107 protein-coding genes (1 of these 107 only partly in view) are annotated in these 115,343 nt (G+C 45.4%); 41 read left to right on the top strand and 66 right to left on the bottom strand.

Annotation, left to right across the window (positions count from 1 at the left end; translation table 11 throughout):
• Positions 1–13 precede the first annotated feature (13 nt).
• The 6 genes from DN730_RS14520 to DN730_RS14495 all read right to left on the bottom strand — a co-directional run bounded on the left by DN730_RS14520 (position 14) and on the right by DN730_RS14495 (position 4,426).
• Positions 14–709: a DUF4336 domain-containing protein gene (locus DN730_RS14520; protein ID WP_115468872.1), complete on the bottom strand. Its 696-nt coding sequence runs from the start codon at positions 707–709 to the stop codon at positions 14–16.
• 49 nt (positions 710–758) lie between these two features.
• Positions 759–950: a DUF3185 family protein gene (locus DN730_RS14515; protein WP_115468871.1), complete on the bottom strand. Its 192-nt coding sequence runs from the start codon at positions 948–950 to the stop codon at positions 759–761.
• A gap of 46 nt (positions 951–996) precedes the next feature.
• Positions 997–1,614, bottom strand: a complete 618-nt coding sequence (locus DN730_RS14510) for a LysE family translocator (protein WP_115468870.1) — start codon at positions 1,612–1,614, stop codon at positions 997–999.
• A 101-nt stretch (positions 1,615–1,715) separates the two neighbouring features.
• Complete coding sequence (locus tag DN730_RS14505) at positions 1,716–3,197, bottom strand: transporter substrate-binding domain-containing diguanylate cyclase (protein ID WP_147290585.1); 1,482 nt, start codon at positions 3,195–3,197, stop codon at positions 1,716–1,718.
• Between the two features lie 78 nt (positions 3,198–3,275).
• Complete coding sequence (locus DN730_RS14500) at positions 3,276–3,635, bottom strand: hypothetical protein (protein WP_115468868.1); 360 nt, start codon at positions 3,633–3,635, stop codon at positions 3,276–3,278.
• A 119-nt stretch (positions 3,636–3,754) separates the two neighbouring features.
• Positions 3,755–4,426 carry a YoaK family protein gene (locus DN730_RS14495; RefSeq protein ID WP_115468867.1) on the bottom strand — a complete coding sequence of 224 codons (672 nt, stop codon included), beginning with the start codon at positions 4,424–4,426 and terminating at the stop codon, positions 3,755–3,757.
• Positions 4,427–4,620: 194 nt separating this feature from the next.
• On the opposite strand from DN730_RS14495, the gene DN730_RS14490 reads away from it, so the two are divergent.
• Positions 4,621–5,265, top strand: a complete 645-nt coding sequence (locus tag DN730_RS14490; RefSeq protein WP_115468866.1) for a hypothetical protein — start codon at positions 4,621–4,623, stop codon at positions 5,263–5,265.
• Positions 5,266–5,474: 209 nt separating this feature from the next.
• On the opposite strand, the gene DN730_RS14485 is transcribed toward DN730_RS14490, so the two are convergent.
• Genes DN730_RS14485 through DN730_RS14470 form a run of 4 tightly spaced genes read right to left on the bottom strand, consistent with a single transcriptional unit; the run spans position 5,475 to position 8,798 of the window.
• Complete coding sequence (locus DN730_RS14485) at positions 5,475–6,272, bottom strand: LytR/AlgR family response regulator transcription factor (protein ID WP_115468865.1); 798 nt, start codon at positions 6,270–6,272, stop codon at positions 5,475–5,477.
• A 13-nt stretch (positions 6,273–6,285) separates the two neighbouring features.
• Complete coding sequence (locus tag DN730_RS14480; RefSeq protein ID WP_115468864.1) at positions 6,286–7,383, bottom strand: sensor histidine kinase; 1,098 nt, start codon at positions 7,381–7,383, stop codon at positions 6,286–6,288.
• The gene (locus tag DN730_RS14475; protein WP_115468863.1) at positions 7,376–8,050 is read right to left on the bottom strand and encodes a hypothetical protein; all 675 of its coding nucleotides are present in this window, start codon (positions 8,048–8,050) and stop codon (positions 7,376–7,378) included. Before DN730_RS14475 ends, DN730_RS14480 begins: the two co-directional genes overlap by 8 nt.
• 1 nt (position 8,051) lies before the next feature.
• On the bottom strand, positions 8,052–8,798 hold the full coding sequence (locus tag DN730_RS14470) for a MipA/OmpV family protein (protein WP_115468862.1): 747 nt from the start codon (positions 8,796–8,798) through the stop codon (positions 8,052–8,054).
• A gap of 288 nt (positions 8,799–9,086) precedes the next feature.
• Between DN730_RS14470 and DN730_RS14465 the strand changes: the two genes are divergently transcribed.
• The 3 genes from DN730_RS14465 to DN730_RS14455 all read left to right on the top strand — a co-directional run bounded on the left by DN730_RS14465 (position 9,087) and on the right by DN730_RS14455 (position 11,544).
• Positions 9,087–9,338, top strand: a complete 252-nt coding sequence (locus DN730_RS14465) for a hypothetical protein (RefSeq protein WP_115468861.1) — start codon at positions 9,087–9,089, stop codon at positions 9,336–9,338.
• Between the two features lie 190 nt (positions 9,339–9,528).
• Positions 9,529–11,085 carry an ATP-binding cassette domain-containing protein gene (locus tag DN730_RS14460; RefSeq protein WP_115468860.1) on the top strand — a complete coding sequence of 519 codons (1,557 nt, stop codon included), beginning with the start codon at positions 9,529–9,531 and terminating at the stop codon, positions 11,083–11,085.
• Positions 11,086–11,199: 114 nt separating this feature from the next.
• Complete coding sequence (locus tag DN730_RS14455; RefSeq protein ID WP_067036007.1) at positions 11,200–11,544, top strand: cupin domain-containing protein; 345 nt, start codon at positions 11,200–11,202, stop codon at positions 11,542–11,544.
• A 54-nt stretch (positions 11,545–11,598) separates the two neighbouring features.
• On the opposite strand, the gene DN730_RS14450 is transcribed toward DN730_RS14455, so the two are convergent.
• On the bottom strand, positions 11,599–11,934 hold the full coding sequence (locus tag DN730_RS14450) for a zinc ribbon domain-containing protein YjdM (RefSeq protein WP_115468859.1): 336 nt from the start codon (positions 11,932–11,934) through the stop codon (positions 11,599–11,601).
• A gap of 129 nt (positions 11,935–12,063) precedes the next feature.
• On the opposite strand from DN730_RS14450, the gene DN730_RS14445 reads away from it, so the two are divergent.
• Positions 12,064–12,381, top strand: a complete 318-nt coding sequence (locus DN730_RS14445) for a DUF1840 domain-containing protein (RefSeq protein WP_115468858.1) — start codon at positions 12,064–12,066, stop codon at positions 12,379–12,381.
• 47 nt (positions 12,382–12,428) lie between these two features.
• Here the strand turns inward: DN730_RS14445 and DN730_RS14440 are convergent, their stop codons facing one another.
• The 3 genes from DN730_RS14440 to DN730_RS14430 all read right to left on the bottom strand — a co-directional run bounded on the left by DN730_RS14440 (position 12,429) and on the right by DN730_RS14430 (position 14,216).
• A complete protein-coding gene (locus tag DN730_RS14440) occupies positions 12,429–13,193 on the bottom strand; it encodes a hypothetical protein (RefSeq protein WP_115468857.1) in 765 nt (254 codons plus the stop codon).
• Positions 13,178–13,717 carry an RNA polymerase sigma factor gene (locus DN730_RS14435; protein ID WP_115468856.1) on the bottom strand — a complete coding sequence of 180 codons (540 nt, stop codon included), beginning with the start codon at positions 13,715–13,717 and terminating at the stop codon, positions 13,178–13,180. The genes DN730_RS14440 and DN730_RS14435 overlap by 16 nt, the downstream gene beginning before the upstream one ends.
• Positions 13,718–13,838: 121 nt before the next feature.
• Positions 13,839–14,216 carry a COG4315 family predicted lipoprotein gene (locus DN730_RS14430; RefSeq protein ID WP_115468855.1) on the bottom strand — a complete coding sequence of 126 codons (378 nt, stop codon included), beginning with the start codon at positions 14,214–14,216 and terminating at the stop codon, positions 13,839–13,841.
• A gap of 483 nt (positions 14,217–14,699) precedes the next feature.
• On the opposite strand from DN730_RS14430, the gene trpB reads away from it, so the two are divergent.
• Both trpB and trpA read left to right on the top strand, forming a co-directional pair.
• Entirely contained in the window at positions 14,700–15,962 is a 1,263-nt protein-coding gene (gene trpB / locus DN730_RS14425; RefSeq protein ID WP_115468854.1) for a tryptophan synthase subunit beta, read from the top strand.
• Between the two features lie 2 nt (positions 15,963–15,964).
• Positions 15,965–16,750, top strand: coding sequence for a tryptophan synthase subunit alpha (gene trpA, locus DN730_RS14420; RefSeq protein WP_115468853.1), 786 nt, complete (start codon positions 15,965–15,967; stop codon positions 16,748–16,750).
• A gap of 96 nt (positions 16,751–16,846) precedes the next feature.
• Here trpA and DN730_RS14415 read toward each other — a convergent pair whose 3' ends face one another.
• The 5 genes from DN730_RS14415 to DN730_RS14395 form a co-directional block, all read right to left on the bottom strand.
• Positions 16,847–17,842 carry a YeiH family protein gene (locus tag DN730_RS14415; RefSeq protein WP_115468852.1) on the bottom strand — a complete coding sequence of 332 codons (996 nt, stop codon included), beginning with the start codon at positions 17,840–17,842 and terminating at the stop codon, positions 16,847–16,849.
• 86 nt (positions 17,843–17,928) lie between these two features.
• Positions 17,929–18,999 (bottom strand): TRAP transporter substrate-binding protein DctP, encoded by a 1,071-nt coding sequence (gene dctP, locus DN730_RS14410; protein WP_115468851.1) that lies wholly within the window; start codon positions 18,997–18,999, stop codon positions 17,929–17,931.
• A 40-nt stretch (positions 19,000–19,039) separates the two neighbouring features.
• Positions 19,040–20,332, bottom strand: a complete 1,293-nt coding sequence (locus DN730_RS14405) for a TRAP transporter large permease (RefSeq protein WP_115468850.1) — start codon at positions 20,330–20,332, stop codon at positions 19,040–19,042.
• A 45-nt stretch (positions 20,333–20,377) separates the two neighbouring features.
• Positions 20,378–20,932: a TRAP transporter small permease gene (locus DN730_RS14400; RefSeq protein ID WP_115468849.1), complete on the bottom strand. Its 555-nt coding sequence runs from the start codon at positions 20,930–20,932 to the stop codon at positions 20,378–20,380.
• Positions 20,933–20,978: 46 nt separating this feature from the next.
• A complete protein-coding gene (locus DN730_RS14395; RefSeq protein WP_115468848.1) occupies positions 20,979–21,881 on the bottom strand; it encodes an aldo/keto reductase in 903 nt (300 codons plus the stop codon).
• A gap of 319 nt (positions 21,882–22,200) precedes the next feature.
• Here DN730_RS14395 and DN730_RS14390 point away from each other — a divergent pair, with 319 nt between their 5' ends.
• The 3 genes from DN730_RS14390 (at position 22,201) to DN730_RS14380 (ending at position 25,248) form a co-directional block, all read left to right on the top strand.
• A complete protein-coding gene (locus tag DN730_RS14390) occupies positions 22,201–22,917 on the top strand; it encodes a GntR family transcriptional regulator (protein WP_115468847.1) in 717 nt (238 codons plus the stop codon).
• 29 nt (positions 22,918–22,946) lie between these two features.
• Positions 22,947–24,071 carry a Gfo/Idh/MocA family protein gene (locus DN730_RS14385; protein WP_115468846.1) on the top strand — a complete coding sequence of 375 codons (1,125 nt, stop codon included), beginning with the start codon at positions 22,947–22,949 and terminating at the stop codon, positions 24,069–24,071.
• Positions 24,072–24,267: 196 nt separating this feature from the next.
• The gene (locus DN730_RS14380; RefSeq protein ID WP_115468845.1) at positions 24,268–25,248 is read left to right on the top strand and encodes a TauD/TfdA family dioxygenase; all 981 of its coding nucleotides are present in this window, start codon (positions 24,268–24,270) and stop codon (positions 25,246–25,248) included.
• A gap of 45 nt (positions 25,249–25,293) precedes the next feature.
• On the opposite strand, the gene DN730_RS14375 is transcribed toward DN730_RS14380, so the two are convergent.
• Entirely contained in the window at positions 25,294–25,797 is a 504-nt protein-coding gene (locus tag DN730_RS14375; RefSeq protein ID WP_115468844.1) for a DUF7482 domain-containing protein, read from the bottom strand.
• A 112-nt stretch (positions 25,798–25,909) separates the two neighbouring features.
• On the bottom strand, positions 25,910–27,871 hold the full coding sequence (locus tag DN730_RS14370) for a sigma-54-dependent Fis family transcriptional regulator (protein ID WP_115468843.1): 1,962 nt from the start codon (positions 27,869–27,871) through the stop codon (positions 25,910–25,912).
• A gap of 417 nt (positions 27,872–28,288) precedes the next feature.
• On the opposite strand from DN730_RS14370, the gene DN730_RS14365 reads away from it, so the two are divergent.
• The 6 genes from DN730_RS14365 (at position 28,289) to DN730_RS14340 (ending at position 34,338) form a co-directional block, all read left to right on the top strand.
• A complete protein-coding gene (locus DN730_RS14365) occupies positions 28,289–29,377 on the top strand; it encodes an ABC transporter ATP-binding protein (protein WP_115468842.1) in 1,089 nt (362 codons plus the stop codon).
• A 1-nt stretch (position 29,378) separates the two neighbouring features.
• Positions 29,379–30,479, top strand: a complete 1,101-nt coding sequence (locus tag DN730_RS14360) for an ABC transporter ATP-binding protein (protein ID WP_115468841.1) — start codon at positions 29,379–29,381, stop codon at positions 30,477–30,479.
• Complete coding sequence (locus tag DN730_RS14355; RefSeq protein ID WP_170139027.1) at positions 30,472–31,338, top strand: carbohydrate ABC transporter permease; 867 nt, start codon at positions 30,472–30,474, stop codon at positions 31,336–31,338. Before DN730_RS14360 ends, DN730_RS14355 begins: the two co-directional genes overlap by 8 nt.
• A 183-nt stretch (positions 31,339–31,521) precedes the next feature.
• Positions 31,522–32,271 (top strand): carbohydrate ABC transporter permease, encoded by a 750-nt coding sequence (locus tag DN730_RS14350; RefSeq protein WP_211313890.1) that lies wholly within the window; start codon positions 31,522–31,524, stop codon positions 32,269–32,271.
• Positions 32,272–32,281: 10 nt separating this feature from the next.
• Positions 32,282–32,554 (top strand): DUF2160 domain-containing protein, encoded by a 273-nt coding sequence (locus DN730_RS14345; protein WP_115468839.1) that lies wholly within the window; start codon positions 32,282–32,284, stop codon positions 32,552–32,554.
• 65 nt (positions 32,555–32,619) lie between these two features.
• Complete coding sequence (locus tag DN730_RS14340) at positions 32,620–34,338, top strand: ABC transporter substrate-binding protein (RefSeq protein ID WP_115468838.1); 1,719 nt, start codon at positions 32,620–32,622, stop codon at positions 34,336–34,338.
• Between the two features lie 63 nt (positions 34,339–34,401).
• Here the strand turns inward: DN730_RS14340 and DN730_RS14335 are convergent, their stop codons facing one another.
• Entirely contained in the window at positions 34,402–34,698 is a 297-nt protein-coding gene (locus DN730_RS14335) for an antibiotic biosynthesis monooxygenase family protein (protein ID WP_115468837.1), read from the bottom strand.
• A gap of 178 nt (positions 34,699–34,876) precedes the next feature.
• Positions 34,877–36,361 (bottom strand): glycerol kinase GlpK, encoded by a 1,485-nt coding sequence (gene glpK, locus DN730_RS14330; protein WP_115468836.1) that lies wholly within the window; start codon positions 36,359–36,361, stop codon positions 34,877–34,879.
• Positions 36,362–36,535: 174 nt separating this feature from the next.
• Between glpK and DN730_RS14325 the strand changes: the two genes are divergently transcribed.
• Both DN730_RS14325 and glpD read left to right on the top strand, forming a co-directional pair.
• Positions 36,536–37,300, top strand: coding sequence for a DeoR/GlpR family transcriptional regulator (locus tag DN730_RS14325; protein ID WP_115468835.1), 765 nt, complete (start codon positions 36,536–36,538; stop codon positions 37,298–37,300).
• Between the two features lie 191 nt (positions 37,301–37,491).
• Positions 37,492–39,018, top strand: a complete 1,527-nt coding sequence (gene glpD / locus DN730_RS14320) for a glycerol-3-phosphate dehydrogenase (protein ID WP_115468834.1) — start codon at positions 37,492–37,494, stop codon at positions 39,016–39,018.
• 75 nt (positions 39,019–39,093) lie between these two features.
• Here glpD and DN730_RS14315 read toward each other — a convergent pair whose 3' ends face one another.
• Both DN730_RS14315 and DN730_RS14310 read right to left on the bottom strand, forming a co-directional pair.
• Entirely contained in the window at positions 39,094–39,681 is a 588-nt protein-coding gene (locus DN730_RS14315; RefSeq protein WP_245957979.1) for a 3'-5' exonuclease, read from the bottom strand.
• Positions 39,682–39,787: 106 nt separating this feature from the next.
• Positions 39,788–41,116, bottom strand: a complete 1,329-nt coding sequence (locus DN730_RS14310; RefSeq protein ID WP_245957978.1) for a DUF3422 family protein — start codon at positions 41,114–41,116, stop codon at positions 39,788–39,790.
• 235 nt (positions 41,117–41,351) lie between these two features.
• Between DN730_RS14310 and DN730_RS14305 the strand changes: the two genes are divergently transcribed.
• Positions 41,352–42,935: a glycosyl hydrolase family 79 N-terminal domain-containing protein gene (locus tag DN730_RS14305; protein WP_115468832.1), complete on the top strand. Its 1,584-nt coding sequence runs from the start codon at positions 41,352–41,354 to the stop codon at positions 42,933–42,935.
• Here the strand turns inward: DN730_RS14305 and DN730_RS14300 are convergent.
• Positions 42,878–43,825, bottom strand: a complete 948-nt coding sequence (locus DN730_RS14300) for a LysR family transcriptional regulator (protein ID WP_115468831.1) — start codon at positions 43,823–43,825, stop codon at positions 42,878–42,880. The two genes, DN730_RS14305 and DN730_RS14300, sit on opposite strands and share 58 nt — an antisense overlap.
• A 142-nt stretch (positions 43,826–43,967) precedes the next feature.
• Between DN730_RS14300 and DN730_RS14295 the strand changes: the two genes are divergently transcribed.
• From DN730_RS14295 to DN730_RS14285, 3 genes are all read left to right on the top strand, one after another.
• Positions 43,968–45,383, top strand: coding sequence for an acetyl-CoA carboxylase biotin carboxylase subunit (locus DN730_RS14295; protein ID WP_115468830.1), 1,416 nt, complete (start codon positions 43,968–43,970; stop codon positions 45,381–45,383).
• Between the two features lie 22 nt (positions 45,384–45,405).
• Positions 45,406–47,211 (top strand): sodium-extruding oxaloacetate decarboxylase subunit alpha, encoded by a 1,806-nt coding sequence (oadA, locus tag DN730_RS14290; protein WP_115468829.1) that lies wholly within the window; start codon positions 45,406–45,408, stop codon positions 47,209–47,211.
• Positions 47,212–47,377: 166 nt separating this feature from the next.
• Positions 47,378–48,874, top strand: coding sequence for a diguanylate cyclase domain-containing protein (locus DN730_RS14285; protein ID WP_115468828.1), 1,497 nt, complete (start codon positions 47,378–47,380; stop codon positions 48,872–48,874).
• A 90-nt stretch (positions 48,875–48,964) separates the two neighbouring features.
• Here DN730_RS14285 and glsB read toward each other — a convergent pair whose 3' ends face one another.
• A complete protein-coding gene (glsB, locus tag DN730_RS14280; protein WP_115468827.1) occupies positions 48,965–49,873 on the bottom strand; it encodes a glutaminase B in 909 nt (302 codons plus the stop codon).
• 531 nt (positions 49,874–50,404) lie between these two features.
• On the opposite strand from glsB, the gene DN730_RS14275 reads away from it, so the two are divergent.
• Entirely contained in the window at positions 50,405–50,899 is a 495-nt protein-coding gene (locus tag DN730_RS14275) for a hypothetical protein (protein WP_147290584.1), read from the top strand.
• Positions 50,900–50,985: 86 nt separating this feature from the next.
• On the opposite strand, the gene fadA is transcribed toward DN730_RS14275, so the two are convergent.
• The 11 genes from fadA to apbC form a co-directional block, all read right to left on the bottom strand.
• Positions 50,986–52,161: an acetyl-CoA C-acyltransferase FadA gene (gene fadA, locus DN730_RS14270; protein WP_115468825.1), complete on the bottom strand. Its 1,176-nt coding sequence runs from the start codon at positions 52,159–52,161 to the stop codon at positions 50,986–50,988.
• A gap of 31 nt (positions 52,162–52,192) precedes the next feature.
• Positions 52,193–54,343 carry a fatty acid oxidation complex subunit alpha FadB gene (gene fadB, locus DN730_RS14265; RefSeq protein WP_115468824.1) on the bottom strand — a complete coding sequence of 717 codons (2,151 nt, stop codon included), beginning with the start codon at positions 54,341–54,343 and terminating at the stop codon, positions 52,193–52,195.
• A 326-nt stretch (positions 54,344–54,669) separates the two neighbouring features.
• Positions 54,670–55,428, bottom strand: coding sequence for an enoyl-CoA hydratase-related protein (locus DN730_RS14260; protein ID WP_115468823.1), 759 nt, complete (start codon positions 55,426–55,428; stop codon positions 54,670–54,672).
• 43 nt (positions 55,429–55,471) lie between these two features.
• Positions 55,472–57,151 carry an AMP-binding protein gene (locus DN730_RS14255; protein ID WP_115468822.1) on the bottom strand — a complete coding sequence of 560 codons (1,680 nt, stop codon included), beginning with the start codon at positions 57,149–57,151 and terminating at the stop codon, positions 55,472–55,474.
• 97 nt (positions 57,152–57,248) lie between these two features.
• Positions 57,249–57,563, bottom strand: coding sequence for an SCP2 sterol-binding domain-containing protein (locus DN730_RS14250; protein WP_115468821.1), 315 nt, complete (start codon positions 57,561–57,563; stop codon positions 57,249–57,251).
• 41 nt (positions 57,564–57,604) lie between these two features.
• Entirely contained in the window at positions 57,605–59,404 is a 1,800-nt protein-coding gene (locus tag DN730_RS14245; RefSeq protein WP_115468820.1) for an acyl-CoA dehydrogenase C-terminal domain-containing protein, read from the bottom strand.
• Between the two features lie 167 nt (positions 59,405–59,571).
• Positions 59,572–60,687, bottom strand: a complete 1,116-nt coding sequence (locus DN730_RS14240) for a CobW family GTP-binding protein (protein ID WP_115468819.1) — start codon at positions 60,685–60,687, stop codon at positions 59,572–59,574.
• Between the two features lie 5 nt (positions 60,688–60,692).
• Entirely contained in the window at positions 60,693–61,022 is a 330-nt protein-coding gene (locus DN730_RS14235) for a thioredoxin family protein (protein WP_115468818.1), read from the bottom strand.
• 121 nt (positions 61,023–61,143) lie between these two features.
• Positions 61,144–62,340 (bottom strand): formaldehyde dehydrogenase, glutathione-independent, encoded by a 1,197-nt coding sequence (gene fdhA / locus DN730_RS14230; RefSeq protein WP_115468817.1) that lies wholly within the window; start codon positions 62,338–62,340, stop codon positions 61,144–61,146.
• A gap of 178 nt (positions 62,341–62,518) precedes the next feature.
• A complete protein-coding gene (gene dcd / locus DN730_RS14225) occupies positions 62,519–63,103 on the bottom strand; it encodes a dCTP deaminase (protein WP_115468816.1) in 585 nt (194 codons plus the stop codon).
• 8 nt (positions 63,104–63,111) lie between these two features.
• Positions 63,112–63,951 (bottom strand): iron-sulfur cluster carrier protein ApbC, encoded by an 840-nt coding sequence (apbC, locus tag DN730_RS14220; RefSeq protein WP_245957977.1) that lies wholly within the window; start codon positions 63,949–63,951, stop codon positions 63,112–63,114.
• Between the two features lie 226 nt (positions 63,952–64,177).
• Here apbC and metG point away from each other — a divergent pair, with 226 nt between their 5' ends.
• The 10 genes from metG (at position 64,178) to DN730_RS14170 (ending at position 75,392) form a co-directional block, all read left to right on the top strand.
• The gene (metG, locus tag DN730_RS14215; RefSeq protein WP_115468815.1) at positions 64,178–66,217 is read left to right on the top strand and encodes a methionine--tRNA ligase; all 2,040 of its coding nucleotides are present in this window, start codon (positions 64,178–64,180) and stop codon (positions 66,215–66,217) included.
• Between the two features lie 217 nt (positions 66,218–66,434).
• Complete coding sequence (rsxA, locus tag DN730_RS14210; protein WP_115468814.1) at positions 66,435–67,016, top strand: electron transport complex subunit RsxA; 582 nt, start codon at positions 66,435–66,437, stop codon at positions 67,014–67,016.
• Positions 67,017–67,024: 8 nt separating this feature from the next.
• Positions 67,025–67,618, top strand: a complete 594-nt coding sequence (gene rsxB, locus DN730_RS14205; RefSeq protein ID WP_115468813.1) for an electron transport complex subunit RsxB — start codon at positions 67,025–67,027, stop codon at positions 67,616–67,618.
• Complete coding sequence (gene rsxC / locus DN730_RS14200) at positions 67,618–70,434, top strand: electron transport complex subunit RsxC (RefSeq protein WP_115468812.1); 2,817 nt, start codon at positions 67,618–67,620, stop codon at positions 70,432–70,434. Before rsxB ends, rsxC begins: the two co-directional genes overlap by 1 nt.
• The gene (gene rsxD / locus DN730_RS14195) at positions 70,435–71,490 is read left to right on the top strand and encodes an electron transport complex subunit RsxD (RefSeq protein WP_115468811.1); all 1,056 of its coding nucleotides are present in this window, start codon (positions 70,435–70,437) and stop codon (positions 71,488–71,490) included.
• On the top strand, positions 71,490–72,107 hold the full coding sequence (gene rsxG / locus DN730_RS14190) for an electron transport complex subunit RsxG (RefSeq protein WP_115468810.1): 618 nt from the start codon (positions 71,490–71,492) through the stop codon (positions 72,105–72,107). The genes rsxD and rsxG overlap by 1 nt, the downstream gene beginning before the upstream one ends.
• Positions 72,108–72,115: 8 nt before the next feature.
• Positions 72,116–72,874: an electron transport complex subunit E gene (locus DN730_RS14185; protein WP_115468809.1), complete on the top strand. Its 759-nt coding sequence runs from the start codon at positions 72,116–72,118 to the stop codon at positions 72,872–72,874.
• A gap of 16 nt (positions 72,875–72,890) precedes the next feature.
• The gene (gene nth, locus DN730_RS14180) at positions 72,891–73,526 is read left to right on the top strand and encodes an endonuclease III (protein ID WP_115468808.1); all 636 of its coding nucleotides are present in this window, start codon (positions 72,891–72,893) and stop codon (positions 73,524–73,526) included.
• Between the two features lie 102 nt (positions 73,527–73,628).
• Positions 73,629–74,948: an omega-aminotransferase AptA gene (aptA, locus tag DN730_RS14175; RefSeq protein ID WP_115468807.1), complete on the top strand. Its 1,320-nt coding sequence runs from the start codon at positions 73,629–73,631 to the stop codon at positions 74,946–74,948.
• Positions 74,949–75,065: 117 nt separating this feature from the next.
• Positions 75,066–75,392, top strand: a complete 327-nt coding sequence (locus DN730_RS14170; protein ID WP_245957976.1) for a hypothetical protein — start codon at positions 75,066–75,068, stop codon at positions 75,390–75,392.
• Positions 75,393–75,442: 50 nt separating this feature from the next.
• Here the strand turns inward: DN730_RS14170 and DN730_RS14165 are convergent, their stop codons facing one another.
• The 4 genes from DN730_RS14165 to DN730_RS14150 form a co-directional block, all read right to left on the bottom strand.
• The gene (locus tag DN730_RS14165; protein ID WP_115468805.1) at positions 75,443–76,387 is read right to left on the bottom strand and encodes a nucleoside hydrolase; all 945 of its coding nucleotides are present in this window, start codon (positions 76,385–76,387) and stop codon (positions 75,443–75,445) included.
• Positions 76,388–76,422: 35 nt separating this feature from the next.
• Positions 76,423–77,322: a ribokinase gene (locus DN730_RS14160; protein WP_115468804.1), complete on the bottom strand. Its 900-nt coding sequence runs from the start codon at positions 77,320–77,322 to the stop codon at positions 76,423–76,425.
• A 146-nt stretch (positions 77,323–77,468) separates the two neighbouring features.
• Positions 77,469–78,698, bottom strand: a complete 1,230-nt coding sequence (locus DN730_RS14155; RefSeq protein ID WP_115468803.1) for an argininosuccinate synthase — start codon at positions 78,696–78,698, stop codon at positions 77,469–77,471.
• Positions 78,699–78,850: 152 nt separating this feature from the next.
• The gene (locus DN730_RS14150; protein ID WP_245957975.1) at positions 78,851–79,750 is read right to left on the bottom strand and encodes a flagellar protein MotY; all 900 of its coding nucleotides are present in this window, start codon (positions 79,748–79,750) and stop codon (positions 78,851–78,853) included.
• A 106-nt stretch (positions 79,751–79,856) separates the two neighbouring features.
• On the opposite strand from DN730_RS14150, the gene rnt reads away from it, so the two are divergent.
• The 4 genes from rnt to DN730_RS14130 all read left to right on the top strand — a co-directional run bounded on the left by rnt (position 79,857) and on the right by DN730_RS14130 (position 85,079).
• Complete coding sequence (rnt, locus tag DN730_RS14145; RefSeq protein ID WP_115468801.1) at positions 79,857–80,531, top strand: ribonuclease T; 675 nt, start codon at positions 79,857–79,859, stop codon at positions 80,529–80,531.
• Between the two features lie 117 nt (positions 80,532–80,648).
• On the top strand, positions 80,649–81,017 hold the full coding sequence (locus tag DN730_RS14140) for a YbaN family protein (protein ID WP_115468800.1): 369 nt from the start codon (positions 80,649–80,651) through the stop codon (positions 81,015–81,017).
• A 28-nt stretch (positions 81,018–81,045) separates the two neighbouring features.
• Complete coding sequence (locus DN730_RS14135) at positions 81,046–84,567, top strand: DUF748 domain-containing protein (RefSeq protein ID WP_115468799.1); 3,522 nt, start codon at positions 81,046–81,048, stop codon at positions 84,565–84,567.
• Between the two features lie 245 nt (positions 84,568–84,812).
• Positions 84,813–85,079 carry an HP1242/YdcH family protein gene (locus tag DN730_RS14130; protein ID WP_115468798.1) on the top strand — a complete coding sequence of 89 codons (267 nt, stop codon included), beginning with the start codon at positions 84,813–84,815 and terminating at the stop codon, positions 85,077–85,079.
• Positions 85,080–85,116: 37 nt separating this feature from the next.
• On the opposite strand, the gene DN730_RS14125 is transcribed toward DN730_RS14130, so the two are convergent.
• The 6 genes from DN730_RS14125 to arfB form a co-directional block, all read right to left on the bottom strand.
• On the bottom strand, positions 85,117–86,799 hold the full coding sequence (locus tag DN730_RS14125; protein WP_245957974.1) for an amino acid ABC transporter ATP-binding/permease protein: 1,683 nt from the start codon (positions 86,797–86,799) through the stop codon (positions 85,117–85,119).
• A complete protein-coding gene (gene cydD, locus DN730_RS14120) occupies positions 86,765–88,480 on the bottom strand; it encodes a thiol reductant ABC exporter subunit CydD (RefSeq protein ID WP_245957973.1) in 1,716 nt (571 codons plus the stop codon). Before cydD ends, DN730_RS14125 begins: the two co-directional genes overlap by 35 nt.
• A gap of 37 nt (positions 88,481–88,517) precedes the next feature.
• Positions 88,518–88,634, bottom strand: coding sequence for a cytochrome bd-I oxidase subunit CydX (gene cydX, locus DN730_RS14115; RefSeq protein ID WP_115468796.1), 117 nt, complete (start codon positions 88,632–88,634; stop codon positions 88,518–88,520).
• 47 nt (positions 88,635–88,681) lie between these two features.
• Positions 88,682–89,818, bottom strand: coding sequence for a cytochrome d ubiquinol oxidase subunit II (gene cydB, locus DN730_RS14110; protein WP_115468795.1), 1,137 nt, complete (start codon positions 89,816–89,818; stop codon positions 88,682–88,684).
• A 1-nt stretch (position 89,819) separates the two neighbouring features.
• Positions 89,820–91,397, bottom strand: coding sequence for a cytochrome ubiquinol oxidase subunit I (locus DN730_RS14105; protein ID WP_115468794.1), 1,578 nt, complete (start codon positions 91,395–91,397; stop codon positions 89,820–89,822).
• 295 nt (positions 91,398–91,692) lie between these two features.
• A complete protein-coding gene (gene arfB / locus DN730_RS14100; RefSeq protein WP_115468793.1) occupies positions 91,693–92,109 on the bottom strand; it encodes an alternative ribosome rescue aminoacyl-tRNA hydrolase ArfB in 417 nt (138 codons plus the stop codon).
• A gap of 130 nt (positions 92,110–92,239) precedes the next feature.
• Between arfB and hisA the strand changes: the two genes are divergently transcribed.
• Together hisA and DN730_RS14090 are read left to right on the top strand one after the other, a co-directional pair.
• A complete protein-coding gene (gene hisA, locus DN730_RS14095; protein ID WP_115468792.1) occupies positions 92,240–93,010 on the top strand; it encodes a phosphoribosylformimino-5-aminoimidazole carboxamide ribotide isomerase in 771 nt (256 codons plus the stop codon).
• Positions 93,011–93,122: 112 nt separating this feature from the next.
• Positions 93,123–93,881, top strand: a complete 759-nt coding sequence (locus DN730_RS14090; protein ID WP_115468791.1) for a hypothetical protein — start codon at positions 93,123–93,125, stop codon at positions 93,879–93,881.
• Position 93,882: 1 nt separating this feature from the next.
• Here the strand turns inward: DN730_RS14090 and DN730_RS14085 are convergent, their stop codons facing one another.
• Entirely contained in the window at positions 93,883–95,577 is a 1,695-nt protein-coding gene (locus tag DN730_RS14085; RefSeq protein WP_115468790.1) for a diacylglycerol kinase family protein, read from the bottom strand.
• A gap of 324 nt (positions 95,578–95,901) precedes the next feature.
• Between DN730_RS14085 and rsgA the strand changes: the two genes are divergently transcribed.
• Positions 95,902–96,882, top strand: a complete 981-nt coding sequence (rsgA, locus tag DN730_RS14080) for a GTPase RsgA (RefSeq protein WP_115468789.1) — start codon at positions 95,902–95,904, stop codon at positions 96,880–96,882.
• Between the two features lie 85 nt (positions 96,883–96,967).
• On the opposite strand, the gene DN730_RS14075 is transcribed toward rsgA, so the two are convergent.
• Complete coding sequence (locus DN730_RS14075; protein WP_115468788.1) at positions 96,968–98,374, bottom strand: peptidoglycan DD-metalloendopeptidase family protein; 1,407 nt, start codon at positions 98,372–98,374, stop codon at positions 96,968–96,970.
• Positions 98,375–98,886: 512 nt separating this feature from the next.
• On the opposite strand from DN730_RS14075, the gene DN730_RS14070 reads away from it, so the two are divergent.
• Complete coding sequence (locus DN730_RS14070; protein ID WP_115468787.1) at positions 98,887–99,669, top strand: formate dehydrogenase accessory sulfurtransferase FdhD; 783 nt, start codon at positions 98,887–98,889, stop codon at positions 99,667–99,669.
• A 65-nt stretch (positions 99,670–99,734) separates the two neighbouring features.
• Here DN730_RS14070 and DN730_RS14065 read toward each other — a convergent pair whose 3' ends face one another.
• The 16 genes from DN730_RS14065 to DN730_RS13990 all read right to left on the bottom strand — a co-directional run.
• Complete coding sequence (locus DN730_RS14065) at positions 99,735–101,225, bottom strand: CoA-acylating methylmalonate-semialdehyde dehydrogenase (RefSeq protein WP_115468786.1); 1,491 nt, start codon at positions 101,223–101,225, stop codon at positions 99,735–99,737.
• Positions 101,226–101,337: 112 nt separating this feature from the next.
• On the bottom strand, positions 101,338–102,492 hold the full coding sequence (gene zapE / locus DN730_RS14060; RefSeq protein ID WP_211313887.1) for a cell division protein ZapE: 1,155 nt from the start codon (positions 102,490–102,492) through the stop codon (positions 101,338–101,340).
• A 105-nt stretch (positions 102,493–102,597) separates the two neighbouring features.
• Positions 102,598–103,632, bottom strand: coding sequence for a protein-glutamate methylesterase/protein-glutamine glutaminase (locus DN730_RS14055; protein WP_115468785.1), 1,035 nt, complete (start codon positions 103,630–103,632; stop codon positions 102,598–102,600).
• A gap of 13 nt (positions 103,633–103,645) precedes the next feature.
• The gene (cheD, locus tag DN730_RS14050; protein WP_115468784.1) at positions 103,646–104,260 is read right to left on the bottom strand and encodes a chemoreceptor glutamine deamidase CheD; all 615 of its coding nucleotides are present in this window, start codon (positions 104,258–104,260) and stop codon (positions 103,646–103,648) included.
• Between the two features lie 9 nt (positions 104,261–104,269).
• Positions 104,270–105,067 (bottom strand): CheR family methyltransferase, encoded by a 798-nt coding sequence (locus DN730_RS14045; protein WP_115468783.1) that lies wholly within the window; start codon positions 105,065–105,067, stop codon positions 104,270–104,272.
• Positions 105,068–105,190: 123 nt separating this feature from the next.
• Positions 105,191–105,679, bottom strand: a complete 489-nt coding sequence (locus tag DN730_RS14040; RefSeq protein WP_115468782.1) for a chemotaxis protein CheW — start codon at positions 105,677–105,679, stop codon at positions 105,191–105,193.
• Positions 105,657–107,696 carry a chemotaxis protein CheA gene (locus tag DN730_RS14035; protein ID WP_115468781.1) on the bottom strand — a complete coding sequence of 680 codons (2,040 nt, stop codon included), beginning with the start codon at positions 107,694–107,696 and terminating at the stop codon, positions 105,657–105,659. The genes DN730_RS14040 and DN730_RS14035 overlap by 23 nt, the downstream gene beginning before the upstream one ends.
• A gap of 35 nt (positions 107,697–107,731) precedes the next feature.
• Positions 107,732–108,097 (bottom strand): response regulator, encoded by a 366-nt coding sequence (locus DN730_RS14030; protein ID WP_115468780.1) that lies wholly within the window; start codon positions 108,095–108,097, stop codon positions 107,732–107,734.
• A 9-nt stretch (positions 108,098–108,106) separates the two neighbouring features.
• Entirely contained in the window at positions 108,107–109,774 is a 1,668-nt protein-coding gene (locus DN730_RS14025; protein ID WP_115468779.1) for a fused response regulator/phosphatase, read from the bottom strand.
• Positions 109,767–110,048, bottom strand: a complete 282-nt coding sequence (locus DN730_RS14020) for an STAS domain-containing protein (protein ID WP_115468778.1) — start codon at positions 110,046–110,048, stop codon at positions 109,767–109,769. Before DN730_RS14020 ends, DN730_RS14025 begins: the two co-directional genes overlap by 8 nt.
• A 20-nt stretch (positions 110,049–110,068) precedes the next feature.
• Positions 110,069–110,725, bottom strand: a complete 657-nt coding sequence (locus DN730_RS19475) for a methyl-accepting chemotaxis protein (protein WP_425452764.1) — start codon at positions 110,723–110,725, stop codon at positions 110,069–110,071.
• A gap of 968 nt (positions 110,726–111,693) precedes the next feature.
• Positions 111,694–111,960 carry an amphi-Trp domain-containing protein gene (locus tag DN730_RS14010; protein ID WP_115468776.1) on the bottom strand — a complete coding sequence of 89 codons (267 nt, stop codon included), beginning with the start codon at positions 111,958–111,960 and terminating at the stop codon, positions 111,694–111,696.
• 4 nt (positions 111,961–111,964) lie between these two features.
• Positions 111,965–113,293, bottom strand: coding sequence for a metallophosphoesterase (locus DN730_RS14005; protein WP_115468775.1), 1,329 nt, complete (start codon positions 113,291–113,293; stop codon positions 111,965–111,967).
• A gap of 28 nt (positions 113,294–113,321) precedes the next feature.
• Positions 113,322–114,005 carry a histidine phosphatase family protein gene (locus tag DN730_RS14000; protein WP_115468774.1) on the bottom strand — a complete coding sequence of 228 codons (684 nt, stop codon included), beginning with the start codon at positions 114,003–114,005 and terminating at the stop codon, positions 113,322–113,324.
• Complete coding sequence (locus tag DN730_RS13995; RefSeq protein ID WP_115468773.1) at positions 114,005–115,087, bottom strand: HprK-related kinase B; 1,083 nt, start codon at positions 115,085–115,087, stop codon at positions 114,005–114,007. Before DN730_RS13995 ends, DN730_RS14000 begins: the two co-directional genes overlap by 1 nt.
• Positions 115,088–115,094: 7 nt before the next feature.
• Positions 115,095–115,343, bottom strand: the end of a protein-coding gene (locus tag DN730_RS13990) for a GAK system ATP-grasp enzyme (protein WP_115468772.1). Its footprint extends 651 nt past the window's final position; only the last 249 of its 900 coding nucleotides appear in the window; its start codon lies beyond the right edge, outside the window — the gene reads right to left on this strand; its stop codon occupies positions 115,095–115,097.

The raw sequence follows: 115,343 nt of genomic DNA, 5'->3' as shown, positions 1-115,343 counted from the left end.
TCCGCATCTGCGTCTAATCGCCTTTCGCCAACCACTTAAATGACTGCGCCAAGAATGTATCGGTATTTTCCCTTACAATTTCACCGTGCGCCATCACCAGTATTTTAGGATTCCAAGCAAGGACTTTATCAAGATGGTGGCGAGCATCGGCTTTACCAAACATAAAACTAAGACGCCAATCCAACGGAGTTTTACCGTGAGGCGCTAGAATCCCAACACCTTTAGCAACACCCTTTTGCCAATAATTAAAGCTCTTACCAGAAAAATTCTCGACCAGATCGGTCACAATCAAAGTCTCTGAACCTTTATGGAAAAACACACATTCTTCCATAAGAGGTGAGCCTGAAAACAACTCTTGGTCAATGCCTTCCGCCCAAGGCCAATTAAGCTCGTCATTCAACGACCCTGTGAACACAAGGTCATCGCGTTTTTTGATCACCTCGTTGGTGCCGTAAACGCCCGCATCAGGATAATGGTCAATCCATTCAGATAAAAATAGATGGTGCAAATGGTTGGGCGCGATCAGGTAGGCCACATTTCCCAATTTCTGTAGTTGAGCTTTAATTGAATTCGTAAGACTAATGGGGCTATGCACCCACAGTTCCTCATTCGATAGTCTGACAACCGTCATCCGAGTGGAAAATGGCAACCCTAAGAATTGGACCGTGTCACCATCGAATATCCATATTTCATCTGCGAGCTTATCCATCTGCCTCCCCCATCCGAATACGATTTTATCTGCGGCTAAGTTAGGCTAACTACTTTACTCTTAATAACCCTATCGCGATGCAAATGGCGCCGCCAACCATACCAATCCACGCTTCTACTGGCGTGTCACCGCTTATTGCTCGGCCGATTTGAGAGCCCGCTGAATCATAAATATTGTAGCCCCACAAAGCCAAAGCCGCCCCGATGATGATCAATACAATACCAATAACCTTAGTGTTCATTGTGTGTCCTTAGTCTTAAAAATGTTCAAAAACTCTACGGAGTTCATTAAGTCCGTTCAGTGAGCGCTAGCTTAAGTCCGAGCGCAGCAAAGCTGGTTGCAAACACTTTCTGCATCACGGTACTCACCTTTTCAGATGTGACAATGAAATGGCTTACCTGACTCGATAGTATGCCGTAGACGACAAATACTGCAAAAGTCATGAGCATGAATACCAGACCCAGTGCCATCATGCTCATCAACACGCTTTCGGTTGCACTAGGAATAAACTGTGGCAAAAATGCCAAAAAGAAAATAGATAACTTAGGATTTAAGATATTGATCAGAAAGCCTTTAAGAATAACGCTCGACGCATTCATTGGAGAGGAGGTGTTACTGACAGACAACGGACCAGACGAGCGCCACATCTGCCACGCAAGATACAACAAATACACAGCCCCCACATACTTGACAACTTGGAACGCCACCGCACTGGTATGAAACACAGCGGCCAATCCCAAACCACTGGCTAACAATGCAGGGATGATCCCTAAAGTACAGCCGATCGCCGCAAATAAACTGGCTCGCTTACCAACAAGCAACCCCGTCGCCACAGTGTATAGCACGCCCGTCCCGGGAATCAGAACCACCACTAGCGATGTTAGTAAAAATTCAATCGAAATCATCTCTCCGTTCCTTTTAGTGTGTCTATCCGTTCTTAATATTGTATATCGACTGTGCTAGAGACCTATATAAGCTGTCAATTACTATTGGATTTCCAACATCATCAATCTACTTCCACGCGGTTGCGCCCTTGTTTTTTAGCGCGATAAAGGGCCTTGTCTACACGTCCGATCAAGGCATCAGCTGTTTCGCCAGGCTGATAAACTGCGACGCCTATACTAACACTGAATGTTTTTCCCGCAGGAAATACATGCGCTGCGATGCGCTCTCTTAGTTGTTCTGCCAGTTTTTCGCCCGTCTGCAAATCGGTATCAGGGCTGATGATAAGAAACTCTTCACCTCCCCAACGCCCTAGGATTTCTCCTTTACTCAAGGTGCTTATCATCAGGGAGGAAAGCGCCTTCAACAACTCATCACCAATCAGATGGCCACATTGATCATTCATCCGTTTGAAGTAATCGATGTCCAATAAAATGACCGCGAAATTACGCTTCGTGTCGTCCGATTGGGCAATCGCACAAGAAAGCTCTTCGTCCAGTTTAAGGCGGTTATAGAGCCCCGTCAGTGCATCGGTAATCGACTGCTTCTTGAATATTTTATTTTGCTCTTCGAGCTGAACTTGCGCGGCATGCAAATCGTTTAGCGCATCTCGAATTGCTCTGTTCGCTTTTACTAAGCGGCTATTCCAGTATATTGAAACAATAATTACTGTTCCTAATACCAACAAGGTCAGCCATAACAATGTATAGTCCGTCACTTTTTCAATCGTAATGGCAATCCATTTATCACGAATACTCTGACCTTCTTTGGGGTCTAGGTGAAGCACCGCTTTTTCAAACGCACTACCCAATAATGGCTCATCATTTCGCGTTGCTACCGATAGCTCATATCGAAGTGGTAAGCTCCCGGTCACGGCCAATTTATTTAGGTCAAGCGCTTGGATCGCGAAAGCCACAGCGCCCTGTGCTCCGATATAGCCAAAGACGTCACCGTCATAGACCAACTCCATGGCTTGGATATTATTCTTCACCTCAACCAGATCAATACTAGGATAACGCTGCTTAAGTTTATCGATTGCGATATCACCTTTGATTACCGCAAAACGAGTACCAGCTCCTTCGAGGCTTTCTTCGACAAAAATCCTGTCATAGCGCGTCACAACAGCAAGCGGCAAATAAAAATATGGGGAAGTAAAATCAAGAAAAGATTTACGCTCTTCGCTGGCGTTGATTTGAGAGACCACATCGCATTCACGGCTTTTAGCCTTATGCATCAGGTCATCCCAATCCTCGACTTTTGGAACGACCATCTCCACACCCAGCATGCGGGTAAAAATATCGAAATAGTCTTTTGAAAGGCCAGCATGCTGACCTCGCTCATCAACTCCATCAAACGGTAACCGATCAGGATCCACACAAACCCGCAATGATCGCTTTGCTGCAAGATAGTCTTTTTCGGCTTGGCTCAATCCGATTTCAGACGTAGTCTGAGCACCGGACAGGGCAGTAAATAGAAGGGCTCCTGCCATAGTCAAGGCGATGATTATATCTTTTACCCAACGTAAATATTTAGGCCTTCTAGACAAAACATTTCCTCTAACTAAAGCACCCTTAGGGTGATTCCAAGTAAAAAGAAGGAGTCGGATGGTCGACCAAATATCTCGTTACTCACCCGTACCAACAAAGCCGACCATACGGGAGATTAAGTCCCCATCAAGTTCTACAAAATACTGACCATGTTGTATGTGCTCTACACCATCTGGCCCCATGCCTGAGAACGCGACTGTGACACGGGTAACGTCAGCGATCGTGTCATTTTTAATCACCTTAGCGGACCAGCCCGGTGCATTCGCACTAAACATTCCAACATAATGATCGAGCGCAGCAATGCCAACCACCGTTTCAGGCGTTCGAGGATCGTTATACTTTACGCTTTCCGTTACCGAACTACTTATTTTAGCTAGACGAGCTTTTGCATCATCTAGTTCCCACGCATCAAAAAAAGTGGCTATTGCATCTGTCATCGTCCTTTTCTCGCTCTTCTCTAGATTTTATTCTGTGAATCTTGTCATCACTACAACCTAGCCTATTTTCAAATAGGTGCCAATTGAAAAAGGCCACTCATGTGTGAGCGTTGTATTTGTCACTGGGTTGTCGAGCTGAAACGTTTTACATAGACGCGGTAGGCAAAGGCAAGTAGCACGCAGGTTATAATGGGGAACAACAGCGCCATAAATTGATATTTATTGAACAGCAGTGCGCCCAATGTACCGCCTGATATAAAGCCAACGATGATAAACAAAAACAGTATTGCTTTGCGTTGATCGAGTGGTTGGCCTCTCATGAACTTACCTAACATAATTCCGAGATCGGTAAATATTCCCGTGACGTGGGTAGTCCTCACGATTGCCCCGCTGTAAGTGGTCGCAAGCGCGTTTTGCAATCCACATGCGGCCGATGCGAAGAAATGACCGTAAAACGATCCAAAAGACAACAACAGCAATGACACTGATAGAAGTACAGCTTCCAGAATTAACGCTGTGTCATAATGCCGCCCCAATTTTAAACTCGAGCCATGCAACAAGCAGCCAGACAACACGGCCCCCAGCAGAAATGCCGCCAACACGCCGATTAAATGAAGGGTCCCTTGAAATGATGCATCTAATACGCTCGCCCCGAGTAGCGTCGCTGTACCTGATAAATGAGACACAGATTGATGTTCGAAGCTGAGTAAACCAATCGCGTTAATGAAGCCAGCGACCAACGCCAATATAAAAGCACCTACTTCCACCCACTTAGGTAACTGTGAAATCAACTTTGGAATACTCCTTTTGTGTCAGTGCCGATAATGTGCCCCATCCGATTATAGTGCTCGTGAATCCCTCAAAACAAATCAGTCCACTCAGACCTGAGTCATTTCGAGATATTTTTAACATTCTATGAACGCTTTACCTCAACTTAGCTTTATAATCGAATTTCCCTTCATCCGTTTTTGTTCATGAGGACATTATGAATCGATCCTTTGTGCGCACGATCGCCGCCGCCAGTCTTTTAAGCATTGCTTCGCTACCTCTTTACGCAGAGGAGGAAATGTCCGATGCGATGAAATCATCTCATTCAGCGATGGAAAAGGCGTTTAATCAAGAGTCATCAAAAGAAGAAGTGTTTGAGCCATTTGACCCAGACAGTCCAGACTTCAACCCTAACGGCGACGACATTAATGCCTACTTTTATGCTGGTTTAAGCCGCGAGCAATCCGATGACTTGGATGTCTGGATGGTTGAGTCTGGCGTACGCATGCTATTTGACGATAACTGGTCTGGGCGCGCTCATGTGTTGATGTTTTGGGATGATCGCAAGTCGTTCCTAGACGGCATGAATTTCGGTGGTTCGGGCGCCCTTTTGTATTCCGTCGGATCATTTGACCCCGATTTTTCTGTCCGCCCGGTATTGGGTGCGGGTTTTTATATCGCCGATAATGGGTGTGAAGATACGACAACGTGCGATGAAGACGTTACCGGTGGAGTGTTCCCTGAAGTTGGATTATCGATTATCACAGGTGGGATAGAGCTATATGGATACACCCGCTATGTGTTTCATCCAGAGCTCGATGACGGTGCTCAGATCGGTGCTTCAATCGGTTATAAACTGTAAACACGACTCGCGAATGATCACCTCAACAGCAGGTGGATAATCTATCCAAGGTTGCCTCCATTCTACCTGCTCTGCGCGCGCAGCATGTTAACGCTTTGATATAGTCTGGTTGTATTATGGCGTCACATCATTTCGACACTCGTTCAATTTAAAGATATCAATCGCGGCTTGCCTGCCAAGTCTCGGTTGGCCAGTGAGCAAATAAAGCGTTACATCTGTTTAAATAGTTGAGCGTTATTTCGGCTAACTGGAAGCTCTCGATTAAAGTGCTTCACAGTAACGAAATAGTGACCGTCATCGTCTTTGTAAACACGTTCAATGTGACTGACTTGTACAATGGTTGAACGATGAATGCGCCAAAATTCATTGGGATTAAGCTCGCACACTAATTGTTTGATGCTTTTTCTAATGAGGAACTCACCCTCGCTAGTCACCACTGATGTGTATTTATCTTGGGCGATGAAACAGCTGATATCACGTACGTTGATAACGTGAATGTCGTCTCCCTTTGAAGCGTTGACCCAAACTAACGTATTGGCATTATCCATGCGAGGCAACAGTCTCGTAAGTTGCTCCGCATCAAGTTCATATTTAACCTCGATTTGGGCGCGCTTTTGTAAGCGCTTCACACACTCAAGTAAACGCTTTTCTTCAATAGGCTTGAGCAGATAGTCCAACGCTTCATGCTCAAATGCCGCCACAGCGTGTTGATCATAGGCGGTTACAAACACCAAGTTCCCGGTATAGTTTGTTTCGCGCAATTGTTTCGCGGCTTCAATACCACTGATACCTGGCATTTTTATGTCCATGAAAATAGTATGGATCGCCACTTGCTCTGCCATCTGGACCGCTTCAATTCCTGTGGCAACCGCGATCACTTGATCCACCTCTTCCCACAGCTCCTTGATGAGCTTTTGTAGATGAAATCGAAGTAAAGGCTCATCATCAACGACCATCACGTTTAACGGTTCTGATTGCAGGGAATCTACCGTAGTTATATCCGTCATCAATCTATTCCTCTCATGAAGCACGAGCGATTGCAGGTGTGTCATTACCAATCGGCCACTCAACTTCAGCAATGCAGCCCGCGACTTGACCGTGGTCGTTGTGAGCATTTCGAAGTGAGAAACTGGCGGCTTCGCCGTAGATTAACTGTAAGCGCTGGCGAACGTTTTTCAAGGCGATACCATGTTCGTTAGTCGCTTGCTGTCTATCTTCCCAGTTCGGTGCTAACCCTAAGCCCGTATCTCGAATTTTCACATTGCATACTCGGTGGTCTACGGAGACAGAAATGTCTATATGCCCGCCCTGTAAACTAGGTTCAATACCATGAATTACTGAATTCTCTACCAATGGCTGTAGTAAAAAAGGCGGACAATCAATGTTATCGACCTCTCCTTTCTTTTGAATATCAAAGTTCAGCCTCTCCCCCATACGAACCTTTTGAATTGATAGGTAAGCAGCCACTAAATCCAGCTCTTCGGTTAGTTTAATGCGGGGTTGTTTCACCTTACTCATCGAGACCCGCAATAAGCTGGTTAAATCCTCGATCATCTGCTGAGCGGCTTCTGGGCGAATCTTGATTAACACTTGAATATTCGCCAAGGTATTAAATAGAAAATGCGGCTCTATTTGTGATTGCAGCATTTGATAATTGGACTCGGCCAGTTTCTTTTCCTGCATAAGAGCCTGCATCCGTTGGTCTTGCAGCTCTCGCTCTTTACGACTCAGGCGATGCGAATTATAAAATACATACGTCACCAACATACTGAACAAGACTTTCAATGATAGATCCGACCAAGGAGCAGCCATTACATCATCGAAGGACTCGTATATTTGGCTCATTAGATACGTCATGCCAATAACGACACCACCTAAATACCCAAGAACCGTCGCAGCCGCGACCGAAGTCCGATCTTTTAAGTAGTAAATACTGAGACGAATACTCGACAGACAAGCCGCGCCAAACACCAGCGATACTTGTAAAGTCATCCAAAATTCACCTGCTTCTGTTACCCAAATCACACTGGCAATCAAACTGCAGTAGAATATGACCATCAAACTGTCTTTGAGTAACTCATGACGCCGCCAAAAGCCACCAGATAATATTCTAAGCACTAAAGCGTCCTCTAAAACGGATCATTCTGATCCCCATCGCCAAAAACCAAATAATGCATCCCACACCAAATATACCGCCTAGCTCTACCAAGCTTGGCGCACACGACAATACCCCCATCATGCCCACTGCAAACGCCAGCACCCTTAATCCTTGTTCGAATGCACTCACGCCACGTAAGGTTAACGCCAACGTGATCATCCATAATCCACCTACGAGCTCGTTGCCCCCGCCAATCCCTTCAATCACCATTTGCATGGCGTACCAAAGAAACGAAGCTGCTTCACGGTCATGGGAGGCAAGCTGCACGACCATCGGTCCAGCAACATTAGCGAGCATGCCCGTCGCAATGGTTAGCGCCATCCAAAAATACCCTAAGACAGCGCTAGCTTGGCGCACTCCCCCTGTTTTTTGTAATGGCTGTACGCCTATTTGAAACCCTAACAGCGCCAAGCCAAATACAATATAAATAATAAAATACCATGCATTGAGTAATAATGAGTGCTCTGAGAGCACTCGCAATTGACTGTCAAAGGGGGCGCTGATATCGCCATATTGGTGATCGAGAAAAAAGCGCACGTAAACGCCTATCCCAAACAAAAAACATAGCCCCGCGATGGTCGAGCAATACCCGCCCACCGCTACTTTTTGTTCTTTAGTGGTCATCATATTAGAACCTATACAGCATCGTCATTGCACCGCTCCAATACCCTGAACGCTCTACAATCGAGCTATCCTGAATCCCCTCACCTAAATGCTCATAGGCAACCAGTGTTGTCAGGTGCCAGTGCTGAGTGATGGGGTAGATATGAGTCAAGGATAAATTAGCGTTGGTACTTGCTTCGCCAGTATATGCAGCGTAGCCAGTACCCGACTCCAATGGCGTCACACCATAATAGTAATCTACTAATTTATCCGACTGATGTAGGATCGCTAACGCTGGAACAAACGAGCCAGCGTTCGTCTCTAACAACTTCGAAAAGATTAACTTTGCTTCGTAGCCATTATGAGTATCCGATGCGTCCACCGCCACGGCCGCTGTGACATCAATATTTTGTGACATGTGAGTCCAATAAAGCGCGAACTCCGCGGCGTCTTTACGCTCATTCACTTTATCAAGTTTGGAGTTCACACCATCCAACACACTTTCCCGCACTGAAACCAGTGCGCTGAATTGATCACGCTGCCCAACACTGGTTGTGATCCCGACCCCATCTGGGCCCGCGACAAACATACCGTATTGCAAGTTCAAGTACGGGTGTAATTCTGTTTTGTCATCCTCACCAACGATGTGATGCTGCTGTCCAAGTGCGGTCACACCCAAATCAACGTTGAGTTCACTTGCCTCTGCTGCCATCGATAGCGCTGCTGCAAACGAAAGTACATAATAACTGCCAGTTTTAGTCAAAAAGGTCATTGTGTTTTCCAGATCATATTTTTAAAGGGAGTGTTCGTTGAACACGAAGCAACTGTCCCATAAAGTCGCTGGCAACAAATGGCGAGATGACAAATGGAAGCTATGCGGAATTAATGGTCGCTAGGTGGGATAAACCGTGTTGCCCTCCCCGACGTGACTTCGATAGGTACAGTGGACTCAATCATTCCGTTAAACATAGGCTTAACGGTCTTTATTGACAGTCCGTCGCTAGCTCGTCACCATGTCACGATTTTTATGCGCCCCGGTACTAAATGAGCACTTAATGTCATGGCGAAACCCAACAAGAAAGCCCCGTCGAAAACCGTCGATATATTTTGCAAACACTGCGGCGCTCAGCTTTTTAAGTACCGAAAAGGAGGCAAAGGGGCATTAGTGAAGTGTTTTAAAGAACGAATTGCAGAAGACTTCACTCAAGTACCTTGCCATTGTCCTAACTGCCAAAAAGAGTTTGCTCGTGATACGTTGGTACGCGGTACCCCCGCGTTTAAATTCATCGGCGGAAAAGTATGGTTCAAGTAGATCGCCACCCTTGAATGCCATCCCTGTCCTTGGGTGTATTCTTGTCTTTATTATTTATCTGCCCTAAACTTGTTCCATCACTTATTGAAGAGGAGCGTAACGCGCCGTGAACAACTAAGCCTTTTTTTCAAAGATCGTGTTATTGGTTGAATTAAGGTGAGGAAGTCGTTGACTTCCATGTGAGCGTGTTATGTTGGTTGTCTCTGATCTGTCTTTTGCGTTACCGAACGGTAATGTCCTATTTTCCCATATTTCTTTTTCTTGCACCGCTGGAGTCACTGCATTAGTTGGCCGCAATGGTATAGGGAAGTCTACGTTGCTAGAATGCATCAACCCGCAACAAAACGGTGTATCCATCACGGGTACGTATCAACTGTTACAACAGTCGGCCAGCGATGAGGTGAACAACCATCAGCGCGTCATTGATGCATTACACTTAGGCTCTTACTACGATGCCTTGGAGCGTATTGAAGTTGGTACGCCAAGGGATTCCGACATCGATTTTCTCGAACATCACTGGGATGTACGCGAACGTGCGCAGACTTGGCTAGACCAAGCTGGTTTATCAGTTCGGTTAGAACAGACCATGCATCAGCTCAGCGGCGGACAACGCACTAAGCTACATCTAATTGGTTTGTTGCAACAATCACCTGACCTATTACTTCTTGATGAACCGAGTAATCATCTCGATCAACCTAGCACTCAATGGCTAATTGACCAGTTGGCTAAAACAAAGAGCACTGTGCTGCTAGTCAGCCATGATAAGACACTGCTAAACAGTGTTGATCGTTTTTTAGTTCTGGACGAAACTGGGGTTCATCCCTATCACTTAGCCTTTACCGACCTTCGCGAAGCGCTGAAAAAGCAACGCCAAGACACCCTCAATGCAGTTCAACATGCCAAAGCACAGCTCAAGAAGGAGCAACGTGAGCAGCACGATAGAGAGCAAAAAGCTCAACGTCGGCAGCGTCATGGCGAAGCACTGCGTGCGTCGGGCAGCCAGTCTAAAATGCTTCTCGATAAGAAGAAAAACAAGGCGCAAATTCAGAGCGGAGCTCAAACTAAGCGAGCCGATCAACGTAGCGAAGCTCTAAAGCAAGTCGTCTCCCAATACCAAGATCAACAAACGCAGGTCTCTGCACTGAATTTGCAACTCAGTCAACCAAACACGACTCAGCGCCGCTTACTTGATCTCATACAAGTTGTACTCCCTTTGGGCGATAAAACGCCCTTGACCGTTTCCTTAGATCGCGGAGAACGGCTACGGGTCAACGGGCCAAATGGCAGCGGTAAATCAACGCTCCTTCAGTGCATTCAAGGTATTCAGACACTAACATCTGGACAACTAAACAGCCGTTGCGACGCGCTTTACCTCGATCAACACCTGAGTTTACTGGATCAATCTGACTCCCCCTTAGCGTTCCTTCAAGAGCGTGTCCCAAATATTGATTACAGCACCACACGTACTTTGTTAGCTAGTATTGGCTTACGTGGTGAGCATGCTTTGCAACCTTGCTCCATGTTGAGCGGTGGCGAGCGTATGAAGGTCGCGTTGTTATTGATCAGTCAGCTGCCCAGTAATGGGCTATTAATCCTAGACGAAACCGACAATCACTTAGATCTCGATAGCCAAGACCAACTAGCAATCACACTCGATCGTTATCAGGGAGCCGTCATTTTCGTAACGCATCAGGATGACTGGCTACGAACAGACAAAGTCATCACACTGCAGTGTCCAACGCCATGAGGTTCTTTTTCATGCAGAGGACGTATTTTCACTGCTGCTTGTCGGCGCAAGACAACTTATTGGTGAGGTAGCTCCCTACAATGATCGCTCTATTAAATGACACTTGGAGCTAGAATGTCGGACTTCATTACAGTAATGCGCGAAACCTGCCCAACGCCTGTGGTTGATGCAACCAAATGGAAGCGCATCGAAGGCGAACCTCACACAGTCAATCTAAATGCTTACCTTTCAGAAGATGGCAGTAAAATCATGGGGACGTGGATCTGCACCCCGGGCAAATTTGAAGTCGAATACGATAAATGGGAGTTTTGCCACTTTTTAGAAGGCTACTGCATCATCACACCGGAAGGAGAAGAGCCTAAGCACCTAAAAGGTGGCGATGTGTTCGTGATCGAACCTGGTATGAAAGGCACTTGGGAAGTTGTGGAAACTGTGCGCAAGTACTTTGTGTTCGCTTAAGTCCTGCTAGGTAGAGCTGGATACTCGGTTCTAGAATTAGCGTAGTCTGTGAGACTACGCTTTTTTAACAAATTTCGCAGTGATATACATATCGCCAGCACCGTCTACTTTACAATCAAGCTGATGATCTTTCTTATCATGAATGCGCTTCACTAGCGCTTTAGTACCTATTTTAAGGGGTTGGGAACTGCCTTTCACTTTCAGATCTTTCACTAAGATCACCTTATCCCCTTCCTCAAGCAAGACACCATTCGCATCGTTCACTTTAATCGCCGACTCTTCCGCTTCTTCTGATGGGCTCCATTCATACCCACACTCTGGGCAAATAAGCAACGCTTGATCTGCATACACATATTCAGATTGACAGCTCGGGCAAGGTGGTAATGACATGATGATAATCTTATCTCAATAGCGGAAGTCACATTAATGATAACGGGGCTTTACCGTTCTATAAAGGCTATACTAACGGCACTAATAAACAAACCAACGAAAAACTACTCAACCCCATGAGGCGCTATCATGTTAATCACTTTTCGAAGCAATGCGTACGCCAATATCACCATGTTCGGCTCGGTTGGGCTGCAAATGATTTCGATGATGGGATATGGAAGCCAGACATCTGGCGCAATTAAAGCCGAGGATATTCCCCAAGCACTAGAGAAGCTTATGTCGGCCTTGGCGGCGGAAAAGGTAAACGGCACGCCAGTCGACGCCGACCTTGATGAAAATGAACAAGACACACCACCCATTAGCCTTGCCAACCGAGCTGTCCCCTTAATTGACATGCTTAAAGCAGCCAATCAAGAAGACAGTCATATCATGTGGGACAATACGTAATAAGGTCATTCACCCACCTTTTTAAGGTGGGCATCATTACTCATTGCTTAAATTAGGTTTTGTTTCCAATTTCCAAGCTGAATACAGGGACCAGAAAACAAGGTGTTTTCGGTCGTCGGTCGTACCTTTGTCGCGGTAAAAAACAATTCACTGCTACTGGAAACAGCTTGCCATGTGGTCTTTTGCAAATCCCACGTTACGTTATCGTTGGGTTCAAGACCTATGTACGCGAACTGCCCCGTATCTTTATCCTTCGCCCACAAATGCATGCGTGTTTTTATGGCTCTAGGCTGACTTTCCGCCCACTGAATAAACAGTCTTGATGGGGTTTTTTCTGTTTTTTGATACAGATTGACGACAAAGCGAATGTCTTTTCTATTGGCAGTCGGCGACATCACAGCAATGTATTGCGGTGTCGAATTCACTAATGCATTGTCCTCTGTCCGCTCAGGAGGATGCACAAATAACATGACAGCCAAAACAATTGATGCCAATGAAGCACTCACACCAGTAAAGCGCCAAAAGCGTAAACTCCGCCAAATGGACGCTTTTTCTTCCCTTGGTGCAGCGTGATCAAATAACTGCTGCTCTATTTGGCTCCAGGTTTTCGCGTCTGGCTGTTTGTCAGGCAGCGCATTGTGGATTGTCGAAAATGACTCGGACCAGTGAATAATCGCTTTATCCAATTCGGGACTCACTACACGTAACGCTTCGACACGATTGCGAACTCGCGGCGTCATATGACCGACGACATATTGGCTGGCCAAATGATCACAGATGACCGCATTGTGATACCTTAAGCTTCCAGACATAGTTTCAGCTCCTGTAAGCCACGACGAATCCAAGCCTTCATTGTTCCCAATGGAACAGACATTTTTTGCGCTAACTCATTATGACTATAACCGTATAAATAGGACTGCAAAACGCTACTTCGTGTTTGCTCTTTTAACGCATATAAACAACGATTCAGTGCAATATTGTCTGGACCGTCATCGTTATAAATCAAAGCATTAATGAGCTCGTCGTTCTCATCTGTCGATATATGAGGGTGCTTTTGCAGCTTTCTTAAACGATCTAAACTACTGTTGCGTGACATCACGCATATCCAGGCCCAAGCCGCACCTTGGTTGTTATGTTGCTCTGCTTGATTCCATATCTTAATAAAGACATCTTGCAATACGTCTTCTGCTTCATGCTGTTCATTAACTATGCGAGAGATTAATCCAAGTACCTTTCCGCTGCACAATTCATATAATAATCTCAGCGCTAGTTGGTCCCGATTTTGTATTCGGTACAGTAACGCATTAACTTGACGGTTCCATTCCAAATTATCCACGACTCACCATCTCTTTTTAAAAGCAGGTTGAAAACATAGCTTAATAAAAAAGCAATGAACTGCGTTCATTGCTTTATAGAAAGATAGACAATAGGTTTGGAATTAAAACGCTATGTGAAAATTAGTATGAGTACCCTGATTTTTCTGCAACATGCCACACACCACCAAGGCCATCACCTGTTGTATCACCTTTCTTTTTATCTCCGACCCAAGTATACAAAGGCTCGTTTTGGTAAGTCCATTGTTTAGAGCCGTCCTCACGAATGATGTGACCAAAACCCATTTTTGCGTTGGCACCGTCCTCCATAAGGTAAGGAGGCCATTTTATCGCACAGCCACCATTACAGTTAGAAACGCCATCGGAATCCTTATCAAAGGTATACAATGTCATACCCGATGAATCGGTTAGTATTGTATCCGCTGCCATTACTGCAACGCTGGTGATAGAGGCAGCAGAAATGGCAAAGCCTGCGATGAGAGATTTAAATGGTACGTTCATAGTTTGTTACTCCGTTTAGTAAAATGATGTAGTGCTTACACAACCTAAGACGAAGTCAAATTATCGTTTGGATGCACAGATATAAATTATTTTTCAAATTATGCTTTTTTAACACTCTGACGTCATTCTAGCCCCCCCTACGCCGAGTATAGGAATACGACTTACTTCCTGAATCGAATCATTGATCATGCTGTCTCTTTTTAAATAATTCCCCACTTTTTACCTTATGATTGATGCTACAATTTGCACAAATTGCCGCAAACGCCATTTTCCTACTTGGTCTTCAAAAACATGCTTTTTTCATCGATTCATTCGCATGTAACGCAATGGCGATGCGGCCTAACAATTAACTAAACGCAACAGTAAATAAAATAGCTTATCTGCTCTTGACGAGCCAGATTCTTTCTATTAACTTTACCATATCGTTTAGTTATTAATTTGAGACCTGCTACTATGTCTCGTCAGATCCGATAGGAGTCTTTCATGCAAAGCAATAATGGTTACTACGGTGAGTTCGGTGGGAGTTATATCCCTGAGATTCTTTACCCAAGCCAACAACAAATTCTTAAAGCATTTGAAGAAGCAAAAAACGATCCTGAGTTCATTGCTGAGTTGAAAGACACATGGCAAAACTATTCTGGTCGCCCAACTCCACTGACATTCTGTAAAAATTTAACAGATCACTTTGGCGGCGCTCAGATTTACCTTAAGCGTGAAGATTTAAACCAATCTGGCGCGCACAAAATGAACAACGTAATCGGCCAAGCGCTACTAGTTAAGCGCATGGGTAAAAAGCGCGTGATTGCAGAAACCGGCGCAGGTCAGCACGGTGTAGCAACAGCATTGATAGCCGCTCGTTTGGGCTTGGAATGTACTATTTACATGGGCGCGAAGGACGTTAAACGTCAATATCCAAACGTTTTCTGGATGAAACAATTGGGCGCAACTGTCGTATCTGTAGCCGAAGGCTCACAAACACTTCGTGATGCGCTGGACGAAGCTTTACGTGACTGGTCTTCTAGCCATGAAGAAAGCCACTATCTGATCGGTACAACATGTGGTTGCGCGCCATTCCCTGAAATGGTGGCATTTTTCCAATCTGTCATTGGCGAAGAAGTGAAAGAGCAAAGCCAAGCACAGTTTGGTCAATACCCTGACCGCCTCTATGCGTGTGTTGGTGGCGGCTCTAACGCGGCTGGCATTTTCCTACCTTTCTTAGATGAGAAAAATGTTGAAATGATTGGTGTCGAAGCAGGCGGAAAAGGCTTAGAGCTTGGTCAACACTCTATTCGACTATCACACGGTTTAGGGACAAAAGGGATAGCACAGGGTTTTGCTACCATGTTCTTGCAAGACGAAAATGGTCAACTCCAAGAAACGCATTCTATCGCGGCTGGCTTGGACTATGTAGGTGTCTCACCGATCATCGCACACTTAGCACAAGAAGGCCGTATTCAAATGAAGTATGCGATGGATGACGAAGTTGTTGATGCTTGCTCATTATTGCTCCGCAAAGAAGGCATCATCCCAGCACTAGAGTCCTCTCATGCTCTAGCAGGCGCCTTCAAAGATGCTCCCAATCTACCGAAAGATAGCCGAATAGTTATCAACCTATCCGGCCGAGGTGATAAGGACATTTTCAATGTTGCCAAAGCGATGAACGACGAAACCTTCCCAGAGTTTTTAGAAGATTACTTAGCTGATTATAAAGATCACTTGAACAACGCAGACAAAGGAGAGGCCTAAGCATGAGCCAATTAGCGAACTATATTAGCGACAAGCGTCAGCAAAAGCCTATCCTGTCTATGACTCATGTGGTTTACGGCTACCCTACAGTAAAAGATAGCCTAGATTGGATGGCGACACTGTTAGAAGCAGGCGCTGACTTCATTGAAGTACAATTTCCATTCTCTGACCCAGTCGCCGATGGCCCAACCATTGTTGCAGCGTGTCATGGAGCGTTGCACAACCAAAAACCATCTGTTGAAGAGTGTCTGACGGACATTGGTAAATTGGCGCGTGATTTTCCAGAAAGCCGTATCGTATTGATGAGCTACCTAAACCCAATGTACCACTTCGGTTTAGAGAAGTTAGTCAAACGTTGTGCTGAAGAAAATATCTTGGGATTGATTCTGCCGGATCTCCCTTATGAGCAAGCAGGTGACCTACGCACCTACTGTGATGCTCATGGCATTGATCCAGTTTGGTTGGTCACACCTGTCACACCAAAAGATCGCCTAGCATTTCTAGCTAAAGAAGCTCGTGGCTTCCTATACTGCGTAGCACGCTCCGGAGTGACGGGTAACTCCAACCATAATGGTGAAAAGCAGCAATCTTTAGATGAGTACCTTGCTGAAATCAACTCACATGCTAATGCACCAATGGGTGTAGGTTTTGGCATTCGTGAAAAAGCCCATGTTGACGCGATTACAGGTAAAGCAGATGTGGCAATTGTAGGATCTGCCTTGCTAGATGCCTACAACAAAGGTGGTAAAGAAGAAGGTTTGAAGCTGTTTAATAGCTTGTTCGACTAGCGTTAAGTACGATAAAAGATACAAAAAAGCCCCTTGAATCTCCATCAGATACATGGGGCTTTTTAGTGTCTTGCCTGTTGCGGCTAGTGACTAAAGTCAGATTAAAAAATAAGCCAACGACGCACCACAAACTGCCATAAAGACAGTCTCAACGATCAATAATATAAGGGGAGCCATACCCACTTCTTTCAGCTTATTGAGCTGCGTCCGCATACCAATGGCTGCAATAGCGAAGACCAAACACCAACGTGACAAATTAGCCAAGAATTCAACCACTTGCGCAGGGATCCAGCCCAATGTATTCACTACCATCAACGCAATAAAAACTAATAAAAAAGGTGGGATAGGAAACCGCTTATACGAATCTGGAGTAGCATTCTTGCGTGCAAAGAAGACCGCTAAAACAAAGACAATGGGTGCTAGCATTGCGACGCGAAATAGCTTCACGACCGTTGCATTGTCTCCTGCATATTCAGAAACACCGTACCCAGCACCAACGACTTGCGCTACGTCGTGAATCGTCGCTCCAAGAAAATATCCTGTCTGTCGCTCATCCAATCCCAGCCAATTGGCGACCATTGGATAAACGATCATAGCGGTAGTACTCATAGCGGTAATACCCACGATGGTAAACACCACAGAACGATTAGTATTCTGATTCTTTGGCAACACTGCTGCCACAGCAGCCGTTGCGGAAGCACCACAAATTGCCACGGCACACCCAGCAAGTAAGCCCATGTTCTCCGGTAACTTAAATAACCGCCCCGCTATCACGCCTATTAAAATAACGGTTAAAATCAGCACCCCAGTTAGTACCAAGATTGGCCAGCCAAAGTCGGTCAATGAACTAATAGTGATACGTACCCCTAATAGTGCAACGCCCACCCTGAGCAAAGTTGTCGCACTAAACTCTAGACCTTGACCCGTTTTCTCGGAGTCGGCCATGAAATTAAAGCTCATGCCAAGCAGCAAAGCCATCAACATTACTGGCGCACCGTAGTGTTCGCTTAAGAATGCTGCAGACAATCCCATGACCATAGCGAGCATAATCCCAGGAATATTGGGCGCAAAGGTTCTCACTGGGTTAAACATGACGTACCCATATACTAATAATTAAGGAGAAAAGAAAGGATGAGAAGAGAGAGTGGATCCCCTCCCTCTTCTCGGTGCTTAGAGCACTACTTTAAGTCAGCGTCATATTCCGCTTGGATTTTTTGCTCGGCGTCTTTGGCCGCATCGTTCAACAGGTTGAACCATTTGTCACCGCCTTCGATGTTCTCTTTGAACCAAGCGTATACTGGCTTCGCCGCAGCAGCGAATTCTGCCTTCTCTTCTGGAGAAGGTACGTATAGCTCACCGCCTGCTTCATCAAATGCTTTATAAGCATCAATGGATTTACGTTTTGGTGACGCAAATGTAGCTTGCTGCAACGCGGAAAAACCATCCACCACTACGCGACGTAAGTCTTCTGGCATATCCATGAAGGTATCGTTGTTCATGTACCACAGAGCAGACATGTACGCATGTCCGTCCAACGTCACATACTTCAAGCCTGCATCGGTAAATTTCATGCCCATGATATCAGTAATACCATTTTTAGAACCTTCAACAACACCTGTTTGGAACGAGGTGAATAGCTCTGGCCATGGGATAGGCGTTGGGCTTGCGCCTAGTGAGCGAACCAATTCCTGCGGTAAATCGGATACAACCGTACGAATTTTCAAGCCTTCTAGATCTTCTGGTGTTTTTACAGTGTGCTTAGTGTTGGCAAAGTTACGCCAACCACCGGTATTACCGATTGTCATAAGACGAACAGTGTTATCAGAGTCAGCTAAAATTTGTTTACGTAGTTCTCTTGTAAAATCGCCTGTAAACACTTCTTCAGCAACACGATCATCACGTAGTACATACGGCAAATCTAGTACCTGTACGTAGGGGTACATTGCAGAGGCACCACCAGACGTAGAAATATACACATCAATTGAACCGTATTCGAGGGCTTCTAGACACTCAACACCGTTACCACATAGTTGTGTGCCCATGTATATATCAACACCAATACGGCCATTTGAGTGTGACTCTACAAAATCCTTGAATACTTCTAGACCATCATAGTCTTCGTCGTTCTCGTTAGAGTTTGCAACGGCACGTATATTAAAGTCTGCTGCTTGTGCGATGCCACTTAACATGACACCTGCACCGATCAACGTCGCTGCAACAAACCCGTTTATTTTTGTTTTCGTGAACATTTAAAAGTCCTCATTTGTCGTTTTTGCATTGCGTTTTACGCTATCCAGATACCAACCCAAGAAGCCTTGGTAGCGTCATAGATAGTGATGGGAAAAAAGTAATCAAAAATATTACGGCCACTTCAACCGCCAAAAATGGCAAAATCGCTTTTGATATCGTTTCAATTCTCTCGCCTGACACGCTCGAAGCAACGAATAGCACCAACCCCATGGGGGGTGTTGCCAAACCTACTGTTAAGTTAACGCTCATAATGATGGCGAAGTGCACCGGATCGATGCCAAGATTTATGAAGATGGGACCTAGAATAGGACCTAGAATGATTATTGCGGGACCCGCATCCAAAAACATCCCGACAACAAACAACAGAAGGTTAATCAAAAACAACAACATCAATGGGTTTTCGCTAATGGTTAGCACCCACTGAGCAAGAATTTCCGCACTGTGCGATAAACTCACCACCGTTTTAAACGCAATGGCTGAGCCAACCAATAACAAAACAACTGCAGAAGCTTGCGCTCCTTTAATAAAGATCCCTGGCAAGTCACGCAATTTAACGGTCTTCATCACCCATACGCTGATGATTAATGCATAAGCCGTTGCTACCGCTGATGCTTCCGTAGGCGTAAAAATCCCTCCAATGATGCCACCCAATATGATTACTGGGGCAAACAAAGGGAAGATAGCATTTCGCGTTGCGTGACCACGTTCTTTCCAAGATGCTTTTGGTCCCGCGACAGGGAAATCGTATTTCTTCGCCATTAAGGCGATCATTAACATCAACCCACCGCCGACCAATATACCGGGTACAATCCCGGCTGCGAACAAAGCGGCAACAGACACTTCCATGGTGTATGCATAGATAATCATGATGCCCGAAGGCGGAATTATAGGGCCAATAACAGATGAAGCGGCCGTTATAGCTGCGGCGAACTTACGGCTGTAACCGTTTTTCTCCATCGCTGGAATCATCATCGAACCAATTGCAGAGGTATCCGCCACAGCAGATCCAGAAAGCCCAGCAAACAGCATACTAGACATCACATTGACATGGGCTAAGCCACCACGTACGTGACCAATAAAGGATTGTGAAAACTGCACCAAATTCATCGTTATGCCGCCGCGATTCATTAATTCACCGGCTAACATGAAGAATGGAATTGCCATCAACGGAAATGAATCAATACCATTGTAGATATTGCGGAAAAGTAGTGAGATATCTCGCTCCATGCCTGTGGCGTAAAGCATGAAGCCAGGGGCCGCCAGCATAGCAAAGAACACTGGCATACCGATCAAAAGTAAAATAAGAAATAAAGGTAAAAACAGAGCTAACATAAAAGGTTTCTCTTTTTATTGTTGTTCTATTGCCGCTCAGAGATATTAATCCACCGAGGCATCCGCACGAACTTCTGTAGGCATCTCGAATTCTTGTTTGTGCCCGAGCAAACTCCCTAGCTCACGCAAACACAATTCGATATTTGCTAACAGCATCGTAATAAAACAGACTGGCATCGCTAGATAAATCCATGCTCGAGAAATATGGATAGACGCTGCACGTGAACGAAAACCTCGTTCAAAAAACTCTATTCCCATTAGCGACAATTTCACTAATACAGCCCCAGCAAGCAGCAGCAAGACCAGCTTCAATATGCTTGACGCTTTGGTAGGCAGCATTTGCAAAACCATATCAATTGCTACGAATGAACCGCGGCGGTAGGCTTCACCTGCGACTACCGCCATCATCCAAATCATCAGCGCTCGGGCCACTTCCTCTGGCCAAGGCAGTGCAGACCCTAAAACATAACGACAAAACACCTGTAATAAAATCACGCAGATCATGGCGGTAACCAGCATCCACGCGATGTTGCGGCCTATTCGATTAAGCAATTGATTAATACAGGTGAACCACCCCACCAAAGTTCGAAGAACGGCCATACATGACTCCTCTAAAACATTTATTATTGTTATCGTGTTTTATCGTTTACGGCACTTCTTGGCCAGCCGCTGCCGTCCATAACTCGAACCATGTTTCGCGGTCGATGTCGATATTAAGTATGTTAGATAAGGTCTTTATACGTTCAGGGTTATTTGTACCAACGACAGGTAAAATATTTGCAGGATGAGCCAATAGCCACGCCAAGGCGACATGATCCGCTGACGCATCTTGTTCTTTTGCCAAACGCTCAAACAGAGGAGCAAGGCGCCGTGTTTCAGGTGTATCTGCGAACAGAGCGCCACCACCTAATGGCGACCAAGCCATCGGCGTAATTCCATCTAGCTGCATGGCACTCAACGCGCCGTTCGTAAACGCGTCGCGCTGCAGGAGGCTCATTTCAATTTGATTCGTGGCTAGAGGGTGACGCATATTTGCTTGCAGTAATCGCCAATCCCATACATCAAAGTTAGACACGCCGATAGCTTTCACCTTGCCACTATCAACTAACTCGTCTAGCACTGCGCCGGTCTCAGCGGCATTCATAAGCGGATCAGGGCGATGGATCAACAATAGATCAAGGTAATCAGTTGAAAGGTTTTGTAGGCTTTGCTCTGCACTCGCTCGGATGTACTCTGCACTAGTATCGTAAAATTTAACACGACGATCGGGGAACTTATCTGACATGAGAGCGATGTCACATTTCGAAATTAGCTGCATTTTTGAACGCAAATCTGAGTCGGCAGCGAGCGCTTTGCCAAAAAGCTTCTCACACTCGTAATCGCCGTAAATGTCTGCATGGTCAAACGTCGTGATGCCTTGTTCTAGGCATAAATCTATCTTTTCTCTAACGTGTTTAACGGAAGTATCTTCGGCATCAGCCAAACGCCAAACCCCATACACTAAACGACTGAATTGAAGGTCAGATTTACCCATTTGAACCGTTTGCATGATCTTATTTCTCCAAATTTTGAGCGCCGTTGACGTCCTTCACACGCTCACAATTTTGTTTTTTTTATGATTTCACATCATGAGGGTCGATACATTCGATGACATGATGAGAGGTTGTTTATTTACACTAACAGTGTATTCTAGTGATGTAAATCAATAGTGAATGAATTTTTCTAAAAAGTTATTTTCCTGCGCAATTGTCGTTCATTGAGAGATTAAGAAATCTTTAGAACATCACTGGTAGCAAGCATTTAGAGCTTACAGAGGCATGTTTCACTTGTAAGATAGGGATATATAGAACGCAGTATTAGGTGACTAAGTGGAAAAGAAAAATAAAACAAAACAGCTACCGTTATACATTCAAATTAGTGAATTGCTGAATCGAGAAATAGCTGCAGGGCATTGGCTGCCAGGAGATCGCCTCCCTATCGAAGCGGAGCTAGCAGGAAAACTTGGTGTTGCTATCGGAACGCTACGTAAAGCATTAAAGAAACTCGAAGAAGATGGTTTTCTTGAACGACGTCAAGGTTCTGGAAATTATGTAAAACGCGCCCCTGGTGGTCGCGCGATTTACCAGTTTTTTCACCTTGAAACGCTCGCTGGAGGCGGCGTACCGACCGCAGATACCATATCCGTCACAATTGATGACGATGAATTTGTGGTGCGACAACTCAACCTCGAAGCGGATGGCAAATTATGGTGTATCAAGCGGGCACGTTTTCTCAATCACGAATTGGTCGCAATGGAACAGATTTGGTTTAAGCATTTACATGCTCCCGATCTAAAACCAAAAGATTTACATGAATCCTTATATCTTCACTATCGGGATAACTTTTCTTTTTGGATCAGCCGAGTAGAAGACGAAGTCGATTGTGCTACCGCACCTGAATGGGTAACTGATCGGCTAGGGCTTCCAAAAAACACAATTATGCCAAAGGTACATCGTCGAAGTTGGTCAAACGAAGGCATCATCGAAGAGTTTTCGTTTACATGGTATGACCCAGCCAAATGTCGTTACGTTGCCCGGTGGCACTAACAATTACATAAAAACAAGAGGTTAGAAACATGGCAAATTCCGTTCGATATGGCATCTTAGGCTGTGGGATGATGGGCCAAGAACATTTAAGAAATCTTGCCCTAATTGACGGCGCGCAGGTCGTAGCTATCACCGAACCCGATTGCGAAATGCAAAAGCGATGTGCAGAACTTGTCCCTGATGCTCAATTTTTCGACACTTTGGATGACATGCTTAATGCTGATCTTAACCTCCAAGCACTCGTTATTGCCACGCCAAATTACCAACACGCTGATCAACTGCTATCGCTCTTTGAGCGTACCACTTTACCAATATTGGTCGAAAAACCAGTGGTTAGTAGTTTAGAACATGTTTCGAAAATTCGTGCCGCGGCAGAAAAGCATCCTGCCCCAGTTTGGGTAGCGATGGAGTACCGTTACATGCCGCCCGTTGCACAGTTCCGCAAGCAGCTTCTAGATGGCGATATTGGTGAACTCAAAATGCTCAACATTCGTGAACACCGTTTTCCGTTTCTTGAAAAAGTGAATGATTGGAACCGCTTCAATCATAAAACAGGAGGAACTTTAGTCGAAAAATGCTGCCACTTCTTTGACCTCATGCGTCTACTTATGCAAAGCGATGTAAAGAGAGTTTATGCATCCACAGGTCAAGATTGCAACCATCTAGATGAACGGTATGACGGAGAAACGCCTGACATCATTGATAACGCATTTGTAGTAGTCGACTTTGAGAATGGCCAACGCGCCTGTCTTGACCTTAATATGTTCTCTGAAGGGTCGCGTTACCAAGAAGAAATCTGCGCCATTGGTCCATTGGCCAAGCTAGAATGCTTTGTCCCTGGGCCCGGCCGCTTTTGGCCAACTGAAACGCTTGGTGCAGCCCCCATTCCTAAAGTAGTGTTAAGTCCGCGCAATCCCAAAGGCCCCATTGAGGCAGACATTCCAGTGGATGACAAACTGTTAGATGCTGGCGATCACAATGGCTCCACCTATTACCAACATGTTGGATTTTTTAAAGCGATCACCGAAAACGCAAAAGTAGATGTCACAATAGAAGATGGCCTCAAAGCTGTTGTCATCGGTCTCGCTGCACAACATTCCGCCACGACTGGCCAAGCTATCGAATTAACCGATTCAGGCTATTCATTCAAGTGACAATCAAAAAACTTTTTGAAGAATAAAATTAAGTAAATCAATAGCTAAGAATTTCTTTTGGTAATCTATAAACAAAATTCATTCACTATTGATTTACTTTTTACTTTACTATGATTAGAGTTACCCATAATTCATACACCATTGATTCACATCAAAGGTCTAAACCTTCATACGATTACTTAAATGGGAGCAAACAATGAGTGTGGTAATTTCCAAACTAAAAGAACAAAAACAAGTAAATGGGTTGGATTTTCCATTGCTGGTAACGCCTCACAATTCTGACGTTCAAAGCGATAAAATGGCATTTCTAAGCTGGGTAAAAGACAACAAATCAGAACTGCATGACTTATTAATCAAGCATGGCGCTGTCCTGTTCCGTAATTTCCCTGTTGAAAACTCTGATGAATTTGAGCAAATGCTCAACCAAACCGATTATCAAAACATGCCATACGTCGGTGGTGCGGCGCCCCGAGAACAAGTCACCGAATCTCGTATTGTCACCGCTAACGAGTCTCCGGCATCCGAGACCATTCCATTCCACCACGAAATGGCGCAAGTCCCTACACCACCAGGCTACATTTTCTTTTACTGTGAAACCTCTGCTGCTAAGGGCGGCGCGACTTCTATCTTACATTCAGGTGAAATCTGCAAAAAGTTTTTCGAGATCGCGCCAGACTTTGCCAAGAAAGTAGAAGAACAAGGGGTCCGCTACGTACGTGTAATGCCAGAGGTAACAGACAACTCGTCTGCGATTGGTCGCTCTTGGAAAGATACATTCCTTGTAAACACACGCGAAGAAGCTGAAGAAAAAATGCGCGAAGCAGGGATGAACTGGGAATGGTTAGATAATGGCAATGTGCGCACCGAAACACGCGTTTTACCGGGTATCCGGTTTGACGATGAAACTCAGCAAAAAGTATTTTTTAATTCCATCGTGGCCGTGTTTACGGGCTGGAATGACGCTCGTAACGAAGGGAAAAAAGCAGTCACAACGGCCAACGGCGACCCAATGGATGAAAATGCGCTCAATCAGCTAGTGGACGCCATGGACACTTTATGTGTCAACTTCTCGTGGCAAGCAGGCGACGTACTTTGGATCAACAACCATACAGTATTACACGCACGTCAACCGTTTGAGGGTGAACGTCGAATACTGGCGTCGATATCGTTTAAATAGAAACAATCTGGATACAATAAAAAGAGCGCTATAAAGCGCTCTTTTTTATGGTGCGTTAACTATAGGACAATTAACAACAATGTTGGTTCGCTCAATGGTCACAAGCCCTTTTGCTTCCGCACTAAAAATAGCACTTTCAGAGGTCAGCTCATAAGCCTCAACTGGATTTACCCACTTCACCAAATACATAAGCCACACTGGCGAATAAAGCGAACTCTGGCTTTCATGACCTATTGGCTGCGGTGCAGAGGGAAATACATTGCGCTGGACACCTTGAGGAAAACCATAAACACGCTCCAGTACCGTCTTCTGTCGTGGGGGTTTCGGGTAATTGGGAATCGCGTCACGCAATCGCGGTGCATAGTTAGCCCCCATGTCTTTCGCCATGGCTTGATCCGATACATCGGTCGTTACATAGTATACCGTTTCGCCGTTATACCACGCTGTTTGCAACGGTAACGTGTGCGTCGTTTTTGCTGAAGGTTGGATACTCGAACACGCTGTCAAAACCGTTAAACATAATCCTAACAATGCAATTTTTAGCTTCATGAGTCCTTCACTTTATGGTCAATGCAGTTAAAGTATATTCTGAATTACAACCTATTCTCAAAGTAGACTCTATATTTCCTTTTATAGTTCCCTCGACAAAGATGAGAGCATGTCAGTCATCTGTGCGCTGGCGGACATATTTATACACCGTATTACGGCTTACGCCCGCTGCTTTGGCGGTTCGAGATACATTACCATCGTATTCTTCGAGCAGCCTAGGAATGATATCTTCAAGCGACTCTTTTGATTTTTCATTAGGTTGATCAATCGTAAAATCTGATCCTTGTTGCTCTTGCTCATTTAAATCATCAAAAAAATCGTCAGGTAGATGCCAGTCTTCCAGTTCATCGCCGTCGGCCATAGCCATACCAACCTTCAAAACATGCACCAGCTGTCGCATATTACCCGGCCACGGATGTGCCTCTAATGTATCGAGCATCACTTCACTTAGGGGCGGTCCGGTCTCTTCCTTACGCAATCGTTCGTGAACATAGCCAATCAACTTACGCTTATCTTGCCGAAACTTTAACGATGGCAACTCTATATTAAGTCCTGAGATACGGTAATAGAGATCCTGACGAAATCGCCCTTGGGCAACCTCTTCTTTTAAATGTCTATTTGTCGCAGAGATAAGTTTTACATCCACTGGATAAACTTCAGTAGATCCTAGTGGCGTAACGACGCGCTCCTGTAGAACCCTTAGCAAACGAGATTGTACCGCGATTGGCATCTCGCCAATTTCATCTAAAAACAATGTCCCTTTATGAGCACGGCGAATTAATCCAATGGAACCTTTTGTTTGAGCTCCTGTGAATGCTCCTTTTTCATAGCCAAACAACTCTGATTCAACAAGCTCAGCCGGTATGGCTGCACAATTGACAGCAACTAACATCTCTTTGTAGCGCGAACTATGATAATGCAAACTACGCACAAAAATTTCTTTACCAGCCCCTGTTTCGCCATGAATCAGAATAGGAATATCCTTCTCCATAATTTTATGGGCTTGTTTGACTATACGCTTCACACGCTCATCGCCGTGCTCAAGCTCATCTAGTGGAACAACGTTACTAGGGATATTAGTCGGCAAACATGGTTTTTCATTATCCAGCAATTTTGGCGGCGCTTTATAGTCAGCATCCATTCGATAATCAGGGACTTTCATTACCTGAGTAATTGGAGGCAACGCTTTGACATAAAATTGATAGCGTCCCAACGCTCGCAGCTTCATCGGCATATGCAATGGTTGGTTCTTAATCTCTCGCATATCACAATCAAAGATTTGGGATATGTTTAACAAGGATAAGTCCCTTGCCAATACGACTTCTGCTCGCCGATTCGCTGAGACTATCGTACCGCGCTCATCCAGCACTAGTAGCCCGGACCAATGACTGTCCAAACTGGTTAAGTTAGTGTTAAAGCTTAAAATGAAGTGGTCTTGCTGAAACGCTGCAAAAATTAATCGATTTTCGACACTTAATGACATGAGTTTAACCATGCCCAGTGTGTGGTCTTGTGGTAAGTATGCGTCGGAAGAAATGTCTAAAACACCTAACAGCTCATTTCCCGTGTCATATATTGGGGAGGCTGAACCCACCATATAGCGATTAGCGCGCAAGAAATGTTCGTCACGGCCGACCTGTATAGCCCGACCACTAATAATCGCTGTACCTATTGCATTAGTACCAACACCTTTTTCGGTCCACTGATTACCTTCAACAAGTCCATGATATTGACCACGACCGAACCGCTTCTGCCCCCATGTGTTTAGAACGTGACCTTGACGATCAGCTAACACGATCATGCAAGCAGAGTTACTAAGGATGTTCTCGTAGTAAGGAATGATTTCGTTTTCAGTCGTTTCTAACAAATTACGATGCTGATCACGTAAATCATTTAACTCTCCGTTAGGCAAGGTCGCAAAATTGGGTTCACTAGAATGCTCTAGCCCGAACTGCTCACAGCGGTACCAAGATGCTTCGATTTGTTGTTTATGTTCGTCATCCGTTAAGTTGACGTTAGGCTTAATCATCGCCGCTTCGTCACCTACCCATTCTTCTTGTTCTTTCTTTGTCATAATTGCCCCAACACGTAGTAAGGAGCGACAAGCCATTTCGTATTCTGCGGCGGCTTAACCGTTAGGTCAATGTAATTTGTCTGCACATTCTAAAAAACCTCTGATATAGCAGGCGACAGTGTTCATTAGACTGTTCACCTGAACACTTTTTACGAAATTGAACACTCTTTTTCATAACTGAACATCTTTGTAGCTTCAAAGGAAGACACTAATTATTACTTATATTTCAATATCTTAAATATAAACATCAATCTATTTTTATGTTGGCACGCCCTTTGTATAAGTTAATTTAACAAAATCGATGCATAGCTATTTGCGAAAAGCGACAAGCCAATCACTTACGCACTGAAAGCTATTCATCACTATAAAAAACCGCTTCATTGTGGCGGCCATAAAAACAACAAAGGGTTAGAAACAATGTCACTGACGCTGAGTAACGTGTCCCGCGTTGTCGACGGAGAAACTTGGATTGATGATGTCAATCTAACGTTAGAGCCAGGCTCATTTAATGTGCTACTTGGACGAACGCTTTCCGGAAAGACAACCTTAATGCGCCTAATGGCAGGGCTTGACCGCCCAACACAGGGCCAAATTTTGATGAACGGAGTAGACGTAACAGGGGTCCCTGTACGAGAGCGCAACATCTCTATGGTCTACCAGCAGTTCATTAATTATCCCAATATGACCGTATATGACAACATTGCCTCGCCTCTTAGACTTGCCAAAATGACAACGCAAGAGATTGATAAGCTCGTACGAGAAACCGCCGAAATGCTGCGCATTGACAGCTATTTAGACCGGTTACCGCTGCAATTGTCAGGGGGGCAGCAACAACGTACGGCAATGGCACGTGCACTGGTCAAAGACTCACAAATCATTTTGTTCGATGAGCCTCTCGTAAATTTAGACTACAAGCTAAGAGAAGAGCTTCGCCAAGAGCTTCGAGCTCTGTTTAAGGCTCGAAACTGTATCGCAGTTTACGCAACGACAGAACCAAATGAAGCTCTCGCGCTTGCAGGCAATACTGCTGTCCTCCACGAAGGCAAGTTATTACAGTTTGGCGAAACAGCGGAAGTCTACCATCGCCCGAAAGACATCATTACTGCCGAAATGTTCTCAGAGCCTCCAATTAACGTCGTTCCAGGACGAGTCAGCGAAACAGAAGTCACATTTGATGACACTGTCCACTTTCAACTAAATAGCGACTTACGCCCATTAGAACCCGGTGATTACCGTTTTGGTGTGCGCGCATCACATATAGGTTTAGTCCCTCATTCGGACGATGATTTGGAACTACCTGTACGTGTTGATCTCGCGGAAATTAGTGGCTCAGAGACGTTTTTACATGTCCACAACCCTCATTTCGATTTAGTTTTGCATTTATCTGGTGTACATGAATACCACGTAGATCAGCAGATCAAAGTCTATTTCCCCACTCATAAACTCTACGCATTTAACGAAAGCGGCCGATTGGTTCACGCCCCCGCTGGTTTAGGAGGTCGCTAAGATGGCAGAAATTACTCTTAATTCGCTGGCGCACACATACAGTGATAACCCAACTAAACCCGAAGACTATGCCATACGGGAAATGCAACACATTTGGCATCAGGGCGGTGCTTATGCCCTACTCGGCCCCTCTGGTTGTGGGAAATCCACATTATTGAACATCATCTCAGGTTTGCTTGAGCCTTCCGATGGCGAAGTTCTATTCGACGGTCAACGCGTCAACGAACTAAAACCCGAGGAGCGCAACATTGCTCAGGTATTTCAGTTTCCAGTGGTCTACGACACCATGACCGTCTATGACAACCTGGCTTTCCCTCTTCGTAACATTGGCGTGCCCGAGCATAAGATCCGCTCAAAAGTACTCGAAGTCGCAGAAATACTCGAGCTATCTGATCAGCTTAAGCGCAAGGCAAAAGGCTTATCCGCTGATCAAAAACAAAAAGTGTCAATGGGCCGAGGTCTAGTACGCGATGACGTGTCAGCCATTCTGTTTGATGAACCACTTACTGTGATCGACCCACAACTCAAATGGAAGTTACGCCGTAAGCTCAAGCAAATCCACGAACAATTCAACATTACCATGGTGTATGTGACTCATGATCAGCTTGAAGCATCAACGTTCGCTGACAAAATCGCAGTGATGTATCAAGGACAGATCGTTCAATTTGGGACGCCCCGCGAGTTATTTGAGAACCCCGCACATACCTTTGTTGGTTATTTCATTGGCTCGCCCGGGATGAATTTCATAGAGGCAACGGTTAATAACCAAGCGTTGGAGTTTGGTTCGCATTCCCTGCCCCTTCATCCTGATTTAAGCAGACGCCTAACGGAACTACAAACAACCCAAGTCAAAGTCGGTATCCGTCCTGAGTTCGTTCATGTTTGGGATGGCTCCAACCCTGATGCCTTCCAGGTAGATGTTGATTTTATCGAAGATCTCGGCACCTACAAGATCCTGACTTTTAACTTTGATGGCATCTTGATGAAAGCACGCTTAAGCGAAGACCAGAAAGTGCCGCATGGTAAAGCCTATGTCAGCTTCCCAGAACAATGGACCAAGATATACGTCAACGAATTCCTAGTGGAGGTCGATCATGACTAAGGTAGAAAACAACAAAGCGTGGTGGCTGGTAATGCCAGTCTTTTTGATTGTGGCATTCTCCGCGATCATTCCATTAATGACGGTCGTCAACTATTCGGTTCAAGACATCTTTGACCCTTATACCCGTTACTTTGTCGGTACAGAATGGTTCAAGCAAGTGATGACAGATTCCCGCCTTCATGATGCTTTAATACGTCAATTTATCTTCTCATTCACGATATTGGCCATAGAGATCCCTCTAGGTATTGGTGTGGCTTTGATGATGCCAACCAAAGGGCGTGGAGCATCGCTTGCTCTCATACTCGTTGCCATACCGCTACTGATTCCATGGAATGTGGTAGGCACCATCTGGCAGATATTTGGCCGCGCAGACATTGGATTGTTTGGTGCCATGATGGCAAAGCTGGGCATTAACTATAACTATGCATCAGAGCCAATGCACGCTTGGCTGACAGTGGTGCTGATGGATGTTTGGCATTGGACACCGCTAGTGGCTCTGCTCTGCTATTCTGGATTACGCGCTATCCCAGAAGTCTACTACCAAGCCGCTCGAATCGATAAAGCGTCACGCTGGGCAGTGTTCCGCTACATTCAGCTACCTAAGCTAACCAATGTCCTGATCATAGGTGTGCTCTTGCGTTTTATGGACTCATTCATGATCTATACCGAACCCTTTGTACTCACAGGCGGTGGACCGGGGACTTCCACTACATTCTTGAGCCAATCACTTGTTCAGCAGGCGATTGGACAGTTTGACCTAGGCCCAGCTGCCGCCTTCTCACTCGTGTACTTCTTAATCATCTTGCTCGTGTGTTGGGTGTTCTACACCACCATCATGAACATGCAAAAAGACAAATAGGAGGCGATCATGTCTAACGATATTCCAATGACTCGACGCACTGAGCAACATGAAAGTATTACCGATGCAACTTACACACAAAGCGCACCCCAAGCTCCTGTTTTCAGTCATGCAGAGCGAAAAGCTAAACATGCCGTTTGGCGAGGTCGAATTGGCCTAACGGTATACTTAATTCTATTGCTGATGCCAATTTACTGGCTCATCAACATGTCTTTTAAAACCAATACGGAAATCTTAAGCGGGCTATCTTTTTTTCCGCAGAATTTTACCCTAGAAAACTACGCAAAGATCTTTGGTGATGCGACGTGGTATATGGGTTACGTAAATTCGATGATTTACGTGTCAATGAACATGGTCATCAGCTTACTCGTAGCCCTACCCGCGGCGTATGCGTTTAGCCGATACCGTTTTGTGGGAGACAAACACATGTTCTTTTGGCTGCTGTCAAATCGCATGGCCCCACCAGCCGTATTCTTACTGCCGTTTTTTCAACTTTATTCATCTGTTGGCCTATTTGATACCCACATTGCGGTGGCTCTGGCCCACTGCCTTTTTAACGTCCCTCTTGCTGTATGGATTTTAGAAGGGTTTATGAGTGGTGTACCGCGAGAAATTGACGAAACAGCTTACATAGACGGCTACTCGTTCCCAAAATTCTTTGTGAAAATCTTTATCCCTTTGATCCGCTCAGGAATCGGTGTTACCGCATTTTTCTGTTTCATGTTCTCTTGGGTCGAACTTCTCTTAGCTCGAACATTAACATCCGTCGACGCCAAGCCAATTGGAGCCATTATGACCCGTACAGTCTCCGCCTCAGGGATGGACTGGGGTCTATTAGCTGCTGCAGGTGTACTCACCATTATCCCCGGTATTTTGGTGGTCTACTTCGTTCGTAACCATGTCGCCAAGGGCTTTGCCCTAGGCCGAGTATAAGGAGAAAGTCATGGCTTGGATGTCTTGGACATTACCGACTGCCGCATTTTTTGCAGGCATCGCCTTAATTTTAATCGCAATGACGGCTTGGCAAGTGGTTTCACCAAGCGTTGAGCGTAGAGGTTTCTTGCCTTTGGAAACAACCCGCGGCGATCGCTTATTTATTGGCCTGTTAACCAGCGCCTTTATCCACCTAGGTTTTGTTGCATTAAGTGACCTGTCACTTTATGTCGCGACCGCTCTCTGCGTAATTTGGATGATGATCCTTATGCGTTGGGGCTAATCAGTGAGAGACAAGGAAGAGTTTGCAGGGAAGCAATAATCTATAATCAACTGTTGAGGTAAAACATGTACAACAATAAAAAGAAGCTCGTTTTAGCTGCTATCCCATTCGCAGTGGCGATGCATTCAGCGTCCCTATGGGCCGATCAGTATTCAGATGCTGCACAAAAATGGGTCGACAACGAGTTTACCGTTTCGACACTATCCGAAGATGAGCAGCTAAAAGAGCTAGCTTGGTTTACAAAAGCCGCTGAACGCTTTCGAGGCATGGAAATAAATGTTGCATCTGAAACGCTCACGACTCATAAATACGAGTCGCAAGTACTTGCTAAAGCCTTCGCAGAAATCACTGGAATCAAAGTTAATCACGATTTGATTCAAGAAGGTGACGTAGTAGAAAAACTACAAACTCAAATGCAGTCTGGACGCAACATCTATGATGCTTATGTTAACGACTCCGACCTGATCGGTACGCACTTTCGCTACGGCAAAGTTGTACCCATTACTGACATTATGGCCGAAGAGCCATCACTGAAATCGCCGACACTGGACTTAGCAGACTTCATCGGCTTGAACTTCACGTCTGGTCCAGACGGCAAACTGTATCAGTTACCTACGCAACAGTTCGCTAACTTATACTGGTTCCGCTATGACTGGTACCAACGTCCAGAACTAAAAAAACAATTTAAAGAGATCTATGGCTATGAACTCGGTGTGCCAGTCAACTGGTCAGCCTATGAAGACATCGCTGAATTCTTTACCGTACATGTTGGTGAGATCGATGGTGAAAAAGTCTACGGCCATATGGATTATGGAAAAAAAGATCCATCACTAGGTTGGCGTTTTACGGATGCATGGTTCTCTATGGCCGGTGCAGGAGATAAAGGACTACCTAATGGTTTACCTGTTGATGAATGGGGAATTCGTGTTGAAGGCTGTAGCCCAGTAGGTTCAAGCGTATCTCGCGGAGGCGCGACTAATGGTCCTGCTGCGGTCTATGCAACCACTAAATATGTGGATTGGTTGCGCCAGTATGCCCCCCCAGAAGCCCAAGGTATGACATTCTCGGAGGCTGGCCCTGTACCTGCTCAAGGGAACGTTGCGCAACAAATATTCTGGTATACAGCCTTCACCGCAGATATGACCCAAAAGGGTCTTCCTGTAGTAAACGAAGATGGGACGCCTAAATGGCGGATGGCCCCCTCTCCACGAGGCCCATACTGGGAGGAAGGTATGAAACTTGGCTACCAAGATGTTGGTGCTTGGACATTCATGAACTCTACGCCAGATGACCGTCGTAACGCAGCGTGGTTGTATGCTCAATTCACAACAGCAAAAACGGTGTCGTTGAAGAAAACGCTCGTAGGACTAACGCCTATTCGTGAGTCGGATATTAACTCTCCGGAAATGCAAGAAGCAGCCCCGTACTTAGGGGGCTTAGTAGAGTTCTACAAAGGACCTGCGCGCGAGCAATGGTCTCCAACGGGGATCAATGTACCCGACTATCCAAAACTGGCTCAGCTTTGGTGGCAGTACATTTCCCAAGCAGCGAGTGGCGAAGCAACGCCTCAAGAGGCATTAGACGGACTAGCAGAAGCGCAAGATAAAGTGCTAAACCGTTTGGAACGCGCAGGTGTACATGAGAATTGTGGGCCTAAATTGAACAAACCGCAGGACCCTTCTTATTGGCTAAACAAACCTGGGGCTCCAAAAGCGAAACTCGCTAACGAAAAAGTCCAAGGCAAGACCATTGACTACGATGCACTACTCCGCTCTTGGGAGTAAATAAGTAATAAGGACCACCTCTAAGTGATTGACCGGCCAATAGGCCGGTCTTTTTTGTTTTAATTAGGCGATGTAAGAACCGATTTCGTCGTAAATCTTAATGGATACCAAGGTAGCAAGGGTACTCATACGAATCACTTCTGGCGGATTATCCGTGGACCAAAAATCACGCCACTCTTCCTTTGAGTTCCAACGCGCTATCGCCAAAAAGTGATTAACTTTTCCATCTTCTGCTAATAGGCAGCTGCCCTGAGCACCTGGATAGGTTTCCCGCACGATCTGTGTGGTTTGCTTCCAAGCATCACAAAAATCACTGATATTTTCAGGGCTTACTTGCCACTCATAAACTACTCGGATCATGATATTTCCTTAAATTAAAGCGAATAAAGGTTATAAATCAGTTGTACCAAATCTTTTCTAAATCGTATATAGACACATTTGTAACCACGTACCTAAGGACAGTTAAACGTCGCTTCTGCCATGATTTTCAATAAAAAAGGGAGCCTAGGCTCCCTCTTAGATGGCGAACGTTGATTCATTACAAACTTGATCGAACACGACGCACGGCATCGACCCATCCATCATACAACTTATGTCGGTTGTCTTCGTCCATATCTGGTGTAAAACAATGCTCCGACTGCCAAAGCTCACTAATCTGATCTAATGATTCGTAGAGGCCTATGCGCAATCCTGCTAAAAAAGCGACACCTAGTGCAGTGGTCTCAGTGACTTTAGGGCGCTCGACCGTAATCCCCAATAAGTCACTCAAAAACTGCACCACAAGATCATTAACTACCATACCGCCGTCTACCCGCAATGTCTCGAAGTTAGCTCCGTCCTGAGCCATCGCATCTACTAGGTCTTTGGTCTGGTAACAGACCGAGCGTAGGCCCGCGCTCACAATATCAGACGCGCTGGTATCGCGTGTAAGTCCAATCATCGCGCCGCGAGCATCAGGATCCCAATAAGGGGCCCCTAATCCCGTAAAGGCAGGCACTAGATAAACCGTATCAGCATTGAGGGCTTGTTTTGCTAGACTCTGTGTTTCAGAGGCATCTGCAAACAGCTTCAAACCATCACGCAGCCACTGAATCGCAGCACCTGCTACAAAGATACTGCCCTCTAACGCGTAGGTAACCTGGCCATTAATACGGTAACCAACAGTAGTGAGCATTTTATGTTCTGAAGTCAGTGCTTTATCGCCGGTATTTAAAATCAGGAAGCAACCAGTACCATAGGTACTTTTAACCATCCCCGGTGTGAAGCACGCTTGGCCTACCAACGCCGCTTGTTGGTCACCCGCCACACCGTTGACTGGAATCTCTGCACCCAACCACTGCTCATCTATGACACCAAAGTCATCACTTGAGTCCATGACTTGAGGGAAAATAACATCGCCAATACCTAGCAATTCAATGAGTTCATCATCCCACTGTTGCGTATGTATATTAAAAGCCATTGTGCGAGCTGCGTTGGTTGCATCGGTGCGATGATAGCGACCACTTGTCAGCTGCCACAATAGATAGCTATCAACCGTCCCGAATGCGATATGACCAAGCTTAGCGCGCTCTTTGACACCTTCGACATTTTCTAATATCCATCGAATCTTCGTCGCAGAAAAATACGGGTCAATCAGTAATCCCGTTTTGGCTTGGACACTATCGCCATGGCCCTGCTCAACTAGCGCCTGGCAGTATTCGCTGGTTCTTCGGTCTTGCCAAACAATGGCGTTATAAACCGGCTTGCCCGTTTCCGTATCCCATAGAATAGTCGTTTCACGCTGGTTAGTAATACCAATAGAGGCTACCGTGCTTGAATCGATATCTGTATCCTTGAGCACATTGCGGCAAACGGCTAGAGTCGATTGCCAAAGATCCTCAGGATCATGTTCAACCCAACCATCGTTGGGGAAAATTTGTGGGAATTCTTGCTGAGACTGCCCAACCCGAACGCCTTTTGTATCAAAGATGATGGCGCGGCTACTAGTGGTACCTTGGTCAATTGCGAGTAGATACTGGCTCATAAGAAGGTTTCTCTTGTTGACTGTATCATCCAACCACCTGACTCTGAATAACGAGATCATGTGACTAAATATTGTTATTTTTGTTATTCGAACATTAATGTTCAAATTCGAATATCACTATTAAAACTATAATTGCTAGGTTTAGCAAGCGACTATCGAGGAGTTTAGTATTGTATGGGCCAACAAACACGACAGGATCGAATTATTCAACTCGTGCGCGAAAAGGGTTACGCTTCCATTGAAGAGCTTGCCGCCCTATTTCAGGTCACACCTCAAACCATACGCCGTGACATAAACTCGCTCGCCGATCAGAACTTTATTCGTCGTCATCATGGTGGTGCGAGCTATGATTCCTCCACCACGAATGTTGACTACAATACACGACAAGCGTTACAGCTCGATGCCAAAAAACAGATCGCCAAGCGTGTTGCCGAAGAAATTCCTAATGGAGCATCAATGTTTATCAATATCGGTACCACCACCGAAGAAGTAGCACGCGCACTACTCAATCACGAAAAACTCAAAATCATCACTAACAACATCAATGTTGCGTCGATCTTGCGTGTAAAAGAGGACTTCAACGTCATTGTCGCAGGCGGCTCGGTACGCTCTAGAGATGGTGGAATCATTGGCGAAGCAACCGTCGATTTCATTAATCAATTTCGTGTAGATTACGGCATTATCGGGATCAGCGGAATCGATCAAGAAGACGGTTCACTGTTGGATTATGACTACCAAGAGGTCCGTGTTGCACAAGGCATTATTGCTAATTCGAGAAACGTTTTTCTCGCTGCGGACAACGCAAAGTTTGGCCGTAACGCCATGGTGAGACTGGGTAATATTACTCAAGTAGATCGTCTATTTACGGACGCTCAGCCACCAAAAAGTATCCATGCGCTGCTCAAAGAACACTCTGTTAAATTAGAGCTGTGCGAATAGAAATAGCCCTACAATCGTTTCTTTGTCACATCGTCAATGTAAGGGAGCCCAGCTCCCTGAATACCAAATTACAACATCCTCGACCTCATTTTTTTCACCTGCCACCTTGAAAACGCTCAAAATCGCGTCTACTATCGAAGATATATTTTCGTTTTTGAACATTAATGTTCATTTTTCAAAAGAGGTAAGTCATGAAACAAACGCATTTTGATCTCTTCGTAGTAGGCGGAGGCATCAACGGTACAGGGATCGCGGCCGATGCTTCAGGGCGTGGACTTTCAGTCGCTCTCTGCGAGATGAACGACCTAGCTAGCGCCACCTCGTCAGCTAGCAGCAAATTGATTCATGGCGGTTTACGTTACTTAGAGCATTATGAGTTCCGCTTGGTCCGTGAGGCCCTAAGCGAACGAGAAGTCCTCCTTAAAATCGCGCCGCATCTAGTTACCCCAATGCGCTTTCAAATGCCCCACCGGGCGCATTTGCGACCAGCGTGGCTGATTCGTCTGGGCTTATTTTTATATGATCATCTTGGTAAACGTGAACTTCTACCCGGCTCAAAAGGGGTTAAATACGACTCAAGCAGTGCATTGAAAAGTGAAATTACAAAGGGGTTTGAATACTCTGATTGCTGGGTTGACGATGCGCGACTCGTCGTTGCCAACGCGCTCAGCGCTCAAGAGTCTGGCGCACTAATTATGCCTCGCACACGCTGTGAATCAGCTTACCGTGAAAACGGAAAATGGATTATCGAAGTACAAGATACTGTGACTGGGGAGCGCAAACAGTTCTCAGCTGGAGGAATAGTGAATGCGGCGGGGCCATGGGTGTCCAGTTTTATAGAACAGAAAGTTCAGCGCAAAGCGCCTTATGGTATTCGTATGATAAAAGGCAGCCATATCGTTGTGCCAAAACTGTTCGAACAATCTAACTCATTTATCATGCAGAATGCAGATAATCGCATTGTGTTCGCCATTCCTTATCGAGATAAGTACACCTTAATCGGCACCACAGACGAAGAGTATAAAGGCGAGCCAAAAGATGTAGCGATTAGCCAAGAAGAAACAGACTACATTTTGGATGTTGCAAACCAGCATTTTAAAACGCAACTAACACAAGAAGATATCGTTTGGACCTACTCGGGTGTGCGCCCTCTTTTAAACGACGAGTCATCTGACGCCTCTGCCGTGACCCGCGATTACACACTGCACGTAGAGGATGATCAAGGAAAAGCACCATTATTGAGTATTTTCGGTGGCAAAATCACAACCTATCGTCAACTTGCTTTGTCCGCAATGAATGACCTAAAACCCTACTTCCCATCAATGGGCAAAGAATGGACTCATGCCAAGCCACTTCCTGGAGGTGATATGAGTAATGACTACGATATTATGATAGGTAAATTACGGGCCGAATTCCCATTTTTAACCCAGGACTTAGCTCGTCGCTTTACCGGAAGTTACGGCACCATGTCGTATGTACTTCTTAGCGACTCCAAATCACTCGACGATTTAGGCGCCTGCTTTGGCTCTGACTTATACCAGAAAGAAGTCGATTACCTTCTAGAACATGAATGGGCACATACAACAGAAGATATACTGTGGCGGCGCACAAAACTCGGTTTGGAATTCAACCCTGACCAAGTTAAAGCGCTCGACGAGTATCTCGCGAAGCAAAGCGAGCTCACAGCAGAGAATGCTGATTTGGTAGAAATAGCGTAATCTACAACTAAAGAGGCCACTCACTTTGAGCGGCCTCTTTTATTATAAAACGCCAATCTGATATCACTTCTTAATTCACAATAACTCCAAGGCCTTGTATGTACGCAATGCCGAATGCGCATCGTTCGCAGCATACAAAATTTGGCTTTCTTTCAGTGGATAAGCCCCCCAGTTAGATTTTTGCGCGCCTTTGCCTAACCTTTGCTGTAATACCATTGCAACAGCCGCGCGGGCACCAATACTGTTTTTCTCCCCTACCATTTGCTTGAGCTTAATCGACAGGTCTAACGTATTCGCAATATCGATATTGAGCTTGCTCTTTAACTCTCGCTTATCATCCTTTAAGCCAAAGCCGATTTTCTGGATAGTCGTATCGGTTAACAGCAACTTTGCAACAGCCAAGGCCGCTTGGAAACGAGTTGGGAACAAAAATCCCTGTGATTCAGTCGCCAGCTGAATCAATGAGGGACCGGGACTCACCTGCCCCTTTTGAAATATAGGCTTACTTTCAGTGTCAAAACCGACACAAACCTCTTGCTTAAGGATACCGAATGCTCGCTTCGCATCCTGTTCCGTTTCGACTATCGTAATGTCTGTAAGAGCTACCCCCTGATATAGAGGCAAGGCACTGATCTCTTCTTTAGTCGGGCGTTTCATAATCATTCTCTGGCTTCCTTTGTTTTAAAGCTACTCGGGGCAATGCCAAAACGGTAGATCAACCATAATGAGAATAGCCAACAGAAAAAGGCACAATCAAAGCATAGTTTGTTCAATCTTCTACGGAGCCGTATTCTTTTGCCAACTTTAAGAAACGTTTATGTATGCGACGAGTTGCCCACCATACGCCACCAATCACGATTGGCACAGAAATCCCCACTGCGAGGCTTTTATCAATCGGGGCACCGTGCTGATACGCAGCTTCGATAAGATATTTGATAAGCCCGATACTGTAATAAGAAATGGCTGCAACCGATAACCCTTCCACTGTATGCTGCATCGCCAACTGAATTTTCGAACGACGATCCATGGAGGCAAGTAAGTGTTGGTTTTGCGATTGAATCGACATTTCAACGCGCGTACGCATCATGTCGGATACACGGTCAAGGCGTCTGGACAAATTCTCCAAATGCTCACTGGTTGCCTTACACGTACGCACTGCTGGCGTTAAACGACGTGTCATAAATTCGGTAATAGTTAGGTGACCTGACACCTCATCTTCTTTGAGCTCAGCGAGACGCTTTAAGACAAGGTCATGATATGCTGACGTCGCACTGAATCTAAATGTTGTCTTAGCTCGCGCGGCTTCAACCCACGCCGCCATATCAATTATTTGCGTCAGAACTTGTTGCTCATCCACCTCGCTGGCTTCGGCCAATGTTGCCGTCAGATCAGCTAAACGCTGATCCATTTGTGCCAAGCGCTGATTGTAATGACGCGCGAGCGGTAAACTCAGCAGAGCAAACAAACGGTACGATTCAATCTCAATCAGCCGTTGCACCATGCGCCCAAGCTGACTGTCACTCATATTTCGGTTGTAAACTAAGACACGGCCACAGCCGTCACTGTGCACCTTAAATGTTGTCCAGACTTGAGCATCACCATTGTGCGGCCGGCTACCAATTAAACGCATACTTTCAAAGTACGATTTAACGTGCACTAAATCAGGTTCAGGCCGCTCTTTTGCGTCTTCGATTGCAACATGAAAAGCTGACACAACAGTACCAACCATATTTTTAACCCAATCTTGGGGCAAACAACTTAAGCCATTGTTGGCAAATGGGTCCTGTTGAAATGGCGCGCCCTCGTTAATGATCGTGTAAGAAATAAACTCTAAATGCGACTCGCGGCGAATACGAACATCTCCATGAGCTACTTCTAGACAAACACTGTCCTGTGCGGGAGGCACTGCTCCAAAACGCTGAAATAGAGTTAAAAAATGATCGAAGTCTTGTTTTTTTTGCTCGACGTCCATCATCACCGCTACATAACTCACGCGAGCAGTACTAGGGATAACCTGAAATGGTCGAGAATGGAGTTCTGCGTACAGATCATCTCTCTGGGCATGCATAGTTAATCCGTAAGGATTCACGACGGTCACGGGCAACTCTCTTCCTTTTTAGTGGGAACTAAATCATTGGCTTTATTGATAATTATTGCAACCTTACGTTTAGTAGAGAAAGCGTTTTTCTTCACGTTTCATAAATTAGGTACGGCTTAGCTAACGTAAAGGACGCTTTGGAAACATATTAGCAAGCCTTGATAAAAACAACTTAATTAACTCTAGTGTCACATTCGCTTGCGAGACTTATTAGCTCAATCCCAGAAGAGCTGCTATGGTGTTTTACTCTTTTCTTCGTCAAACGACCCCCAACCTTCCGTCTAAGATCTACTCTATTCGGTTAGATCACGCAGCACCGATTCATCGTGTCGACGCGTGTTACTTATCTTTTTCTATCGACATTTCCTTAGTGATCGGCGGCCAGTGGTGGGAAGGGAGCGACTCATCTAAGCGCGGGCTGGGGACAAATCGTGTTCCACCGCTAGATTTACTGCACCCAAAACTCAGTCAGTATGTTGCGAAACTACAACCTGCCTATTTGCGGGTTGGCGGCTCAGAAGCCGACACCATTCATTACTTCTGTGGCCATGACACTCCCAATGAAAAGGAACCAGAGTTATCTGAAGCAATTTGGAATAGACTGCTCACCTTTATCGAGCAGAACCAGCTTAAGTTCATGTTCACGTTTAAATACGGCGCCTTTAGTCGTTCTCAGCATGGTCGCTGGAACGGCGCAGATAGTGCGGCACTGTTGCAATACACTCTCGATCGCGGCCACCAGATTGATGTATGTGAACTTGGCAATGAATTGAACGCTTACTGGGCATTTCATGGACTTCGAGCACAGCCCAGAACAAAGCAGCTTGTACTCGATTATCAGCGATTTATAAACCAAGTACGCCTCATTAGCCCAAAAAGTCGCATTGCAGGTCCAGGTAGTGCGTTTTGGCCCTACCTTGGTGAAACCGTCAAGCCCTTTTCAAATATTACTCCGATGTTTTTGGAGCAGTTGAGTGGCCAGCTTGATATTGTCGATTGGCATTATTACCCGTTTCAAAGCCAACGCTCACCGATCCGAACCCGAACCGCGCGCTTAAAAAAATTACTAAACCCTAAATCACTCCAAGATTTCGAAGTGTTCTCCAATAAACTTGATCAATATCGACGGATCCATCAACCTCAAGCAGAGCTGTGGACAGGGGAATCAGGCTCTGCACAATGCGGCGGCCAACCTAAATTATCAGATCGCTTTGCCTCTTGTTTTTGGTGGGCCGACCAGCTTGGGCGAGGAGCAAAGCTTGGACAAAAAGTCATGATTCGCCAATCCCTAATTGGTGGCGATTATGGATTAATTCAGAGAGAATCGCTTAAACCAAATCCAGACTTTTGGGTCAGCTGGCTTTGGAAAGAGCTAATGGGGCAGGAGGTATACTCCGTATCTTGCCAAAGCCCCAATCTGATTGTCTATTGCCACGGTGGTCACAAAGCTCATCGCCGAACACTGCTCATCATCAACATGACTAACCAGTCTCAGCGGGTCCGTTTTAGCGAATTTGGCGTCGCTAAAAGACGCTACGAAATTACGGCTACTAATTTGACTAGTAAAAAGATCCTAATCAATGGCGTGACCCCAAAGTTTCGTAGAGGAGAAGTCACACTTAAAGATTTCCCAAAGCTTGCCAAGTTAGACCTAGTCGCTCCTTATAGTATCAACTTCTGGACCTTCTCAGACAAACCAGTACTAAAGTCTCCAACCGATGCGGATATAACAATCACCAGAGATCGACAAACGGGGCCTGATCATTCTGCGACAGAAAAACGCGAGGCTAATGCCGCCGCTCCCTCACTGCCAATATGATCCAAAAACGCCTGCATCACAGGCGTTGGCTGTTTAGCACTGGGATAGACAGCACACCAACTGCGACGCAGCGGAAAACCTTTAATCTTCGGTGATACTAGCGTACCCAGCTGCAATTCTGCCAAAACATTGGCATGCGGTAAGACCGCAACACCCAAGCCCGCCAACACCGCATGCTTAAGCGCTTCATTCGACCCAAGCGCCATAGCAGGCTTTGCTTGCACTCGCTGGGTTCTACACCAATCCTCTAGTGCTGCCCGAGAGCCTGATCCTTGTTCGCGCTGCAAGTAACCTGCATCAAAGAATTCTTGCTGTGTAATTTCTGAGCCGCTTAGCAATGGATGCCCTGCAGACACAACAGGAATAAGAGGATTATCAAAAAAGGGCTGGCGACTGAGCAGACGGGTGTCTGGCACCACTCCCATGATTACAATGTCATCTCGGTTCTGAAGTAGACGCTCCGTTGCATTGGTTCGGTTAAGCACAGTCAGCCGAGCGTTGACCGTGGGATAACGCGATAAAAAACCTTTCAATAAATACGGCACAATAATCTCCGCAGAGCTGACAACACACAAACGGAGCTCTCCTCGAAGCTGACCTTCCAATTGGTACAGATTCATTTGCAGAGATTCCAAATCGCTAAACATCCCACGCACAACTCGTTCGAGCTGCTCACCTGCTGGCGTTACATAAAGCTGCTTACCTACATAATCAAACATTGGCTGACCCAGCGCCGCCTCCAACTGTTTCATCTGGGCGCTCACGGCAGGTTGAGTCAAACCTAACTGCTCGGCCGCTTTTGAATAACTTAGCTTATGAAAGACAACCTTGAACACTTGAAGTTGGCGAAAGGTCAGTCTGTTTAGCAATTGATTTAATGTATAGGCCACGCGCTCTCCTCGTTAAGCTGGTAAGCAAACGTGACAACTATAAGGTATTGCTTATGATATACCAAAAAAATATCAATTTTTTATTTGGGCGCACTTACCCTACTGTAGTGACCATGCTTCGATTCAGCTCATGGAGAGAATAATGTTAAAGAAGATTTTGATTGCCAACCGAGGAGAAATCGCGGTGCGCATCGTGCGAGCTTGCGCCGAAATGGGCATTCGCTCGGTTGCCATTCATACTGAACCCGACCGTCACGCACTTCACGTGAAGCGCGCCGACGAAGCTTACAGTATGGGAGATGACCCTTTAGCAGGCTATCTCGATGCACGCCGAATCGTAAACCTCGCAGTAGAAACCGGCTGTGACGCCATTCATCCTGGCTACGGGTTTCTATCTGAGAACTCTGAGTTCGCGCGGATCTGCGAAGAGCGCAACATTGCTTTTATCGGCCCAAAAGCTGACGTTATTCTCAAAATGGGCGATAAAACGGCGGCACGTAAAAGTATGATCGCCGCTGGAGTTCCGGTAACACCGGGCTCAGAAGACAATCTCGCAAACCTAGACGAAGCCATTGAACTTGCGAACAACATTGGCTACCCCGTCATGCTCAAGGCTACATCCGGCGGCGGGGGCCGCGGCATTCGACGCTGTGACAGCGAGAAAGAACTCAAAGAGCAATACCCACGCGTCATCTCCGAAGCCACAAAAGCTTTCGGTTCAGCGGAAGTGTTTCTAGAAAAGTGCATTCTCGACCCGAAACACATCGAAGTACAAATATTAGCGGACAGCCAAGGCTCCGCCATCCATTTGTACGAGCGCGATTGCTCAATCCAGCGCCGTAACCAAAAGCTTATCGAGATTGCCCCAAGCCCACAATTGACACCAGAACAGCGCTCTTATGTGGGTGAGTTAGCTGTAAAAGCCGCCAAAGCAGTCGGATACGAAAACGCCGGCACTGTCGAGTTTCTTGTCACGGGTAATGATATTTATTTCATGGAAATGAATACCCGAGTCCAAGTAGAACACACAATCACTGAGCAGATAACAGGCGTTGATATCGTACGTGAGCAAATTCGAATTGCATCTGGATTACCCTTAAGTTACCGCCAAGAAGACATTTCATTTCGCGGATTCGCTTTGCAGTTTCGTATTAACGCAGAAGATCCAAAAAACAACTTCTTACCAAGCTTTGGGCGCATAACCCGTTATTACGCACCAGGTGGGCCGGGCGTACGCACAGACACAGCCATTTACACGGGCTACACGATCCCGCCCTACTTCGACTCCATGTGCTTGAAACTCGTTGTCTGGGCACTTACGTGGGAAGACACACTTGATCGTGGCGCCCGAGCGTTGGCAGATATGCGCTTGCAGGGTATCAAAACCACCGCCAACTACTATCAAGAAATCTTAAAGAACGACGAGTTCCGGAGTGGTCACTTTAACACCAGTTTTGTCCCTAACCATCCCGAGTTACTCAATTATTCAGACAAACGTGCACCGAGCGAAATAGCTCTGGCCATCGCCGCCGCCATCGCCGCGCATGCGGGTGTATAGGAAAAGAACAAGGAGAACACAAATGAGTAAAGTACAGGTTACAGACGTTATTCTGCGCGATGCACACCAATCTCTGATAGCGACGCGTATGCGGACAGAAGACATGCTACCAATTTGCGATAAATTAGACCAAGTTGGTTACTGGTCCCTTGAAGTCTGGGGCGGCGCAACTTTCGATGCCTGCGTACGTTTCCTTAAAGAAGACCCTTGGGAACGTTTACGTGAACTTCGCAAAGCGTTGCCTAACACGCGCCTACAAATGCTATTACGCGGTCAAAACCTTTTGGGCTATCGCCATTACGCGGATGACGTGGTTGAGGCATTTGTCGCAAAAGCGGCGGAAAATGGAATTGATGTATTCCGTGTCTTCGACGCGTTAAACGATTTGCGTAACCTTGAAACAGCTATAAAAGCGGTTAAAAAAGCGAATAAGCACGCCCAAGCAACAATTTGCTATACCACTAGCCCTGTTCACACTCTGGACCTATTTGTCGAACAAGCTCAAGCTTTAAAAGACATGGGCGCCGACTCTATAGCCATCAAAGATATGGCTGGCTTACTGACACCTTACGCGACGTACGACCTCGTCAAAGCCATTAAAGACCATGTTGATTTACCACTGTTTATTCATAGTCACTCAACGGCAGGGCTTGCGCCACTGTGTCAACTTAAAGCGATCGAAGCCGGTGCGGAGCACATTGATACTGCCATTTCATCTTTTGCATCGGGCACCAGCCATCCGGCTACGGAATCTCAAGTAGCAGCCCTTAAAGGTACCCAATGGGATACAGGGCTCGACTTAGAATTACTGACAGAGATTGCTGACTACTTCCGCGAAGTGCGTAAGAAATACCATCAGTTTGAAAGCGAATTCACCAAAGAAGACGTATCCGTTCAAATTAACCAAGTGCCTGGTGGCATGATGTCAAACCTTGCCAATCAGCTAAAAGAACAGCAAGCCCTAGATCGTATTCGCGATGTATTTGCCGAAATCCCGCGTGTTCGTGAGGACTTAGGGTTCCCGCCACTGGTAACACCGACATCTCAAATTGTTGGCACTCAAGCGGTTATGAACGTACTTGCAGGTGAGCGCTATAAAACCATCACCAATGAGGTAAAGCGATACTTACAAGGTGGTTATGGCCATCCTCCTGCCCCTGTCAATCCTGATGTTCGCACCAAGGCAATTGGTAAAGAGGAAGTCATTGATGGACGGCCTGCGGATGCACTCGGGGCTGAAATGTCGCGTCTACGCACAGAAATCGGTGAATTAGCTAAGTCTGAAGAAGATGTATTGACGTACGCTATGTTTCAAGACATCGGGAAGCAATTTTTGGAGCAGCGTGAAGCAGGCACACTGGTACCTGAAGCCCTTGAAGCGCCGATATCCAATAGCGCTAAAGCGTCAGCCAGCACATCAACCGAATTCAAGATTGACGTGCATGGCGAAACATACCAAGTGGAAATTACAGGTGTCGGAGGTGATTCCACAGGCAAGCGCCATGTCTACCTAACACTTGATGGGGTTCCAGAAGAGGTATTATTTGAATCGCTAAATGAATATGAAGGTGACGCGAATTCGGGTAATAAACGCAGTAAAGCATCCGGCCCCGGCGACATTACCACAGGCATGCCTGGCAATATCGTCGACGTGTTGGTCAATGTCGATGACGATGTAATCGCTGGGCAATCAGTACTGATAACAGAAGCCATGAAAATGGAAACCGAAATTCAAGCCCCTATCGCGGGCAAAGTGGCTGGGGTGTATGTCTCCAAAGGGGATCGAGTGACCCCCGGTGAAACACTTGTAGAAATTGTTCCGCACTAACTTTAAGTAGTGTGTTGTTCTTTTTGGGAGGCTTCGGCCTCCCTTTTTTTTCGACTTGGCGAGGTTTTTGCTTCGATAAAATAGAGAATTGCGACTATAGTTTTTAATTGATATCTAGACAGGATTCCATCCACTGAGGGTCGCCAGTGATACCAAGGAGCACGCCATGGGCTGGCATTCAAAACGAGCGTCATCTTTCATCACCTATGCGATAGCACTTTTCTTTCTATTCGATGGCGTCGCGTTAGGCTTAAATATCTGGATAACTCAGCGCGTGCAAGAACAGACTATCGAACTCAATCTAGCTGGTCGCCAGCGCATGCTTTCACAACGAATGGTAAAAGAGTTTTTACTGATACCACCTAACAGCACCACTAGCCAACGCTTGAAAGACTTAGAGCAGACCGTTACTTTATTTGACCGCACATTAAATGCTTTTCGAATCGGTGGCAGTACCATCAATACGGATAATCGCATCGTAACCATCGATACGATCAGCCATCGGTCCTACGCTCATATCATTGAAGAGAGTTGGACGCTATGGACCCCGCTCAGGGCACAGGTATTTGACTATATTCGCCAACCCAATGGCGATACCTTCGTCTCACTTAATAGAAGCCTTCAGCGGGACAACATCCAGCTACTAGAACATATGAACCAACTGGCGCTCGCTATAGAAACCCAAGCGAGAAACGAAATTCGCCAAGTGAGACTGTTACAAACAGCGGCTCTTATCTTGGCGCTACTCAACTTCCTGATTACATGGCTACTCTATCGACGCAAGGTGCATAGCTTGGAAAAAGAACGCACCATCATAGACTCTTTATTGAATGACATGCCCTCTGCTACCGTATTTACCAACTCCCACGGCCAGCTGCTGAACGAAAACCCGCGCTTTATAGAGCTACTGGGCATCTCAATAGAAGAGGCAAAACGCCACACTATCTATGAGCTCATTGTGCCAGACTCGACGCATAAAAATCTTTGGAGGCTATCCGATATTGCGTTTAATCAAGCATTATTAAAAGTAGAACGTAGTACCGCTGTCGAGCAGGGTGAACATTTAACGATCTGGCGTATTGAGGATGTCAGCAAAGAGCATGAACATCTGAATGCACTGTCTCAGCTCGCGTTTGAAGACCCACTGCTCGGCCTAGATAATCGCGCCGCATTTGAACGAAGACTGCAGGATATCGCCCCCACTCTGAAACGCAGCACCTTAAGCACTTTAATGTTCATAGACCTAGATGGCTTCAAACAAATCAATGACCTACTGGGTCACAACAAAGGCGATGAGGTTCTCAAAGAAGTTGGTCATCGATTGCAGCAAGCATGCCGTGATCGCTGCTACATCGCCCGACATGGCGGAGACGAGTTTACCCTGTTTGCAAGCCACCTTAATAATTCCGAGGAAGCCAAAACTCTTGCAATACGACTCGTTGAGACTTTAAGCGCGGTTTACCCCACGCAAGAAGGTAACGTAGAAGTAGGGGCCAGCATTGGGGTGGTGATGATCAAAGGAAGGCCCAAGAGCTTTATAGAGCTAATACATCAAGCTGACAATGCGATGTACATTGCCAAACAAAAACCCGCCTACTCTCGTGTGCATATTGTTACGGCTGCACCAGAGCCCTATTCAGCAAGCATCCAAGCACAGAATTAGGGCGTCTAACCTCTCTTTTCCCTTTGGTCGCAGGCTCCTTCACCACTTAAAGAAATTAACACCAATATCACCATTAATTAATGTGTAATATCAATAGACCGACCAACCAATGTGTTTAGTCATAGATTCTAGCGCCGCAACCCCAGCCGTTGAGTTGCCGACACTGTTGAGCGCTGGCGACCACACGCAAACAGAAAAACGGTTTGGGACGACTGCAATGACACCACCACCAACACCACTTTTGCCTGGGACTCCGACCTTAAAAGCAAAACTACCAGCCTCATCGTACATGCCACTGGTCGCCATTAACGCATTCACTTGCCGAGTTTCTTCCTGCGTGATGACTTGTTCTCCACTAATATTGCTAAAGCCCTTGTTAGCTAAAAAGCTAAACGCTTTAGCAAGATCTACACAACTCATTCGCAATGCGCAGCTAGAGAAATAACTTCGTAAAACGTCTTCTACTTCATTCTCAAAATTGCCATAAGATTGCATTAAATACGCCATCGCGGCATTGCGGTAGCGAAACTCATATTCCGACTCCGCAACTTTATGGTCTGTTTGTAGTTCTGGGTTGCCTGAAAGCTTGCGAACAAACTCTCGCATCGCATAATGCGGCGTTGCAAATCGAGACTGGTTCATATCGCTCACTACCAATGCTCCAGCATTGATAAACGGATTACGGGGAATACCGTTCTCATATTCGAGCTGTACTAGGGAGTTAAAAGGCAATCCTGAAGGCTCTCGACCCACTCTCTGCCACATGGTATCGCCATAGTGTTTGATCGCGAGAGTCAGGCTAAACACTTTAGATATGCTCTGGATAGAAAATGGAACCTGCGAATCACCAATCTCATACAGCTCACCATCATTACTAAAAATCGCTATCCCAAATTGATTCGGATCGACGTTGGCAAGCGCAGGAATGTAATCGGCTACCTTACCTTCACCGACAAGTGGTTGCACATCATTTAGTATCTGACGCAATAAAGATTGCATGGTCTCTCCGTCACTTATCATTATTTTTGGAGCTGCAGATTGTGCCAGATTTCTAACATAACAAAAGTACTTAGCCCTCAAATGAATCATATAATCGGGCCCCGAGCCTTAATTATGCTTATCTTTGAAAACACTAATTTAGTGGGATTAACTGATGATAGGATATTTTTATGAAAATAAATGATATCATAGACAAAACATTAGCAGCTTCGTGATTCTAAAGATCCTTAAACACGTTTCAAATGCCCCCCCCAAAAGCGGCAGTCAATAAGCCGCCTCTTACCTACTTAGTCATACAACACATCTTTCATCCATTTAACACTAATCTAAGTGCTCTCTTGCACGACATCAAAATGTAAAGAAATTGTTGGATTATGAAATATAACGAACAGCACATACTTTAAGCCACTGACCAGAAAAGGGTTACACACTATTTTTAGACAACATAATATGCAAGTTATCACTAAGCTATTGCAGCCAATCTTGGCTCTGAATACTCTGGACACTTCGGATTTTTTCAGACACGAGAACATGACCGTGAAAATACCATTAAACAGAAAACAAATTCGCCCACTTTCATCTTTATTGTTTTTGACCCTGATCCAACCCGCTGCCAATGCAAACGAGCTAAACAGCCCCAGCAACCTGCAAAATTACGAAGTAAAAGTATACGAATCTGAACCAAGCTCAACACGTAAGAACTACCCCAAAAATGTCATTGTCCCTAAGCATGACCAAGTAGCACTGTCTATCAGAGACATCACCAATTACGCCTATAAGCAAAGCATTACTCAAGCCTTTACGGCGTATTATGAAGCACTTGATCAATTAGAAGAACACTACCAAGAAAGTGTGGATAACGTACTCGATCAATACGAATACAACCTTAAGCGCGCAAAATTATCTAATGACAATAAAATGGACGTCGCCACAGCCAAAAGCACGGCTAAAGAAAGGATCGCTGCCCTTAAGCAAGAGCGCGATAAAAAACGAAATGAACTACGTATGCTGTACCACATTACTTAGAATTGAGCATATGATCTAAGCGCACGTCATACTCGAATCACATAATAAAGGGTGCGGAAATCGCACCCTTTATTATTAAAGCAGCTCTAAACTCGCTCAAACACTGTCGCGATGCCCTGCCCCATTCCGATGCACATGGTCGCAAGACCAAACTCAATATCCTTTTTCTTCATCTGATGCAGTAGTGTCGTCGATATCCGTGCGCCAGAGCATCCGAGCGGGTGACCTAAAGCAATTGCGCCGCCGTTCAGATTTACTTTGTCTTCCAACTGATCTAACAACTTAAGGTCTTTGAGTACAGGTAAGGATTGAGCCGCAAACGCTTCGTTCAGCTCTATTAGGCCAATATCCTCCATCGATAAGCCCGCCCGTGCCATCGCTTTTTTCGTCGCAGGTACTGGACCATATCCCATAATGGCTGGATCACATCCCGCTAATCCCATGCTCCGTACCTTCGCCATGGGCGTTAAGCCCAACTCTTGCGCTTTCTGAGCAGACATCATAAGCAACGCTGAAGCACCATCCGATAAAGCAGATGAAGATCCTGCCGTCACGGTCCCTCCTTTCGGCATAAACACCGTCGGTAACGCACCTAAACTTTCTAAAGACGTATCTGGGCGTATCACCTCATCTATTTCAGCTAACATCTTGTTACCAGCACTATCATGCCCTTCGATCGGTACAATTTCAGTCGCAAATCGTCCTGCTAACGTCGCCTCATGGGCCTTTTGGTGAGAACGTAACGCAAACTCATCCTGCGCTTGACGCGAGATTCCATGCATTTTGCTTAACATTTCAGCGGTCACACCCATCATCATGGAAGCTTTAGCCATATGCTTTGACAGCTCAGGATTCACATCAACACCATGCATCATCGATACATGTCCCATATGTTCCACCCCGCCAACGACAAAGATATCGCCTTGACCAGTCATTATAGCTTGCGACGCGGTGTGAATCGCGGACATAGACGAGCCACACAAGCGGTTAACCGTTTGCGCTGCTGTTGTCACAGGCATTCCCGCTAATAATGCGACGGCACGCGCCATATTAAAGCCTTGCTCCAAGGTCTGGTTCACACACCCCCATATCAAGTCTTCTATGTCTTTTGGGTTTACCTCCGGGTTACGCGACAACAAGGCTTTCACAACCGCAGCAGATAGGGTTTCTGAGCGGACATTCCGGTATACACCATTCTTCGATTTCCCCATCGGAGAGCGTACTGCGTCGACAATAACGACATCATTCGGATTCAATTTCATCATTCTGCTCCTAATCTCTTTCCGTGGCGGACTAATAATTGTGGTATCGACGCTGCTGAGCGGCCATATCTCGCATCACTTGAGTTGGCTCATAAAGCTTACCTAAGTGCTTAAAACGATCCGCTAAGTCGCAAAATGCGGCTAACCCCATTTCATCCATATAGTGCAACGCCCCGCCTAAATATGGAGGAAACCCAATACCATATATCAGACCCATATCCGCCTCGGCCGCTGAGGAGACAATGTTTTCCTCTAAGCACCTTGCAGTCTCAATACATAGCGGAATCATCATCCGAGCGATGATATCCTCATCCGAAAACTCATTAGAAGCATCATGTAGTGAAGACACAATCTCTTGCGCTTCTGCTGAAGCCAGCTTTTTCGGTTTACCTTTGCGATCTAATTCATAGTGATAGAAGCCTTTTCCCGACTTCTGGCCATAACGTCCTAGATCATAAAAACGGTCAATTGCATTTTCTCCCTCATGCCCCATTCGATCTGGAAATCCTTGTGCCATCACTTGATCAGCGTGAAATGCAGTATCTATCCCAACGACATCCAGTAGATAAGCTGGCCCCATTGGCCAACCGAACTGCTCCATTGTTTTATCAACTACTTGATAATCGGCCCCATCTTTCAACAAAGCTGAAAAACCCGCGAAATAGGGGAACAATACACGGTTAACAAGAAATCCTGGGCAATCATTGACAACAATAGGGGTCTTGCCAAGTGCCTGTGCATACGCAACTGTTTTAGCAATGGTGGCATCAGAGGTTTTATCCCCCCGAATGACTTCAACCAACGGCATCCTATGAACAGGGTTAAAAAAGTGCATACCACAGAAGTTTTCAGGACGCTCCAACTTGCTCGCTAACAAGTTGATAGAAATGGTCGATGTATTGGACGCCAACACCGCTGTATTACTGATGTGTTTTTCTGTTTCAGCCAATACAGATTGTTTAATGGCTGGGTTTTCTACTACCGCCTCTACGACCATATCGACATTTTCAAACTCGCCGTAACTCAATACTGGGGTAATTTTACTCAACCCTTGCATCGCTTTCTCAGTCGTCAATTTGCCGCGTTCGACCTGTTTACCAAACAATTTACTCGCCTCACTCATACCAAGATCGAGTGCTTCAGTACGAATGTCTTTCATGACGATTGGCGTTCCCTTAGAGGCTGACTGATACGCTATCCCCCCGCCCATAATACCTGCGCCTAATACGGCCGAGTGTGCAATCTCACTTTTTTCTTTGCTATAAGAGGTAGCTGCTTTTTTAACCATTTGATCGTTTAAGAAAATGCCAACTAACGATCGAGTCACTGGCGACTTAGCCAGTTTTGCAAATCCCTTCACCTCTGTTTCTATCGCTTTTTCTGTGGACTGAAAAATCCCCTTTTCAATCGTTTTTATTGCAGCCATTGGGGCTGGATAATGCTTACCAGCTTTCGCTCCAACGACACCTCTGACCGATTCGAATACCATCATTTTCTCAATGGGAGAGAAGCTCATTGGCGCGCGTAACTCTGAACGGCGCTTCTGCCAATCGAACTTACCAGCTATCGCTTGCTGTACTAAATGACAAGCCGACTCATAAGAACAACCATCCGCAATAACGGCGTCAACTGCACCGTCTTTCATTGCCGCATCACTGCGCTTTTGAGCACCACCACAGATCCACTCACATGCATTATCAGCACCTATTAAGCGAGGTAAGCGCACCGTTCCCCCCCACCCAGGATAAATACCGAGCTGTGTCTCCGGTAGGCCTACTTTTGCCGACTGTTCCATTACCCGATAATCACATGCCAAACACACTTCAAAGCCACCGCCCAGTGCTAACCCATTAATAGCAGCGACCGTTGGGAAAGGCAGATCAGACAGAGTGAGGAAAATATCATGAGTAGCGTGCAGTTTTTGGATCAAGTCCGCATCGTCTAATTGAAACCATTTAATGAACTCTGTTATGTCTGCACCCACAACAAATGAATCTTTAGCGCTTGTTATCACTAAACCTTTAATCTCTTTTGCAGTATTTAAGGCCTGCATAGCCTGTGAAAACTCCTCAAGAACAGATGTACCAAATTTATTAACAGAACTATCTTGAAGATCTAGCGTAAGTGTCGCTATCCCATCATCACTTGATGTCACTCGAAGTGCATTCCCTTCGAAGATCATAGTCGCCTCCACCTTTTATATTGCGGCCTTACGGCTCAAAGCGCCATTGCGCACCTAACGAACTTTACGTTATTTAAGCTTAGAGAGATGGTCAATTTCCTCAATAACAAAAAAGCCTCTGTTTTATGACATTTTGTACCATTGACCTTACTTTGAACGAAAAAAAACCCAGTCAAATCGTATTTGACTGGGTTAGTTTTTATAGGTCGGCGAAACCAGCAGTACGGCTAAAACCCCTCCGCACTGATTAAATTATAATCAATAACGGTAAAAAAGCGAGTTTTTAGCGAGCAAGACGCCTACTAAAAGATACTCATCATTCAAGACTATCCCGATGAAGACCCTTTGATAAAATCTGCAAACTGCTGAACGGCTTCAGGTGATCTTAGACGATCTTTAAATATACGTCCTTCACGCATGAGCGCCATTTGTACATCATCAATAGCTTGGCATTTAAGTAATTCTTTTGACAACATCACGGCTTCGGTGGGCAAACTAGCAATACGACGCGCATAACCAAATGCGCGCTCTTTCGACTCCCCTATCTCACATACATGATTTACAATACCGGCATCATGGGCTTCCTGAGCCTTGATCGGCTCCCCAAACATCAGTATCTCGAAAGCACGCTGATGACCCACAAGCTTAGGTAGCAAATAGCTGGAGGCAGCCTCTGGCACCAACCCTAATTGCACAAACGGAAAAACAAGCTGGGTATTACGAGCAGCGATCACCATATCGCAATGCAACAACAAGGTCGCCGCGACTCCAACAGACCACCCTTCCACTGCGCCAATAAGAGGTTTTTTATAGGCCGTTAATGCTTGTAGAAACGCCATTATTGACGCCATTTTTTCAGGAGCTTGGGCAATCTCTACAAACTCATGGATGTCGTTCCCTGATGAAAAGTCAGGACCATATCCGGTTATAACAGATACTTTGACTTGTGAGTTCACTTCCGCTCGACGCAGAGCTTCACTCAGAGCCTGATACATATCTATGGTAATTGCGTTTTTCTTACTAGGCCGATTCAGAATAATCGTATGTACACCACTCTCTACCGACTCATCGATATGATCTGTCATAACACTCTCCGAGGCTTGTCGCGCTCTATCACAATGGGTGGCACTAACTTGGCTCTCTTAGGGCTCGACGCAAAACCTTACCGACATTCGTTTTAGGCAGTTCATTGCGAACCTCAAAATGACGCGGAACTTTATACGCTGCGAGACTTTCACGACATAATGCTCGAATGGACTCCATATCAGGCTCCACGCCATCGCGCATTACCAAAAATGCCTTTACCGCTTCGCCTGTTTTCTCGTCTTCGATTCCTATGGCAGCCGCTTCTAGCACATCTGGACATTGAGTCAGAACATCTTCTACTTCTGTTGGATAAACATTAAAGCCTGACACGATAATCAAATCTTTCGCGCGATCCACAATCTGCAGATAACCATCTTCTCTCGCAAGTGCGACGTCACCAGTAATAAGGTAACCATCGTGGGTCATGACTTCTTCTGTTGCCTTTTCACGGTTCCAGTAGCCTCGCATGACTTGTGGTCCACGCACGCACAGCATACCGGGCTCTCCGACGTTTACATCGTTTCCATCATCATCAATTATCTTAATATCAGTATGGTCTACCGCCACACCGATCGTACCAATTTGCTCACTCCCAACAGGATTAAACGCCACGACTGGGGAGGTCTCCGTCAAACCATAACCTTCAGTCACCACACAGCCCGTCACTTCCTTCCATCTGTCTGCCGCTGCGTGGGTTAGCGGCATCCCTCCCGATGCGGTCAGTTTGAGCCCAGAAAAATCTAGAGTTTTAAAGTCGTCACGATTACACAAGCCAGCAAACAGCGTATTTAGACCGATAAAGCCTGTAAAGCGCCACTTTCGAAGCTCCTTTATAAAAGCCGGTAAATCGCGCGGATTTGGAATCAAAATCGAATGAGCACCAAACTCTAATAAGGTCAGCGCGTGAATTAAGAACGCGTAGATGTGATACAGAGGCAAGGGAGCGATGAAAATCTCTTCGCCTTCGTTCAGCAACTCTTCCAGACGCCCCTTCAATTGATGCATGTTGGCTATGAGATTCGCGTGGGTAAGCATTGCACCTTTTGCAACACCCGTTGTACCTCCAGTGTACTGCAAGACAGCAAGATCTTGATGCGCCAACACAACAGGATGAGGTGCTTTTTTTGCCCCAAGGCTTAAAACTTCGTTAAACGTTTTCGCACTCGGAAGCTGGTAGGCTGGCACCATTTTTTTAATGTATTTCACAACCGAATTAACGAGCACCCGCTTTAGCGGCGAATGAAGATCCGCTATTTCCGTTACGATTACATGACGAACCTGAGTATTCGCCAATATTTTTTCAACATTCGCGGCCATGTTTGCAAAAACAACAACCGCCTTGGCACCTGAATCATTAAACTGGTGCTGCAATTCTTTAGGTGTGTATAGAGGGTTGGTGTTGACGACGACTAAACCGGCTTGCATCGCACCAAATACTGCGATGGGGAACTGAATAACATTGGGTAGCTGCACGGCAATTCGATCACCGGGCTTGAGATCTGTGTAATGCTGAAGATAGGACGCAAAAGCGTCCGCCTTTTGTTTTAGCTCCCCATAGGTAATCGTCCGACCCAAGCTGGTAAATGCAGGTAACTGCGCAAACCGCTCACAACCATAGTCCAGTACATCCAAAACAGACTTAAATCCTTTGGGGTTTAAGTCGTTTGGCACATAACTGCCCGGCTCATAGTCGAGCATTGATGCAGTATTGTCGTTCAGCATAAAGCGTCTCCGTTATTGTCTTTATATGGAGATAATAAAAACCGATACTTAAAATTTCAGTTGAGGTGCTAGCACACCAATATTTGCCTAGGCGTCGTTAGCTAGGGAAGATCTCTGTTAACTTTGTTGCCAACATAATATCGCCATCTGCCCGGATCTTGCCCTGCATAAACGCTTGCATACCATCCAGCTCTCCCGACATCACTGCAGCAAGTGTTTCAGTATCCATACTCAATGTCACAGTGGCATCGTCATGCTCTCCTAAATTGAGCTGACATTCACCATTACTTACCATTACGTAATGATCTTCGGCATCATCAAGCTCAAACTGAAATACAGCATCCATATCTCCTGCGGCTTCTTGATCGAAGCGCTTGATCATTGCATCAAAAATAGTCTTTGCATCACTCATGATACGTCTCCCCTTTAGTATTGTTGAATTTTTATATTTTGCTAGCGTAAAAAGAATTGCTCTTCGTCCATTTCCATTAATGACGACGATCCCGCCAACAGCATTTCCACATGCCCTTTTGTACGGGGTAAAATGCGTTCGAAATAAAATTTAGCGGTTTGCAATTTGGCTTTATAAAACGCCTCTTCATCTGTCCCCTCGTCTAATTTTTGCTGCGCAACCAGTGCCATTCGAGCCCAGAAATAAGCCAGCGTGACATAGCCAGAATACATACAGTAATCTACGGATGCGGCGCCAACTTCATCGCGGTTCTTCATTGCCTTCATTCCGACCTTCAGTGTTATGTCTCCCCATTCTTTATTCAACGCCGCTAATGGTTTCATTAAATGAGCTAACCGCTTATCGGAGCTATTTTCTTTACAAAATTTATGAATAATCTTGGTAAACACTTTTAGCGTTGCGCCTTGAGACATCAGAACTTTACGACCAAGCAAATCTAGTGCTTGAATACCGGTTGTACCCTCGTAGAGCATTGAGATACGACTATCACGTACATTTTGCTCCATTCCCCAATCTGCAATGTATCCATGACCACCAAAAATCTGTAGGCCATGATTAGCCGCTTCAAAGCCTGTCTCCGTTAAGAATGCTTTGGCAATCGGTGTTAACAAAGACAATTGCGTTTCAGCATCATCCTTATCTCCTTCGGATCCCGCCTGCACGATATCCACCAACATCGAGCAGTAATGTATGAGCGCACGACCACCCTCCGCAAAGGCCTTTTGAGTCAGCAACATCTTACGAACATCAGGGTGAACGATAATCGGATCTGCTGCCTTGTCAGGAGCTTTTGGGCCCGTTAGAGACCGCATCTGCAAACGATCTTTCGCATAAATAAGAGAATTTTGATATGCCCATTCTGCATGTGCTAACCCCTGAAGAGCCGTGCCAAGTCGCGCGGTATTCATGAAGGTAAACATGCAATTGAGCCCTTTGTTAGCTGGACCAATCAGAAAGCCTTTTGCCCCGTCAAAATTCATAACGCACGTCGCGTTTCCATGAATCCCCATCTTATGTTCAATGGAGCCGCAGTGAACATGGTTACGCTCACCCACATCGCCGGAATCCGTGGTGTTGAATTTAGGCACAATAAACAAGGAAATACCTTTTGTACCCTGCGGAGCATCTGGAAGACGAGCTAAAACGATGTGCACAATGTTACTAGCCATATCATGCTCACCTGCGGAAATAAAAATCTTAGTGCCCGTAATGGCATAACTTCCATCTTCATTTGGCAGAGCTTTCGTCTTAAGCATGCCTAAATCTGTTCCACAATGTGGCTCAGTCAAACACATGGTTCCCGTCCATTCGCCAGACACAAGCTTAGTTAGATAGGTCTGCTTTTGTTCGTCTGTGCCATGTAGATCCAATGTATTCATTGCGCCATGGCTTAACCCAGGATACATGCTCCAAGCCCAGTTCGACGTGGCAACCATTTCTGTGACCATCATACCCAGCGATTCAGGTAACCCTTGCCCCCCAAGTTCAATATCATGTGATAGCGAAGGCCAGCCACCGTCTACATACTGTTGATAAGCCTCTTTAAAACCTTCTGGCGTGGCAACCTCTCCATCTTTAAACTGACAGCCTTGCTGATCACCAACTTGGTTTAAAGGCGATAATACACGCTCAGCAAACTTCGCGCCTTCTTCCATTATCGCAGCAATCATGTCTGGTGTAGCTTCCTCGGCACCGGGTAGCTTGGCATAGTGATCATGGAAACCCAGAACTTCATCAGTAACGAATCTCAAATCTCGTAAAGGCGCTTTGTAGTCCGGCATAGCTTGTTACCTCTGTGTAAATTTTATGCGTCAACTATGTTGAATCAAGATGCTTTAAGCTTTGTCTAAAGTAGGTTTCCCCTCAATAACATATCAAAGCAACTTAAATGACAAAACGCGCCATCAAAGCGCGTTTTTTCACTCATAACACACAAAAATTTTATAGTTTAATCAGAGGTAATCAGTGTCTTCTCAACTAAATCGATAACTTTAGTCCTATCCGAATTTTCAGAAAAAAGACATTCAAATCTTGATGTTAGCGATGCAATGGACGGTGAAATAGTGATATCTGTAACCGTCAAATTAACACTCATCATCTTTCCATCAACCGCCAATACACCTTTAAACCGCCAAAAACTTTGGAGTGAACGAAGCGAAGTCACCAACTGATTAAATCGCTCATCATTAGTGGCAATAACGGTCTGACCAAGCCAACCAACACTGATCAGATTACTCTCTTGCTTTTCATAACGCATAACGTCTGTACGAGTTCTCGTGACGATAACTTCGGCGTGGTCGTGGTCGTGGTCGTGGTCGTGGTCGTGGTCGTGGTCGTGGTCGTGGTCGTGGTCGTGGTCGTGGTCGTGGTCGTGGTCGTGGTCGTGGTCGTGGTCGTGGTCGTGGTCGTGGTCGTGGTCGTGGTCGTGGTCGTGGTCGTGGTCGTGGGAACTGTTTTGTGTATCGCCCCCCATATTCAACCATTCCAGATTAAACTCGCCTTCAAAACTGAACGCCACCACGGCTTTCCCGGGCTGAAGCTGCTTCGCGAAGTCAAGGAACCGCTGCTCATCCTGTTCATCATATACATCAGCTTTGCTCGCTATGAGGATATCAGCATGATCTATTTGATCAAAAAAAGCAGGATGCCCAAGATAACGCGGGTCGGACAAATTTCTTACATCCACTAAACAAACTGACGCACAGACATCTAAAACGCCTTTATAATATGGCCCCTTTAGTTGCTCTACGATTTGCTGAGGGTGGCCAATACCAGTTGGCTCGATAATAATACGGCTCGGATTGACCTGTTTAATCAGTTCATTCAGCCCTACTCCAAATGCCGCAGACGATACACAACAGAGACATCCACCAGGAACTTGCTTGATGGTGGCATTGCTACCCTCTAAAAACGTACCGTCTATCCCAACCTCGCCAAACTCATTAACTAACACTGCCCAAGATTCATCACTAGGTACATGTTCTAGTAATTTTTTGATCAAGGTCGTTTTCCCTGAGCCTAAAAAACCAGTGATCACATTCACTTTAATTTTTTGATATAACATCGAGTCTATAGCTCCAGCAGTTTGCGCAACTCGTCCGTTGATTCCGGCCTCACGATACGCCCTATTTCCTCACCTGAACGAATCAGTATCAACGTTGGCCATAATTTCACCTCAAAGTACCGCCCAAGCGACTTTCCTTTACCATCAAATACCTTTAGATGTGCGACATCTGAAAACTCATCCATTACCGTCTCAATCTTCGGGAGCGCTTGCTTACAATACCCACACCACGGTGCTCCAAACTCAATTAAAAGCTCGTCTTCCGCCTGCAAGACAGTGTCTACATCAAAATCCGAATCATCGTAAGTAGAGTTATATCCAACAACAATTGCCATCGTACGCTCCTTAGTACTTAACCATAGTCATTTGATTTGTTGAGTGTAATCATTTCTCTGGAATCTAAAAACAAAAATGCCACGACAAGCGTGGCATTTTATTCAGATCATTTAAATCAAATTAAGACTTAAATGTACCGTGAGGATCAATAACAAACTTCTTAGCTGCGCCGCCGTCAAAGTCAGCGTAACCTTGAGGAGCTTCGTCTAGCGAGATCATTTGTACGTTAACCGCATCAGCAATCTTAACCTTGTCGAACAAGATAGCTTGCATTAGGCCTCGATGATATTTCATCACAGGACACTGCCCAGTGTGGAACGAGTGCGATTTTGCCCAACCAAGACCAAAGCGCATGCTCAAAGCGCCTACTTTAGCTGCTTCATCTTCAGCACCTGGATCATCCGTCACATAAAGACCAGGAATACCGATTTGACCACCAGCGCGCGTTACTTGCATCGCAGAGTTTAGAACTGTTGCAGGCGCTTCTTTGCCAGCATTACAACCACAGCCATGTGCCTCGAAGCCAACACAGTCAACAAAACAGTCGACTTCCGGCTCACCTAGGATTTGCTCTAACTGCTCTTCCATCGTCGCATCTTGGCGAAGATCGATGGTTTCACAACCGAAGCTACGCGCTTGCGCCAAGCGGTCTTCGATCATATCACCCACGATTACACACGCTGCACCTAGTAGCTGAGCTGATACTGCAGCCGCAAGACCCACTGGGCCAGCACCTGCGATGTATACAGTAGAACCTGGTCCGACGCCTGCTGTAACACAACCGTGGAAACCTGTAGGGAAGATATCAGACAACAATGTAAGGTCTTGGATCTTTTCTTTTGCTTGATCAGGATCAGGGAACTTCAGCAGGTTGAAATCTGCGTATGGCACCATAACGTATTCAGATTGGCCACCTACCCAGCCACCCATATCAACGTACCCATATGCAGCGCCGGGTCGTGCAGGGTTTACATTCAAACAAATGCCCGTCAACCCTTGCTTACAATTGCGGCAACGGCCACAAGCAATGTTGAACGGAACAGAAACAATATCGCCAACATCAACAAACTCTACATCACGACCTTTTTCAAGGATAATCCCTGTGATTTCGTGGCCTAACACCAAGCCTTCTTGTGCTGTTGTACGACCACGAACCATGTGTTGGTCACTGCCACAAATGTTAGTGGTAAGCACTTTCAAAATTACGCCGTGCTCGCATTTACGATCGCCCATCGCTAGTTCAGGGAAAGCAATGGATTCAACAGCTACTTTGCCTGGGCCTTTGTAGACGACTCCGCGGTTAGTCTTTTCGGACATGTGACACTCCTATAGGATATTATTTTTATCTAGCGCCACAACAATAGTCCTCTACCGCACAATCATAATGCTCAAAAACGACACCGACCATGCGCCAAAGCGTAATCATTTAAAAAAACGAATATGCGACCGTTCTATTTGAAACAGTAATGTTATAAAGTAACAAAAGTGTATTTATTTATCTGTCACCGCTAATTCGACTCCCTACAGCGGAGCTCTGACCGCGATATTTAGCGTTCTCCCGCTTGTTGTACGGGCGCTCAGCAGGGCCTGACATGGTTTCAAAATTTATCGCACCAATCGTCATGCCGGGTCTTAACGCAATGGGGAGTTTCCCCCCATTTAAAAACTCTAAAACGATTCCGCCACTCCAACCTGGGTCAATACGATGCGCTGTTACATGCACCATTAACCCCAATCGCGCAAGCGATGAACGGCCATCCAGCCAACCAACCAAATGATCTGGCAACGTCACTGACTCTTTAGTGACCCCCAATACGAGTTCGCCTGGGTGAATGAAGAACGGCTTATCTTCTTCAACAACTATCTCCTCACTCATTACCGACTCAATTGCCTTATTAAGATCTTCCTTAGGGCCACTAAGGTCCAAGTAAGGCGCAGGGTGGCCTGCGAAGACACGAAAAGAGTTGCCCAAACGTAAATCACATGACACGCCACTAATAACGCTGTTATCAGGGCGTGGCTCTATTTTAATTACACCATCATCCAACGCCTGAATAATGTCTCGATCACACAATCGCATGCCTTACCTCAATCATCACTCATGCCAATCGTTGGCATAGAAAACTGCTCTGAATTGTTCGCAAGCGTAGCATCAAGCTTACGAGCAATCGACAAGTAAGTTTCCGTGATATCAGAATCGGGTTCGCTTATTACAGTAGGAAGCCCGATATCAGCTTGCTTACGAATCGACATACTAAGAGGTAGCTTACCTAACTCTTCCACGGCGTACTCCTCTGACAAGGCCTTACCACCTTCTTCGCCAAAAATAGCTTCTGCGTGCCCACAGTTTGAACAAATGTGAGTAGACATATTCTCCACGACACCTAGAACTGGAATATTTACCTTTCTAAACATCTCAACACCACGACGAGCATCCAATAAAGCGATGTCTTGGGGCGTTGTCACAATCACAGCTCCCGACAAAGGAACTTTTTGCGACATCGTAAGCTGGATATCCCCCGTACCTGGTGGCATATCAACAAACAGGTAGTCCAATTCTTCCCAGTCAGTTTGGGTCAAAATCTGCATCAACGCACCCGTTGCCATCGGACCACGCCACGCCATCGGAGTCTCTTTTGTCGTCAAAAAGGCCATCGACATGACTTTTATGCCGTGAGCAACGGGCGGGATAAAAAACTTCTCATCACGCACTTTAGGACGTGTATCTCCACCAAAACCAAGCAAAAGCCCCTGACTTGGGCCATAAATGTCTGCATCTAAAATTCCAACTCGATGCCCTGCTTTCGCCATGGCCAGCGCAAGGTTAACAGTGGTCGTTGACTTACCAACACCGCCTTTTCCCGATGCCACTGCAATAATGTGCTTGACGCCCTCTAAACCTGACGGCACTGCGCTATTCTCTGCCATTGTATTTCTCCTACCCTGCTAAAGTGCCTTATATTTGGCATTCAATTCGAACTATTGCTGCCAATACTGGGGGCAAATTGCGGAAAAGCAAGCCTGATGCTTGCACACTATGAGCGTCCACTTATAATGTCGCGGATAATTTCTTTCTAATTGTGGTTCGGCTCGATTCTATGTGCCGCTTTAAACCACCGAACAATCCATAATTTACCCAGCAGGCTTATTTCGAATGGCACACTCGCAACGCAAGATTCTCGTCACCAGCGCCCTACCTTATGCTAACGGCTCTATTCACTTGGGTCATATGCTAGAGCACATTCAAACCGATATTTGGGTTCGTTTTCAGAAATTACGCGGTAACAATTGCACAGCCGTTTGCGCTGATGATGCGCATGGTACCGCCATCATGCTCAAAGCAGAGCAAAATGGCATCACTTCTGAGCAGCTAATTGATGGCGTTCGTCAGGAACACATGACGGATTTCAACGACTTCATGATTGGTTATGACAATTACTATTCGACCCATTCGCCCGAAAACAGAGAGCTTTCTGAATCCATCTACCGCGCATTACGCGACAATGGCAAGATTGCGGTTCGCTCCATTACGCAAGCCTACGACCCCGAAAAGCAAATGTTTTTAGCTGACCGCTTCATTAAAGGCACCTGTCCTAAATGTAAAGCAGAAGATCAGTACGGCGATAACTGCGAAGTGTGTTCAGCGACTTATACACCAATGGAGATGATTAATCCGCGCTCGGTATACAGCGGTGCAACACCTGTTGAGAAAGAATCTGACCACTATTTCTTCAAACTACCGGAGTTTCAAGAATATTTACAGCAATGGACGCGCAGTGGCACACTTCAAGAACAAGTCGCCAACAAGCTATCTGAATGGCTTGATGCAGGTTTACAAGAATGGGATATCAGCCGTGATGCCCCCTATTTCGGCTTTGAAATTCCTGACGCACCAGGTAAATACTTTTACGTTTGGCTGGACGCGCCAATTGGCTACATGGCAAGTTTCAAGAATCTTTGCGACCGTACAGAGGGCCTAACATTCGAAGAATATTGGGGCAAAGATTCAACCGCAGAGTTGTATCACTTTATCGGTAAAGACATCATTAACTTCCATGCTCTTTTTTGGCCAGCAATGCTAGATTGCGCTGGCTACCGCACTCCAACGGCGGTTAATGCACATGGCTACGTTACGGTTGATGGCGAGAAAATGTCGAAATCACGCGGCACGTTTATCAAAGCCCGTACTTACCTGAATCACCTCGACCCACAATATCTGCGTTACTATTTTGCAGCGAAGTTAAACTCTCGCGTTGATGATATCGATCTAAACCTAGGCGACTTTGTTCAGCGTGTGAATTCTGATGTCGTTGGTAAAGTTGTGAACATTGCGAGCCGTACTGCGAGCTTTATCAATAAGAAATTTGATGGTCAACTTCAATCTGAACCTGCACAACAAGCGATGATAAAAGAGTTTGTTGACGCTGGCGATGTGATTGCCGAATTGTACGAGACTCGTGAATACGGCAAAGCGATGCGCGAAATTATGCGCTTGGCAGACATCGCAAATACCTATATTGCTGACGAAGAGCCATGGGTAAAAGCGAAAAATGAAGACACGTTGCCGCAAGTGCAAGAGATCTGCTCTGTCTCTCTCAACTTATTTGCAATATTAGCGACATACCTCAAGCCGGTCATGCCCAAAATGGTTGCGGATGCTGAAGCCTTCCTGAACAAGGAACTCACTTGGGACAACCGCAACGAACTACTTTTCGGTCACAGCGTGAATAAGTTCAAAGCGCTTATGTCTCGCATTGAAGCACCACAAATAGAAGCGATGATTGCTGAGGGCAAAGAAGAGTCAGAGGCGGAAGCCGCGGCGAAAGTGACGACACAAGAGACAGAACTTAGCAGAGACCCAATTGCCGATGAGATTAGCTTTGATGATTTCGCAAAGGTTGACCTGCGTATCGCCTTGATCGCGAAAGCAGAGCATGTTGAAAAGGCAAACAAACTACTCAAGCTGACGTTAGACCTAGGTGGCGAAACCCGCACAGTGTTTTCTGGCATAAAGTCAGCGTATAAGCCTGAAGATTTGGAAGGCAAATTAACTGTGATGGTGGCCAACCTTGCGCCACGCAAAATGAAGTTCGGCCTATCGGAAGGCATGGTTCTCGCCGCTGGCCCCGGCAAAGACGAAATCTACCTGCTAGAACCACATAACGGTGCTAAGCCTGGACAGCGCGTCATGTAATCTTAAGCAATGCACGTTAGCCGTCTCTCGTGAGACGGCTGATTTCTAAGGCTATTAAATGAAAGCTTATATTTGCCAAGTGCTATTTATATTCTAAAATAAACTAGAAGACACGCCGCTTTAGTCTTGTTAGTTATAAGCAGCTTGGTATAGTTAGCACAATCGCTTTTTAGCAGCTCTTTTCTTTGTCGACACAAACGCATTTATTGGACGCGAGATGACTGAATATCTCTTAATACTCGTCAGTACCATCTTGGTAAACAACTTTGTATTGGTACAATTCCTCGGACTTTGTCCGTTTATGGGCGTTTCTAGCAAGCTAGAAACCTCCATTGGCATGGCGATGGCCACCACATTCGTACTGACTTTATCCAGTCTGTGCAGCTATCTTACGTTTGAGTTTATTCTTGAACCGTTTGGCCTTGAGTATCTTAAAACCATCTCGTTCATCCTAGTAATTGCCGTCGTCGTGCAGTTCACAGAAATGGTGGTCCATAAAACCAGTCCCCTACTCTACCGTGTACTCGGGATATTCCTACCGCTCATTACCACCAACTGTGCCGTCCTCGGTGTGGCGTTGCAAAACACCTCTAAGCAAAATGATTTCGTAGAGTCTATTTTGTATGGTTTTGGCGCTGCGGTTGGGTTTTCGTTTGTTCTTATTCTTTTCTCAGCAATGCGAGAGCGTATTAATGTCGCTGATGTGCCTGTCGTCTTTAAAGGGTCAGCGATCGGAATGATCACGGCTGGCTTAATGGCGCTAGCGTTTATGGGCTTCACCGGATTGGTACAGATTTAGGGGCCGTTATGCTGACTGTTTTATTAGCTATCGCAATACTTGTTGTACTCGCCTTAGTTTTTGGTGCCATCCTTGGTTACGCCAATGTGCGTTTTCATGTAGAAGGCGACCCAATCGTTGACCAAATTGATGCCATCTTGCCTCAAACTCAGTGTGGCCAGTGTGGCCACCCAGGCTGCCGACCATATGCCGAAGCCATTTCGAATGGAGAAGCAATCAACCGCTGTCCACCTGGCGGCCAGGCAACCGTTCAAGCTCTTGCAGACTTATTAGATGTTGAAGCACTTCCGTTAGACGGCGGCGAAGAGGAGCCAGTATCAAAGGTTGCAGTCATTCGCGAAGACGAGTGCATTGGCTGCACGAAATGCATTCAAGCCTGCCCAATTGATGCGATCCTTGGTGCTGCAAAGCAAATGCACACTGTCATTGCAGACGAATGTACCGGCTGTGATCTTTGCGTAGAGCCGTGCCCAGTTGATTGCATAGATATGGTTGAAGTGGGTGTCACCTCTCGTACATGGTCTTGGGAAAAACCTCAAGGCGTAGGCGCACAACCCGTAAATATTATTGCCACAGATCGACAAGTGGAGGCGGCACACTGATGCAGACGCCAGCAGTATATTCATTCCACGGTGGCATTCACCCACCTGAAAACAAAGCACAATCATTGAACTTGCCGCTGGGCTCTCCCAGGCTGCCTGATGAATTGATTTTGCCGCTTGGACAACATATTGGCCAACCATCTCGTCCACTGGTAGAGGTAGGCTCACGTGTACTAAAAGGTGAAGCAATTGCAATTAATAATGGCTTCCTATCCAGCTTCTTACATGCACCAACATCTGGCACTATACACGCCATCGAAAAACGTGTTGTAGCTCATCCTTCCGGTTTAAGCGACACATGCATTGTCATCCAGCCTGATGGCAATGATCAATGGATTGAACTAGAACCCTTAGATAATTGGCAAGACGTCAGCAAAACAGATGTTTTAGCATTTCTGGCAGAGAAAGGTATCGTGGGAATGGGGGGCGCAGGCTTTCCTACACAAGTAAAACTGCAAGGTGCGCACAAACACCCTTTAACACACTTTATTATCAATGCAGCAGAGTGTGAGCCCTATATCACAGCAGACGACATGTTGATTCGAGAGAAGACTCTCGAATTAATATTGGGGATTGAGATGCTTCAGCATCTGGTCAATGCTGACAACGTAGTCATCGGCATTGAAGACAACAAACCTACAGCCATTGCATCACTACAGCAGCTTATTCGAGAACGTCAAAGCTCCATTCAGGTTGCCGTCGTCCCCACAAAATACCCATCTGGTGGCGAAAAGCAGCTGATTAAATTGCTTACAGACAAAGAAGTTCCTAGTGGCCAATACCCCGCTGACATCGGCATACTTTGTCAAAATGTCGGTACTTGTGTCGCAGCCTACGAAGCTATTCAATACGGCCGCCCTCTTATCTCTCGTTTCACAACCTTGACGGGGGATGCCTTCAAAGCGCCTCAGAACGTAGAGGTGTTATTGGGCACGCCTATTTCACACTTGTTAAAGTATGCAGACCTAAATGAAAAACACTTAAGCCGGCTTGTAATGGGCGGTCCTATGATGGGATTCACACTCGATACGCCTGAAGCACCCGTGGTAAAAACGACCAACTGTATTTTAGCGGCTTCTACTAAGGAACTACCGCCTCCTGCACCGGAGCAAGCCTGCATACGCTGCGGTATGTGTGAACAAGCGTGTCCCGCTGGATTACTACCTCAGCAACTACTTTGGTTTTCAAAAAGCCAAGAGCATGAAAAAGCTGAGCATTATAATTTATTCGATTGCATTGAATGTGGTGCGTGTTCTTACGTGTGCCCAAGCAGTATTCCACTCGTTCAATACTACCGGCACGCCAAAGCGGAAATTCGCGATGCACGCGAATCAGCCGTAAAATCAGATATCGCGAAACAACGCTTTGAAGCGCGTAAAGCACGCCAAGAAGCGGAAGCGGCTGAGAAAGAAGCGAAGCGTCTAGCTCGCCAAAATGCAGCATCCGCTAAGCCTGCGGCGAAAAAGCCGACTAAGGAAGCCCCTAAAGCCGCTCCAGAACCGGCAGTAGCGAATGATGATGCGAAGAAAGCCAAAATCGATCTCGCTATCGCCAAAGCTAAGCTTAAAAAGTTAGAAAAATCGCTGCTTGAAGCTCAGGAAAAAGAACACACCGAAGAAATTAACGCGCTACAGATTCAAGTTGATGAAACTCAAAAAGATATCTCAGAACTTGAACGTAAAGTGGCGGCTGCGCCCAATGCAACGCCCACTAAGAAGGCATCTCCCACGGGGATGAGCGATGAAGCGAAAAAAGCAAAAGTGGATGTCGCACTCGCTAGCAGCAAGCTAAAGAAGGTCCAGAAACAATTAGTCGACGATCCAGATAATCAAGAGCTCAAGGACAAAGCCGCTGGATTTGAGGCCGATTTAAAAACGGCACAAGCCCTGCTCGATAAGCTAGGCGGAGAAGCTAAAGCTGCTCCCAGCAAAGCCAAAACAGCATTAAGTGAAGACGCTAAAAAAGCAAAAGTCGACATGGCTTTAGCAAGCTCTAAGCTCAAAAAAGTGCAAAAGCAATTGGCTGAAGATTGCGACAATGACGAGTTAAAAGCTAAAGCGGCAGAATTTGAAAAAGCGTTAAAAGAAGCTGAAATGCGTTTCGCAGCTTGTTCTGGTGAATCAGCTAGCGCCGCTCAAAAATCAGACAAGCCTGTTATGTCTGATGAATATAAGAAAGCGAAAGTCGATGTTGCCTTGGCAAACACAAAGCTCAAGAAAGTTCAGAAACAGCTCGCGGAAGACCCTCAGAATACTGAACTACAAGGTAAAACTGTCGAGTTTAAGAAAGTATTGAAGGAGGCAGAAGCTCGCTTAGCAGCACTTGAGGCTCCTTCACTTCAGAGCAAAGAAGCCACTCCTGCGGTTAAAAACACCGTTGATACGAATAGCGACGCTCAGCGTAAGTTAAAAATCGACATAGCTATTGCTAATGCTGCCGTTAAAAAGGCTGAGAAAGCCCTTGCGAAAGCACAGACGTTGCAGTCAGAAGACATTGACAGCCTAGAACAACAAGTTGCAAAAGCGAAAGCTCACGCACAAAGTCTTGAACAAACGATGAAAAACGGCTCTCAATCAGCCAATACTGCACCGCTAGACTCCGTAACCGATGATAAAGCTGCGGAGCATAAAGAGCAGCTTAAGAAACAAAAAGTCACCACGGCACTTGCTAAAGCTCAAGTTAACAAGCTAAAGCGACAACTCGACGCCGAACCGAACTCAGAGCAGCTTCAAAAAGATCTGGCATCTGCCGAACAAGCACATCAAGCAGAAGCTGCAAAGCTTGAACAGTTAACCAACACGCAAGAGAATCGTTAAATGGCATTATTGCGTATCACATCACCTCATACTCACCGCGCAGGCCGACGTACTTCTTGGGTTATGCAAATGGTGATCTTAGCGACGTTGCCAGGGCTTTTAGTTCAGACTTGGCTATTTGGCTACGGCACACTGATCAATCTGTTCATTGCATGCGCCACAGCACTCATTAGCGAAGCGTTCATTCTTAAGCTTCGCCGTCGACCTATTGGTTTTTTCCTTGCTGATTATAGCGCTTTGCTAACCGCGGTATTACTAGCTTTAGCGCTTCCACCAACCGTTCCTTGGTGGCTGACCGTGACGGCTGTTGCGTTTTCGGTCATCTTCGCAAAACAGGTTTATGGTGGCCTCGGCAATAACCCATTCAACCCAGCCATGGTCGGATACGCCATTTGTCTGGTTTCCTTCCCCGTGCCGATGACTCAATGGATAGGTGCTTCTGAGCTTATACAAGCGGGTGCAACACCGACTTTCAGTGACAGTTTAGCTGCGATCTTTGGTACCCTACCGACGGTTGATTCCTATACGATGGCGACGCCATTGGACGCTTTTAAGCACAAAGATGGATTAATGAGCAGTGAGGCTTTTAGTTCAATCCTCGGGCTTCAAAGCGCTAACCTATCGAGCTGGATGTGGGTCAATGTAGCGTATCTGTTGGGAGGTCTAGCACTTATTTGGCTAAGAATCATTACTTGGCACACCCCCATTTCAATGCTCGCTGCGTTGGCAGTTATGGCTGGGGTGTTTTATGCCATCGATCCAAGTAACGCCGCTACGCCCGTGTTTCATTTAACCACGGGAGCAGCAATGCTCGGCGCATTCTTTATTGCTACCGACCCAGTTAGCTCTTGTACCAGCAACCGAGGCAAGCTTTTCTACGGTGCCGGCATAGGCATTTTAATCTACGTTATTCGTTCGTGGGGGGGCTATCCAGATGGCGTCGCTTTCGCTGTGCTACTCATGAATTTTGCAGCACCTCTCATTGATTACTACACTCAGCCACGTACTTATGGCCATAAGAAGGCGAAAAAAGGCCTAGCAGGAGGAGACAAGTAATGAACCTATTTGCCTCCATACGCCAAAACTCAATTGGCTTAGGTATTTTTGCCGTGATGACAGCAGGGCTAATCGCCTTAACGCATCAATTTACGCAACAAACGATTCAAAATAATATCGTTCAAGCGCAATTATCAGCATTCAACGAAATATTGCCTAAAGATCGCTATAACAATAATTTGGCATCAGATACGGTTACGCTTGCGGCTGATCCGTTATTGGGTTCCAAAGAGCCTATACAGGCCTATATTGCTCGCAAAAATGATGAAGTGACCGCTATTATTTTTGAAACCGTCGCTCCAGGCGGCTATAACGGTAATTTGGATTTGCTCGTAGCGATCGACCGCGATGGCATTGTGACTGGCTCACGCGTCATCAGCCATAAAGAAACCCCAGGACTGGGCGACAAGGTAGATCTACAGAAATCAAAATGGATTCTGTCCTTTGCTGGTAAATCACTAGACAATACCACTATGAAACAATGGAATGTTAAGAAGGATGGTGGTCAATTTGATCAGTTTACAGGGGCGACCATTACCCCTAGGGCGGTTGTAAGAGCCGTAAAAAACACGCTGATATACTTTAATGAGAACAAAGACGCGCTGCTATCGCGTTAGGATGATTTATGAGTGCTGAAAATACACTGTCACCAGAACATACCGCTGAAAACACGATAGTGGATACTGGCCCTAACTACCGTGAAATCCTCTATAACGGTATTTGGAAGAATAACCCTGCACTGGTTCAGCTTTTAGGACTTTGTCCGCTACTCGCCGTCACCAGTACCGTCGTGAATGCAATTGGGCTTGGACTTGCAACCACTGTTGTATTGTTGGGCTCTAACATTGCCGTGTCTCTCATCCGTAATTATGTTTCGGAAGCGGTCAGATTACCCGCCTTTGTCATGATTATCGCGTCCTTTACTACCTGTATTGAGCTTATAATGCAGGCCTATACGTACGAGCTTTACCAAATTCTAGGTATTTTTATCCCCTTGATTGTGACCAACTGCGCTATTTTGGGCCGTGCTGATGCGTTCGCAAGTCGTAACCCTGTTGCGCCTTCGGCATTGGATGGTCTAATGATGGGAATAGGCTTCACCATGGTCTTGGTCCTGTTAGGCGGTATGCGAGAGCTCATTGGCCAAGGCACGCTGTTTAGTGATATGCAGCTATTATTCGGTGACATGGCAATCAGCTGGCGCTTAGAAGTTTTTAGCAACTATCCTAACGTCTTGTTTGCCGTTTTACCTCCAGGTGCCTTCATTGGACTAGGGCTACTCATCGCCATCAAAAACTACTTGGATGAAAAAGAAAAAGCGCGCATCGCCAAAACAAAAGAAGGCGAAGAAAAAGTATCTCGCCGCGTGCGAGTAACGGACTAGTGGTAGGAAGGGATCGGTGAACAAAGCGAAGCGTCAGGAAATTTTCACTCGCCTCCGAGCTGAAAACCCAAATCCGGTGACAGAGCTAGAATATAGCTCTCCGTTTGAGTTGCTAATTGCCGTTTTATTTTCTGCGCAAGCGACGGACGTTAGCGTCAATAAGGCCACACGCAAACTCTTTCCAGTCGCAAACACTCCTGAGAGCATGTACGCCTTAGGAGTAGATGGGTTAAAAGAGTACATTAAAACGATAGGTCTCTTTAACGCCAAAGCCGAAAATGCGATTAAAACATGTCAAATACTGATAGAAAAGCATAACAGCCAAGTTCCACAGACTCGCGCAGAACTGGAAGCTTTACCTGGGGTGGGCCGTAAAACAGCTAACGTCGTTTTGAATACTGCGTTTCGACAAATCGCCATGGCTGTTGATACTCATATATTTCGAGTATCCAATCGAACCAAAATAGCCCCCGGCAAGAATGTACTAGAGGTAGAAGAAAAATTGCTACGCTTCGTCCCGAAGGAGTTTCTCCTAGATGCTCACCATTGGCTAATACTGCACGGCCGATATATCTGCACCGCACGCAAACCGAAATGTGATGCCTGCACGATCGAAGACTTGTGCGAATTCAAAGAAAAAACATCGCACTAATAAGTTAAGTAAACCTAAAACGAGTTTAAGCAAGTTAAGCTTTAACGAATTTAGTCTCATGGCATTCTATCCCTATCTGGGAACATACTATGAGATTGCTGCATGTCCAACCTTACGAAAAATCAACTCGATTCACACTGGATGCCTTACTCTGGCAACCGAGAATTCAAACGTGATCCACGCATCATTGCATCCGCTGATGGCTGCTACTACAAAGACAACCATGGCCGTAAAATTTTCGATGGACTATCTGGTCTATGGACGTGCGGTCTTGGCCATAACGTCGAATCGATTAACGAAGCGGTTTCTAACCAAGTACGAACTCTCGATTACTCTCCTGCTTTTCAATTTGGCCATGAAAAATCGTTTTTACTTGCCGAGAAGATTACTGAATTCATGCCTTCAGGGCTCAACCGAATTTTTTTCACGGGCTCTGGCTCAGAATCTGTTGACACTGCGCTGAAGGTTGCACGCGCCTACTGGCGTAAAAAAGGCCACGGCACAAAGACAAAGTTTATTGGCCGTGTAAAAGGCTATCATGGTGCGGGCATCTCTGGCTTTAGTGTTGGAGGAATCCCAGCGAACCGTACTCTGTATGGCCAAGGACTTGATGCTTATCATCTACCAGATACCCAAGCTCCTGGCACGGAATTCACGAAAGGGATGTCTGAAATTGGAAGTGACCGGGCCAATGCACTACTGGATTTGATCACTCTACATGACGCTTCGAATATTGCTGCGGTTATAGTCGAGCCAATGTCCGGATCTGCTGGTGTCATTGTGCCACCGCAAGGCTATCTAAAACGCCTGAGAGAAATATGCGATCAGCACAATATCCTACTAATCTTTGACGAAGTTATTACTGCGTTCGGCCGCATGGGTGCCAACTCTGGTGCAGAAGCATTTGGTGTCACTCCAGATATCATAACGATGGCTAAGCAAGTGACCAACGGTATCATCCCAATGGGCGCAGTCGCTTTCAAGCAGGAAATCTACGATACCTTTATGGAACATGGCGGTCATGACTATATGCTTGAACTGCCACATGGTTACACCTACTCTGCCCATCCGATTGCCTGCGCAGCGGGCTTAGCATCTTTGTCAGAGCTACAAGAACAACAGTTACCGCAACGAATCAAAGACATGAGCGGCTACTGGGAAGAAGCCGTGCACAGCCTACGCTCTAGTTCGGATTGTATTACAGATATTCGTAACTATGGCTTAGCAGCAGGCATCACACTATCAGCATTGAATGGACAGCCTGCCCGCAGACCTTATGAGGTAGCTATGGATATGTGGGCAAAGGGGTTCTATGTTCGCTATGGTGGCGATACGATTCAAATCGCGCCACCTTTCATCACTGAGCGTTCGGAAATTGACAGCTTAATCAACGCACTAGGCGAATCGTTCTCAACATTATAAATCTAACACTCTAGTACGCAGCGACAATAGTACTAGAGTGTTTAAACTGTATTTCCTAATGTCTGATTCCACTATAATATCCTTTACCTTCATTGCTTGATGTTATTGGACTTTAACGTGGTTAAGACTCATCATCCGTATGTACGTTGTTTTTGGATTGGCACAATGTACCTCACCAACGGCACAAAAATGCGTGTCCATTGTACTCATATTTCCCATGACTTAATTGAAGTAGAAGCCCCGCTTGGGCTTCAAGGCTCAAAGAAAGTAAAGCTTGAGCTAGAAGCCTCCCATGAAAGTGCTAGGTCTCTTATTAAGATCATTTGCTATCCGTCGTTCGATGTTCTAAATGAGCATGATAAGCACTATATAAAAATGTCAATTCACACCATCAGCGACAAAGATCGAGAGTTCATCGATAAATTTGTAAAAGCACATAACTAAAATAGGGTGCCAATGGCACCCTATTTTAGTTATGAATTCAGGCACAAATGCTAAGCCGTCATCACTTCTTCAAATAGGCGTAACATCCGCTCGCCATCTACTTCCATGCACACTTGGGTCATTGGCACATCGTCCCAATACGGCTCTGGGTATTCCATTCCCTCAGGACAGAATATTGTCTGACCGATCCCAATACCGTCACACGCAACACGCACTGCGCCCAATTCGACACCAAAAATGCTGGGGTCCAACAAATAGGCAATGGTTGATGCATCATGAAAATAACAGCCATCAACACCGAAACGGTTACTATAAAAATTAATGTAGAACTGTGCGCAATCGTACAAAAAACCGCCCTGCTCCGGACTCTTTGCTTTAATGCGTTCTAATATGGAGTTGTCCAGCAAAACCTGATGAGTAACATCTAAGCCAATCATTGTTACCTGCCAAGGAGCTGTAAAGACGGCATCTGCGGCATGTGGGTCGTTAATTATATTCGCTTCGGCAACGGGTGATACATTGCCATACTCTAAAGCCGCTCCCCCCATCAATACGACTTCATCCACTAAATTCGCTATTTCAGGATCGAGCTCTAGTGCTTTAGCAAGATTGCCAAGTGGCGCCAACGCAACAAGAGTTACTTCACCTGGGTACTTGCGTACTTGTTCGATAATAAACTCTGGTGCGCTTTGCTCTAATGCACTCGAGGCAGGCGCTGGATAATCAATATTACCAAAACCATCTATACCATGAACAAAGTCAGGATGTGGGCGCGGTGGAATGACCAAAGGCACACTCGCCCCACTAGCAACAGGAACATTAACCCTTGCGATTTCCGCTAGTGTTAAAGCATTTTGTGTTGCGACTGAGACTGGCACATTACCAAACGTCGTGGTTAGTCCCAGCACATCTAATCCTTTCGCCTGAAAAGCAAAGAATATTGCCATTGCATCATCAATGCCTGGATCCGTATCAATAATAATTTTTCGAGTCATTAATCGTATTCCTAACTAAACTGGTTGCACTGTATTTAAAGGTGCGCTTGTTGATCTAAAAATTCGGTCACTTCCTGTGCTGTCGGAATCGACGGCGCCGCCCCCATTTTTGTCACACAAATCGCCGAGGCAGCGCACGCTCTGATCATTGCATGCTTCATTGTCGCCCCCTGACTAAGCTCAGCTAGACAAAAACCAATAAACGTATCACCAGCGGCCGTTGTGTCTCGCGCCTCTACAGTAAAAGCAGGTACAGACTCATCTGCTTCAGAAGAGAAATAACGAACGCCTGCCTTGCCAAGCGTCATCAAAACCGCCAATTCTGGAAACTGCTTTGGCAACTCAACAGTTGCCGCTTCAATAGAATCAACTCCCGCTAAATCCATTGCTTCCACTTCATTAACAATCAAAAGATCTACATTCGACAAAACCGACCGTGTAAGCTCTGCGTCCATAGGCGCCGGATTAAACGCAACATTTAGACCCAACCGCTTCGCCGCGCAAATGGACTCGCCAACTAAATTCGTTTCATTCTGCAATAACACCCAATCGCCTGTTTGAGCCTGACCGAGTACTTCATCAATATGAGCTTGTGTCAGTTGATGATTGGCCCCTGCATAAAGAATGATGGCATTTTCTGCCTCATTAGTAAGCTGAATAATGGCATGCCCTGTTGCCTGATCAACCATGTTGATCTGAGTTGTATCCACACCGTATCCTTGGAGCTGCGCTACGATATGGCCATCAGCTCGATTGACGGCACCAACATGCAGAACCATTCCTCCCGCTTTGGCAAGTGCAACGGATTGATTAGCTCCTTTACCGCCCAATACTTGCTGGTAGCTATTCGATGCCATGGTTTCACCTGGTCGGACAAAATGCTCGACCTGATAGAGGTGATCGATGTTAATAGAACCAATGTTAATTACCGTCATGAGACACCCTTTCAATACACTTTATTTGTTAACCAAACGGTCAATAAATTATATAGTGTTCAGATTAAAACAGACACTTTTCCGATACAATAAAAAACGCCCTGTTCTTTTCAGAACAGGGCGTTTTTAACGGTTCAAACTACTTCTTAGTCACGATCTAGAAATGTACGACCTTTTTGCGCAGCAATACGCATACGTAATGCATTCAATTTAATGAAGCCAGCCGCGTCTTTCTGATCGTACGCGCCTGCATCATCTTCAAACGTTGCAACTGAGCTATCAAATAGGCTGTATTCGGACTTACGACCTACAACCTCAACATTGCCTTTATACAACTTAAGGCGAACAGTACCGGTCACGAATTCTTGAGATGCGTCAATAAGAGCTTGCATCATGCGACGCTCTTCAGACCACCAGAAGCCGTTGTAAATAACTTTTGCATAGCGCGGCATAATTTCATCTTTAAGATGCATCGCTTCGCGATCTAGTGTAATAGACTCCATTGCACGATGCGCACGCAACATAATCGTGCCTCCAGGAGTTTCGTAACAGCCGCGAGCCTTCATACCAACAAAACGGTTTTCAACTATGTCAACACGTCCAATACCATTCTCGCCACCGATTTTATTCAGCGTTTCAAGAATAGTAGCTGGTGACATGGCTTCACCGTTGATTGCAACCGGGTCACCGCTTTTGTATTCGATTTCAATGTAAGTCGGTGTATCAGGTGCTTGCTCAGGCGACACAGACCAGCGCCACATGTCTTCTTCAGACTCAACCCATGGATCTTCAAGCTGATCACCTTCGTAAGAGATGTGCAGCAGGTTCGCATCCATAGAGTACGGAGATTTTTTCTTCTTAGTTGAAAAATCAACTGGGATATTATGCTCTTCACAATAATTCATCAGCGTTTCGCGTGATGTAAGATCCCACTCCCGCCAAGGCGCAATCACAGATACACCAGGTTTTAGAGCGTAAGCGCCAAGCTCAAAACGAACTTGATCATTACCTTTACCTGTTGCACCGTGGGCAATAGCATCCGCACCTGTTTCGTTGGCGATCTCAATGAGGCGTTTTGCAATTAAAGGGCGCGCAATTGAAGTACCCAATAAGTACTCACCTTCATATATGGTGTTAGCACGGAACATAGGAAATACGAAATCACGAACGAACTCTTCACGTAGATCTTCAATGTAGATTTCGTTAACGCCTAACGCTTGAGCTTTTTCGCGAGCTGGCTCTACTTCTTCGCCCTGACCCAAGTCAGCGGTAAAAGTTACCACTTCACATTGATACTCTTCTTGAAGCCACTTCACAATTACTGAAGTGTCTAGGCCGCCAGAGTAGGCTAGCACTACCTTCTTCACGTCAGACATTCTATATTTTCTCCTCAACGAGAGCGTACATAACCACACCTGAATGGGTTATGTACTGTTAAATTCAAATTAGGCGGTAAGTGTAATTTTTCGCCCTTGAGTTAGCAAGAGCGCAGACAGGTTATACGCTCTAAAAGCGCCGATTTAGGGCATCATGAGCTAGGTTCAGATAACGATTGCGCATTGTTCCCCAAACGCTCCAAGCGAATGGTTACACGTCGGTTACGCTCACGCCCTGAATTGTTGCGGTTATCTGCAACAGGGTATCGTTCGCCGTGGTAACGAGAAACAATTTTCTCTGGCGCAACACCTTTCTGTAAGAGGTATTCAGTCACTCGTTCGGCACGCTCTTTGGATAATTCCCGATTATCACGTCGACTCCCTATCAAATCGGTGTGACCATCAATGTAGATATATTCAATGGTCGGATCCGCCGCGACATAGATTGCCACCAAATCAAGGCGACGTTTGATTCGATCTGTTAATTCGGCGCCATTTGTTGGGAACAGTGCTGCAGTTCGAGCAATCTGATCAAAGTTGACAGGCAGTAAGGTCGCCATACAGCGTCGAAATTCGTTATAGGCAGGATTAAAATTGATGTTACTCAACGCAACTTCAACGTTTTCTCGGCCATTTTCCCATGCTGTACCTGTCACCACTGGGTGCCGGCCTTTATCGAGGCTCGTAAGCATTTGTTCAGCAACTTTGCCGCCCACCTCTACTGTTAGCCCATACCCCGGATAAGGCAAGACTTCGAGAGTTTCAGGTGAAAGGCCTGGCATCCAACTTGGCGCTTGAGAAATAATGTAAACTTGGCCTGGACCCAACTTTTCATTTTGTGGATGAAGCACAAATTTCATTGGCTCGCCCGCTTCTTTAGTGAACTCACCTTCTCCAAAATGAGGAATCGGATGCTTGAGCGTGCAGGCAAAGATATCCCCCGACAGAGACCATCTAGAATTTTCAATTTGAGATTCGAAGCGAGTCAATGCCGAACTTTGGGCAGCAAATACAACACTAGAAATAATCAAAGATATCTTTATTGCGCTCATAGCTTTCACGTTTAAGAGTTCTCGTTCTCGACTTAGCATGTATGTTATCATTTAATCCTATCTACCCAATATTTTCTGAGCAAGTGGCCGAATTAAGGATTCTCTTTTGTCAAATCACGAAATCAAAGACCGATTCCGCGGATTCCTTCCTGTTGTTATCGACGTCGAGACCGCAGGCTTTAATGCAAAAACTGACGCACTTCTAGAATTTGCCGCAAGCATCCTAAGAATGGATGAAAATGGCGAACTTTACATCTACGAAACCGTTGAATTTAAAGTAAAACCTTTCGAGGGTGCAAACTTAGAAAAAGAAGCACTTGAATTTACAGGTATTGATCCTTTTGCTGAAGACAGAGATGATTTGGACGAAAAAGAAGCCATCTCTCAAATGTTCACTAAAGTTCGCAAAGAGCTTAAATCTACTGGTTGTAAACGCGCAATTTTGGTCGGACACAATGCCGCATTTGATCACGGTTTTTTAAATGCAGCAATTGAACGCTGCGAGATAAAACGTAACCCTTTCCATCCATTTTCTAGCTTTGATACGGCATCCCTGTCTGGTCTTGCTTTCGGGCAAACCGTATTAGCAAAAGCATGCCAAGTGGCTGGTATTGAATTCAGCAACTCTCAAGCCCATTCGGCTCAGTATGACACTGAGAAGACCGCAGAGTTGTTCTGTGAAATTGTCAATCGGTGGAAACGCTTAGGTGGCTGGAGCTTAGTAACCGACGGCCAAGCTGACACCATGGAATCCGCATTCGGTAAAGTTGATTCAATTTAATCAGCATCGATTGAATTCTTAATAGTTGCTGATTACAGCACTTGCAGTCGAGTCTGTTATCCTTAACCATCTTATTAAGTACGTAGTGATAAACGATCACTCAAAAAGGAAAGGTCTATGACAGGCAAACGCCTTGCATTGATTATATTGGGTTGGATTTCGTTGGTAACAGGCATCATCGGAATCTTTCTTCCACTGCTACCGACTACTCCTTTGGTGTTACTTTCTGCGTGGTGTTTTTCTAAATCGTCTGAGCGGTTTCACAATTGGTTGATCCATCACAAGTACTTCGGTCCAATCCTATCTGATTGGCAGTCGAGTGACGGGATCCCTCGGAAAGCCCGCAACCGAGCAATCATATTTATGTGGGCAGGGATGCTACTTTCCATGTTTATTGTTGGGCGTTTTTGGGCAACAGTAGGCCTGTGTGTGATCGGTGCTGCCGTCAGCATCCACCTTTTGAGGATGCCGCTGAGAAACGAATAACGACTCAATAAACAGGGATATTATCACCATGGCCGATAAACATAACACTATGAAACCGTGGCAAAAGCGAACGTTAGTCACCATTTTTATCTTGCTGACATTTTTTACGGCGCTTTGGAACCTCATTCCCTTCGCCACCAAATGGTTCATCAACCAAACCATCGAGCCATTCAATAGCACATTCCAAGCCGACAAAATCAACCCTAATATTTTTCCGATCGGTCTAAATCTCAGTGATATCAGCATCATCCAACAAAGCAAAGAACGTTTGCGATTAGGTAACGCAAGTGTTGGCCTAGACTTTCTGCCTTTGTTCAGGGGAGAGTTTCACATCAATCATCTGACGCTTTCGGACTTTCATACTGAAGTGTCTGAAACACAAACTGAAACCTATATTGCTGGAATCCCTCTACCACAGAACAATCAAGCTCAACCGTCCAGTACCTCTGCAGAGACTAAAGATAGTTCAACTCCAAGCTCAACTGAGACAGTTCCCTCTGTCTTCCTCAAATCAGCAACACTACAAAACGTCAGTGTTGATTATAAAACATCCGAGGGTTCTGACACGTTCTACATTTCTTCTGCAGAGATAACGCAAGCTTATCATCAAGACAAGAACTGGGCTGGGAACCTAACTGTGGCAGCGGGAGTAAATAATGCCAAAGTTGAAGTTTTAGGCAGCGTATCTTCAAAGGAAAGCTCTCTCAATGCAGACATTAATCTACGTTCTTTGGCACTAAACACGAAAGACATTGAGCACTTTCTACCGGCAAATCTCACCTCAAATCTCTCTTCGAAAATTTCGTTAGAAGGACAAACGAATATTAAATATCATTTTGGTGATGACCCAACATTGGAGTTAAACGCACCAAATTTACAAATGAAAAGTGGTGAAACGCGGCTTGTACAAGGGGACCAGAAAGTAGCTTGGAGTAACCTAACCACACACATAAGCGACCTTTCGATCAAACAACTCAGTGCATCGAGTGTTGCAGCCTCAATGGCTGCCAAAGTAATGTCAAACGATCTTTCGGTATCCTCTGCTAAGCAGCAAATAAGTGCTGAAACCTTCGCATTCGACACTAGCATCGCAGTAGATATGAGTGATTCAAGCGTTGAAACTAAGAACACTAAAGGCTCTTTCTCGCTATCAAACCTTACGGGTCAATTAAACGGCAATTCATTTTCTTCGGCTTCACTGAATTCCACATTAGAAGGTATCAACGCAACGTTTGATACACAGACATTACAGGGTAAGATTCAAGCAAACCTAAATACCGATGCACAAACTCTGGCAGCGCAAACAGCCGAGAATGACAAGGCCAGCTTGTCGAACATGACATTAGACGCACCACTAATACTTGAAATCAGTGAGACTGGAAATAGCATTCTATCTGAAGCCTTAACACTTAGCCTAGACAATGCAGCAGTTCAGGCGCGGCAAGCGGACGCTTCCTTAGTCTCCTTGGGTCTACAACTTCGTAACAGCAAGCTATCACTGCTTGCCGGAAAAACAGACTTTAGTGCAAATGTGTCCTTATCGTCTGAACAGCTCAAAGCAGACATCGCTGACACTGACTCCAATGGTCAGCAGTCCTTTAGTCTCCAATCATTGTCTCTCAATAGCGACTTAACAGGCAAAGCAAGCCAACAAAGCGTCTCCGTTGAAAGCCAAAAGACAGCATTTACTCTAAAGGCCCCTAGCTATACCTCTCCAGAAAACAGCGCCTCACTTGAGCGCTTTAATTGGTCAGCGGAGAACTTAGTGGCTGACATATCTGGCGATGACCTCTCGATCTCAACAAAATCCAAGTTAGAACTAAACGGCCTCAATGCATCAGCATCGAATCTACCGAACAATCAACCTAAAACGACTGTTGCGTGGCAATCCTTCCAATCAAATAACACATTAGACATAAAACAATCCCCAAATAAGACAGACATTTCGACGACGGACAACTCATTAAAACTTGAAGCAGTACATGTAGATCAGCAAGACACTCTTACGACATCGCTGAAGCAGCTCGATTTTGATAACACTGGAATCACACTAAGCCTAAACAATGGAGCAATTGGGAGCCTCAATGCCACTGACAACAATGTAACAGCTGAGTCATTTAACGCTGAACTTAATGATGGTAGTACACTCACCGCATTTAATCGCTTTCAATTGAATAGTCCAGCGCTGTCTCAAAATAGCGATGGCGCAAGTGGAGACATCGACCTCGTTAAATTGAACCAGTTTATTGCATCAGAACCCAACACAAGTGAAGCGTTACCCTCTTTAATAAAATTTGATGCTCTAGATGTCAATCGAGTCAAACTTCGGCCAGAAGGTGTTGAGATTTCAAGTGTGGTCTTTGAGAAACTCGATGCTGGACTCGTACTGACCTCTAATCAGAAAATAGACAATTTAGTACTGCCTAGTACCGTCAATAGCACTATAGACGGTCGCAGTAATCAACAGGCATCTAATGTGTCTACCGCTCAAGAGAACAGTGAACCTCTTCCGCAAGAGCTTGAGCAGGCTTTCTATGTAGTCATCACTAAAATCAATATTTCTGAAGGATCTACGATTGATTTTACGGACCGCAGTATTGTTCCGACGCTCAACCGTATTCTGACCATCGAGGAATTGAGCGTAGATAACTTGAATACTCGAGATCAAGGAGCCCAAACTCACCTTTTATTGAAGGCGAAAAACGGCCGCTATGCGACCATCGACAGTAACGTGACGATAGAGCCGCTAGCGAAGAAGCTCACCATGGATGCCTCCGCCAAGGTTCGAGAAGTCGAGTTGCCTCCCATTTCGCCTTATGTGTCCAGCGCTTTGGGTTACAACATCGCTTCAGGGCAACTCAATATGGATTTGGATATGGCTGCCCAACAAGGCGAGCTTTCTGGAAACTCGCATATTGTTTTACGTCAATTTGATCTAGGTGGAAAAGAACAAAGTAGCTCTGTCCTAAAAGTGGGAGCTGTTCCACTCAATTTAGCGATCAACGCATTAAAAGATGGCAGCGATAACATAGTTCTCGACTTACCTCTTAAAGGCAATGTCGACGCCCCCCAATTTCAATGGCAGAACTTCTTTATGCTACCGATACGCCAAGGGCTTTATAAAGCATCAAGCGTATATCTAATGCAAACGTTCGTACCGTATGCCAACGTCATTTCCCTCGCACAATTGGCCGGAGAGACGGTATTAAAGCTAAGAGTGCAGCCATTGGAATTTGCATTCGGGCAAACACAAGTTGATGACAGCCAAGAAGCGTATTTAAACCAATTATTGGCATTAATGAACGACCGCGATGACGCAGAAGTTAGAGCGTGCGGTGTAGCGGTTGCGAAGGATATTGATGATTCAACATCGTTTGATGAGTTAAGTGATGCTCAACGAAGCCAACTTTATCGTATTGCTAATGAGCGAGCGGACAGCTTAAAAAGTTACTTAGTCGACAACGGTATCGAATCAGGCAGAGTCTTTATCTGTACACCAGAGCTGGAAAGCCAGTCCGATGCCAAGCCTAGAGTCGAACTAAATTTCTAGATGCCGTCAAACCACGCAGGCAGCTCACTGCCTGCGTTTTCACCTGACGAGAGCTAATTTCTAAAACTCTACGTACAGAGCGTAGTTGAAATCATTTGCCGTTATAGCTGATTCGTTTAAATACATTCAGCATGAATGACAAGAAATTGCCAACACTCTGCATTGAAAGAAGAAGTGATCAAAATCAATTTAACTCTAGTCCAGAAGGCGTACTCTAGAAGCAACAGATGAAAAAGGAGAACGACATGTTGCAAGACAATCACAGTTTAGTAAATGAGTTACCTGAGTACCGCGAACAAATCCACACTTTAAAAATGAACAACGCACATTTTCGTCGGCTATTTGATGAATATCACCATCTAAATAGTGAGATTGAAAATATGGAGCAGGAGATTATTCTAGCAAGTACGTTCGAAGAGGAAGAGTTTAAAAAGCGTCGCTTACATCTTAAGGACGCTCTACTTGAAATGCTGCGTTTAGAGTCTAATCAATCAGTCGCCAGCGCAAGCTAATAAGCCGAAGCGTAGCCGTTTCCGGCTACGCTGCTTTCTAATCAGCCTCAACTAAAAAAACGGTTTCTGTCGCGAAATCATCCAGTTCAGAATCAATATGGCTAACGTATACCAAAATCTTTGGCTGGTATTGACCCTCTCTTAGTGCTTCACAAATACGCGTAATACTGCCTCGGTCCAGCCCATCAAATGGTTCATCAAGTAAGATAATTTCTGATTTACGCAACAACACCCTCGCGAGATTAATTCGTCTTGCTTGTCCTCCCGAGACATCACGCCCCTGCGCTCCAAGCAAAGTGTCTAAACCTTTGGGAAGTGACTCAACCCATTCTTTCAGACCTAATACGTTTAAAACACTCATCAGCTGTTCATCTGTCGCGTTGGGCGCACCGAGACGCAGATTAGAGGCTAAGCTTTGTTGAAAAATTATTGATTCTTGAGATAAGTAAGCGATACAGTCACGCCACTTAGGGTTATCAAATATTTCATAACGATCTTTATTTATCCGGATGTCTCCGACATGAGGCAAATCCCCCGCCAGCGCAGCCAAACAAGTTGATTTCCCTGCTCCACTTTTGCCAACCAGCCGAATAACTGAGCCAGACACAATCGATGTGTTGACCAAAGACGATACAATCCCTAATGGCTGTATGCCTGCGAACTGATCAAGCTCCAATAGCTCAATAGAAGGTATTGATAATTCGCTGTTTGAATTAGATACATACTGTGAGCCAGACCGCAGCTGGTTTAATCGTTTCAGGCCCACTTTCGATTGACCTTGAGCGATGAAAGCAGTCGCTAAGGGCTGAACTAACTCATTGACCCCTAAAACCGCTAATATCAATGCCACCAACATAGTCGACTCAATATTTGGACGCAGTAATACCTCGCCTTGCTGAATCAGAACACAGCTCCATAGAAGGCTCACAATTAGAGCAAAACTGGTTAATTGGTACGCCAGTTTTATACCGCTAGTAACCTGCTGAATCGCTTTATGTGCTTGGCGTTGGCGCTGATCAAGTACATTAAGCCGCTCACTGTATTGGTGCCAATGACCACGAATAGTCAACGTAATGAGCGAGGAAAACACAGACATAAATCGACTTCTACGGTGAATCGATAGAGCTTGCATTGCATACACAGAACGCGATGCAAATTGATTCGCTAGCCAAGGCCATAAGATAAGCTGAGCCAAAGTAAATATCACCACTGGGTAAATAAGCGGAGCGTAGACCCAGCGAGCGACTGCCATCAAAGCTACACACGCTAAGCAACCATAAACCCAAGGCATGACAACGGCCAACGGCCACTTTATTATCTGATCAAGATCACCAACTAGACGCTGAAGAAGATCCCCCCGAGTTTGCTTAGATAAGAGACTCGTCATCGTCGCGGCACGCTGATCCCAAACCCAAAGGCGCAGACTACGTAACATTCCTAATAAATGGTCGTGAGAAAAAACTTGCTCACCATATCGCCCCGCCGTACGCAAAATAGCCATTAAGCGTATGGTTGCGCCAGGAGTGAAATAATTGAAAACTAAAGCACTCCCAACGGCGCTCGCTAACCCCGCAGCAGATAAAAACCACCCAGATATGCCAAGCAGCGCAACCGCTGCAAGGCTTGCCACCGCTCCTATCAATATTGAGACAATAAGTGCGAACGGATTCTCAAACAACAATGATTTAAACGTCAGTAGTGACGGTTTGTGCTTCGACATGCAACCCCTCCTTTGACATGAACCAATGTTGATCCGCCCAACGAACAGGATGCGTATCGTGGCTCACAATGATCAGCGTCTTACCAACACTCACTTGATCAAGAATGTCCAAGATTTGATCCGCGGTTTCGTTATCTAAGCTCGAGCAGGGCTCATCAAGTAACCAAATATCCGCCTCACTTAACAAAGCTCGCGCAATCGATAGGCGCTGCATTTGGCCACCAGACAACCCCGTTCCGGCTTCACTGATTGGCGTATCCAGACCTAACGGCAATTTGTTTACGACCGCCCAGCACTGAGCTCGCTCCAAGGCAAACCTTAAGTCGTTTTCGGAGCGACGCCCAATGCCTAGCTCTAAGTTTTGTCGGATGGTACCTTGAACCCATTCTGGCTTTTGGGGCAACCAAGCAAGTCGTTTACGCCACTGCTCGATATTCGTCGAGCGCAATTCACAACCTGAGATCAATACACTACCGACATAGTCGTGTTCGAATCCTAGTAAAACAGTCATTAAACTAGACTTACCACTGCCTGATTGACCACTCAACCAAACTCTCTCACCTGATTGAATGGTGGCGGTCATCGGCTTTAACCGATCACGACCACCCTGACGCCAAGACAAAGAATCGAATTTTATTAAGCATTGCTTAGTGGTATCAGCGCAGGCGATTGTTGTCTGCGATGTACGATCCGTCTGGGTGTGACCCAACACTTCGGCGATATCCGTCGCAGCGGCCTCTGCTTTTTGCTTAGCATGATAATCGTTACCCAGTTGACGTAGCGGAAGATAGAATTCTGGAGCAAGCAACAACAAATAAAAGGCGGCAAATAAACTCACTGGCGCGACACCAACTTGCCAAGGCAACTGCTCTAATAATCCTAAGCCTAAATACAAAGCGACCATAGCGATTGCAACCGACGAAAATAATTCCAACGTGCCCGTCGATAAAAACGCTAACCGCAGCACGCCCATTGTTGTTTTCTGATATTCATGAGCAGTCAGCGATAGTCGTTCACGGGCAGCATTCGTTTGCCCTAACCTTTTTAGCTCCGCCAAGCCTTGGTTTAAGTCTAGAAATTGATTGGACAGTAATGATAAGACACTAAACTGCTTTCGATTAGCTTGTGCAGCCTTGTGCCCGACCAAGATCATAAAGAAAATTACTAACGGCGCAGTCACTACAAAAATACCGAATGCGACCCAAGAAACAGGTGCGACGGCGATCAAAATCGTTAGTGGAACAAATGTCACTAAAAACACTTGCGGAACATAACGAGTATAATAATCGTCAAGCGCATCAACCTGCTCATAAACACGTGTAGAAAGCGCCGCATCCTCATCGATATGCAAACGGTTAGGCCCTAATCGAGTAAGGTGATCGATCAGGCGTTGCCGCAAATTAAAACGAATCGAGCGACTAGAGGCGGCGCTTATTTGCTCTCTAGCATATTGAATAATTACTTTGATAAAAAACGCTGAAGCTGCAAGCGCCGCAGCGTCTAAAGAAAAGCTATTGTGTAATGCTAAGTCGGAACAAATCTTAGCTAGTCCAATTGCCTGAGCGATAATCGCAAAAGCCATTAAGACGCCTAACCACTTTACCATCCGATAACCGTTTCCTTCTTGGCTTTGGAGGCCAGATAGAAACGCCTGCTCAGGCGACTTAATGCGCTTTTTCATATCCATTAATCCTTACAAAACAATGTGACGACGGAGTTTAGTAAGAGTCCTCTGGATCCTCACCTTCATAGCCCGAAAACTCAAGCCAAACCGCATTGATCACACCAAATGAACAGGCTAATAAAACACCTAAAATCCATGCAAAGTACCACATAAAAACCCCTTATCGCGGGGCAGGTACTGCCTGCCCCAGCTCAAATATTAATAAAGTGAGTGTGAATTTTTCGCAATATGCTCTTTTGTCAGGCGGCCAAACATCACGAAGTAGCTCCATGTTGTGTAAAGCAAGACTATTGGGACGAAGATGCACGCCACAACAAACATAATCATCAACGTATTCTCACTTGACGTCGAATCCCACATTGTCAAACTCATGCCTGGGAATGTCGAAGAAGGCATCAAGAATGGGAACATAGACCCGCCCGCAGTAAAAATTATGCCCGCAATCCCTAGTGAAGACATAAGGAAAGAGAGTGCTCCACGACCCACTGCTGCAAAGAATCCAGCCAACACCATTCCTGCTAAACCCACAACCGGCGCAAGCATCAACGCTGGCACAGCACTGTAGTTGGCCAACCATGCGCCTGACTCTTGCTCAACGGTCTTCATTAACGGAGTCAAAACATTATTGCCATCAATTGCACTGGTAATCACATATCCATCTACACCAAATGCCAACCACACACCAGCCAAGGCAAACAATACAGCGGTTAATAAGCCTGTTACGAAGGTTGATTTACGTACTCTATCGTAAAGAGCGCCATCTGTTTTAAGTGTTAACCACGCGCCACCTTGTGTCACCAGCATAAGCAAACTAACCAGTCCGCATAAAATCGCAAATGGGTTTAATAATGCAAAGAATGAACCTGTGTATGTCACACGTAGATATTCATCAAACTGGAATGGAACCCCTTGTAACAGGTTACCAAATGCCACACCGAAGATAATTGGTGGTACGGTCGAGCCAAAGCCAATAGCCCAGTCCCAATTTTTACGCCACTTAGTACCTTCAAGCTTTGAACGGTAATCAAAACCGATTGGACGGAAGAACAGCGCCGCCAACGTTAAGATCATCGCCATATAAAAGCCTGAGAACGATGTCGCGTAAACCATAGGCCATGCGGCAAAGAGTGCGCCCCCTGCGGTAATCAGCCATACTTGGTTACCATCCCAATGTGGGGCAATAGAGTTGATCATAATACGGCGTTCAGAGTCGTCTTTGCCTAATACATTAAGCAGTGTCCCCACCCCCATATCAAAACCATCGGTAATGGCAAATCCTATGAGCAGAACACCAACCAACACCCACCAAATAACTTTTAATAATTCGTAATCCATCTTAAATCTCCTGCGCTTTAAGCTGATCAGTCTCTTTTTCCAGTGCATAGCGACCAGTGTGAAGACTGGACGGGCCTTGCTTAGAAAAACGAATCATTAGGTACATTTCAGCAATGATGAACACGGTGTACAGTGCTGTCATCAGGCTCAATGATAACCAGATTTGCCCAGTAGTTAGGTTAGATGCCGCGACATGTACTGGCAGCAATTCACCAATTGCCCATGGTTGACGACCGTACTCGGCGATGAACCACCCAGTTTCCACGCCAATCCAAGGTAATGGTAAACTCAACATAATGAGCTTTAGGAACAAACGGTTTTGGCCAATGCGACGACGAGCATTCTGATAAAAAGCCACTGCAAACATCACTAACATCAAGACCCCGGACGCCACCATCACCCTAAATGACCAGAACAGTGGTGCGACTTTAGGAATGGAATATTCAACAGCCATATCGATGTGTTCAGGCGTGACATTATCCAAATCTTCCGTAAACGCTGTGACGAGCATTCCGTAACCAAGATCATCTTTCACTTGGTCAAAATTCGCTATCATCTCTGGAGTATCATTACCTGCGCGAAGCTCAGCGAGTAATTGATTCGCGTAAATACCGTTAATGATTCGTTGACGGTGATACTCTTTAAGATCTTTGAGACCAGTCACTTCTTCATCTAACGAGCGCGTTGCAATCAAGCCCATTAAGCCTGGAATTTTGATCGCGTATTCGGTTGTTTCAAGCTCCTGATTAGGAAAACCAATCACTGTAAAAGGTGCAGGTGCTTCGTGAGTTTCCCACTCAGCTTCCACAGCCGCCAACTTGACACGCTGCACTTCACCTAGCTCATAACCAGACTCATCCCCAAGGATGATCACACTTAGCACAGACGCAAGACCAAACGCTGATGCAATGGCAAATGAGCGACGAGCGAAAGCTAGATCGCGGTTTTTCAACAAGTAGTAACTGGAAATAACCAGCACAAAAACTGCACCAGTGACATAGCCTGCAGAAACCGTATGTACAAATTTCACCTGAGCAACAGGGTTCAATAACAACGCCCCGAAGTCGACTAGCTCCATCCGCATCGTTTCATAATTGAATTCTGAGCCCACGGGGTTCTGCATCCAACCGTTAGCAATCAAAATCCATAAGGCAGAAAGATTCGACCCTAACGCCACCAGCCAAGTGACCATAAGATGCTTCACTTTGCTGAGACGGTCCCAACCGAAGAAAAATAAGCCGACTAAGGTTGATTCAAGGAAGAACGCCATTAAACCTTCGATTGCAAGTGGGGCACCGAAGATGTCACCAACGTAATGAGAGTAGTAAGACCAGTTAGTTCCGAATTGGAACTCCATAGTCAAACCCGTTGTGACACCTAGGGCAAAGTTTATACCAAACAACTTACCCCAAAAGCGCACCATATCTTTGTAAATCTGCTTTCCCGTAATAACGTAAACAGACTCCATAATAGCGAGAATAAAGGAAAGGCCTAAGGTCAGTGGTACAAACAAGAAGTGGTACATGGCCGTTAGCGCAAACTGTAATCGCGAGAGCTCTACAACTGCTTCATTGATCATGATTTGTATCCGTATCTAACGTGAGAGAACGGCGGCATTCTTCGGCACTAAAAGGTGCTCTTATTTGTATTGGTCGCCACGCTTACAAAGCAACCATCAAGGTTTCGCTTTGTTACGGGGTGCATTATCTATTAGCCATTGTTATGAGACATTGCGATAGATCAATAAATACTGCTAATAGAATTTTCAGGCGAGTTATTCACCTATTTTGATCAATAGATGTTCGTGAGATGTGGGGTTATGAGGCGAGCTTCCGCCCCACGTATTAAATGTAGACAATGGAGGGCAAGACAGTTTAATCCCACTTTGCCCGCCGTTGACTTTTGATCTGACCTCGTTGCTTTTTGTTCTCGATACGACGTTTTTGCGAGCCTTTCGTTGGCTTTGTAGGTCGACGAATTTTTTGCGGTGTCATCGCAGCGACAATCCATTCTTTAAGCCGTTGCAACGCATCTTCTCGATTTGCTTCTTGAGTTCGGAACTGCTGAGCTTTCAGTACAAGCTCTCCTTCTTTAGTAAGGCGAGTATCGTTTAATTGAAGCAAGGTCTCTTTATACCGATCTGGCAACGATGAGCGGCCAATGTCAAAACGCAAGTGAATGGCACTTGAGACTTTATTGACATTTTGCCCACCTGCTCCTTGAGAACGAATTGCCGTCAACTCAATTTCATCGTCTGGAATCGTGACTTGGTTTGATATAACTAACCCCATTAAATCTCCATTACGTTATCTATGGCCTAAGATTGTACCAGCATCCTACTTGGCAAACTTATCCTCTTCGCTTCTTTTGCCAACTTCGTTACAATCCGCTTCTTATTCAATTAATAAAACGGAGCAATCAGTGACCCTATTTCGTCCATGTATCGATCTACACCAAGGCAAAGTGAAACAGATTGTCGGCGGTAGTTTGAATGACAGCGGAGCCAAAGAGAACTTTATCAGTGAGTATGATGCAGCCTATTACGCTAGCCTATACCGCGAACATAAGCTCACGGGAGGGCACGTTATTGCACTTGGCAAAGACAAAGAAAATAAAACCGAGGCACTGAACGCGTTGCGAGCGTACCCTAATGGCTTGCAGTACGGCGGTGGCGTCAAAAAAAGCAATGCGGCAGACTATCTCAATGCTGGTGCTTCACACGTTATTGTTACTTCCTATTTATTTGAAGATGGTGAATTTTCTTGGGATCGGCTTGATAAAATCAAACGTGAAACAGGAATTGAGCGCTTAGTTCTAGATTTAAGTTGTCGACGAGTTGGCGATAGCTGGTTTATTGCAACCGACCGCTGGCAGACCATTACGTCGACAGAAATAAATCTCGAGAACATCGTTGAACTAGCAGATCACTGTGATGAATTTTTGATTCACGCAGCCGATGTTGAGGGCTTACAGGCTGGTATCGACGAAAAACTCGTGACACTTCTTGGTCAAGGCTGCCCAGTAGACGTTACCTACGCGGGAGGTGCCCGTTCATTAGCTGATTTACAGCGTGTCCATGAACTCTCAAATGGCCAAGTCGATTTAACGATCGGCTCAGCGCTCGATATTTTTGGCGGCCAGGGCGTCACGCTAGATGAGTGTATCCTCTGGAATCAGCGTCAAACCTCTTAAACGTGGGCCACGGGAGCATTATGCTCCCGCACTGGCCCCATGTCACTCGACATCCATTATTCATTGCCTCATACTTGGTAAATAATTTTTTACCTTAGGAAACAATTCGACTATGAGAATTTCTCGCGCCGGATTTTTAATGCTGCCACTCCTTTTGGCAGCCTGTTCCTTGCCTATTAAACAAACTGAATCCACACCATCTATCTCTACTGGGCAAGTAGCAAAAGAAACGAACAATGTACCTTCAGTTCCAACTAAGGCCACGCCAACCCAACAACAAGTTGAAGCGAAAGTTACGACGGAGTCGCAACCCTCTCACAAAGAGCTCATCCAAGAATTTGATGAAGCGAGACGCATTGCGAATCAGAATATTGCGGAACTTAAAACACGCTCTGGCGACGTACCACAAAAGCCAAGCATAATGATTGCGGATCGCTACAATCGTGATGCACTGATCGCGAAAACTAAAGAAGTCGTTGATTATAATACTGTGTTGGAAAAAGAGCTGGATGCCTTAAACTCACGCGTTGAAGAGCGCCGAGCGCACCCTAACTTTGGTGATATTATCCAAGTTTACATATCAGATGTGCTGGTTGATTCATCAAATCAGTTTAAAGCACAGCCATTGGTAGGTCATTGGGTTCGAGGTGAGTCCAGAATCGTGCGTTTAAATAAAAACATGTTAGTAGAAAATGGCATCTCGGAGCCTCTACGCTTAACCTTCACAGAAGGTTACCAAATCGTCATTAACGGTTCGCTAATTGGTACCTTTGGACCAAATAAAGAAAAGCACGAAATGTCTTTTAGCACTCCCACAAGTGATCTTGAAGGAAGCATAAAGGGCGTTTTATCAACGAGAGTGCTTGACTAAGTTACTCCGTCTCGTTGTTTTTATCACGTCGGAGGGAGACACCTCTCTCCGCACCCTCTCCTCTTAATGATTCTATTTTTGCTGGCACAAGAACCGATAAAGACTTAGGCAATATTTCTATCACTAACTCATCCGCTTCTCGCTCTTCCCCGTCTAATACATACGCGATCGAATCATTGGATGTAATTCTAACGCGATATGCTGTTGTGTGACGGACGCCGTCGTATTCATGGGGCGCTACACGGCTTTTCAGCCCGTGCCCCATCAACTCGACGAGGCTCAATATAGGGGCTTTATCTGTCGATAACCATGTAACATCTAGCAATCCATCGGTCAGATCCGGTGCCCCTCGCCCTTGCGCTAACAAAGTTGTTACAGGCGCCGCATTGGCCACTGTCAAGCTCTGAGTCTTCACCACGATAGGTTTTTCTTCATCAATCGACAGTTCATAATGCTTGATAACATTATCACTAACCGCCTCTGATAACCCTTGAAGGTACGCGAATTGTCCACTGTCATTCTTCTTAGAGCGGTCCGCTTTCTCAATCATTTGTTGTTCGAAACCTAGCCCAGTCAATAACAACATCGCCTCGCCATTTGCACGCGCCGTGTCAATCCGACTTTCAACCCCTTCTATCAGAGCTAAACACGCCGTCTCAATGGGGTTGATCTTAACGCCAACACCACATAGGGCATAACTTAAAGCATTCGCTGTGCCTAAAGGGATAATGCCCAGCTTAACTTGAGTATTGACAAGTTCTTGAGCAACTTCCGCTACCGTACCATCACCACCGCAAGCAATAATTAAATCAGGACTTTTAGACAGAGCGCGCTTTGCCCAATGACTGCCATTATAGTCCGATGTCGTGGTTCGAATGGTTAGATCGTAATAAGGGGACAGCATTTCTAATATCTGATCTTTACTTTGTTCCCACTGACGAGTTCCTGCAACAGGGTTAGCGATGAGCCATGCAGTATTTCGCACAACTAAACGTTTTTTATGGTGGAGTTCACTTAGTTTGTTGAACTGCTTTTTATTAAGGTGTGCACTCTTACGTACTTTTTTAATCAATTTAATAACACCTGCCGGTGTTTTCTCTGGATGCTGGCTTAGTAAATAAGCCGCCATCAAAAACACTGAACGCCCTCGACCCAAAGCACAATGAACCACAACGCTGTTGCCATCTTTACGATGAGTATGTATCCAATTAAGTGCTCTTTGAACTTGCGCAATAGAAGGGATCGAGTGATCTAATACCGGTAAGTTTAAATAATCAATATCTTCGCCCAACAACGTCCAATTAAGCGAGTTAAACTCGGCCGTAACATCTAGAATAGCGCAAATATTATGGTGCTTTAAGGTATGGATATCTGAAGGAAAAAGGCGTCGAGCTAAAAATAACCCCGGCTCAATCTCTTGTACGGCTGGAACCTGATCTCTACTCCTTGCGATCGCGTTAAACAGCTGCGTCGCCCATAAAAAAGGCCAAAACACCCAACGGATATAAACGGGTATTGTCCCGTCGGCTCTTTTTCTAAAAATCGCCGGTCTATTTAAGATATATGCCAAACTTACTAAAAAAAAAGATACGGATGTCCATAGCCAAGCCCAGCGAAAATAGTTATCTACCGTTACAACAGTAAAGAACATGAACACCGCAGCGATCAGAAAATACAAATTCGGTTGTAACAACATGCACTGAGTCTCCCTAACTGGCATTCCTATCCGATTGATACTTCTACCATACCCATGGTTACACTTAGAATAAAGCATCCAAATAATTGAGACCGTAGTTTACAAGTTTTTCTCTCTTTTTAGGTCGATGTAAGCCTAGCAACTAATTTAGCTTTCATACAAAAAATAACGCTCGCTAACCCAAATATACGTTTGTAGGGACTTCACACTGTGCTAATCTCGAAATTGTTTGTCGATCAGTACAGACATCACGGGACGATCGCTACTGCATTCTAGCGGTTATCAGTTTTTTGTTCGTTGGTGATTTCACCTGGAGTTGTTTTAATGGATGCATCTATTTCTTTGTTTGACTTAGGTTGGCACACCTACTTCCAACAACAATTGTCACTGGATGACCTAGAAAAGAATCTAATGGCTCGTGTTTGTCATGTTAGTCCCAGTGGTTATCACTTGGTCTCAGAGCAAGGACTCATTGCTCTTTCCCAGCCCGATTATCAGCGCGAAATGACGATAGGCGATTGGGTTGTTCTAGATCAACATCAAAATTTCGTTCGTAAGCTTGACCGTAGCGCTCTCTTTAGCGATAGCGACGAGCTTATCGCTGCAAACATTGATACGGTGTTAATTGTTTGCGCATTAGACGACAGCTTTAACCTTGATCTAATAAAGCGTTACCTTGAACTTATTCACGAAGCCGAAGCCGATGCGATTGTCATCCTGACCAAAGCTGACGTATGTGATGACATCGAAGACAAACAAGCACAAGTTCAGCGTTTAGACCCATTACTCATTGTAGAGACCGTCAACGCAAAGTCTGAAACGCCACTAGAAGTCGTGACATCTTTCTTTAAACGAGGCAAAACGGTCGCCATATTAGGCGCCCCCGGCTCTGGCAAATCACGCCTTGTTAGAAACCTGATTAACCTAGATGACTCCAACAGTCATTTCAAATTAGATCAAAATGCATTGTTTAGACTTCCAAATCACGCTGTGTTGCTGGATTCTCCTTCTTTAAGAGAACTGCAAGCGAATGAGGCCAATAGGAAGTTAACCACTGAATTTGAAGACGTTTTGACCTTTGCTCGTCAATGCCATTTTAATGACTGCACCCATTCCAACGAACCTCATTGCGCGGTACGAAATGCGGTAGTGAATGGTGAGCTCGACGAGGAACGGGTACAAATGTATAAGCGAGTTCACGATACGGATGATCAAGCACGCGCAGAAAAGTCTAAGCCACACGATAAGTTTCATCGCAGCGCTCACTCAGACATCCGCGCACGTAAACATAGTATGGCAGACTAATATCGCCTTCGGTCGTTCCAAGCTCTAAACAAAAAAACTGCCATTGATAATATCAACGGCAGTTTTTTTATATCAATCTGCGCCGTTATAAAACGTCACGCGCATCCATTAGTTCCGTCCATGTAGCAATCGACTTGTTAAACGCCGTACGCTCTCCCTTCGGAATCGACTGCATCGTTGGAATTCTTGCTGTCATAGGGTTCACTGGCCGCCCATTAACATGCAACTCATAGTGTAAATGGGGCCCAGTAACTCGGCCTGTCGCCCCGGATAGCGCTATGACTTGACCACGTTTTACCCGTTGACCTTTTTTGACCAATATTTTGCTTAAGTGGAGGTAACGCGTACTGTATTTACCAATGTTATCAATATCAATGTAACGTCCAGCGTAACGATGATTAGCGGTGCGCGTCACGATACCATCACCAGTAGCGAGTATTTTCGTGCCAGAGGGTGTGGCTAAATCAGTACCGTTATGAGGAGACGGCCGACCTGTCACTGGATGCTTACGATTGGGATTGAAGCTTGAGCTTACTCTATAGGTCACAGCAGTTGGCCAGCGCCGTAATGCTGGCGTCAAGCCATTGCCTTTTTCATCATAAAAACGACCATCAGAGTTCAAAAACGCTTGGTAGAGTTGGCCTCGCACTTTTATACGAACAGCCTCTACCTGTTCCGAGCCAACAGGCTCTCCTTCGACATCTCCTTGCTTTAAGACAACATCAAATTCATCACCCACTCTTAGGTCACGACGGAAATCAAATCGGCTTTTCAGCAAATCACTGATGATCATGATGTTAGCGTCCGAAAGACCGGCTCGCTTTGCTGACAAATAAAAACTTCCTTCAACTTCTCCGTGCTTAGCGTATTGGCTCCAAGTAATCGGTTTGAGTTCTTCTTTGTACACAAAACCACCGTTATCATGCTGCACGTACGCGATGGTTTTACTTGGGTCAATACGACGAGAGATCTTTATCAATTCCCCCTCATCATTGGTTTCAAAACGAAGTTTGTCACCAACTTGGAGTGGTTCTAATACCAAATATTCTTGGTCTGCCTCTAGCACATTATAAAGTGTGGAAATTGGAAACCCGTATTTTTGGAAAATTCCCTCAAGCGTATTGCCAGATGAAATAGTATGTTCGACAACTTTGGGCTTAGGCACGGACTGGGTGACGTTGTCGACAGGGGAGCTAGAGATTAAATCATTGCTCGTTTCCTCTACTGTCTGGCCACCTTCTCCAATACCAGCAGGAATAGAGGGTGCTAGCGCAACAAGCGAGGGAGGTTTAGGCACATCCGCTATTTGAGTTGCGACCGGATCAAGCATGATACGTTGCTTAGGTAAAGCACCGAAGTTTTCTGCACGTTGATCATCTTCAACAGAGCCATCGTATACAACTAAAAAGAATACGAAGACACAAACAATCAGAAGGAGCCAAAGGCGTGGGCCTGTAGGTAGCCAACGCAATTTCCTTTTTGGGTGAACCATAGAGAGTAAACTTCTTTTTTTTGGGCAGCTCTCCGCTGCCATTTAGTATAAGAGATTTGTGCTGTCGCCAAATTGCTCGCTACAAAGCATCAAATAAACCGTTGGCATGCTTTGATAAAGCGTGCCACATCTTGCCTGAGTCTCTCCAAAAAAAATAGCCTGACACAGTGGAATCCCAGAAAACCCGCGCAAATGCACCGTTTTACAGTTTATTGATAGCATCTACATTCGTTCGTTTGCCTACCGGAAACAAATAGCTATCGGTTTCGGCAAGCCTTTCATTATACGAAAAGACAAACAGAACACCAATCCTAGAGTATATCTATACCCAAGCTCTTACGATGTAGCAAATACGACACACAGCAATGTGCTTTGACCTACAAAGCACATTTATGTCTGATTTAAGCATGTGAGCAGAGTGTGGTTCGACTAAAGTACTTGTATTTGCGTTAGACTCACTTTCTTATTCAACCATATGATTATACTTGTCTCTTAGGAAGCAGAAACTTTTTATGCATGGTACTCAACGTTATTATTTCACCAGTGATAACCAAAGCGGCGCCACCGAGCTTGTCGAAGAGCAGCCCATTGCTATCAGTATCAATGAGCTGAACTATGCCGTCATTATGATCACGCCAGTGGATGTCGAGGCATTCATCATTGGCTTTTGTTTTGCCGAGGGCTTGATTACAGGGATGACAGAGTTACTTGACCTCTCCATCCATGAAGAAACTGATACAGCGACACTTCTGCCAAGCCACCTGCGCGCCAATATTCAGCTTACAGGTCGCGCTCAGCATCGAGCAAGCCAAATAATGCGGCAGCGTAAAGGTAATTCTGGGTGCGGGTTATGTGGTATCGAAGCCATAGAACAGAGCTTTCCAAATATGCCCTCTCTGCCAAATTCACCGTCATTATCTGACTCGCAATGGTTGGCAGCAAAGTCACAGTTCTCCCAACACCAAAAAGTAGGACATATCAGTGGTGCGATACATGGGGCGATGTTGCTAACCCAAGAAGGCGAATTTTTAGCCTTCGCAGAAGACATAGGTCGTCATAACGCACTGGATAAATTGATTGGAAAAGCGTTAAAAGAAAACTTAACACTGCAAAAAGCTCACGTTTTAATGTCGAGTCGTTGCAGTACCGAATTAATTCAGAAAGGTGTCAGAGCAAAAATTGCGAGTCTCGGCCACTTGTCGTCGCCCAGCACTTTGGCAGTCGCACAAGCGCGCGATTTTAATCTTCATCTTGTACATATACCTAGGCATTCCGCGCCACGACACTATCACTAGTTACCTTATCCATAATCGAAAAAGCTGTTCAAAGAACAGCTTTTATAACATATATTTCTCTTGCTTTAAGAAGGAAACGAGAAGCTCTTGCCTTCGCGTACACCAGCAGATGGCCAGCGCTGGGTGATCGTTTTACGTTTGGTGTAAAATCTAACAGCATCAGGGCCGTATGCGTGCAAATCACCAAACAACGAGCGTTTCCAACCACCGAAACTATGATATGCAACGGGGACAGGTAATGGGACATTGATTCCCACCATCCCGACCTCGATATGATCGGAGAAGTAACGTGCTGCTTCACCGTCTCGTGTAAAGATACAGGTACCATTCCCGTATTCATGAGCATTGATTAGCTGCATGGCTTGCTCCATCGTATCAACTCGCACGACTTGCAACACTGGGCCAAATATCTCTTGCTGGTAGCTTTCCATATCTTTCGTAACATGGTCTATCAGAGTTGCGCCGACAAAAAAGCCATCTTCATAACCCGTTACGCGGGCATCACGGCCATCGACAACAACCGTTGCTCCCTGAGATTCAGCACTAGAAATGAAGCCAACGACTTTTTCCTGATGCTCTTTGGTTATCACGGGACCGAAATCGTTACTCGCATCAGAGCACTCACCGACTTTAAGAGCCGTCATCGCGTCAGCCATTTTGGCAACCAACGCATCACCCGCCTCTTTACCAACTGCCACCGCCACAGACAAGGCCATACAACGTTCACCAGATGACCCAAATGCGGCGCCAAGCAATTGATTAACTGTATTGTCCATGTCAGCATCAGGCATCACAATTGCGTGGTTTTTTGCTCCACCAAGTGCCTGACAACGCTTACCATGAGCACTTGCCGTGCTATAAATATATTCTGCAATGGGGGTTGATCCAACGAAACTGACCGCCTTTACACGCCCATCTGTTAACAAAGTATCTACGGCTTCTTTATCCCCATTTACTACATTCATAACACCATCAGGCAGACCTGCTTCTTGCAACAGCTCTGCAATAAACATGGCAGTACTTGGATCTCTCTCTGAAGGCTTTAAGACAAAGGTGTTCCCACATACAATGGCCATTGGGAACATCCACAAGGGAACCATTGCAGGAAAGTTAAATGGGGTAATACCAGCCACCACACCTAAGGGCTGAAATTCACTCCATGAATCGATTGATGGGCCAACGTTCTTAGAGAATTCGCCTTTCAACAGCTCTGGGGCGCCACACGCGTACTCCACATTTTCAATACCGCGCTGAAGCTCTCCTGCCGCATCGTGGCATATTTTCCCGTGCTCAGCACCAATCAGTGCGGTGATCTTATCGGCATTGCGTTCGAGCAACTCTTTATACTTAAACATGACGCGAGCGCGCTTCAAAGGTGGCGTGTCGCGCCAAGCGGGATAAGCCGCTGCAGCACATGCGATGGCTTCTTCTACCGTCGCTTTTGGAGCAATCGCTACCTGTTTCGTTACGGTCCCCGTAGCAGGATTAAACACGTCTTGAAGACGAGTTGACGAGGTGTTCAATTGCCCATTAATCAGATGCCCAACAATGTCCATAAATACTCCAATATCATGAATGCATTAAAATAATGAACCCACTATCCCTATTAAGTTAGGTTTAAAAAAGTCGGAATCTTTTATTTTCAGTTAAGGAATCAGTTAACCATCATTAAGGCATCAATAGTTCGCTGCGACGCCGATATCCCAATGTTTGCATTTCATTAATACGACTCACTGTACGACGAAATTCAAAGCTTAAAGAACCATTGCTATATAGCTGGTCTAACTCTACGCTGGCCTGAAATGCCATACTGACCCCTTGGTCATAACATTCATCTACTAGTGCAATAAAACGCCGTACGGCATCATCATTGACACCTAAAGTAATGCGGCGCTCACCCGTTTCCCCTGATCCTAAAGCACCGTCTTCTGTACCTCGCGCTTTGATATGCTCATAAGGTTCACTGCTTAACTCAGGTATATCAGAAACGATTACCACATCATAATCATGTGCCAGCGCTATATAATCTTGGGTCGAACGCGCACCTTCACATAAGCTTGCGAAATCACACCATATGGCGCGTCCCAGCACCCCCTGAACAGGCACTGACCGACCATTTACAGTTGCATCTTGATGATGAGAAGTTAAATGCAGTGAACGCAGTACCACGCGCTCTAGTTCAGATAAATGAGTAAAATACAGTGGTCGATCTAGTGGAAGTCTATAACGATAGTCTGTTTGGCCATTTAAGTTAAAGGCTATCAGGTGTTGTTTGAGCATTCTAATCGCGGGCTCAAATCTAGCTTTCTGCAATTGACTTTGAAACAAGTTTTCAACGGCAATATTCGAAGTGGCTACCAGTACAACACCATTATCAAACAACGCTTCAATAAGATTCCTTAATAACATTGCATCGGCAATATCAGACACATGAAACTCATCAAAACAAATGACTTTGGTTGTTTTTGCCATATTGGCCGCGATTTTCTTGAGAGGATCCACAACACCAAAGGTTGTGTTAAGTTGCCGATGTAAGTCGGCCATAAAATGGTGGAAGTGTTGGCGTTTACCCATACCAGCCGGCAAAGATTCAAAAAACAGGTCCATTAGCATGGTTTTACCCCTACCAACATCCCCCCACAAATACACCCCTTTCATTGAATCTTGCTGACAATCTACATCTGAAAACACGAGTTTTTGATAAAGATTATCCAGTGCTTCAAGTGCTTCATATTGCAGCGGGTCAACATCAAGCGCGCCTAGCGCGATTCGATGCTTATAATATTCTTTAGGTGAATCAGTGTTCATTGATCTGGCTGCCATATCAGCTTACTCAATTGATTATGAAAAATATTTGCCGTATTTCTAAAGCAATAAAGGCCTAGCATATGCTAAGCCTTTATTGCTTTAATTTGTTAAGAACAAATATCAACGGGATAATGAAGAGATCAATACATCACCTACATTCGACAAAGTAGACACTTCACTGACAGCCCCTAGTGCAATTGCCTCTTTTGGCATACCAAAAACCACACAACTTTCTTCGTCTTGTGCGACAGTAAAACCACCAGCCGAATGTACTTTCTTTAAACCTTTGGCGCCATCTTTCCCCATCCCAGTCAATAGTGCTGCAAGCGCATGTTTACCAACCTCTTCAGCAATGGAATCAAAAAGTACATCAACAGAAGGTCGATGCCCCGAAACTTTTTCGGCGGAAAATACATCCGTATAAAGTTGATTCCCTTTTCTAATGACTCTTAAATGAAAATTACCCGGCGCAAGGTATGCGACACCTGGCTGTAGCAGCTCACCGCCTTTTGCCTCAACGACTTTAAACCCAGTACTTCGGTTTAAACGTTCTGCGTACGTCGTAGTAAATCCGGCAGGCATATGTTGTGCCAAAACAATAGCAAAATTGTCGGGAGGTAACTGCTGCATCACACTTCGAATTGCTTCTGTCCCCCCTGTCGATGCTCCAATGGCCAACACTCTATTTGCTTTAATGGTTGGCACTTTTGAAGCGGGCTTGCTTTCGCCAGTAATTTGCCGCACTACACGACATTGAGCCGCTTGAGTAACCTTACGTACGACAGTGTTAGCATAACGCTTAAACAAATCACTTTGGTTGATTGAGGGCTTAGCAATGTAATCTACAGCGCCCAACTCTAACGCTCTCAGTGTCGTATCAGCATTAGCCTTGGTCAAAGTCGAAATCATTACTACTGGTGTGGGCTGCGCTTTCATCAACACTTCTAAAAAGCGCAAACCATCCACCTTCGGCATCTCTACATCCAGTGTGATGACATCTGGCTTAAGTTCTGCAACCATTTTTTTGGCTTCGAAGGCATCGCATGCCGCTCCAACCACTTCGAGCAAAGGTGATGCATTAATAACTTCCGACAGGATGGTTCTAATCAGTTCAGAATCATCCACTATTAAAACTCGTATTACTCGACCAGTCATGGCTACAACCTAATTAGAATAAATCCACATCACCAGACTCTGTGCGATGTTCCGTAACAACCTTACGCAACTTAATCTCTTTATCAATCAGCTCATTATCGTAATGATTCATGAGTTTTTTCATCATCACGCGCCCAGTTGCAGGAAAAAAATTAACACGGCGCGGGTAAATATCCAATACATCTTCCGCATCAATTGGAATAAGCTCGTTCTGAAGGTAACCCATTACAAACTCGACATTCTGGTCACCAACTTTGCTTTGAGTCATCGACTTAATGACATTGCCACCACCAAACACTTTAGCTCTCAATCGATCACGCGCCCCACCAAGTTTAACGATATGGTTGATAAGAAGCTCCATTGCATACACGCCATAGCGACCTGATGTTGATAACAAATCTGTCGAGTCCCCACCGTCAGGTAACAAAAAATGGTTTAGGCCCCCAACACCAACGCTTTCATCATACAAACACACTGCAACACACGAACCGAGCAGCGTAGTAATCATTAGATCATCCTTGGTCGCGTAATACTCGCCAGGCAAAACTTTGATGCCCGCTTTTTTAAATTTGGCATCAAAATATTTATGTGTCGCTAAATGCTCTCTAACTTCTGAACTTAATGCCATAATCCTTCCTTACAGCTTAATGTAAGCCGTCCGCCCAATTGGCTTCATAAGATGTGAAAAATGAGAGAAGTTTTCAGAATGTCCAGCAATGTATAACCCACCCGTGCGCAGTTTACTCAGCAATTTCAGCAAAATTTTTTCTTGCGTGTCTTTGTCGAAGTAAATCATGACATTGCGACAAAAAATGACATCCAGTCCTGCTTTAACCGGATACTCCTCATCCAGTAAATTTATTTTTTGGAACTCTAACAATTTACGCAGCTGGGCACAGACGCGCGCCTTCCCCGCATTGACCCCAACACCTCGTTTAAAAAAAAGTTTTTTATTATTTAGAGGATTAACTTTTTCCAGCGGATAGATGCCATCGCTTGCATGACGCAGCACGTTGCTATCAATATCGGATGCTATTACTTGCGCCGATGAAGCAAAACCTCCTGCCACGTTTACCAGTGTCATCGCAATTGAATAAGGTTCTTCGCCTGTACTCGACGCCGCACACCAAACTCGATTGACGACCTCGCCACGCTGAATAAACTCACTCAAAATATCAAAATGATGTGGTTCCCTGAAAAAAGACGTAAGGTTAGTCGTTAAGGCATTTATGAAGTGCTCTTCTTCTTCAGGATGCTGCTCTAAATAATCAACATAGCGACGTACATCTTCCAACTGCAATTTACGCAAGCGTGGAACTAAGCGGCTATAAACAAGCGAATCTTTACTGTCTGCAAGCTTAATTCCGGTAAGCTGCAACAAAAACGCCCGCGCCCTGTTAAAGTCTTTTTGTGTATAACGAAATTCTCTATCCATACGACTTATAACTCTTTTTGCTTCATACCACTGGTCCTGAGGCCATCATGGTATGAAGACAAAGCCTAATGAACCCCCAGAACGAATCTGCGGAGGCCAAACAATTCAGTGGTTCAGAGGTTACTAAACGGAGGCGGAGTCAAATATCCCCAACTCGTCGCTCGATATTAGCTCTTCTATGTCCACAATAATGACCATGAGATCATCAATGGCTGCCAACCCGTGCAAATAGCGGCTATCAAATGACACACCAAACTCAGGGGCGGGCTTGATATCATCTTCTTCTAGGTTCATCACATCAGAGACGCCATCAACAACAATGCCAACAATACGATCTCGCACATTCAGCATGATGACGATCGTCCATTCGTTATAAGTCGCTTCACCGATGCCAAACTTTATCCGTAAGTCAATAATCGGAACGATATCTCCACGTAAGTTAATGACACCTTTTATGTAGTTCGGCGCATTTGCAATTTTCGTTGCGATTTCGTATCCACGAATTTCTTTAACTGTCATGATATCAAGGGCATACGTCTCGTCGCCCAACACAAACGTTAGAAACTCTTTTGCTGGCATCACACTAGCATTAGCCTGCTGATTGACTGACATGGGCAAGTTCTCCCTTCACATCTGTATTAATAAATTGAGTAAGTGAATCAACATCTAAAATCAGGGCTACACTGCCATCTCCCATAATGGTGGCACCTGCGACACCCTCGACTCGTTTGAAATGACGTTCAAGACTCTTGATAACAACCTGTTGCTGACCCACTAAACTGTCTACCATTAGCCCAAACCGACTCTTTGCCGTTTCAACTAACACGACAATGCCCTGATCGATGGAGCCATTTGATTCACTGCCTGATAGAGTTTTGCCTATATCAACTAAGGGCCAGTACTCTTCACGTACCCAAAGTATTGGGTTGTTTTTTATGACTTTGATCTGCTCTTTCGAGGGCTGAATGCTCTCAACAATATTAACTAATGGCACAACAAAGACCTGCCCGCTGCTTTCCACGCACATCCCATCTAAAATCGCCAATGTTAACGGTAGGCTAATCTGAAACTCAGAACCTTGCCCTTGAGTCGAACTGATATCTACACGCCCTCCCAAGGACTCTATATTCCGACGAACTACATCCATCCCCACGCCCCGACCAGACACATCCGTGATTTCTGCAGCAGTAGAGAACCCAGGTGAGAAGATTAATTGCCAGATGGCTTCATCCGTCAGAGGATCTGGCAGAGAGATCCCTTTTTCGAGTGCTTTGTTTAAGATTCTCTCGCGATTGAGACCAGCGCCATCATCTGTAATAGAAATAATGATTTCGCCACCTTTTTGAGTAGCGCTCAGCTTCACTTTGCCCGTTTCATTTTTGCCATTCTCACGACGGACATCGGGCATCTCGATACCATGATCAATGCTGTTGCGTATGAGGTGAGTTAACGGGTCTGAGATTTTTTCGACTAAATTCTTATCTATTTCTGTGCTTGCACCTTCGATTACCAAGTCAATTTTCTTATCCATCTTAACGGACAAATCTCGAACTAACCTTGGGAAGCGGTTAAAGACAAATGAAATAGGAAGCATTCGAACAGACATTACGGCTTCTTGAATTTCTCTTGTGTTACGCTCTAACTCAGCCAACGCAGTCTGCATTTTATCCATCATGCTTTCTTGAACCTCGTTTCCAATAAGGTTCAACATAGATTGAGTAATAACAAGTTCACCAACTAAGTTTACGAGCTTGTCTATTTTATTGGTCTCAACCCTGATACTTGTTGCTTCAGTTGTCTTTGTTTCCGGCTTGGACACCGCTTTCTTTAGTGGTTTTGCAGCAATATTGGATGTTTGTTGATCAACTGGAGGCTCAGGCGGGGCCGCTTGTTCGGCTGAAACTACGTTATTAGGCGCTTGTTGTTCCAGATCATTAGGTAATGGATCAAAGAAACCAAAACCGTCTTCGTCTTCAGCCGCTTCTTTCTCTATACGCGCGTTCAATGTTTCATCAAAAAAACCAAACTCTTCTTTTGGCTCTTCATTTTCAAACAGGCCAAAACCTTCGTCTGCAGACGTATCGGGTTCATCATCAAAGAAACCAAAACCATCGTCGTCTTCAGATGAATCCGGTTCTTCATCGAAAAAACCAAAACCATCGTCCTCCTCGAGATCTGTGGCTTGATTGTCATCCGTACCCGCTTGGAGAACATCACCCACTGTTGTACTTTGCTCCGAAGAAGTGCCTCTATGAGCATTTTCAATAACGGCTTCCGCTGTCTTCACCGAGTCCCAATCAATCTCTTCTTCATTGCGGTAACAATTTAAAATTTCTTTAAGGACATCCACCGTTTCGAGCAGAACAGTAATCAGTCCACTAGTAAGCGCCAATTCACTATTACGCGCCGAGTCCAGCATATTTTCCATCACATGGGTTAAACCAGTCATTGCTGTAAAACCAAATATGCCGCTGCCACCCTTAATAGAGTGCGCAGCTCGGAAGACACTGTTCAACTCTTCGATATCGGGAGCATCAACATCAAAAGCTAGCAGTAAGGTTTCCATGGTTTCTAGGTGTTCTTGAGCCTCCTCAAAAAACACCTCATTAAACTGACTTAGGTTATCCATACAGTATCTCAACTCACGTGAAGAAAGTTTACGTTTTAACGCAGTACCTTAGCGACCACATCCAGCAGCTTTTTAGGATCAAATGGTTTCACCATCCATCCTGTCGCTCCCGCAGCTTTACCTTGCTGCTTCATCGCATCACTTGCTTCAGTCGTCAACACAATTAATGGTACGCGAGTGTATGCTGTCATAGCACGTAACGACTTAATCAGAGTAATACCATCCATATTAGGCATGTTCTGATCAGTTAAAACGAAGTCAAATCGCTCAGTTCGGCAAAACCCTAGAGCTTCTTGTCCGTCCTTAGCAGCCTTCACCGTATAGCCAGCACCTTTAAGTGTCATTTCAACCATCTGACGTACAGATGGAGAGTCGTCTACGATTAATAACTTCTTGCTCATTTTTATCCCCTAATAATGTAAAGCAACATGGGTTGAATTGGTTTGTGGGTCATACTCAAATGTTTGAGCAAACGATGTAACTAGCTTTAGTCCACGCCCATAGGCTTTATCCAAACCTTGGTCATTAGCCTCGGTGCGTAACTGGTACCCTTGCCCAGAGTCTGAAACCGTAATATGTAACAAGCGAGTTTCTGCCTCCCAACGTAATACGACTTTGACAAAATCGTCAGTGTTGAGCTCTTCAGTCGCGTGCATGCGAGCACTGATGTACTCTAAAAAATTATTTTCTTTTAGTCCGGAGTCAATCCCCAAAACACCATGATCCACAGAATTCGTAAATAATTCTGTCACCACGGTAAAAACTCGCTGACAAAACTCTTTCACGAATTCATAGCTCGCGAGCATTTCAGACAGGCTAAATGGTAGCCGCTCATTCAGCAATGCAGCGCCATTTACCTCAAATGCAAATTCGAACTTTCCTGGAATGAGGTTCTTTTCGAGTGATTCGTTTCTAAGTGCGGCAACCGCGCTCCCAATATCAATATGACAAATGGTCATGTCATCGATATTTGACTCCCCGGAAGCATCCAAGTTTTCCAACGCCAACATTTTCTGAACGACGTCATTTGGCGCATCAAACTTCTCAGCAATCAACGCATAACAATCATCGAACGATAAGTGCTTACCATCTAATATCTTGTTCTCAATTAAGCCATCGCTGAAAAAGCACAAATGACTGATGGCTTGGAGATCATATGTCTCCATTTTTGTGTTGACCATGTCGGTAGGTAGAATACCAATCGCCATATTCTTGGATGGAATTTTATCGATTAAACGATGGTCCTCATCGAACGCCAAAATTTTTGGCATTCCACCATTCCAAAACTTCAAAGTATTTTCAGAAGGACTAATTTCGATAAAAATTGATGCGACAAACCTATTATGCGGTATTGATTGCGAATGCTTTTCACTCAGCTCAAGGATGATAGCTCCCAGAGACAAGCCTTTCGAAACCATTGCTGTAAAGGTAGATACCAACGGATAAATAGTAAGTGCTGCCGCCATGCCATGCCCCGTCGCATCAGCAAGCATAACTATCAAATTACCATTCGGTGCTTTAGTGCTAAGTAGAATGTCACCACAAAATTGTGCACTTGAGCGGTTAGCGACATTTATACCTTCCGTTTTTGTGGCATGTGTTTTTAGAATGTAGTCGTAAACATGGAACGCAAGCTCTTCTTCTTGCGCTTTCTCTACCGTAATTCGCTGGTAAGTCTCGTTCGCTTTTAAGAGCGCTTTTTTATCTTCTGCGTTCTGTAAAAAGCTAAGCACTTTCGCCATCAATAAAACGGGGTTAATCGGCTTATTTATAAAATCTTTCGCCCCAGATTTAAAAAACCTTCCGACTTCAGAATAATCTGTATCCGCTGTCATCATCACAACAGGGGTTAAGGGATGTCGCTCCGTCAGCTGTGGCAGCAACTCAGAAGACATCCCATCGGGCAAATTGATGTCCATGAGATAAAGATCTATCGAGTCATCATCGAGATGAGCATAAACATCTTTTACTGTTGTGGTTTCCACCACCTCTACTCCATGCGCTTGCATCGCTGCCGAAATCAGCAAACGGGTCGTAGAGTTATCCTCTAACAGTAAGACGCGTGGTGTTTTACTCATAGCTATACAGAGTCGCGAAGTTAGCCATATCGAGAATTTCTCTCGCCGTACCTGTTGGATTTCGAATCACGCCTTGGCAGCCATTGGAGCTAAACTTTCGATGTAGTAACACCATCATTCCAAGTGCTGAAGAATCAACGTAACTTACTTTTGAGAAATCCAATACAATCGTCTTCGCATCTGATTTCAGTGCGGCTTCATATGCTTCGGTAAACCATTTGTGAGTACCGAAGTCGAAACGCTCTGGAATGGTAATCACTGTTGCTTGAGACATATTGCTTCCTTTTACTCGAATTAAAAAAGATCGATATCGCCACTTTCAATATCTTGCTGCGAAACTGGATTATGCTTTTGTTGCCTGCGTTCGGTGATTGCGTCTAATTTTTCCTTAAACACATTCTCAATATCATGGACTGAATGGTCTTTTAACGCAGGCAACTGCTCCACAATCAAATCTATCGTATCGATCGTATACTGAATGTTTTGGGAATTTATATCGTCGAATTGCAGTCCCCGTGTCGCGTCAAAAATTGCTGACTCTAACTTGTGCGTCAGCGTATCCAACTCCGCGGTGACTTGACTATCTGATACAGCTTTATCAACAATATGCCCCAACGCCGTATTCATAGACTTCTTCGACTCCATAATATATGTCACATCATGCGCCGCAAGCCGTTCCATAGAATGGGTCAGTTCTGCCACTTGAGATTGCATGGCCTGTAAACGCGCCTGAATCGCATCACTAAATCCGGAAGAGCGATTTGACAAAGACCTAACTTCATCCGCTACAACAGCGAACCCCCGCCCCGCCTCACCTGCACGGGCTGCTTCAATTGCAGCGTTCAATGCCAATAGGTTGGTTTGCTCAGCGATTTCATCTATGTCTTTCAATGCCTTAGTGATCTCAGGCATTTCGTCATGAATTTTATTAACTTTGTTGAGAAGCTCCATGGAAGCAGCGGACATTTCTACAGTACTTCCGATGAATTTGTCTAAGGTTGAAGCCGTCTGGTCAGCGAATTCTCGCATCACATCACTATAACGCTTACCGCCTTCACTTCCATCTTCTACCAATGAACGAATACAGGAGTTTTGCTCTCTAATCAGATTGTTTGTGTCTTCAAATGCGCGGCTCAGTAGCTCAATGGCACTTTTTTGCGTACTAAGTACATTCCCCATGTCATCGCTACAGATTTCAAGGAGTGGTATAAGCTCTTCGTTAAACAGATGCTTAACTTTTGAAACCCCCGCTGCGTCTACCTCACTTTGATGAGACGCTAAGTACTCTTCGTCTAAAGCCGTACCAAACTCTTTAGATTGGGAGTTGGCATGAGAGCGGGAGAGAAAAACAAGCAAAGCGCCAGATAGGGATAATACGATGAAAGCTTCCCACACAAAGCCCGACCAGATTAAGTAACCTGCAACCGCAACAGCAAAGATGTGGATAAGAGAAGATTTGAGCATTTGCTTTCCTTATGAGTGACCTATACAAGACTCGCCAGCACTCTATGCTAACAATCAACAACACATGTACAGACTTTTTAACAATGACAACATCAACTATTTTACACAGTGTAGCTCGTTCATTGAAATCGTGCTTTATACACCTAGATTTTGTCACTCTATATAAGCTTAATCTGAGACCAAAGTACATGCTAGAACTATTCTAAAGCAGTTTGATTTCAAACATGAATTCATATCGCTTAATTCACACATAATGTAAGATTTTTTTTACAGAACATCACACAAGCATAGCGAAAACCTCACTCAGATAACGTTCGGTAACGCTCGTTTAAACATATGTGGGATGCCGACACGATAAAGTATGAATGTAGTATTCGTACAATGAAAGAATAGGGCTGCGTTTGACACACTTAGTACTCAACGCAGCCTAGAGGATATAAGAGTCGTTGCGCGCACTACCTTATATTTGGTGGCTTTTTGCTAACAGATTTAGGACGTTTTTCCCATCGCACCTTTATTTCAAACTGCTGGCGATCTCCTTCGTCACGAGCCCGTACTTTGACATGCAACAGTCCTTCAGGACTCAATGAAATCTCGCCCTCGTGATCATCAGAAAAATCCAACTGCTCCTTATCGAGCCCTCTAGCTAGGGCCTTAAGAATATCCTGAACACCCTGAGACTCAAGTAGTGCTTCGTGTTGAAACTCTGTTTTTGACTTCATGACACTACTCCACGTAAATATGTTTAAGTTCTTTGGGTGACAACACTTTAACTGCGGGATAGTCGCAACTTATTCCTACCACCCCATGTGTTTTATCAATCACCGTAGCTCCCATGCCGATACCTGAAAGCCCCTCTGCGATCCGTGAATTGGTATCCAGTGTGATGTCTGCTTCGAAATGCACTAGCCCTTTTTTGATCGCCACACGCTGACCATGCTTGCGGTTGACATGCCCTTGAACGACAAACTTAATGCCCGCCTTGTGGATCGCATGAACACCTCTAGAAGTTAAAGGTAAGTCTGCATCTCGATACTTCGTTCTAAATGTGTTCGCGATAGAGCTATAGTAAAAACCAAAAAGGTCTTTCCGCTTTAGATTTCTATGAAACGCTTTGTTAGCATATTTCGTTCCGCTTTTAAGCAAAATCTGCCCCATGGAATCATCTAATCCAGCGTGCAAGAACAAGAACGAACCACGCTTTGAGACAAGCTCCATCTTACGGAAGAACCAAGCGAACTCACCTTTTTTATCCAAAAATAGAGCCTGACATTTCATAGACGCAGCGTATACATGACGCAAGGTCAACCCTGCCGCCAAACAATGCTGTTCAAACTTTTCGACCTTAGATTGCATTTTACGGACTTCTCGATCGATGCCTTCTGCTGTCAAGAAACCTGCTGCATGGAAGGGAAATTCACTAAACCACTCTTCATTTGGAAACAGGCGTTTGCGACATGTAGCCTCGTCAGGTACATTTTTGTCCCACTTTTTACCATCTAGGTATTGCTCAAACACCTCTTTAAACAGCGGGACGATTTTTTTCCCCATACGCACAAAAAGGTGCTGATTACCCACATCCTTTTTCCGTGCAATGGCAAGTAACCCCATACGCAAACGTAAATCATGATTGCCCGCCAGCAGCGTAACATCCGCTTTTTTGCGACGGTAGAGATACGCAATGCTGCGTAACAGATCTAGGTTGCTTGGTCCCTTATCAAGGCAATCTCCGCCGATCACAACCTCGACCGACTTGCCGTATTTTGTCAGCTTAAAATTCTGTAAGCCCGCGCCTTTCCGCTCAATCACACCAGCCGCAATAAGAGACATTTCAAACGCCTCGGCATCCGCATGCGGGTCTGAAATAAACACCACAGGGCGCCTTGGCCACTTCATTTTTTTCTTCCAATGTTTGGTTGGCAAATCCGTTTTCGCCAATGCGTTCGCATTACGAGATTCTTTGTCAATGGGCCATGAAACCCACTCATTCGGAATGCGCTCTAGTGCTTCTTTGTGGTAAGGCGAGTCGATAATTGCTGGGATGGGCGTTTGCATAATTTTTTAATTAACCTAATTTTCGTTATCAGTCCGGAACATCTTGGTTCTGACGCTGTTTCCAATCTCCAAACAGCTGAACCGAAGCGCCATGACTGGCAAACTCCAAAACAACCGGATGACCGTAGTGCATGCTTAATTTTTTGATTGAGTCAAATGCAAAGACATCTAACGTATACGCGGCATGACGAATCGACGCACCATGCCCCACAACCAACTTTATATCGTTTGATACCGAATGATCACGATAGTGTTTCACATGATCTGCGACCCGAAGACCAGCCTGCATTAACGACTCTGCTCCATCAAAAGGTAAGCAGTAATGGCTATCAGACTTCCAGCTTTTGGGAGGCTCCTCAAAGCGTGGATCGTCTTTCATGACTTGCTCGATCTCTTCTATCGTCAAATTAGCGACCGCTCCCACACTTCGCTCACACAATGCGGTGTAGGATTCAATTTTCGGCGTATCGCTGAAAAAATCGCGTAACTCTTGAATGTATAGGTCCGCAGTTTGCCATGCGCGCAGCAGGGTTGAACTGTCCACGACTGGCGCAAGCTGCAAATCGTTTGCTTGCAACCAATCACCAAATATCCGAGCCTGTCGGCGAACCTCTAACTCCCCCTCTTGAGTAAGCGGAAAGGGCTGCAACGCACTCGGAGTATTATGACGCTGGTGATACGCACCGTGACGAATAAACGCAATACGAGACATTACAAATCACTCATCAATTGAAAAGCGGCCTCAAAATCCACTTGCCCGGTAAACCGGAAGACACTCACACCTTCAAGCTGTCGAACGTAATCATCAAAGCTCGCGATCTGATTGAGATCTGCTGAAAATTCGCCGCTGGCGTCTTGATAGAACGGCCCAGGACGTTTGCGAAGCCCCTCAATCATCGTCGGCTGTACTGATAAATCAATCCGTTCAAGCGCCGTAGGCTGCTCTGAGCTATGAGACCAATCCAACATCACTAAGTTTGCAAAGTTTCCTTCTAACGTCAGTCGATCAGTACCATATTCATCATCAACATGTACGTCGTATTTTTCTTCTAGCGGCCACAGCTCTGCTGCAGGCATTTGCTCCAATTCTTGTTGCCGTTGCGCGCTTAAAATGTGACGCAAGCGCGGAGAATGCAGCAAAGTGCCAGGGTTAACACGTGGTAATTTTGCTAACCCTAATGCCTGTGGCCCTTGCGTTTGCTGAGCGAATAGCAGACGGTCATTGGTCAAAAAGCGGCGTTCGGGATGCTCCAAACAACGCAGCATTAACGTTGATTTTCCACCACCGGAACCGGCTGCAATCGCGGTCACTTTTCCGCCTCGATCAAATGCCGCGGCGTGGCCTAGCATAAAACCTTGCTGCAAAAAGTGGTTCAGATATTGGTTGTTTATAAAGTTAATGACTTGCGCGATATGAGCCAAACAAGGCCCGACCGCAACAGGGTTGTCCACACGCTGAAGAAAAGACATGTCTGTTTTAAACTTTTTAATCCAACGGCCAGCTGGGGCATCCAAATAGCCTTCTTTCCTACCCTGCTTGCCCGCTTCACGAGGCACTTCCAGCCAAGCTAGCTCTTCACCCACCGCAGGTTGCTCGACCATATAGAGCGTCAGTTGAGAAGAGGCCGATTGCTCTGTGCTGTAGCCTTTATAATACGTTGCTAACTCATGTAACAGCGACGCGGAGTTACTTTTAACCAGAATGCCTAATGGCCCAAATACAAACAGCGTTTGCTCTTCGCATGACTGCAGCGCATCAGACACCTGTTGTTCATTCAACAAATCTTTAATCATATGTTTTCTATGCCTTACCGTTTTGTATTTGCGCGACCACATAATCAGCATACTGCGCCGCCACATCCAAACCGCAGCCTTCCAAAGCGCCTTTAAAACCACCAAATGCAGACACCTCAAAGACTACTGGACCGCCGCTAGTTAGCGCAATGTCGACCGTGGTAAAGCTTAGGTTGTAACAAGCTTGTGCTTTGCGCCCCAGTTCAATCAACTCTGGTGTGGGTTCATATGCTTCATAGTGACCACCGCTGTTGAT

The sequence above is a fragment of the Marinomonas piezotolerans genome (assembly GCF_003362755.1).
Lineage (GTDB): Bacteria > Pseudomonadota > Gammaproteobacteria > Pseudomonadales > Marinomonadaceae > Marinomonas > Marinomonas piezotolerans.
The sequence above is the reverse complement of the archived record's forward strand: the minus strand, read 5'-3'. Positions and strand labels throughout refer to the sequence as shown.

Bases quoted from the DNA above. Each gene is read 5' to 3' on its own strand.
- DN730_RS14460 (WP_115468860.1), top strand. From the start codon at position 9,529: ATGTTGGTTGTCTCTGATCTGTCTTTTGCGTTACCGAACGGTAATGTC.
- DN730_RS14235 (WP_115468818.1), bottom strand. From the start codon at position 61,022: ATGGCAATTGTTGTTGGATATAACTCTACTTACGATGATTCGGATTTT.
- DN730_RS14375 (WP_115468844.1), bottom strand. From the start codon at position 25,797: ATGAAGCTAAAAATTGCATTGTTAGGATTATGTTTAACGGTTTTGACA.
- DN730_RS14045 (WP_115468783.1), bottom strand. From the start codon at position 105,067: ATGGATAGAGAATTTCGTTATACACAAAAAGACTTTAACAGGGCGCGG.
- glpD (WP_115468834.1), top strand. From the start codon at position 37,492: ATGAAACAAACGCATTTTGATCTCTTCGTAGTAGGCGGAGGCATCAAC.
- DN730_RS14035 (WP_115468781.1), bottom strand. From the start codon at position 107,696: ATGGATAACCTAAGTCAGTTTAATGAGGTGTTTTTTGAGGAGGCTCAA.
- aptA (WP_115468807.1), top strand. From the start codon at position 73,629: ATGTCCAACCTTACGAAAAATCAACTCGATTCACACTGGATGCCTTAC.
- DN730_RS14350 (WP_211313890.1), top strand. From the start codon at position 31,522: ATGCCAATTTACTGGCTCATCAACATGTCTTTTAAAACCAATACGGAA.
- rsxA (WP_115468814.1), top strand. From the start codon at position 66,435: ATGACTGAATATCTCTTAATACTCGTCAGTACCATCTTGGTAAACAAC.
- DN730_RS14155 (WP_115468803.1), bottom strand. From the start codon at position 78,698: ATGTCTGACGTGAAGAAGGTAGTGCTAGCCTACTCTGGCGGCCTAGAC.
- DN730_RS14400 (WP_115468849.1), bottom strand. From the start codon at position 20,932: ATGGCCGTTCTTCGAACTTTGGTGGGGTGGTTCACCTGTATTAATCAA.
- DN730_RS14130 (WP_115468798.1), top strand. From the start codon at position 84,813: ATGTTGCAAGACAATCACAGTTTAGTAAATGAGTTACCTGAGTACCGC.
- DN730_RS14325 (WP_115468835.1), top strand. From the start codon at position 36,536: ATGGGCCAACAAACACGACAGGATCGAATTATTCAACTCGTGCGCGAA.
- glpK (WP_115468836.1), bottom strand. From the start codon at position 36,361: ATGAGCCAGTATCTACTCGCAATTGACCAAGGTACCACTAGTAGCCGC.
- DN730_RS14030 (WP_115468780.1), bottom strand. From the start codon at position 108,097: ATGAGCAAGAAGTTATTAATCGTAGACGACTCTCCATCTGTACGTCAG.
- DN730_RS14260 (WP_115468823.1), bottom strand. From the start codon at position 55,428: ATGACAGATCATATCGATGAGTCGGTAGAGAGTGGTGTACATACGATT.
- DN730_RS14135 (WP_115468799.1), top strand. From the start codon at position 81,046: ATGGCCGATAAACATAACACTATGAAACCGTGGCAAAAGCGAACGTTA.
- DN730_RS14250 (WP_115468821.1), bottom strand. From the start codon at position 57,563: ATGAGTGATGCAAAGACTATTTTTGATGCAATGATCAAGCGCTTCGAT.
- DN730_RS14065 (WP_115468786.1), bottom strand. From the start codon at position 101,225: ATGGACATTGTTGGGCATCTGATTAATGGGCAATTGAACACCTCGTCA.
- cheD (WP_115468784.1), bottom strand. From the start codon at position 104,260: ATGGCATTAAGTTCAGAAGTTAGAGAGCATTTAGCGACACATAAATAT.
- dctP (WP_115468851.1), bottom strand. From the start codon at position 18,999: ATGTTCACGAAAACAAAAATAAACGGGTTTGTTGCAGCGACGTTGATC.
- DN730_RS14345 (WP_115468839.1), top strand. From the start codon at position 32,282: ATGGCTTGGATGTCTTGGACATTACCGACTGCCGCATTTTTTGCAGGC.
- DN730_RS14415 (WP_115468852.1), bottom strand. From the start codon at position 17,842: ATGTTTAACCCAGTGAGAACCTTTGCGCCCAATATTCCTGGGATTATG.
- cydD (WP_245957973.1), bottom strand. From the start codon at position 88,480: ATGAAAAAGCGCATTAAGTCGCCTGAGCAGGCGTTTCTATCTGGCCTC.
- DN730_RS14075 (WP_115468788.1), bottom strand. From the start codon at position 98,374: ATGGTTCACCCAAAAAGGAAATTGCGTTGGCTACCTACAGGCCCACGC.
- DN730_RS14105 (WP_115468794.1), bottom strand. From the start codon at position 91,397: ATGATCAATGAAGCAGTTGTAGAGCTCTCGCGATTACAGTTTGCGCTA.
- oadA (WP_115468829.1), top strand. From the start codon at position 45,406: ATGAGTAAAGTACAGGTTACAGACGTTATTCTGCGCGATGCACACCAA.
- DN730_RS14240 (WP_115468819.1), bottom strand. From the start codon at position 60,687: ATGTTATATCAAAAAATTAAAGTGAATGTGATCACTGGTTTTTTAGGC.
- fadB (WP_115468824.1), bottom strand. From the start codon at position 54,343: ATGATCTTCGAAGGGAATGCACTTCGAGTGACATCAAGTGATGATGGG.
- metG (WP_115468815.1), top strand. From the start codon at position 64,178: ATGGCACACTCGCAACGCAAGATTCTCGTCACCAGCGCCCTACCTTAT.
- rsxB (WP_115468813.1), top strand. From the start codon at position 67,025: ATGCTGACTGTTTTATTAGCTATCGCAATACTTGTTGTACTCGCCTTA.
- DN730_RS14365 (WP_115468842.1), top strand. From the start codon at position 28,289: ATGTCACTGACGCTGAGTAACGTGTCCCGCGTTGTCGACGGAGAAACT.
- DN730_RS14355 (WP_170139027.1), top strand. From the start codon at position 30,472: ATGACTAAGGTAGAAAACAACAAAGCGTGGTGGCTGGTAATGCCAGTC.
- DN730_RS14340 (WP_115468838.1), top strand. From the start codon at position 32,620: ATGTACAACAATAAAAAGAAGCTCGTTTTAGCTGCTATCCCATTCGCA.
- trpB (WP_115468854.1), top strand. From the start codon at position 14,700: ATGCAAAGCAATAATGGTTACTACGGTGAGTTCGGTGGGAGTTATATC.
- rsxC (WP_115468812.1), top strand. From the start codon at position 67,618: ATGCAGACGCCAGCAGTATATTCATTCCACGGTGGCATTCACCCACCT.
- DN730_RS14085 (WP_115468790.1), bottom strand. From the start codon at position 95,577: ATGTTGTTACAACCGAATTTGTATTTTCTGATCGCTGCGGTGTTCATG.
- DN730_RS14255 (WP_115468822.1), bottom strand. From the start codon at position 57,151: ATGCTGAACGACAATACTGCATCAATGCTCGACTATGAGCCGGGCAGT.
- DN730_RS14285 (WP_115468828.1), top strand. From the start codon at position 47,378: ATGGGCTGGCATTCAAAACGAGCGTCATCTTTCATCACCTATGCGATA.
- DN730_RS14005 (WP_115468775.1), bottom strand. From the start codon at position 113,293: ATGCAAACGCCCATCCCAGCAATTATCGACTCGCCTTACCACAAAGAA.
- DN730_RS14025 (WP_115468779.1), bottom strand. From the start codon at position 109,774: ATGAGTAAAACACCACGCGTCTTACTGTTAGAGGATAACTCTACGACC.
- DN730_RS14370 (WP_115468843.1), bottom strand. From the start codon at position 27,871: ATGACAAAGAAAGAACAAGAAGAATGGGTAGGTGACGAAGCGGCGATG.
- DN730_RS14090 (WP_115468791.1), top strand. From the start codon at position 93,123: ATGAGAATTTCTCGCGCCGGATTTTTAATGCTGCCACTCCTTTTGGCA.
- DN730_RS14450 (WP_115468859.1), bottom strand. From the start codon at position 11,934: ATGTCATTACCACCTTGCCCGAGCTGTCAATCTGAATATGTGTATGCA.
- DN730_RS14360 (WP_115468841.1), top strand. From the start codon at position 29,379: ATGGCAGAAATTACTCTTAATTCGCTGGCGCACACATACAGTGATAAC.
- arfB (WP_115468793.1), bottom strand. From the start codon at position 92,109: ATGGGGTTAGTTATATCAAACCAAGTCACGATTCCAGACGATGAAATT.
- DN730_RS14385 (WP_115468846.1), top strand. From the start codon at position 22,947: ATGGCAAATTCCGTTCGATATGGCATCTTAGGCTGTGGGATGATGGGC.
- apbC (WP_245957977.1), bottom strand. From the start codon at position 63,951: ATGGCAGAGAATAGCGCAGTGCCGTCAGGTTTAGAGGGCGTCAAGCAC.
- DN730_RS14315 (WP_245957979.1), bottom strand. From the start codon at position 39,681: ATGATTATGAAACGCCCGACTAAAGAAGAGATCAGTGCCTTGCCTCTA.
- DN730_RS14305 (WP_115468832.1), top strand. From the start codon at position 41,352: ATGGTGTTTTACTCTTTTCTTCGTCAAACGACCCCCAACCTTCCGTCT.
- DN730_RS14430 (WP_115468855.1), bottom strand. From the start codon at position 14,216: ATGAACGTACCATTTAAATCTCTCATCGCAGGCTTTGCCATTTCTGCT.
- rsgA (WP_115468789.1), top strand. From the start codon at position 95,902: ATGGATGCATCTATTTCTTTGTTTGACTTAGGTTGGCACACCTACTTC.
- cydB (WP_115468795.1), bottom strand. From the start codon at position 89,818: ATGGATTACGAATTATTAAAAGTTATTTGGTGGGTGTTGGTTGGTGTT.
- fdhA (WP_115468817.1), bottom strand. From the start codon at position 62,340: ATGTCCGAAAAGACTAACCGCGGAGTCGTCTACAAAGGCCCAGGCAAA.
- fadA (WP_115468825.1), bottom strand. From the start codon at position 52,161: ATGAAATTGAATCCGAATGATGTCGTTATTGTCGACGCAGTACGCTCT.
- DN730_RS14465 (WP_115468861.1), top strand. From the start codon at position 9,087: ATGGCGAAACCCAACAAGAAAGCCCCGTCGAAAACCGTCGATATATTT.
- DN730_RS14500 (WP_115468868.1), bottom strand. From the start codon at position 3,635: ATGACAGATGCAATAGCCACTTTTTTTGATGCGTGGGAACTAGATGAT.
- DN730_RS13995 (WP_115468773.1), bottom strand. From the start codon at position 115,087: ATGATTAAAGATTTGTTGAATGAACAACAGGTGTCTGATGCGCTGCAG.
- DN730_RS14020 (WP_115468778.1), bottom strand. From the start codon at position 110,048: ATGTCTCAAGCAACAGTGATTACCATTCCAGAGCGTTTCGACTTCGGT.
- DN730_RS14055 (WP_115468785.1), bottom strand. From the start codon at position 103,632: ATGACTGGTCGAGTAATACGAGTTTTAATAGTGGATGATTCTGAACTG.
- dcd (WP_115468816.1), bottom strand. From the start codon at position 63,103: ATGCGATTGTGTGATCGAGACATTATTCAGGCGTTGGATGATGGTGTA.
- DN730_RS14000 (WP_115468774.1), bottom strand. From the start codon at position 114,005: ATGTCTCGTATTGCGTTTATTCGTCACGGTGCGTATCACCAGCGTCAT.
- DN730_RS14490 (WP_115468866.1), top strand. From the start codon at position 4,621: ATGAATCGATCCTTTGTGCGCACGATCGCCGCCGCCAGTCTTTTAAGC.
- DN730_RS14510 (WP_115468870.1), bottom strand. From the start codon at position 1,614: ATGATTTCGATTGAATTTTTACTAACATCGCTAGTGGTGGTTCTGATT.
- DN730_RS14295 (WP_115468830.1), top strand. From the start codon at position 43,968: ATGTTAAAGAAGATTTTGATTGCCAACCGAGGAGAAATCGCGGTGCGC.
- zapE (WP_211313887.1), bottom strand. From the start codon at position 102,492: ATGGCAGCCAGATCAATGAACACTGATTCACCTAAAGAATATTATAAG.
- DN730_RS14160 (WP_115468804.1), bottom strand. From the start codon at position 77,322: ATGACGGTAATTAACATTGGTTCTATTAACATCGATCACCTCTATCAG.
- DN730_RS14275 (WP_147290584.1), top strand. From the start codon at position 50,405: ATGACCGTGAAAATACCATTAAACAGAAAACAAATTCGCCCACTTTCA.
- DN730_RS14445 (WP_115468858.1), top strand. From the start codon at position 12,064: ATGTTAATCACTTTTCGAAGCAATGCGTACGCCAATATCACCATGTTC.
- DN730_RS14380 (WP_115468845.1), top strand. From the start codon at position 24,268: ATGAGTGTGGTAATTTCCAAACTAAAAGAACAAAAACAAGTAAATGGG.
- DN730_RS14520 (WP_115468872.1), bottom strand. From the start codon at position 709: ATGGATAAGCTCGCAGATGAAATATGGATATTCGATGGTGACACGGTC.
- DN730_RS14040 (WP_115468782.1), bottom strand. From the start codon at position 105,679: ATGTCAGTCAATCAGCAGGCTAATGCTAGTGTGATGCCAGCAAAAGAG.
- DN730_RS14395 (WP_115468848.1), bottom strand. From the start codon at position 21,881: ATGCAAACGGTTCAAATGGGTAAATCTGACCTTCAATTCAGTCGTTTA.
- DN730_RS14335 (WP_115468837.1), bottom strand. From the start codon at position 34,698: ATGATCCGAGTAGTTTATGAGTGGCAAGTAAGCCCTGAAAATATCAGT.
- DN730_RS14455 (WP_067036007.1), top strand. From the start codon at position 11,200: ATGTCGGACTTCATTACAGTAATGCGCGAAACCTGCCCAACGCCTGTG.
- DN730_RS14125 (WP_245957974.1), bottom strand. From the start codon at position 86,799: ATGTCGAAGCACAAACCGTCACTACTGACGTTTAAATCATTGTTGTTT.
- trpA (WP_115468853.1), top strand. From the start codon at position 15,965: ATGAGCCAATTAGCGAACTATATTAGCGACAAGCGTCAGCAAAAGCCT.
- DN730_RS14245 (WP_115468820.1), bottom strand. From the start codon at position 59,404: ATGCCGGACTACAAAGCGCCTTTACGAGATTTGAGATTCGTTACTGAT.
- DN730_RS14070 (WP_115468787.1), top strand. From the start codon at position 98,887: ATGCATGGTACTCAACGTTATTATTTCACCAGTGATAACCAAAGCGGC.
- DN730_RS14010 (WP_115468776.1), bottom strand. From the start codon at position 111,960: ATGAAGTCAAAAACAGAGTTTCAACACGAAGCACTACTTGAGTCTCAG.
- DN730_RS14515 (WP_115468871.1), bottom strand. From the start codon at position 950: ATGAACACTAAGGTTATTGGTATTGTATTGATCATCATCGGGGCGGCT.
- rsxD (WP_115468811.1), top strand. From the start codon at position 70,435: ATGGCATTATTGCGTATCACATCACCTCATACTCACCGCGCAGGCCGA.
- DN730_RS14475 (WP_115468863.1), bottom strand. From the start codon at position 8,050: ATGATGACCACTAAAGAACAAAAAGTAGCGGTGGGCGGGTATTGCTCG.
- DN730_RS14140 (WP_115468800.1), top strand. From the start codon at position 80,649: ATGACAGGCAAACGCCTTGCATTGATTATATTGGGTTGGATTTCGTTG.
- glsB (WP_115468827.1), bottom strand. From the start codon at position 49,873: ATGCAATCTTTATTGCGTCAGATACTAAATGATGTGCAACCACTTGTC.
- cydX (WP_115468796.1), bottom strand. From the start codon at position 88,634: ATGTGGTACTTTGCATGGATTTTAGGTGTTTTATTAGCCTGTTCATTT.
- DN730_RS14440 (WP_115468857.1), bottom strand. From the start codon at position 13,193: ATGTCTGGAAGCTTAAGGTATCACAATGCGGTCATCTGTGATCATTTG.
- DN730_RS19475 (WP_425452764.1), bottom strand. From the start codon at position 110,725: ATGGAGCTTCTCAACAAAGTTAATAAAATTCATGACGAAATGCCTGAG.
- DN730_RS14150 (WP_245957975.1), bottom strand. From the start codon at position 79,750: ATGAGCGCAATAAAGATATCTTTGATTATTTCTAGTGTTGTATTTGCT.
- DN730_RS14185 (WP_115468809.1), top strand. From the start codon at position 72,116: ATGAGTGCTGAAAATACACTGTCACCAGAACATACCGCTGAAAACACG.
- DN730_RS14165 (WP_115468805.1), bottom strand. From the start codon at position 76,387: ATGACTCGAAAAATTATTATTGATACGGATCCAGGCATTGATGATGCA.
- DN730_RS14470 (WP_115468862.1), bottom strand. From the start codon at position 8,798: ATGACCTTTTTGACTAAAACTGGCAGTTATTATGTACTTTCGTTTGCA.
- DN730_RS14405 (WP_115468850.1), bottom strand. From the start codon at position 20,332: ATGTTAGCTCTGTTTTTACCTTTATTTCTTATTTTACTTTTGATCGGT.
- rsxG (WP_115468810.1), top strand. From the start codon at position 71,490: ATGAACCTATTTGCCTCCATACGCCAAAACTCAATTGGCTTAGGTATT.
- DN730_RS14485 (WP_115468865.1), bottom strand. From the start codon at position 6,272: ATGACGGATATAACTACGGTAGATTCCCTGCAATCAGAACCGTTAAAC.